Origin of the sequence: Priestia sp. FSL R5-0597, assembly GCF_038006305.1 — a bacterium.
GTDB classification, from domain to species: domain Bacteria; phylum Bacillota; class Bacilli; order Bacillales; family Bacillaceae_H; genus Priestia; species Priestia zanthoxyli.
This window is the reverse complement of the sequence record NZ_JBBOUZ010000001.1, coordinates 4,702,501-4,816,516: the sequence shown is the minus strand read 5'-3', so window position 1 is coordinate 4,816,516 and position 114,016 is coordinate 4,702,501. Positions and strand designations below refer to the sequence as shown.

127 protein-coding genes, 1 rRNA gene, 1 other RNA gene and 2 riboswitches (2 of these 131 running past the window's edge) are annotated in these 114,016 nt (G+C 38.6%); of the genes, 86 read left to right on the top strand and 43 right to left on the bottom strand.

Translation table 11 applies throughout. From position 1 onward, the window contains the following. The 3 genes from rnr to ssrA all read left to right on the top strand — a co-directional run. A protein-coding gene (gene rnr / locus MKX72_RS25470; protein ID WP_028412057.1) for a ribonuclease R crosses the window boundary here: on the top strand, positions 1-1,889 show its 3' portion. It extends 454 nt beyond the left edge of the window; 1,889 of the gene's 2,343 nt are visible here — the last part of the coding sequence; the start codon falls outside the window, past its left edge; it ends in the stop codon at positions 1,887-1,889. 145 nt (positions 1,890-2,034) lie between these two features. Beyond that, positions 2,035-2,502 (top strand): SsrA-binding protein SmpB, encoded by a 468-nt coding sequence (smpB, locus tag MKX72_RS25465; protein WP_013059694.1) that lies wholly within the window; start codon positions 2,035-2,037, stop codon positions 2,500-2,502. Between the two features lie 137 nt (positions 2,503-2,639). Next, positions 2,640-3,001: a transfer-messenger RNA gene (gene ssrA / locus MKX72_RS25460) on the top strand. Positions 3,002-3,155: 154 nt separating this feature from the next. Here the strand turns inward: ssrA and modB are convergent. From modB to fdhF, 4 genes are all read right to left on the bottom strand, one after another. Further along, positions 3,156-3,812 (bottom strand): molybdate ABC transporter permease subunit, encoded by a 657-nt coding sequence (gene modB / locus MKX72_RS25455; RefSeq protein ID WP_034264255.1) that lies wholly within the window; start codon positions 3,810-3,812, stop codon positions 3,156-3,158. A 7-nt stretch (positions 3,813-3,819) separates the two neighbouring features. Continuing rightward, positions 3,820-4,617 (bottom strand): molybdate ABC transporter substrate-binding protein, encoded by a 798-nt coding sequence (modA, locus tag MKX72_RS25450; RefSeq protein WP_033580425.1) that lies wholly within the window; start codon positions 4,615-4,617, stop codon positions 3,820-3,822. A gap of 124 nt (positions 4,618-4,741) precedes the next feature. Then, positions 4,742-5,221, bottom strand: coding sequence for a DUF1641 domain-containing protein (locus MKX72_RS25445; protein WP_033580426.1), 480 nt, complete (start codon positions 5,219-5,221; stop codon positions 4,742-4,744). 11 nt (positions 5,222-5,232) lie between these two features. Further along, positions 5,233-8,172, bottom strand: coding sequence for a formate dehydrogenase subunit alpha (gene fdhF / locus MKX72_RS25440; protein ID WP_028412061.1), 2,940 nt, complete (start codon positions 8,170-8,172; stop codon positions 5,233-5,235). A 366-nt stretch (positions 8,173-8,538) separates the two neighbouring features. On the opposite strand from fdhF, the gene MKX72_RS25435 reads away from it, so the two are divergent. Genes MKX72_RS25435 through moaA form a run of 3 tightly spaced genes read left to right on the top strand, consistent with a single transcriptional unit; the run spans position 8,539 to position 10,757 of the window. Then, positions 8,539-8,883, top strand: coding sequence for a DUF2294 domain-containing protein (locus tag MKX72_RS25435; RefSeq protein WP_013059689.1), 345 nt, complete (start codon positions 8,539-8,541; stop codon positions 8,881-8,883). Between the two features lie 15 nt (positions 8,884-8,898). Further along, on the top strand, positions 8,899-9,696 hold the full coding sequence (fdhD, locus tag MKX72_RS25430; protein ID WP_033580428.1) for a formate dehydrogenase accessory sulfurtransferase FdhD: 798 nt from the start codon (positions 8,899-8,901) through the stop codon (positions 9,694-9,696). A gap of 44 nt (positions 9,697-9,740) precedes the next feature. Beyond that, positions 9,741-10,757, top strand: a complete 1,017-nt coding sequence (gene moaA, locus MKX72_RS25425) for a GTP 3',8-cyclase MoaA (protein ID WP_028412063.1) — start codon at positions 9,741-9,743, stop codon at positions 10,755-10,757. Between the two features lie 13 nt (positions 10,758-10,770). Here the strand turns inward: moaA and mobA are convergent, their stop codons facing one another. Then, the gene (gene mobA / locus MKX72_RS25420) at positions 10,771-11,340 is read right to left on the bottom strand and encodes a molybdenum cofactor guanylyltransferase (RefSeq protein ID WP_098112231.1); all 570 of its coding nucleotides are present in this window, start codon (positions 11,338-11,340) and stop codon (positions 10,771-10,773) included. Between the two features lie 161 nt (positions 11,341-11,501). Between mobA and MKX72_RS25415 the strand changes: the two genes are divergently transcribed. The 5 genes from MKX72_RS25415 to moaD are packed head-to-tail and all read left to right on the top strand — an operon-like array spanning position 11,502 to position 15,012. Then, positions 11,502-12,518 carry a molybdopterin-synthase adenylyltransferase MoeB gene (locus tag MKX72_RS25415; RefSeq protein ID WP_028412065.1) on the top strand — a complete coding sequence of 339 codons (1,017 nt, stop codon included), beginning with the start codon at positions 11,502-11,504 and terminating at the stop codon, positions 12,516-12,518. A gap of 16 nt (positions 12,519-12,534) precedes the next feature. Then, positions 12,535-13,800, top strand: a complete 1,266-nt coding sequence (locus MKX72_RS25410; protein WP_034264240.1) for a molybdopterin molybdotransferase MoeA — start codon at positions 12,535-12,537, stop codon at positions 13,798-13,800. Then, positions 13,788-14,315 carry a molybdopterin-guanine dinucleotide biosynthesis protein B gene (gene mobB / locus MKX72_RS25405; protein WP_033580429.1) on the top strand — a complete coding sequence of 176 codons (528 nt, stop codon included), beginning with the start codon at positions 13,788-13,790 and terminating at the stop codon, positions 14,313-14,315. The genes MKX72_RS25410 and mobB overlap by 13 nt, the downstream gene beginning before the upstream one ends. Then, a complete protein-coding gene (locus MKX72_RS25400; RefSeq protein ID WP_025752620.1) occupies positions 14,312-14,776 on the top strand; it encodes a molybdenum cofactor biosynthesis protein MoaE in 465 nt (154 codons plus the stop codon). The genes mobB and MKX72_RS25400 overlap by 4 nt, the downstream gene beginning before the upstream one ends. A gap of 2 nt (positions 14,777-14,778) precedes the next feature. Continuing rightward, positions 14,779-15,012, top strand: a complete 234-nt coding sequence (gene moaD / locus MKX72_RS25395) for a molybdopterin converting factor subunit 1 (protein ID WP_028412068.1) — start codon at positions 14,779-14,781, stop codon at positions 15,010-15,012. Between the two features lie 32 nt (positions 15,013-15,044). Here the strand turns inward: moaD and MKX72_RS25390 are convergent, their stop codons facing one another. From MKX72_RS25390 to MKX72_RS25380, 3 genes are all read right to left on the bottom strand, one after another. Further along, positions 15,045-15,686, bottom strand: coding sequence for a nitroreductase family protein (locus tag MKX72_RS25390; protein ID WP_013059680.1), 642 nt, complete (start codon positions 15,684-15,686; stop codon positions 15,045-15,047). Between the two features lie 27 nt (positions 15,687-15,713). Beyond that, positions 15,714-16,151, bottom strand: a complete 438-nt coding sequence (locus tag MKX72_RS25385) for a MarR family winged helix-turn-helix transcriptional regulator (RefSeq protein WP_013085370.1) — start codon at positions 16,149-16,151, stop codon at positions 15,714-15,716. 391 nt (positions 16,152-16,542) lie between these two features. After that, a complete protein-coding gene (locus MKX72_RS25380) occupies positions 16,543-17,169 on the bottom strand; it encodes an undecaprenyl-diphosphatase (RefSeq protein ID WP_028412069.1) in 627 nt (208 codons plus the stop codon). 162 nt (positions 17,170-17,331) lie between these two features. Here MKX72_RS25380 and MKX72_RS25375 point away from each other — a divergent pair, with 162 nt between their 5' ends. The 3 genes from MKX72_RS25375 to MKX72_RS25365 all read left to right on the top strand — a co-directional run bounded on the left by MKX72_RS25375 (position 17,332) and on the right by MKX72_RS25365 (position 20,676). Further along, positions 17,332-18,459, top strand: coding sequence for an MGDG synthase family glycosyltransferase (locus MKX72_RS25375; RefSeq protein ID WP_033580430.1), 1,128 nt, complete (start codon positions 17,332-17,334; stop codon positions 18,457-18,459). A gap of 158 nt (positions 18,460-18,617) precedes the next feature. Beyond that, complete coding sequence (locus MKX72_RS25370; protein ID WP_155008482.1) at positions 18,618-19,343, top strand: response regulator transcription factor; 726 nt, start codon at positions 18,618-18,620, stop codon at positions 19,341-19,343. Continuing rightward, positions 19,321-20,676, top strand: coding sequence for a sensor histidine kinase (locus tag MKX72_RS25365; protein WP_033580431.1), 1,356 nt, complete (start codon positions 19,321-19,323; stop codon positions 20,674-20,676). The genes MKX72_RS25370 and MKX72_RS25365 overlap by 23 nt, the downstream gene beginning before the upstream one ends. A 30-nt stretch (positions 20,677-20,706) precedes the next feature. Here the strand turns inward: MKX72_RS25365 and MKX72_RS25360 are convergent, their stop codons facing one another. Continuing rightward, entirely contained in the window at positions 20,707-21,420 is a 714-nt protein-coding gene (locus MKX72_RS25360; RefSeq protein WP_028412072.1) for an FTR1 family protein, read from the bottom strand. Positions 21,421-21,636: 216 nt separating this feature from the next. Here MKX72_RS25360 and MKX72_RS25355 point away from each other — a divergent pair, with 216 nt between their 5' ends. The 3 genes from MKX72_RS25355 to MKX72_RS25345 all read left to right on the top strand — a co-directional run bounded on the left by MKX72_RS25355 (position 21,637) and on the right by MKX72_RS25345 (position 23,882). After that, entirely contained in the window at positions 21,637-22,263 is a 627-nt protein-coding gene (locus tag MKX72_RS25355; protein ID WP_048021813.1) for an FMN-dependent NADH-azoreductase, read from the top strand. A gap of 157 nt (positions 22,264-22,420) precedes the next feature. Further along, entirely contained in the window at positions 22,421-23,314 is an 894-nt protein-coding gene (locus MKX72_RS25350) for a LysR family transcriptional regulator (RefSeq protein WP_014457861.1), read from the top strand. 136 nt (positions 23,315-23,450) lie between these two features. Next, positions 23,451-23,882 (top strand): carboxymuconolactone decarboxylase family protein, encoded by a 432-nt coding sequence (locus tag MKX72_RS25345; protein ID WP_098627032.1) that lies wholly within the window; start codon positions 23,451-23,453, stop codon positions 23,880-23,882. A gap of 38 nt (positions 23,883-23,920) precedes the next feature. Here the strand turns inward: MKX72_RS25345 and MKX72_RS25340 are convergent, their stop codons facing one another. Both MKX72_RS25340 and MKX72_RS25335 read right to left on the bottom strand, forming a co-directional pair. Then, positions 23,921-25,123 (bottom strand): MFS transporter, encoded by a 1,203-nt coding sequence (locus MKX72_RS25340; protein WP_028412074.1) that lies wholly within the window; start codon positions 25,121-25,123, stop codon positions 23,921-23,923. A gap of 129 nt (positions 25,124-25,252) precedes the next feature. Continuing rightward, positions 25,253-26,047: an SDR family oxidoreductase gene (locus tag MKX72_RS25335; RefSeq protein WP_028412075.1), complete on the bottom strand. Its 795-nt coding sequence runs from the start codon at positions 26,045-26,047 to the stop codon at positions 25,253-25,255. A 170-nt stretch (positions 26,048-26,217) separates the two neighbouring features. Here MKX72_RS25335 and MKX72_RS25330 point away from each other — a divergent pair, with 170 nt between their 5' ends. Beyond that, positions 26,218-26,802: a DUF502 domain-containing protein gene (locus MKX72_RS25330; protein ID WP_028412076.1), complete on the top strand. Its 585-nt coding sequence runs from the start codon at positions 26,218-26,220 to the stop codon at positions 26,800-26,802. 21 nt (positions 26,803-26,823) lie between these two features. Here the strand turns inward: MKX72_RS25330 and MKX72_RS25325 are convergent, their stop codons facing one another. After that, positions 26,824-27,696 (bottom strand): TetR/AcrR family transcriptional regulator, encoded by an 873-nt coding sequence (locus MKX72_RS25325; protein ID WP_033580436.1) that lies wholly within the window; start codon positions 27,694-27,696, stop codon positions 26,824-26,826. 268 nt (positions 27,697-27,964) lie between these two features. Between MKX72_RS25325 and MKX72_RS25320 the strand changes: the two genes are divergently transcribed. Both MKX72_RS25320 and MKX72_RS25315 read left to right on the top strand, forming a co-directional pair. Continuing rightward, positions 27,965-31,075, top strand: a complete 3,111-nt coding sequence (locus MKX72_RS25320) for an efflux RND transporter permease subunit (protein ID WP_028412078.1) — start codon at positions 27,965-27,967, stop codon at positions 31,073-31,075. Positions 31,076-31,111: 36 nt separating this feature from the next. Continuing rightward, on the top strand, positions 31,112-31,249 hold the full coding sequence (locus tag MKX72_RS25315; protein WP_014457868.1) for a hypothetical protein: 138 nt from the start codon (positions 31,112-31,114) through the stop codon (positions 31,247-31,249). A 33-nt stretch (positions 31,250-31,282) separates the two neighbouring features. Here the strand turns inward: MKX72_RS25315 and MKX72_RS25310 are convergent, their stop codons facing one another. Next, positions 31,283-31,456, bottom strand: coding sequence for a YozQ family protein (locus MKX72_RS25310; RefSeq protein ID WP_080754494.1), 174 nt, complete (start codon positions 31,454-31,456; stop codon positions 31,283-31,285). A 112-nt stretch (positions 31,457-31,568) separates the two neighbouring features. Further along, positions 31,569-32,555: an ABC transporter substrate-binding protein gene (locus MKX72_RS25305; RefSeq protein WP_028412079.1), complete on the bottom strand. Its 987-nt coding sequence runs from the start codon at positions 32,553-32,555 to the stop codon at positions 31,569-31,571. 179 nt (positions 32,556-32,734) lie between these two features. On the opposite strand from MKX72_RS25305, the gene MKX72_RS25300 reads away from it, so the two are divergent. The 6 genes from MKX72_RS25300 (at position 32,735) to MKX72_RS25275 (ending at position 37,745) form a co-directional block, all read left to right on the top strand. Continuing rightward, the gene (locus MKX72_RS25300; protein ID WP_028412080.1) at positions 32,735-33,739 is read left to right on the top strand and encodes a FecCD family ABC transporter permease; all 1,005 of its coding nucleotides are present in this window, start codon (positions 32,735-32,737) and stop codon (positions 33,737-33,739) included. Next, entirely contained in the window at positions 33,736-34,785 is a 1,050-nt protein-coding gene (locus MKX72_RS25295; protein WP_028412081.1) for a FecCD family ABC transporter permease, read from the top strand. The genes MKX72_RS25300 and MKX72_RS25295 overlap by 4 nt, the downstream gene beginning before the upstream one ends. 26 nt (positions 34,786-34,811) lie before the next feature. Then, a complete protein-coding gene (locus MKX72_RS25290; RefSeq protein ID WP_013059664.1) occupies positions 34,812-35,639 on the top strand; it encodes an ABC transporter ATP-binding protein in 828 nt (275 codons plus the stop codon). Continuing rightward, complete coding sequence (locus MKX72_RS25285; protein ID WP_034264219.1) at positions 35,629-36,399, top strand: IucA/IucC family C-terminal-domain containing protein; 771 nt, start codon at positions 35,629-35,631, stop codon at positions 36,397-36,399. Before MKX72_RS25290 ends, MKX72_RS25285 begins: the two co-directional genes overlap by 11 nt. After that, on the top strand, positions 36,392-36,649 hold the full coding sequence (locus MKX72_RS25280) for a YusU family protein (protein WP_028412083.1): 258 nt from the start codon (positions 36,392-36,394) through the stop codon (positions 36,647-36,649). Before MKX72_RS25285 ends, MKX72_RS25280 begins: the two co-directional genes overlap by 8 nt. Before the next feature lie 178 nt (positions 36,650-36,827). Next, entirely contained in the window at positions 36,828-37,745 is a 918-nt protein-coding gene (locus tag MKX72_RS25275; protein WP_340760970.1) for a proline dehydrogenase, read from the top strand. Between the two features lie 79 nt (positions 37,746-37,824). Here the strand turns inward: MKX72_RS25275 and MKX72_RS25270 are convergent, their stop codons facing one another. After that, on the bottom strand, positions 37,825-37,974 hold the full coding sequence (locus tag MKX72_RS25270; RefSeq protein WP_013059660.1) for a YuzL family protein: 150 nt from the start codon (positions 37,972-37,974) through the stop codon (positions 37,825-37,827). A gap of 184 nt (positions 37,975-38,158) precedes the next feature. Between MKX72_RS25270 and MKX72_RS25265 the strand changes: the two genes are divergently transcribed. From MKX72_RS25265 to MKX72_RS25160, 22 genes are all read left to right on the top strand, one after another. After that, entirely contained in the window at positions 38,159-40,540 is a 2,382-nt protein-coding gene (locus tag MKX72_RS25265) for a 3-hydroxyacyl-CoA dehydrogenase/enoyl-CoA hydratase family protein (protein ID WP_186808539.1), read from the top strand. 12 nt (positions 40,541-40,552) lie between these two features. Then, on the top strand, positions 40,553-41,731 hold the full coding sequence (locus MKX72_RS25260) for an acetyl-CoA C-acetyltransferase (protein WP_014457877.1): 1,179 nt from the start codon (positions 40,553-40,555) through the stop codon (positions 41,729-41,731). A gap of 23 nt (positions 41,732-41,754) precedes the next feature. Next, the gene (locus MKX72_RS25255) at positions 41,755-43,539 is read left to right on the top strand and encodes an acyl-CoA dehydrogenase family protein (RefSeq protein WP_033580444.1); all 1,785 of its coding nucleotides are present in this window, start codon (positions 41,755-41,757) and stop codon (positions 43,537-43,539) included. Between the two features lie 115 nt (positions 43,540-43,654). Next, on the top strand, positions 43,655-44,011 hold the full coding sequence (locus tag MKX72_RS25250; RefSeq protein WP_028412087.1) for an arsenate reductase family protein: 357 nt from the start codon (positions 43,655-43,657) through the stop codon (positions 44,009-44,011). A gap of 135 nt (positions 44,012-44,146) precedes the next feature. Next, positions 44,147-44,530, top strand: coding sequence for a glycine cleavage system protein GcvH (gene gcvH, locus MKX72_RS25245; protein ID WP_014457880.1), 384 nt, complete (start codon positions 44,147-44,149; stop codon positions 44,528-44,530). A gap of 79 nt (positions 44,531-44,609) precedes the next feature. Next, positions 44,610-44,855, top strand: a complete 246-nt coding sequence (locus MKX72_RS25240) for a YusG family protein (protein ID WP_014457881.1) — start codon at positions 44,610-44,612, stop codon at positions 44,853-44,855. Positions 44,856-45,036: 181 nt separating this feature from the next. Beyond that, complete coding sequence (locus MKX72_RS25235; protein WP_025752660.1) at positions 45,037-45,387, top strand: toprim domain-containing protein; 351 nt, start codon at positions 45,037-45,039, stop codon at positions 45,385-45,387. Between the two features lie 14 nt (positions 45,388-45,401). Further along, the gene (locus MKX72_RS25230; RefSeq protein ID WP_033580445.1) at positions 45,402-45,701 is read left to right on the top strand and encodes a thioredoxin family protein; all 300 of its coding nucleotides are present in this window, start codon (positions 45,402-45,404) and stop codon (positions 45,699-45,701) included. A 180-nt stretch (positions 45,702-45,881) separates the two neighbouring features. Next, a riboswitch (SAM riboswitch) is annotated at positions 45,882-45,989 on the top strand. 131 nt (positions 45,990-46,120) lie between these two features. Then, positions 46,121-47,146: a methionine ABC transporter ATP-binding protein gene (locus MKX72_RS25225; RefSeq protein ID WP_034264210.1), complete on the top strand. Its 1,026-nt coding sequence runs from the start codon at positions 46,121-46,123 to the stop codon at positions 47,144-47,146. Beyond that, a complete protein-coding gene (locus MKX72_RS25220; RefSeq protein ID WP_016765829.1) occupies positions 47,139-47,807 on the top strand; it encodes a methionine ABC transporter permease in 669 nt (222 codons plus the stop codon). Before MKX72_RS25225 ends, MKX72_RS25220 begins: the two co-directional genes overlap by 8 nt. A gap of 17 nt (positions 47,808-47,824) precedes the next feature. Further along, positions 47,825-48,661, top strand: a complete 837-nt coding sequence (locus MKX72_RS25215; protein ID WP_014457885.1) for a MetQ/NlpA family ABC transporter substrate-binding protein — start codon at positions 47,825-47,827, stop codon at positions 48,659-48,661. Between the two features lie 121 nt (positions 48,662-48,782). After that, positions 48,783-49,148 carry a carboxymuconolactone decarboxylase family protein gene (locus MKX72_RS25210; RefSeq protein ID WP_016765828.1) on the top strand — a complete coding sequence of 122 codons (366 nt, stop codon included), beginning with the start codon at positions 48,783-48,785 and terminating at the stop codon, positions 49,146-49,148. Positions 49,149-49,386: 238 nt separating this feature from the next. Next, positions 49,387-50,172 (top strand): Fe-S cluster assembly ATPase SufC, encoded by a 786-nt coding sequence (gene sufC / locus MKX72_RS25205; protein WP_013059647.1) that lies wholly within the window; start codon positions 49,387-49,389, stop codon positions 50,170-50,172. Between the two features lie 17 nt (positions 50,173-50,189). After that, positions 50,190-51,497, top strand: a complete 1,308-nt coding sequence (gene sufD, locus MKX72_RS25200; RefSeq protein ID WP_028412089.1) for a Fe-S cluster assembly protein SufD — start codon at positions 50,190-50,192, stop codon at positions 51,495-51,497. Next, on the top strand, positions 51,497-52,717 hold the full coding sequence (locus MKX72_RS25195) for a cysteine desulfurase (RefSeq protein WP_013059645.1): 1,221 nt from the start codon (positions 51,497-51,499) through the stop codon (positions 52,715-52,717). The genes sufD and MKX72_RS25195 overlap by 1 nt, the downstream gene beginning before the upstream one ends. Continuing rightward, positions 52,707-53,141: a Fe-S cluster assembly sulfur transfer protein SufU gene (gene sufU / locus MKX72_RS25190; protein WP_013085338.1), complete on the top strand. Its 435-nt coding sequence runs from the start codon at positions 52,707-52,709 to the stop codon at positions 53,139-53,141. The genes MKX72_RS25195 and sufU overlap by 11 nt, the downstream gene beginning before the upstream one ends. A 45-nt stretch (positions 53,142-53,186) precedes the next feature. After that, positions 53,187-54,584: a Fe-S cluster assembly protein SufB gene (gene sufB / locus MKX72_RS25185; protein ID WP_013059643.1), complete on the top strand. Its 1,398-nt coding sequence runs from the start codon at positions 53,187-53,189 to the stop codon at positions 54,582-54,584. A gap of 101 nt (positions 54,585-54,685) precedes the next feature. Beyond that, positions 54,686-55,540, top strand: coding sequence for a DUF72 domain-containing protein (locus MKX72_RS25180; protein WP_048021828.1), 855 nt, complete (start codon positions 54,686-54,688; stop codon positions 55,538-55,540). Positions 55,541-55,660: 120 nt separating this feature from the next. Beyond that, positions 55,661-55,963 carry a YunC family protein gene (locus tag MKX72_RS25175; RefSeq protein WP_013059641.1) on the top strand — a complete coding sequence of 101 codons (303 nt, stop codon included), beginning with the start codon at positions 55,661-55,663 and terminating at the stop codon, positions 55,961-55,963. A gap of 89 nt (positions 55,964-56,052) precedes the next feature. After that, a complete protein-coding gene (yunB, locus tag MKX72_RS25170; protein ID WP_034264201.1) occupies positions 56,053-56,805 on the top strand; it encodes a sporulation protein YunB in 753 nt (250 codons plus the stop codon). Between the two features lie 248 nt (positions 56,806-57,053). Further along, positions 57,054-58,568, top strand: a complete 1,515-nt coding sequence (locus MKX72_RS25165) for a sodium-dependent transporter (RefSeq protein ID WP_028412627.1) — start codon at positions 57,054-57,056, stop codon at positions 58,566-58,568. Next, the gene (locus tag MKX72_RS25160) at positions 58,568-58,684 is read left to right on the top strand and encodes a methionine/alanine import family NSS transporter small subunit (RefSeq protein WP_141483520.1); all 117 of its coding nucleotides are present in this window, start codon (positions 58,568-58,570) and stop codon (positions 58,682-58,684) included. The genes MKX72_RS25165 and MKX72_RS25160 overlap by 1 nt, the downstream gene beginning before the upstream one ends. A 30-nt stretch (positions 58,685-58,714) precedes the next feature. On the opposite strand, the gene MKX72_RS25155 is transcribed toward MKX72_RS25160, so the two are convergent. After that, positions 58,715-59,716 (bottom strand): M23 family metallopeptidase, encoded by a 1,002-nt coding sequence (locus tag MKX72_RS25155; RefSeq protein WP_028412626.1) that lies wholly within the window; start codon positions 59,714-59,716, stop codon positions 58,715-58,717. A 316-nt stretch (positions 59,717-60,032) separates the two neighbouring features. Here MKX72_RS25155 and lipA point away from each other — a divergent pair, with 316 nt between their 5' ends. Continuing rightward, the gene (gene lipA, locus MKX72_RS25150; RefSeq protein WP_013059637.1) at positions 60,033-60,932 is read left to right on the top strand and encodes a lipoyl synthase; all 900 of its coding nucleotides are present in this window, start codon (positions 60,033-60,035) and stop codon (positions 60,930-60,932) included. Positions 60,933-61,052: 120 nt separating this feature from the next. Here lipA and MKX72_RS25145 read toward each other — a convergent pair whose 3' ends face one another. Then, positions 61,053-61,694, bottom strand: a complete 642-nt coding sequence (locus MKX72_RS25145; RefSeq protein ID WP_033580449.1) for a YhcN/YlaJ family sporulation lipoprotein — start codon at positions 61,692-61,694, stop codon at positions 61,053-61,055. Between the two features lie 196 nt (positions 61,695-61,890). Between MKX72_RS25145 and MKX72_RS25140 the strand changes: the two genes are divergently transcribed. After that, a complete protein-coding gene (locus tag MKX72_RS25140; RefSeq protein ID WP_013059635.1) occupies positions 61,891-62,166 on the top strand; it encodes a YutD family protein in 276 nt (91 codons plus the stop codon). Between the two features lie 48 nt (positions 62,167-62,214). Here the strand turns inward: MKX72_RS25140 and MKX72_RS25135 are convergent, their stop codons facing one another. Continuing rightward, positions 62,215-62,481, bottom strand: coding sequence for a DUF3055 domain-containing protein (locus MKX72_RS25135; protein WP_033580450.1), 267 nt, complete (start codon positions 62,479-62,481; stop codon positions 62,215-62,217). 162 nt (positions 62,482-62,643) lie between these two features. Between MKX72_RS25135 and MKX72_RS25130 the strand changes: the two genes are divergently transcribed. Both MKX72_RS25130 and MKX72_RS25125 read left to right on the top strand, forming a co-directional pair. Next, positions 62,644-63,081 carry a DUF86 domain-containing protein gene (locus tag MKX72_RS25130; protein WP_013085332.1) on the top strand — a complete coding sequence of 146 codons (438 nt, stop codon included), beginning with the start codon at positions 62,644-62,646 and terminating at the stop codon, positions 63,079-63,081. 74 nt (positions 63,082-63,155) lie between these two features. Then, positions 63,156-63,926 (top strand): TIGR01457 family HAD-type hydrolase, encoded by a 771-nt coding sequence (locus tag MKX72_RS25125; RefSeq protein WP_013059632.1) that lies wholly within the window; start codon positions 63,156-63,158, stop codon positions 63,924-63,926. A 37-nt stretch (positions 63,927-63,963) separates the two neighbouring features. Here MKX72_RS25125 and MKX72_RS25120 read toward each other — a convergent pair whose 3' ends face one another. Then, positions 63,964-64,464, bottom strand: coding sequence for a phosphatidylglycerophosphatase A family protein (locus MKX72_RS25120; RefSeq protein ID WP_013059631.1), 501 nt, complete (start codon positions 64,462-64,464; stop codon positions 63,964-63,966). Between the two features lie 176 nt (positions 64,465-64,640). Between MKX72_RS25120 and yutH the strand changes: the two genes are divergently transcribed. The 5 genes from yutH (at position 64,641) to thrB (ending at position 70,261) form a co-directional block, all read left to right on the top strand. Further along, complete coding sequence (gene yutH / locus MKX72_RS25115) at positions 64,641-65,642, top strand: spore coat putative kinase YutH (protein WP_028412623.1); 1,002 nt, start codon at positions 64,641-64,643, stop codon at positions 65,640-65,642. Between the two features lie 117 nt (positions 65,643-65,759). Further along, positions 65,760-66,749, top strand: coding sequence for a 2-hydroxyacid dehydrogenase (locus MKX72_RS25110; RefSeq protein WP_033580451.1), 990 nt, complete (start codon positions 65,760-65,762; stop codon positions 66,747-66,749). A gap of 241 nt (positions 66,750-66,990) precedes the next feature. Further along, a complete protein-coding gene (locus MKX72_RS25105; protein WP_013059628.1) occupies positions 66,991-68,292 on the top strand; it encodes a homoserine dehydrogenase in 1,302 nt (433 codons plus the stop codon). Continuing rightward, positions 68,292-69,353, top strand: a complete 1,062-nt coding sequence (gene thrC / locus MKX72_RS25100; protein WP_154992185.1) for a threonine synthase — start codon at positions 68,292-68,294, stop codon at positions 69,351-69,353. The genes MKX72_RS25105 and thrC overlap by 1 nt, the downstream gene beginning before the upstream one ends. Then, positions 69,347-70,261, top strand: coding sequence for a homoserine kinase (thrB, locus tag MKX72_RS25095; protein WP_033580452.1), 915 nt, complete (start codon positions 69,347-69,349; stop codon positions 70,259-70,261). The genes thrC and thrB overlap by 7 nt, the downstream gene beginning before the upstream one ends. Before the next feature lie 89 nt (positions 70,262-70,350). Here the strand turns inward: thrB and MKX72_RS25090 are convergent, their stop codons facing one another. Next, complete coding sequence (locus MKX72_RS25090) at positions 70,351-70,581, bottom strand: NifU family protein (protein WP_013059625.1); 231 nt, start codon at positions 70,579-70,581, stop codon at positions 70,351-70,353. 193 nt (positions 70,582-70,774) lie between these two features. Here MKX72_RS25090 and MKX72_RS25085 point away from each other — a divergent pair, with 193 nt between their 5' ends. Continuing rightward, positions 70,775-71,101 carry a YuzD family protein gene (locus MKX72_RS25085; protein WP_033580453.1) on the top strand — a complete coding sequence of 109 codons (327 nt, stop codon included), beginning with the start codon at positions 70,775-70,777 and terminating at the stop codon, positions 71,099-71,101. Between the two features lie 43 nt (positions 71,102-71,144). On the opposite strand, the gene MKX72_RS25080 is transcribed toward MKX72_RS25085, so the two are convergent. Then, on the bottom strand, positions 71,145-72,209 hold the full coding sequence (locus MKX72_RS25080) for an NAD(P)/FAD-dependent oxidoreductase (protein ID WP_028412619.1): 1,065 nt from the start codon (positions 72,207-72,209) through the stop codon (positions 71,145-71,147). A 381-nt stretch (positions 72,210-72,590) separates the two neighbouring features. On the opposite strand from MKX72_RS25080, the gene MKX72_RS25075 reads away from it, so the two are divergent. The 4 genes from MKX72_RS25075 to MKX72_RS25060 all read left to right on the top strand — a co-directional run bounded on the left by MKX72_RS25075 (position 72,591) and on the right by MKX72_RS25060 (position 75,095). After that, complete coding sequence (locus tag MKX72_RS25075; RefSeq protein ID WP_033580454.1) at positions 72,591-72,830, top strand: YuzB family protein; 240 nt, start codon at positions 72,591-72,593, stop codon at positions 72,828-72,830. Between the two features lie 302 nt (positions 72,831-73,132). Further along, complete coding sequence (gene dapF, locus MKX72_RS25070; RefSeq protein ID WP_098627080.1) at positions 73,133-73,987, top strand: diaminopimelate epimerase; 855 nt, start codon at positions 73,133-73,135, stop codon at positions 73,985-73,987. A gap of 74 nt (positions 73,988-74,061) precedes the next feature. Next, a complete protein-coding gene (locus MKX72_RS25065; RefSeq protein WP_025752687.1) occupies positions 74,062-74,427 on the top strand; it encodes a HesB/IscA family protein in 366 nt (121 codons plus the stop codon). A gap of 149 nt (positions 74,428-74,576) precedes the next feature. After that, positions 74,577-75,095, top strand: a complete 519-nt coding sequence (locus MKX72_RS25060) for a hypothetical protein (RefSeq protein WP_033580455.1) — start codon at positions 74,577-74,579, stop codon at positions 75,093-75,095. A gap of 27 nt (positions 75,096-75,122) precedes the next feature. Here MKX72_RS25060 and MKX72_RS25055 read toward each other — a convergent pair whose 3' ends face one another. Continuing rightward, positions 75,123-76,115, bottom strand: coding sequence for an NAD(P)/FAD-dependent oxidoreductase (locus tag MKX72_RS25055; protein ID WP_013059618.1), 993 nt, complete (start codon positions 76,113-76,115; stop codon positions 75,123-75,125). 493 nt (positions 76,116-76,608) lie between these two features. Here MKX72_RS25055 and MKX72_RS25050 point away from each other — a divergent pair, with 493 nt between their 5' ends. From MKX72_RS25050 to MKX72_RS25040, 3 genes are all read left to right on the top strand, one after another. Continuing rightward, positions 76,609-77,823, top strand: a complete 1,215-nt coding sequence (locus MKX72_RS25050; RefSeq protein ID WP_033580456.1) for an NAD(P)/FAD-dependent oxidoreductase — start codon at positions 76,609-76,611, stop codon at positions 77,821-77,823. Positions 77,824-77,946: 123 nt separating this feature from the next. Next, positions 77,947-78,270 carry a YuiB family protein gene (locus MKX72_RS25045; RefSeq protein ID WP_033580457.1) on the top strand — a complete coding sequence of 108 codons (324 nt, stop codon included), beginning with the start codon at positions 77,947-77,949 and terminating at the stop codon, positions 78,268-78,270. An 81-nt stretch (positions 78,271-78,351) separates the two neighbouring features. Beyond that, the gene (locus tag MKX72_RS25040) at positions 78,352-78,999 is read left to right on the top strand and encodes a 3D domain-containing protein (protein ID WP_034264182.1); all 648 of its coding nucleotides are present in this window, start codon (positions 78,352-78,354) and stop codon (positions 78,997-78,999) included. A 42-nt stretch (positions 79,000-79,041) separates the two neighbouring features. Here MKX72_RS25040 and MKX72_RS25035 read toward each other — a convergent pair whose 3' ends face one another. Then, a complete protein-coding gene (locus MKX72_RS25035; protein ID WP_013085319.1) occupies positions 79,042-79,518 on the bottom strand; it encodes a divergent PAP2 family protein in 477 nt (158 codons plus the stop codon). 245 nt (positions 79,519-79,763) lie between these two features. On the opposite strand from MKX72_RS25035, the gene MKX72_RS25030 reads away from it, so the two are divergent. Beyond that, entirely contained in the window at positions 79,764-81,257 is a 1,494-nt protein-coding gene (locus MKX72_RS25030; RefSeq protein ID WP_155008484.1) for a leucyl aminopeptidase, read from the top strand. 268 nt (positions 81,258-81,525) lie between these two features. After that, positions 81,526-82,845, top strand: coding sequence for a Na+/H+ antiporter family protein (locus MKX72_RS25025; RefSeq protein ID WP_033580460.1), 1,320 nt, complete (start codon positions 81,526-81,528; stop codon positions 82,843-82,845). 54 nt (positions 82,846-82,899) lie between these two features. Here the strand turns inward: MKX72_RS25025 and MKX72_RS25020 are convergent, their stop codons facing one another. From MKX72_RS25020 to MKX72_RS25010, 3 genes are all read right to left on the bottom strand, one after another. Next, the gene (locus tag MKX72_RS25020; protein ID WP_033580461.1) at positions 82,900-83,091 is read right to left on the bottom strand and encodes a hypothetical protein; all 192 of its coding nucleotides are present in this window, start codon (positions 83,089-83,091) and stop codon (positions 82,900-82,902) included. 116 nt (positions 83,092-83,207) lie between these two features. After that, a complete protein-coding gene (locus MKX72_RS25015) occupies positions 83,208-83,744 on the bottom strand; it encodes an HD domain-containing protein (protein WP_013059610.1) in 537 nt (178 codons plus the stop codon). 176 nt (positions 83,745-83,920) lie between these two features. Beyond that, positions 83,921-84,289: a hypothetical protein gene (locus tag MKX72_RS25010; RefSeq protein WP_098627019.1), complete on the bottom strand. Its 369-nt coding sequence runs from the start codon at positions 84,287-84,289 to the stop codon at positions 83,921-83,923. A gap of 106 nt (positions 84,290-84,395) precedes the next feature. On the opposite strand from MKX72_RS25010, the gene MKX72_RS25005 reads away from it, so the two are divergent. Both MKX72_RS25005 and kapD read left to right on the top strand, forming a co-directional pair. Beyond that, positions 84,396-84,779 carry a hotdog fold thioesterase gene (locus tag MKX72_RS25005; RefSeq protein WP_047749614.1) on the top strand — a complete coding sequence of 128 codons (384 nt, stop codon included), beginning with the start codon at positions 84,396-84,398 and terminating at the stop codon, positions 84,777-84,779. Positions 84,780-85,124: 345 nt separating this feature from the next. Next, entirely contained in the window at positions 85,125-85,739 is a 615-nt protein-coding gene (gene kapD, locus MKX72_RS25000; RefSeq protein ID WP_013085312.1) for a 3'-5' exonuclease KapD, read from the top strand. Positions 85,740-85,775: 36 nt separating this feature from the next. On the opposite strand, the gene MKX72_RS24995 is transcribed toward kapD, so the two are convergent. Next, a complete protein-coding gene (locus MKX72_RS24995) occupies positions 85,776-86,156 on the bottom strand; it encodes a kinase-associated lipoprotein B (RefSeq protein WP_033580464.1) in 381 nt (126 codons plus the stop codon). Between the two features lie 85 nt (positions 86,157-86,241). Between MKX72_RS24995 and MKX72_RS24990 the strand changes: the two genes are divergently transcribed. Together MKX72_RS24990 and MKX72_RS24985 are read left to right on the top strand one after the other, a co-directional pair. Further along, positions 86,242-86,439: a hypothetical protein gene (locus MKX72_RS24990; protein WP_033580465.1), complete on the top strand. Its 198-nt coding sequence runs from the start codon at positions 86,242-86,244 to the stop codon at positions 86,437-86,439. Positions 86,440-86,542: 103 nt separating this feature from the next. Then, positions 86,543-87,067 carry a superoxide dismutase family protein gene (locus tag MKX72_RS24985; protein ID WP_033580466.1) on the top strand — a complete coding sequence of 175 codons (525 nt, stop codon included), beginning with the start codon at positions 86,543-86,545 and terminating at the stop codon, positions 87,065-87,067. A gap of 35 nt (positions 87,068-87,102) precedes the next feature. On the opposite strand, the gene MKX72_RS24980 is transcribed toward MKX72_RS24985, so the two are convergent. Continuing rightward, positions 87,103-88,275 carry a MalY/PatB family protein gene (locus MKX72_RS24980; RefSeq protein WP_033580467.1) on the bottom strand — a complete coding sequence of 391 codons (1,173 nt, stop codon included), beginning with the start codon at positions 88,273-88,275 and terminating at the stop codon, positions 87,103-87,105. Between the two features lie 169 nt (positions 88,276-88,444). Further along, complete coding sequence (locus tag MKX72_RS24975) at positions 88,445-89,293, bottom strand: alpha/beta fold hydrolase (protein WP_033580468.1); 849 nt, start codon at positions 89,291-89,293, stop codon at positions 88,445-88,447. A 158-nt stretch (positions 89,294-89,451) separates the two neighbouring features. Here MKX72_RS24975 and MKX72_RS24970 point away from each other — a divergent pair, with 158 nt between their 5' ends. The 3 genes from MKX72_RS24970 to yugI all read left to right on the top strand — a co-directional run bounded on the left by MKX72_RS24970 (position 89,452) and on the right by yugI (position 91,721). Beyond that, the gene (locus MKX72_RS24970; RefSeq protein ID WP_013059601.1) at positions 89,452-89,952 is read left to right on the top strand and encodes an Lrp/AsnC family transcriptional regulator; all 501 of its coding nucleotides are present in this window, start codon (positions 89,452-89,454) and stop codon (positions 89,950-89,952) included. Then, the gene (locus MKX72_RS24965; protein ID WP_013059600.1) at positions 89,952-91,112 is read left to right on the top strand and encodes an aminotransferase; all 1,161 of its coding nucleotides are present in this window, start codon (positions 89,952-89,954) and stop codon (positions 91,110-91,112) included. Before MKX72_RS24970 ends, MKX72_RS24965 begins: the two co-directional genes overlap by 1 nt. A gap of 207 nt (positions 91,113-91,319) precedes the next feature. Further along, positions 91,320-91,721 (top strand): S1 domain-containing post-transcriptional regulator GSP13, encoded by a 402-nt coding sequence (yugI, locus tag MKX72_RS24960; protein ID WP_013059599.1) that lies wholly within the window; start codon positions 91,320-91,322, stop codon positions 91,719-91,721. A gap of 43 nt (positions 91,722-91,764) precedes the next feature. On the opposite strand, the gene MKX72_RS24955 is transcribed toward yugI, so the two are convergent. Then, entirely contained in the window at positions 91,765-91,995 is a 231-nt protein-coding gene (locus MKX72_RS24955) for a DUF378 domain-containing protein (protein ID WP_013059598.1), read from the bottom strand. Positions 91,996-92,215: 220 nt separating this feature from the next. Here MKX72_RS24955 and MKX72_RS24950 point away from each other — a divergent pair, with 220 nt between their 5' ends. Further along, positions 92,216-93,379 (top strand): iron-containing alcohol dehydrogenase, encoded by a 1,164-nt coding sequence (locus MKX72_RS24950; RefSeq protein ID WP_013085305.1) that lies wholly within the window; start codon positions 92,216-92,218, stop codon positions 93,377-93,379. A 44-nt stretch (positions 93,380-93,423) separates the two neighbouring features. Here MKX72_RS24950 and mnhG read toward each other — a convergent pair whose 3' ends face one another. From mnhG to MKX72_RS24915, 7 genes are read right to left on the bottom strand one after another with little or no spacing between them, the layout of a single operon-like run. Then, positions 93,424-93,786, bottom strand: coding sequence for a monovalent cation/H(+) antiporter subunit G (gene mnhG / locus MKX72_RS24945; protein WP_013085304.1), 363 nt, complete (start codon positions 93,784-93,786; stop codon positions 93,424-93,426). Beyond that, the gene (locus MKX72_RS24940) at positions 93,770-94,054 is read right to left on the bottom strand and encodes a Na(+)/H(+) antiporter subunit F1 (RefSeq protein ID WP_013059595.1); all 285 of its coding nucleotides are present in this window, start codon (positions 94,052-94,054) and stop codon (positions 93,770-93,772) included. The genes mnhG and MKX72_RS24940 overlap by 17 nt, the downstream gene beginning before the upstream one ends. Next, a complete protein-coding gene (locus MKX72_RS24935) occupies positions 94,055-94,531 on the bottom strand; it encodes a Na+/H+ antiporter subunit E (RefSeq protein ID WP_013059594.1) in 477 nt (158 codons plus the stop codon). It lies immediately after the preceding gene. A gap of 6 nt (positions 94,532-94,537) precedes the next feature. Then, positions 94,538-96,022 carry a Na+/H+ antiporter subunit D gene (locus MKX72_RS24930; RefSeq protein WP_033580469.1) on the bottom strand — a complete coding sequence of 495 codons (1,485 nt, stop codon included), beginning with the start codon at positions 96,020-96,022 and terminating at the stop codon, positions 94,538-94,540. Further along, positions 96,012-96,353, bottom strand: coding sequence for a Na(+)/H(+) antiporter subunit C (locus MKX72_RS24925; RefSeq protein ID WP_033580470.1), 342 nt, complete (start codon positions 96,351-96,353; stop codon positions 96,012-96,014). The genes MKX72_RS24930 and MKX72_RS24925 overlap by 11 nt, the downstream gene beginning before the upstream one ends. Further along, positions 96,353-96,775 carry a Na(+)/H(+) antiporter subunit B gene (locus MKX72_RS24920; protein WP_013085301.1) on the bottom strand — a complete coding sequence of 141 codons (423 nt, stop codon included), beginning with the start codon at positions 96,773-96,775 and terminating at the stop codon, positions 96,353-96,355. The genes MKX72_RS24925 and MKX72_RS24920 overlap by 1 nt, the downstream gene beginning before the upstream one ends. Beyond that, the gene (locus MKX72_RS24915) at positions 96,772-99,177 is read right to left on the bottom strand and encodes a Na+/H+ antiporter subunit A (protein WP_098112215.1); all 2,406 of its coding nucleotides are present in this window, start codon (positions 99,175-99,177) and stop codon (positions 96,772-96,774) included. The genes MKX72_RS24920 and MKX72_RS24915 overlap by 4 nt, the downstream gene beginning before the upstream one ends. A 214-nt stretch (positions 99,178-99,391) precedes the next feature. On the opposite strand from MKX72_RS24915, the gene MKX72_RS24910 reads away from it, so the two are divergent. The 3 genes from MKX72_RS24910 (at position 99,392) to MKX72_RS24900 (ending at position 101,740) form a co-directional block, all read left to right on the top strand. Further along, entirely contained in the window at positions 99,392-99,640 is a 249-nt protein-coding gene (locus MKX72_RS24910) for a hypothetical protein (RefSeq protein WP_014457923.1), read from the top strand. Positions 99,641-99,885: 245 nt separating this feature from the next. Beyond that, positions 99,886-101,235: a glucose-6-phosphate isomerase gene (locus MKX72_RS24905; RefSeq protein ID WP_028412606.1), complete on the top strand. Its 1,350-nt coding sequence runs from the start codon at positions 99,886-99,888 to the stop codon at positions 101,233-101,235. Positions 101,236-101,335: 100 nt separating this feature from the next. Continuing rightward, positions 101,336-101,740 (top strand): YugN-like family protein, encoded by a 405-nt coding sequence (locus MKX72_RS24900; RefSeq protein ID WP_014457925.1) that lies wholly within the window; start codon positions 101,336-101,338, stop codon positions 101,738-101,740. A gap of 9 nt (positions 101,741-101,749) precedes the next feature. Here the strand turns inward: MKX72_RS24900 and MKX72_RS24895 are convergent, their stop codons facing one another. The 3 genes from MKX72_RS24895 to cdaS all read right to left on the bottom strand — a co-directional run bounded on the left by MKX72_RS24895 (position 101,750) and on the right by cdaS (position 103,713). Next, on the bottom strand, positions 101,750-102,538 hold the full coding sequence (locus tag MKX72_RS24895; RefSeq protein ID WP_014457926.1) for a potassium channel family protein: 789 nt from the start codon (positions 102,536-102,538) through the stop codon (positions 101,750-101,752). A 67-nt stretch (positions 102,539-102,605) separates the two neighbouring features. After that, positions 102,606-102,989 (bottom strand): VOC family protein, encoded by a 384-nt coding sequence (locus MKX72_RS24890; protein ID WP_014457927.1) that lies wholly within the window; start codon positions 102,987-102,989, stop codon positions 102,606-102,608. Between the two features lie 97 nt (positions 102,990-103,086). Continuing rightward, positions 103,087-103,713, bottom strand: a complete 627-nt coding sequence (gene cdaS, locus MKX72_RS24885; RefSeq protein ID WP_028412605.1) for a sporulation-specific diadenylate cyclase CdaS — start codon at positions 103,711-103,713, stop codon at positions 103,087-103,089. 313 nt (positions 103,714-104,026) lie between these two features. Beyond that, positions 104,027-104,129: riboswitch (SAM riboswitch) on the top strand. A 254-nt stretch (positions 104,130-104,383) separates the two neighbouring features. Between cdaS and MKX72_RS24880 the strand changes: the two genes are divergently transcribed. From MKX72_RS24880 to MKX72_RS24850, 7 genes are all read left to right on the top strand, one after another. Next, a complete protein-coding gene (locus tag MKX72_RS24880) occupies positions 104,384-105,097 on the top strand; it encodes a phosphoadenylyl-sulfate reductase (RefSeq protein WP_028412604.1) in 714 nt (237 codons plus the stop codon). 19 nt (positions 105,098-105,116) lie between these two features. Further along, the gene (locus MKX72_RS24875; RefSeq protein ID WP_028412603.1) at positions 105,117-106,196 is read left to right on the top strand and encodes an inorganic phosphate transporter; all 1,080 of its coding nucleotides are present in this window, start codon (positions 105,117-105,119) and stop codon (positions 106,194-106,196) included. Between the two features lie 52 nt (positions 106,197-106,248). Further along, a complete protein-coding gene (gene sat, locus MKX72_RS24870) occupies positions 106,249-107,400 on the top strand; it encodes a sulfate adenylyltransferase (protein WP_014457931.1) in 1,152 nt (383 codons plus the stop codon). Between the two features lie 12 nt (positions 107,401-107,412). Beyond that, positions 107,413-108,012, top strand: coding sequence for an adenylyl-sulfate kinase (gene cysC / locus MKX72_RS24865; RefSeq protein WP_028412601.1), 600 nt, complete (start codon positions 107,413-107,415; stop codon positions 108,010-108,012). Between the two features lie 91 nt (positions 108,013-108,103). Further along, positions 108,104-108,883, top strand: a complete 780-nt coding sequence (gene cobA, locus MKX72_RS24860; RefSeq protein ID WP_028412600.1) for a uroporphyrinogen-III C-methyltransferase — start codon at positions 108,104-108,106, stop codon at positions 108,881-108,883. Positions 108,884-108,896: 13 nt separating this feature from the next. Continuing rightward, positions 108,897-109,664, top strand: coding sequence for a sirohydrochlorin chelatase (locus tag MKX72_RS24855; RefSeq protein ID WP_033580478.1), 768 nt, complete (start codon positions 108,897-108,899; stop codon positions 109,662-109,664). Continuing rightward, positions 109,645-110,253, top strand: coding sequence for an NAD(P)-binding protein (locus MKX72_RS24850; protein ID WP_155008485.1), 609 nt, complete (start codon positions 109,645-109,647; stop codon positions 110,251-110,253). The genes MKX72_RS24855 and MKX72_RS24850 overlap by 20 nt, the downstream gene beginning before the upstream one ends. Positions 110,254-110,280: 27 nt before the next feature. Here the strand turns inward: MKX72_RS24850 and MKX72_RS24845 are convergent, their stop codons facing one another. The 3 genes from MKX72_RS24845 to MKX72_RS24835 form a co-directional block, all read right to left on the bottom strand. After that, positions 110,281-110,958: an MgtC/SapB family protein gene (locus MKX72_RS24845; RefSeq protein WP_013059577.1), complete on the bottom strand. Its 678-nt coding sequence runs from the start codon at positions 110,956-110,958 to the stop codon at positions 110,281-110,283. A 119-nt stretch (positions 110,959-111,077) separates the two neighbouring features. Continuing rightward, entirely contained in the window at positions 111,078-112,664 is a 1,587-nt protein-coding gene (locus MKX72_RS24840) for an AMP-binding protein (RefSeq protein ID WP_033580479.1), read from the bottom strand. A 243-nt stretch (positions 112,665-112,907) separates the two neighbouring features. Beyond that, complete coding sequence (locus MKX72_RS24835; RefSeq protein ID WP_033580480.1) at positions 112,908-113,102, bottom strand: hypothetical protein; 195 nt, start codon at positions 113,100-113,102, stop codon at positions 112,908-112,910. A gap of 353 nt (positions 113,103-113,455) precedes the next feature. Between MKX72_RS24835 and MKX72_RS24830 the strand changes: the two genes are divergently transcribed. Next, positions 113,456-114,016: ribosomal RNA gene (locus tag MKX72_RS24830) — 16S ribosomal RNA — on the top strand (it continues 991 nt past the right edge of the window).

The window sequence follows — 114,016 nt, the reverse complement described above, 5'->3', positions numbered from 1 at the left end:
TCGGCTTTGTGATTGCGGATGACAAAAAAATTGCAGGTGATATCTTTATTCCCAAAGCAGCAAGAAACGGTGCAGTTGAAGGCCATAAAGTAGTAGTAGAGCTCACAACCTATCCGGAAGGCCGCATGAATGCAGAAGGAAAAGTTGTTCAAATTCTTGGACATAAAAACGATCCGGGGATCGATATCATTTCTGTTATCCATAAGCACGGTCTTCCTCAAGAATTTCCTGCTGACGCTTTAACGCAAGCAATTGATACACCTGAGACGATTGATGAAAAAGATATCGGTAACCGTCGCGATCTTCGGGATCAAGTTATTGTAACCATTGACGGAGCAGATGCAAAAGATTTGGATGACGCTGTAACGGTTACAGAGCTTGAAAACGGAAACTACAAATTAGGTGTTCATATTGCAGATGTAAGTCACTACGTTAAAGAAGGTTCTCCGATTGATGTAGAAGCAGCAGAGCGCGGAACAAGCGTCTATTTAGTAGACCGAGTTATTCCGATGATTCCTCACCGTTTATCTAACGGAATCTGCTCATTAAATCCAAAAGTTAACCGTTTTACACTTTCTTGTGAGATGGAAATTAATCCACAAGGTGAAGTAGTAAAACATGAGATTTTTGAAAGTGTCATCAAAACGACAGAACGAATGACGTATTCAGATGTGAACAAAATCTTAGTGGATAAAGATGAAGAAGTGTTAGAACGCTACGAGCCAATCGTTCCGATGTTTGAGCGTATGGAAAAGCTGGCAGCTATTCTTCGTAAAAAGAGAATGGATCGCGGTGCCATTGATTTTGATTTCAAAGAAGCAAAAGTATTGGTAGATGATGATGGACATCCTCACGATGTTATTTTGCGTGAACGTTCAGTTGCTGAAAAGCTAATCGAAGAATTTATGCTGGCGGCGAATGAAACAGTAGCAGAACATTTTCACTGGATGAACGTACCGTTTATTTATCGTATTCATGAAGATCCAGATGCAGAGAAGCTTACTCGTTTCTTAGAGTTTATTACAAACTTTGGTTATACAGTGAAAGGGACAGGCAACGATATTCATCCGCGTGCGCTGCAAGATATTTTAGAAGAAGTAAAGGGTACGCCTGAAGAGATGGTTATTTCAACTGTTATGCTTCGTTCGATGAAACAAGCGAAATATGAAGCAGAAAGTTTAGGCCACTTTGGTTTATCAGCTGAATTCTATACGCATTTTACGTCTCCAATCCGTCGTTATCCGGATTTAATCGTTCATCGTCTCATTCGTACGTATTTAATTGAAGGAAAAACAGATCAGCAAACGCAAGAAAAATGGCGCGAGCTTCTGCCTGATGTTGCTGAGCATTCTTCTAATATGGAACGTCGTTCAGTTGACGCTGAGCGAGAAACGGACGATATGAAAAAAGCTGAGTTTATGGCTGATAAAGTTGGGGAAGTATTCAATGGTATTATTAGCTCTGTTACAAACTTTGGGATGTTCGTGGAGCTGGAAAATACGATTGAAGGGTTAGTTCATGTTAGTGACTTAACGGATGACTATTATCGTTACGACGAACGTCATTATGCGATGATTGGAGAAAGAACGGGCAACGTCTTCCGAATTGGAGACGAAATTGAAGTGAAAGTTGCCGATGTGAATAAAGACGAGCGTTCAGTGGACTTTGTTATTGTGGGAATGAAAGAAGGCCGCAAACGCTTATCTAAAGATCGTCCTAAAGTGATTAAGGCAAAACAAAAGTCACGCAAAGACGATAAAGGAAAAGGTCGAGAGGGCAGCCGAAGCAAAAATGAAGAGTGGTCTACTCAAAAACCAAAGAAGAAAAAGAAAAAAAGATTCTTCGAAGGCGCTCCAAACGTTAAGCGTAAAAAGAAAAAGCGCAAATAATCGACAGCAGTGAAGCAGAAGGATAGACCTTCTGCTTCAAAACAGCTCTATTAAACGTTTTAGTTGTTGTTTAGATTTCCATACAGTAAAATGATACATAATATCATACATATACGTAAGTACGGCTGAAGGGAAGGAACGTTTTATGCCAAAAGGTGAAGGGAAATTAATTGCACAAAACAAAAAAGCCCGCCACGACTTTTTTATTGAAGAAACATATGAGACGGGTATTGTTCTACAAGGAACGGAAATTAAATCAATTCGTAATGGTCGTGTGAATTTAAAGGACTCTTTTGCTCGTGTGCAAAACGGAGAAGTATTTTTACACAATATGCACGTTAGTCCTTACGAACAAGGAAATCGATACAATCATGAGCCACTTCGTACACGAAAGCTATTGCTGCATAAACGCGAAATCAGCAAGCTAATTGGCTATTCAAAAGAAACAGGTTATTCACTAGTTCCGTTAAAAGTGTATTTGAAAAATGGATACGCAAAGGTTTTACTAGGGCTTGGTAAGGGTAAAAAGAAATATGATAAGCGTGAAGACTTAAAGCGTAAAGAAGCCAAGCGTGATATCGAACGAGCATTTCGTGATCGTCAAAAGATGTAAAATTACAAAATCTTACAATTGCAAAATGCTCATTTTGTGATATAATAAATATTGTTATCAGTTAGATTTCATTTTGCACACTGAAGTCGCTATCTGATGTAAGAATTTTTCTTACACATTCCGACTCCCTTTTATATGGGGACGTTACGGATTCGACAGGGATAGTTCGAGCTTAGGTTGCGAGTCGAGGAGATGGCCTCGTTAAAACATCAACGCCAATAATAACTGGCAAATCTAACAATAACTTCGCTTTAGCTGCATAATAGTAGCTTAGCGGTTCCTCCCTCCATCGCCCATGTGGTAGGGTAAGGGACTCACTTTAAGTGGGCTACGCCGGAGTTCGCCGTCTGAGGACGAAGGAAGAGAATAATCAGACTAGCGACTGGGACGCCTGTTGGTAGGCAGAACAGCTCGCGAATGATCAATATGCCAACTACACTCGTAGACGCTTAAGTGGCGATATTTCTGGACGTGGGTTCGACTCCCACCGTCTCCACCAAATACATATTTTTGGTGGCTTACCTTACTTATAACAGGAGCTAATCAAATGTATGATCTACATTTGATTAGCTCCTTTTTAATTTATGATGTATGTAAAATTGAAAAAGCGGTACAAAAGTAAAAGGATGCCTCTTTGTGTAAGAGGCATCCTTTTACTTTTGTTTAAGCTGAACAAAAAGCAGCATAAGAAAGGAAAGAAAGACGATCGAGATAACCCATAGCCAAGCGAGATTCATGTTTCCAGAGTCAATCGCGACGTAGATAGCGGTAGGAACAGTTTGAGTTTCACCTGGAATATTGCCAGCAAACATCAAAGTGGCTCCAAATTCTCCGAGTGCTCTTGCCAGACTTAACACACCTCCTGTTACGATAGCTTTAGAAGCTAAAGGAATGGAAATAAAGAAAAAGACTTTCCATTCGCTTGCACCATCTACTCGAGCTGCGTCTTCAATTTCATGATCAACGCCTTGGAAGCCCGTTTTGGCAGATTGATACATAAGGGGAAACGCAACGACAACGGATGCAATAACAGCTGCCCACCACGTAAAAATAACGGGTTGTTGAAAGACCCATTCAATTGCTCGGCCGAGTAGGCTGTGTTTTCCGAATATGACAATCAATAAAAATCCAACAACGGACGGAGGCAGGACCAATGGTAGCATCAACACCGTTTCAACCATCACTTTTCCCTTAAAGTGTTTCCTTGATAACAGTTTTCCTATAACAGTGCCTAGAATAATCACGACAAATCCCGCTACTAATGCAATTTTAAGCGATAGCTGAAGAGGAGATAAAAACTCTTGAATCATAGCAATCTCAATTCGCAGTGAAACCGTATTTTTTAAACGTGTTAAGAGCCGTCTTACTTTGTAAAAATTGATAAAAATCCTTTGCTTCTTGTGGATGTTTCGAATCCTTAATAACGCCTACAGGATATACAATTGGTTTGTGAGTGCTATGATCTGCAGTGGCGACAATCTTCACTTTTTTTGAAATCAACGCATCGGTTTTATAAACAACTCCAGCTTCAACGTTTCCTGTCTCCACATAGGAAAGCACCTGGCGTACGTCTTTTGCATAGACGGTTTTAGGCTCAATGTTTGTCCACAGATTCATGTGTTCAAAAGTCTCTTTTGCATACTGTCCGGCAGGAACGGATTCCGGTATGCCAAGTGAAATTTTTTGAACAGCAGGCTTTGATAGATCTTCAAAATTTTTGATGGCAGCCGAATTATTCTTTGGGACGATAAGCACAAGATCGTTGCCAACCAAGTCAGTTCCATTTTCTTTAGAAATAACTCCTGACTTTACCAGTGCATCAAACTTATCTTCCGCTGCTGAAAAAAACAAATCAGCCGGTGCGCCGTTTTCGATTTGCTGTTGCAGCGAGCCTGAAGCCCCAAAATTAAATTTTAAGTCGACATTCGGATGCTTTGTTTCATATTGCTTTTGAATATCGGTAAGCGCATCTTTTAAGCTGGCTGCAGCGGATATCGTTAAGCTGACGTTTTGGTGCTGAGCCGCTGATTGACTCGTATTTGTTCCGTTCGAACAAGCAGCAGTAAACATAATTAAAAATAATAGTGCGAATAAGGGTTTAAAGTATTGTTGCATCGTGTCACCTCAATTAGTTTTAGTAGAGCAATTTAGTATAACTATATCACGTTCACTTAGAAAAGGACTTCCTAAAAAGAAAACAGCGACTTGAAAGGGAAAAACTTTCAAGTCGCTGCCTTATTTACTCTTCCAACGCTTTGCCCATTCCTTTTAAAAAGTGAAGTCCAAATCCAATTGCACGATTAACATCTGGATCATTTAGCGCTTTTATAAGAGCTAACGCACTTACTTTTTTTCCTGTTTTTACATATTCATTTGCTTCGTTCATACCAGCTGTTGCACTGTTAACAAGTTTAGCAGTTACCTCTGGGTCTGCCTTCATCAAACCGCTGCTTGCACCCATAAGGGTATTAATTAAATTGGTTACGGGTTCTCTAGAAATTTGATGAAGCGCAATTTTTGAGATTTTTTCTTTTGCTTGAATCATTGAATCAGCAGCTTCAAGAACACCCATGTCGTTAAGTTCTCCGACAATACCGAGAATACGATTCAGCGCTTCTTCATTATCTGCCAGCAGAGAAGTCAAGTCTTCTAATTTTTGCTGTTTTTTTTCTTCCTCGCTTAGAAGAGGCTTTTTAATTTCTGTAATAGGTTGTGCCATCTTTTCTCCTCCTATTTACTTGTTAAATGGACGTAGCCAGGACGATTCCATTTACGCTGAACCTCGACCCCATTTTGAGGATGACGTTTTTTGTTACGCGGATTTGTAGACGGTAAAGGCGTTTTTCCACCTTTGCTTAATACTTCCATCCGTACTTTTGTTTGTTTGTAAGCCGGCGTATTTGTTCGTTGGTCGACTGCAGGTCCCGTCAAGAAGTTAATAGCCGAATCTTTATGAACGGAGTGCATCGGAAGATACAGCTCATTTGCTTTTACTCGCTCTGTAATTAATGCCTGTACTTTTACTGCTCCAAACGGTGAGATTAATCTGACAAGCGAACCGTCTTCAATTTCACGCTCCTTGGCAAGCTGAGGTGAAATTTCTACAAATACTTCCGGTACCTTTGATTGAATACCGCTCGATTTATTGGTCATATTCCCTTCATGAAAATGTTCTAACATTCGTCCGTTATTAATGTGCAAATCATATTCCTCTGGAAATTCAGCAGGAAGAACCCAATCTGATAAAGCAAAGCGCGCTTTTTTATCTGGGAAATTAAACCCATCGACGTAAAGTAAAGGCGTGCTTTTCCCCTCTAAGCTCCCCCATAAGAAGCTATCCCAGCCTTCAAGGTTTTCGTAGCTGGCTTGGCTGAACAGAGGTGATAGACTAGCCATTTCTGAAAAGATGTCACCAGGGTGTGTATACGTCCAATTTGCACCTAAGCGGTTTGCAATCTCTTGAACAATCCACCAATCCGGCTTCGAATCACCAAGCGTTGGCAATGCTTGATACAATCTTTGTACGCGTCGCTCCGTATTGGTAAACGTTCCGTCTTTTTCAAGAGAAGGAACAGCAGGGAGTACAACATCAGCATATTGAGCCGTTCTTGAAAGGAAAATGTCTTGGACAACAAAAAAATCTAGATTTGATAATATTTCGTGTACGTGATTAGCGTTCGAATCGACAAGAGCCATATCTTCTCCTACAAGGTACATAGCTTTCATTTTTCCTTCATCAATTGAATGAAGCATTTGGATATTATCAAGACCCGGCTTGTCTTTAATTTTCACGCCGTATGCTTTTTCAAATTTTTCTCGAGCGACTGAGTCCGTGACGTGCTGATAACCTGGAAGCCAAGCGGGAAGAGTTCCCATATCGCATGCGCCTTGCACGTTATTGTGGCCTCGGAGTGGATAAGCGCCTGCACCAGGGCGTCGATAGTTTCCAGTAGCAAGCAACAGGTTTGAGATAGCCGCTGATGTATCAGAGCCTCCTGTATTTTGCGTCACGCCCATACCCCACAGCACACAGGTTCCATCGGCGTCTCGAATCATTTCAGCTATTTGAATGAGTGTTGCTGCTGAAATACCCGTAATTTGTTCAGCATATTCAAGCGTGTACTTTTCAAGCAAAGAGTTAAAGTCTTCAAAATAGTTGACGTTTTCTTGGATAAATTTTTCGTTGTGCCATCCTTGATCAATCATGTATTTTGTTACAGCCATTAGCCATACTTGGTCCGTACCTTGTTTTGGACTGATAAAAATGTCAGAGCGTTCAGCCATTTCGTTTTTGCGCAAATCTGCGACGATTAGTTTTTGGTCATGAAGCTTATGCGCGCGTTTGATACGAGTTGCTAATACAGGGTGACCTTCGGCAGGGTTAGCTCCAACGATGATAACCAGTCCAGCTTTTGCGATGTCTTTTATCGTGCCGGCATCGCCTCCCATTCCGACTGTTCGAAATAATCCATCGGTTGCAGGAGACTGACAGTAGCGAGAACAGTTGTCTACGTCATTTGTTTCAAACATTTGGCGAGCCAGCTTTTGAATAACATAGTTTTCTTCGTTTGTAATCTTAGAAGAAGAGATAAAACCAACGGATCCATGTCCGTACTGCTGATTGATGGAGTTTAACCTGCTTGCTACTAAATCGAGCGCTTCTTCCCATGACGACTCTACAAATGCGCCATTTTTTCGGATTAAAGGCTTAGTAATACGTTTTTCAGAGTTTACAAAATCCCAGCCGAATTTTCCTTTCACACAGGTTGAAATAGCGTTTGCGGGAGCATCTGAGCTAGGTTGAACTTTAAGGATTTCGCGGCCTTTTGTCCACACTTCAAATGAACATCCAACTCCGCAAAATGTACAGACGGTTTTTGTTTTTTTCGTCCGAGTTTCACGCATAGCTGCTTCCACCTCTGAAACAGCAAAAATTCCGCTGTACCCTGGTTCCACTTCTTTAACTAAATCAATCATTGGATTCAAAACGCTTTTTGGAAGTCCGGTCATGAATCCAGCTTCTCCGAGCATAGATTTTTCCATTAAGGCATTACAAGGGCATACTGTTACACATTGACCGCAGCTCACACAAGAAGATTCATTGATTGCTACACCATCATCCCAGAGAACGCGGGGACGTTTCGCTTCCCAGTCGATAGAGAGCGTTTCATTAACTTGAAGATTTTGACAAACCTCTACACATTGTCCACAAGCAATGCATTGATTAGGGTCATAACGGTAAAACGGATGAGACATATCGACTTCATCCTCTGAGGCCTTTGGCGTATAGGGGTATTTTTGATGTTCAATCTCCATCATTTCGGCTGTATTATGTAATTTACAGTTTCCGTTGTTATTATCGCAAACGGTGCAGTATAGCAAATGATTTTCTAATAAGCGATCCATTGCTTCCGTCTGTGCCGCTTTTGCGGGTGCTGATTGTAATTCAATCTTCATGCCGTTTTCAGCTTTTGTAGAACAAGAACGAACTAACTCGCCATTCATTTCAACAATACATGTGTCACAAGTTTGAATAGGGTCTACTTCAGGCACATAACAAATCTGAGGATGCTCGATGTTTTGCTGGTTAATAATTTCGAGTATGGTAGAACCTGAAGCTGCCTTGTATTCGTTGCCATTTATATGAACAGTGATGATTTCACGACTCATTTGTTTTCCTCCTTTATATAAAACAAAAAACCACCATGAATACACATGCCTAATTAAATAAGGGAAGTGCAATCATGGTGGAATAGTTTACTAGCAGGTCTTACTAATATGCCAATCCGGCCCATTTATATCGTTAAGAAAAAGTGATAGAGTAATAACAATTCATTATTATTATTATTCCATCTCGGTTATTTATAATTATATCGCTACGTTTTTAAATGCACAACTTTTTTAAATACCCAACTCTCTTCAAAAGTTTTGCTGCAAAGATTTTAGGCTTTTATTTTTTGAAGTGTTGATTTATGATAAAAAAACTGTAGGAATAAAATGCACAATTTAATTTTAATCGGTGGGAGAGCGTTGATTATGTCAAAAACAATTCATGAATTTAATGATATTATTCGGAAGCTTCGAAAAGATTTATTTGGAAAAGGACCGGAAAGAATACATACGGTTTTTGTTGAAAATATGGCTGTCTCAACACTGTATGGAAATTTAACTCCGACAGAAACATTTATTGCAAGCACTTCTGAAGGGTGTGACATGGTTCATTTAGCTCGAACAAAAATGATTCAAGATGTATATGCATCGAATCCGCCGGAAGGGCTAGAAGAATTGGTAGGAGCAAAGCTGGTTAATTTATTTTCAGATATGAAAATAAAAGAAAATATAGCGGTTTCCGTATTTGTTTTTGATAAAAACATTATTTGAAAAAGGAGACATCACATGAATTCGACCGTTAAGAAGCGTACAGTTCTTAGATTTAAAAATGGTGAAATGGAAAGCGTGGAAGATAAAATTGTAACGGAGTTTCCTGTGACTGTGAAAATTAATGAAGAAGAGTTTGTCACGATGGTATGTAGCCCTCAATACATTGAAGATATGGTAATTGGCTATTTAGCATCTGAAGGGGTTATTCGAGAATACAAAGACATTAAAAACATATGGGTTCAAGAAAAAGAAGGGTATGTTCATGTTACAATAGATAAATTAAACCCGTATTTTCAAAACCTTCAAAATAAACGATATATCACGTCTTGCTGCGGGGCGAGCAGACAAGGGTTTGTCTTTATAAATGATGCGCTGACTGCTAAAAAAATGAATGATATATCGGTAGAACTTTCAATTAAGGATTGTTTTCAACTCATGAATAAGCTGCAGCAATCTGCTGCTACGTTTCAAGAAACGGGTGGCGTTCATAACGCTGCCATTTGTGATAAAAATGGTTTCATGCTTAGCAGAATGGACATTGGCAGGCATAATGCTCTAGATAAACTATATGGGTATTGCTTAAAACACCATATTTCAATTAGGGATAAAGTAGTCGTTTTCAGCGGCCGTATTTCTTCAGAAATTTTGTTGAAAGTAGCGAAGATCGGGTGTGAAGTGGTTCTTTCAAAATCCGCTCCGACTGAACTTGCTTTAAATCTAGCAGAAGAATTGAGAATTACAACGGTAGGGTTTATCCGAAGTGATTCGTTGAATATTTATACATGCCCGGAAAGAATTTTAAGAGAAAGTTAATCTGCTGTGGAGAAGCTGACAGCTAGAGAGGAGAGATGAGGCAGATGTCATACACTATAGTTGATACGTTAAAGCGCCCTTTACGAGACTTGCGTTTGTCCGTAACAGATCGCTGTAACTTTCGCTGTCGATATTGTATGCCTGAAGAAATTTTTGGGGCAGACTATCCATTTTTACCTGCCGAAAATATTCTTTCGTTTGATGAATTAGAGAGACTCACGAGATTATTCGCATCGCTAGGAGTAAAAAAAGTGCGTATAACGGGAGGAGAGCCACTGCTAAGAAAAGGCTTGCCAGATCTAATCAATCGTCTGAAGCAAATTGAGGGTATAGATGATATTGCCATAACAACAAACGGCTCACTGTTAAAGAAGCATGCAGAAGCCTTATCAAAAGCGGGATTATCAAGAGTAACCGTCAGCTTAGACTCGCTTGATGAAGTGAGATTTCAAGAGCTGAACGGAAATCGAGGAAGCGTCAAACGAGTGTTAGAAGGAATAGAGGCAGCAGCTCTTGCGGGGATTTCAGTCAAAATAAACATGGTTGTCCAAAAAGGCAAGAACGAGCAGGATATCCTTCCGATGGCCCAATATTTTAAAGGCAAAAAACATACGCTGCGCTTTATTGAATACATGGATGTTGGAAATTCAAACGGATGGAAAATGGATGAGGTTATAACAAAGAAACAAATTCTTGATATAGTTGGACAAGAAATGCCTCTTGAAGAAATTCCGCCTCATTACACGGGAGAAGTAGCTACCAGGTATCGGTATGTTGGGACAGAAGAGGAAATTGGTATCATTTCATCCGTGACAGATTCATTCTGTTCGACTTGTTCACGCGCAAGAGTATCGGCTGAAGGAAAGCTCTATACCTGCTTGTTTGCGTCAAAAGGGTACGACCTCCGGAAACTGATACGATCACAAGCATCTGATCATACTGTTTGTGACACCATTTCTGATATCTGGAATCATCGGAAAGATCGTTACTCAGATGAGCGGGCTAACGGAAGACAGGTCCAAGGCGCTGAGAAAGTGGAAATGTCTCATATTGGTGGATAATTCAAAAAAAGCCTTATAAATGCCAATCACTGCGATGATTCACATTTATAAAAGTAGGATCTTCTGCTGAAAAAGGCACGCGAAGGACGTTTGCCTGATTCAACAATCCTGTAAGCCTTCTTTCACCTTGTGTAACGAGTTGGTCAATAAGAGGAAGCATTCTACGGTGATAGAGGGCTAGAAGCGGGTGCATGTGATTTGGCTGAACAGGAAGAACAATATCAGCTGAGTTCGCCTGAGTTAGGGTAATCATATTATGAACAAACTCAGCATTAACAAAAGGAATGTCACACGAAAGAATAAAGAACCATTCAGCACGGCAATCAATTGCAGTTAAAGCATGATGAATTGCATACAAAGGTCCTTGATACGGGCATTTTTCAACTGCAAATGAAACATCTTTTCTTTGAAAATAAGGAAGTAAATCTTGGTTGGTAGACACAAGTATAGGTGTGACGTGATTTTCTTTTAATGCATCTATACTATATTCGTAAAATGATTTCTTGTTATAGGTTTCAAACATTTTTGGTTGACCGTAGCGAGAAGATTTTCCTCCTGCTAATACAATGCCGGCAATGGACATTTATTAAATACCTCCATCAAAATATATTTGTATATTTATGCACATAAGCGTCCGTAAAGCAGCTTAGCTTTATGTGTATAATAGCATGTTTTTAAAGAAATATCTTTGACGAAGGAATAGATAGTGAAGTCATAGATTGAACGAGAAAGGGAGAGAAAAGAGTGACAGAACGTTATTCACGTCAGCAGCTTTTCCAGCCCATTGGAAACAAAGGGCAGCAGCAAATTAGAAGTAAGCATGTTTTAGTTGTAGGCGCAGGGGCTCTAGGCAGCGCTAGTGCAGAAGCTCTCGTGCGTGCTGGAATTGGAAAATTGACTCTTGTAGATCGTGATTATGTAGAATGGAGTAATCTGCAACGTCAGCAGCTTTATACAGAACAAGATGCGCAAAACAAACTGCCTAAAGCTGTAGCAGCCAAAAATCGTTTGCGTCAAATAAACACAGAAGTGAAAATCGAAGCGCTGGTGATGGATGCTCAGCCTGCTAATTTAGAAAGTATCGTCCAAACAGCTGATTTGATTATCGATGCGACAGACAATTTCGACATTCGCTTTATTTTAAATGATTTGTCACATAAGTATGAAGTTCCTTGGATCTACGGCTCATGTGTAGGGAGTTATGGCACCACTTATACCGTTATCCCAAACGTAACCCCTTGTCTGCACTGCATATTGAAAAAAGTGCCTGTGGGAGGAGCGACGTGTGAGACAGCAGGAATTATCAGTCCAGCCGTTCAAATTGTGGCAGCCTATCAAATAACCGAAGCATTAAAAATTTTAGTGGGAGACGTTGAAGCTTTGCGACACACATTTCTAACTTTTGACGTCTGGAATAATCAGCACGCTGAATTTAAGACGGGTAAAATGAAAAGTTATGAATGTTCTTCTTGCGGATCGGCACGCACATATCCGTACTTAGCGTATGAAAATCAGCTTAAAACAGAAGTTCTTTGCGGCAGAGAGACGGTTCAGATCAGACCCTCGCAGCAGCATTTACACAACTTTGATGAATTGGAAAAGCGTTTAAAAAACCAAGGGAAAGTAGACCGCAACCCATATCTTCTGTCATGTCAGCTTCCAGAGCAGCGCTTTGTTATTTTTCAAGATGGCCGTGTATTTATTCATGGAACGAATGATATTCAATTTGCGAGAAGTTTATATTATCGTTTATTAGGATGAGTAAAGGAGTGAAAAAATGAGAGAAAAGCGAACTCCTATCCCTGTCGGAGAATGCGTTGGGCGAGTGATGCAGTATGTCAAAAGCGGAAAGCAAGAAATCATTGCGCTTGAAGAAGCTCACGGCAGATTTTTAGCAGAAGATTTAATGGCAGATCATGATGTTCCTGCTTTTAATCGTTCTCCATATGATGGTTTTGCTATTCGGTCACAAGATACGAAAAAAGCATCATCACTTCATCCAGTAGAACTGGATGTTCGAGGAGAGATAGGAGCGGGTTCTGTTTTTGAACATACAGTCAACGCGATGCAGGCTGTGCGTATTATGACAGGAGCTCCTATTCCAAAAGGCTGCGATGCGGTGGCAATGCTTGAAGTAACAAAAGAATATACAAAAGACAACCAGCCCGTCGTTCAAATCAAGCGGTCGTTTAACAGCGGAGATAACATTTCGTTTCAAGGAGAAGAAACAAAAAAAGGCACTATGTTAGTTTCAAAAGGAACGTATATCACTCCGGGAGTAGCTGCTCTTCTAGCCACATTTGGTTATAGTAACGTAGCTGTCTTCAAAAAGCCTGTAGTTGGATTACTTGCAACGGGAAGTGAACTAGTGGAAGTACGTGATCCTGTTCAGCGAGGGAAAATTCGTAATAGCAATGCTCATATGCTTCGTGCCCAAATTGAAAAAGCTGGAGGAGAAGTAAACTATTTTGGTATTATGCCCGATGATTTAAGTCAGTGCTACAGCGCGGTAAAATCTGCGCTATCAGAAGTGGACATGCTGATTACAACGGGGGGCGTTTCAGTAGGAGATTATGATTATCTACCAGAGGTGTATAAGCAATTACAGGCCGAAGTTCTTTTTAATAAAATAGCGATGAGACCAGGCAGTGTCACAACAGTTGCACGTATGGAAGACAAGCTTTTATTTGGTCTATCGGGAAACCCTACGGCCTGCTACGTTGGTTTTGAACTGCTAGCTCGTCCGGTCATCAGTACATATGCGGGGAAAAGAACCCCTCACCTCCGGAAAGAAAAAGCTTTGTTAGGAAAAGACTTCTTAAAGCCAAATCCTTTTATGCGATTTGTATCTGGCAGGCTTTCATACAGGGGAGGACAGCTGATTGCTTCTCCATTAAGCTTTACAAAATCTAGTGCTGTTTCTTCTTTAGCTCATGCGGATACGTTAATTATATTTCCCGGAGGGACGAGAGGGTACAAAGAAGGAATGCTGGTTGACGTCTTATTGCTAGATGACGTGCAGGGAAGTGAATGGCCTTGGTAGCAAGTTGCACCGTTTTACAAGTAGTTGGATTTCAAAACAGCGGAAAAACGACTTTAGTGGAAAAGCTAATTAAAAAAGCGAAACAATTCGATCTACGTGTAGGTTCTATTAAGCACCATGGACACGGCGGACCTCCAGATAGCAGCAGTGAGCTAAAAGACAGTCATCGCCACCAGCAAGCAGGTGCCGATGTGGCAGGTGTAGAAGGAGGTGGGATCCTTCAGCTTACGGCAAACAGTAAAGACTGGAGCCTAAAAAAGCTGATTGATTTTTATCAATTTTTCTCGCCAGATGTCATTTTTGTTGAAGGATATAAAAAAGAATCCTATCCAAAAGCAGTCTTGATTCGAAGTGAAGAAGATCTTGTTCTGCTTTCCTCTCTAACCAATATCATATGCGTGATTAGTCACATTCCGCTTAAAAACGAAGTGCAGCGAGCATATCCAATGTTTCACTTACAAGAAGACGAGCTTTATCTTAATTTTTTATTGAAAGAAGTGGGGGAAAGAAGATGAACCAGCACTTATTTGAAGTAGTAAATCAGCCAATTGCGGTAGATGAAATAATTAAAAAAGTTTCTAGAAGAGACGCGGGAGCTATTACGACATTTATTGGAACGGTAAGAGAATTTACAAAAGGCAAAAAGACGCTCTCTCTTGAATATCAAGCCTATGTGCCAATGGCAGTGAAAATGCTCAGCCAAATTGGTGACGAAATTCAGGAAAAGTGGCCGGATGCTTTGACAGCTATTACTCATCGAATCGGAAAGCTTGATATAACAGAAGTCGCAGTAGTTATTGCGGTTTCTTCTCCGCATCGCAAAACAGCTTATGAAGCAAATGAGTATGCTATTGAACGTATTAAGCAAATTGTGCCAATTTGGAAAAAGGAATTTTGGGAAGATGGAACAAAATGGATTGGCGATCAGTTAGAAACAAAAGAATATCCTGAAGGAAAGCCATTGAAGGAGATGTAAAAATGATTAACGTCTTATTTTTCGCTGCTATACGTGAAGAGGCTGGAGTGGAACAAGTAACAGTTGATAAGCAAGATATAACAGTGAAGGAATTAAAGGAATATGTACAAAAAACATATAAGCTGTCCTCTCTGAATCAAACGATGACGGCAGTCAACGAAGAGTTTGTAACAGATGAAGAAATCATTGGAACGGGAGATACCGTTGCATTTATTCCACCCGTTAGTGGAGGATAAAAAAAGGTGCTGAATACACAGCACCTTTTTTATTATCTAAATTGAGCTACTTTTTCAATTGGTAAACGTACAGAAGGGTAACCGCTATTTGCTGCTTTGCCGATTGAAAGTAACATAACCGGTGCATAGCGTTCTTTGTCTAAACCGAATGCTTCGGCAATTTGATCTTTTTCATAACCGCCAATAGCATTCGTATCATAACCGTGAGCACGTGCAGCAAGCATTAACTGCATAGATACTAAACCGCCGTCAATTAATACCGTTTCTTTATTTAATTCTTCAGAAGCAGCTGCGTAGTGCGCTTTGATTTTTGGAATTTGCATATCTCTAATTTCTTGTGGCATATAGCCTAGTTCAACAGCTTTATCGTAAATTTCATCTAAATTTTCTTCGCTTTTTAAATCGCCGAATATCGCAATAACAGCTGCCGATGTTTCTACTTGTGATTGATTAAATTTAGCAAGCGGAGCTAGTGTTGCTTTTCCTTCAGGGCTATCAATTACTAGAAAGCGCCAAGGCTGTGCATTAACAGAAGATGGAGCTAGCGTCGCTTCTGTTAAAATTTCTTTCATTTCTTCACGGCTGATTTTGACAGATGGATCGTAATAACGAATAGATCTGCGCCCTGTAATAATATCTTGGAAATCATTGTTTAGTGTTTTTGTTTGTGTCATGATGAACTCTCCTTTATGTTAAAAATGTTATGACCGTTCAATGGCCGAAATGTTTACTTTTAAACGCTCAAGCATCTTGGAAAGCAGCAGCTGTTCTTCTTCGCTGAAATCTTTAAATGCTTCATCAATAAAGCGAGCTTTTTCGTTTCGAAATGCACCGATTTTTTCATGTCCGCTTTTCGTAAGCTTTACAAATGTTACGCGGTTGTCATCAGGATTTTTACGGCGTGATACAACATCTCTTTCTTCTAGCTGCTTTAAATGCCTTGTAATTGCAGCATTATCAATGTTTACTTGCTGTTGAAGCGCCTTTTGACTCATTTCACCTGTTTCATAAAGCTGATGTAAAATATCAAGACGTGATTGGCTAACACCGGTACAATGCTCAAACTTTTGATTAATTTGTTTATTAACTTCTTGCAGAGCATACAGAACATTTGCTTTTTCAGAACATGAATGTGACAAGAAAGTCGCTCCCTTTTTTCTATGATATTTATTGATGGATTAATATTTGATACATCAATGTTTGATACATCAACTAATATAAAATAAATAAAAGTGAAAGTCAAGAAAGTGAACAATCTTTTTTTTATAAATAATAAAAAGAGATTGAGATATAACGAAATCAATGCAATCTAAAGACGAACAAATCGGATAAATGAGCTCGTATGGACCGCTTGTGACACGGTAGTTGATTTTCGTGCAAGACTTCGCTTTGTCCTCCAATCAACTGCCAGAAGGAACGAAACAGATAAAATCTACGTTCATTGTAACCAAAAAAAACGAACCACTGATCAAACGGTTTGATTAGTGGTTCGTTTTTCACTTCAACTATACTATTTTTGTCTCAGCGTCTTTAAGCTGAATGATTTTTTTTACTAATTTGTTCATGCGTGTAAGGAGACAGAAACGGAATACGCTTGATAATCACATCGTGAATCCAGAATAATCGCTGGATAAGAGGAGCTGTTTTATCTGAAAGATAGATAACAAAGCAGCTGATAGCTCCCGCAATTACCATGCCTCCAAGTACATCTGCTGGATAGTGGACACCTACGTAAATGCGTGAAAGGCCCGAGATGGCAGCCCATATAAAAATGACGCTTCTCCATTTGTTTTTTCGTAACCACATGATCCAAGCAGCAGAAAAGACTAAAATCGAATGATCACTGACAAAAGATGAATTAGCCGGGTGCGGAATCAGCTTATGAACATGATGAGTCACAAACGGACGCGGGTGGTAATACACCAGGTGAATGACTTCATTGATACAAAGAGAAAGGACAATTGTAAACAACATGTATAAAGCCGTATAACGGTGATAAATTGTTCTTTCTGTTTTTCCGCTAAACCAAAGCAAAAGCAAACAAGCCATTATAAAATAAGGAACGCTATTCGTAATGATAACCATGACAGAATCCATTGCGCTGGATTTACCAGCAAACGAGTTAATCCATTGAAATACTTCGTAATTGAGGTTCATTTGTTTTCTCCTTATGCAGTACTTTTCACTCTTAGTTTAGATTGACACTCTAAAAAAACGATGAATTTCACATTAAAAATCAATTAAAATCCGAAATTCAAGGGCATTTAATGATATAAAAAGGAGAGGAAGAAACTGCTTTTAGAATAGGAGATGAAACAGTTGAAAAAGGTTTTATTTTTACCTCTTCTAAAAATGCCTTCTGGCCATCATCAAGTGGCAGAGGCGTTAATGGATATATTGGAAAGAAGAACAACAAATATTTGTTATAAAAAAATAGATTTATTAAGTTATACAAACGAACTATTAGAAAAAGTGGTTACAGGCACATATTTGAAATGGATTCGTTATGCTCCAGAAACATACAATATGGCATACAAACATCTCTTTTATGAACCGCCTGTTCATTCATTTAAATGGTATCATCACGTATTTGCAAAAAAAATGGAGCACTTAGTTAAAGAAGAAAATCCGGATTTAATTATATGCACACATGGATTTCCTTCTTATTTGCTCAGCCAATTAAAAGCAAAAGGCAAGTGCAATGTTCCTATTATAAATGTCTACACGGATTTCTTTATTAATAATTTATGGGGAAAAGAAGAGATTGACTTTCACTTTCTTCCTAGTGAAGAAGTAAAAAGAGGGCTTCGTGCTCAAAGTGAAATTCCACTTCAAAATATGATGGTCACAGGGATACCGGTACATGAAGAAATAACAAAAACAAGAACTGTTAAGCATCATGGTAACCGAAATATTTTAATTGCCGGAGGCAGCAGCGGTCTAGGCAATATTATGGATTTTTACAATGATTTAAAAGACGCGCGCCATTTTCATTACTTTGTCTTATGCGGCAAAAATCAAAAGTTATATGAAGAAATCAAAGGGTGGGAACTACAACACGTTACACCAATTCCGTACATTTCATCACGCACAGAAATGAATGAACTGTATGAGCGAGTGGATGCTATTGTAACAAAACCAGGTGGTATCACGGTCAGTGAAGCTCTTCGCAAAAATTTACCGATTTTTGTTCATTCTGCTTTACCGGGTCAAGAAGAGGTGAATTTACGCTATTTAACAGAGCGAAACTTAGTTCAAGAACTAAAGGCGGATCAATCGTTAGAAAGTCAGCTGCAGACAGTGCTGCAGGATGCTGATAAAATGAGCACATTGTATAACGCGATTGCTGCTTACCATAAAGAAATCGAAGCACAAACGCCTGAAGAACTTTTAGCAGTAGTCAATTGGATTCTAGGTGAAAAGCAAACGATTGGTCTTCATGCGTAAAACATTCATGTTTACAAACAATAAGGATAAGCTAAAGAACAAGTATGTTGAAAAAGTAGGGTTTAGATAAAAAAACAAACATCTTTTGAAAAAGGTGTTGTTTTTTTATCTAAAGAAGCTATTCTTTCACTTAAGACATGTGGTGAGAGGTGCATAATATGAAAGAGAAAATTTTAATTGTGGAAGATGAAGCGCAAATTGCGAAAGTGCTAAAGATTGAATTGGAATTTGAAGATTATGAAGTAGATGTTGAGTACGACGGGAAAGCGGGTTTAGAGACGGCAATATCCGCTCAATATGACCTCATTTTGCTCGACGTGATGCTTCCAAGTCTGAGCGGTATTGAGGTGTTAAGAAGACTTCGGAAAGCGGAAGTGTTTACGCCAGTTATTTTATTAACTGCCCGAAATACGACGTTAGATAAGGTAATGGGGTTAGACCAAGGGGCTAATGATTATGTTACAAAACCGTTTGAAATTGAAGAGCTGTTAGCACGAGTTCGCTCTTGTATTCGCTATCGTTCGCTCGTAGAAGCATCAGGAACGAAAGAAGCTGAAGCAGAGCTCTTAACGATCAATGATTTGACCATTAATCTTGAAACAAGGGAAGTCCTAAGAAACAATGAATCCATTACGTTGACACCGAAAGAGTATGATTTAGTCGTGTATTTGCTTACGAATAAAAATAAAATTGTCACGAGAGAAGGGATTCTCACAAACGTTTGGGGCTATGAATATGAAGGAGAAACAAACGTAATTGATGTGTATATTCGTCACTTAAGAAAAAAAGTAGATGAAGGTTTTTCTACTTCTCTCATTCATACGGTGCGGGGCGTAGGATATATGATGAAAGAGGAGAAACATGAAGATCACGACGAAGATTAATTTGCTGACAACAGCATGGCTAGTGGTTATTTTATTAATCATGAACATCGTTGTTTTTTTCTCCTTCACTAAATCTACGGTGAATATGGAACAGGACATTTTATTCGAAAAAGCACGCGAGATTATTCAAAAAGGTCAGCAAGATCATTCCGTGGAGCTTTCGCCAGAGTTACTAAAATTTTATTTGACCAACCATTCATTTATCCGAACAGTCTCAGAAAATTCTACGGTCATTAATCAAGTATCAAATGATCCTCATCTGGTGAAAATTAAGCCCGAATTTTCAAAGAAAAAAAAGGTGAAGCTTCGCAAAATTAGAGAAAAACAAGTATTGGTTATTCGCATGCCTGTCAAAGTCAATAATCAAGTCGTTGAAACGCTTGAGATTGGTGAGCTCCTGACTGGTTTTGAAACCCGCAAAGATATTTTGCTATCAATTTTGATTTTTTGTTCGCTTGTGTCCATTTTACTGTCGCTTTTAGGAGGAAGATGGTTATCACGCGTCATTATGCATCCTATTAAAAATATGGTCACAACGATGAAAGAGATTGAAGAGAGCGGTGTTCCTAAAAAAGTTCTCATTCAAACGGAGACGAGAGATGAACTGCAGGGTATGACCGTTACGTTTAATCATATGATTGACCGCTTGCGAGAAAATATTGAAAAGCAAAATCAGTTTGTTTCTGATGCTTCTCACGAATTAAAAACCCCTCTAACCGTTATTCGCAGTTATTCTAATTTATTAAGAAGAAGAGGGATTAAAAATGAAGAAATTACGCTGGATGCGATCGACACCATCTATGCGGAAGCAACCAAAATGCAAAAAATGATTGAAACGCTGCTTGATCTGGCAAGTGTGGAAAAAGAACAAACGCTTGATATGAAGCAAACAGATCTTGTTCTTATTTTTGAACAAATCGTTAAGCAGCTGCAACAGGTATACAAAAGAGAATTAGTTCTTCATTATGATCAAACGCCCATTATGATTCAAGTGGATGAACTGAAAATGAAGCAAGTGCTGATTATTTTGCTTGATAATGCAATTAAATACAGTACGAATAAAATTGAAGTGACCGTGGAAAAAAAGCAGGAAGATGTCATTATCAAAGTGAAAGACTATGGAATTGGTATTCCAAAAGAAGATCTTGCACATATTTTTGAACGTTTCTACCGAGTGGATAAAGCTAGAAGCAGAGCTACGGGAGGAACGGGGCTTGGACTATCGATTGCACAAACTATTGTCCGTCAGCATAAAGGCGAGATTTTTATTAAAAGTGAAGAAGAACAAGGGACGGAAGTTGTGATTCATCTTCCCGTTTCATCTATAAACTAAAAAAGCCGCCATTAGGGGGCTTTTTTATGATTATGATGCTGATTTTTGTTTTCTTACTCTTAATTTTTTTAACTCCGTTTGGAAGAATAGATACAGTGATGCAACTGTAAATACACTAAATCCAATTATCTCAAGGGGTTCTCCACCAGCTTCAAATAGCTTAACCAAACCTTCACCGCATAACTCTCCCCCAATAAAAATAAGGAAAATACCAAGCGCTTTAAAAATAATCCAAAGGTTCAGCTTAATAGCTGTTTTGAACAAAATGTATGTAATAACGACGGCCAGCAAAATGCCACTTATACTGCCGAATACAATAGAAGAGGCGTGTTGATTCACTTGTGTCAGATTAAAAATGATTAGTTCTGTTCCTTCACGAAAGACAGATAAAAAGGCTAAAACGATTAATCCCCACTTGGAAGAGCTTTTGGAAATTTTTGATGTAACTGAAGATGTCACTTCTTTGCTTCGGTGCAACCACAGAATAAAATAAGCAATAAGGCCAGCAGCTAAAAGCATCATGACTCCTTCAAAAATTTCTTCTGACTCTTCTTCTAACTCTTTCGCCTCATTAAAACCAATAAAGCCAAATACTAAGCTGAAAATAAGGCCAGCAGCAGCGCCAATAAAGACGGAATATTTTAAGTCTTTTCGGCCGATTTTTGTAACATGAGCTAAAATAATTCCAATGATAAGCGATGCTTCTAAACCTTCACGAAGCGACAAAGCCAAACTTGACCACATAAAAAGCTCCCCTTACTTTAAATGATAAATAATAATTTCTCTCTAATTTTAATGATAATGATTATCGTTGTCAATGTGATTTTTGGCTCTTTAAAAATTCTTACTTATATAAGATTTCTCCGACTAAAGTATGAAAGTATTTCATTATAAAGTCGTGCGAAACGCAAGGACAAAGCGAATAAAATAAGAGTATCAACAATCAGTGGAGGTTTTAGTATGAGTTATACTCTTTTTATAAAAGCAAATGACAGATCGGCAAGTGAAGCGGTCAGCGTAAAATTATATGATGCGTTTTTAGAAAGCTATCAACAATCGCACCAAGGTGAAGAAATAATGGAGCTAAATTTGTTCAAAGAAGAACTTCCTTATTTAGGTGCTGACATGATAAACGGTCAGTTTAAATTAGCAAGAGGGCTAGAAGTGACGGCAGCAGAAAACAAAGCAGCAGAAATTGCTAATCGTTACCTAGAACAATTTGTGAAAGCTGATAAAATTGTCATTGCCTTTCCTCTTTGGAATTTTACTGTGCCGGCCGTGCTTCATACGTACTTTGATTATTTAAATCAAGCAGGCAAAACGTTTAAGTATACGCCAGAAGGTCCTGTGGGATTACTGGGCGATAAAAAGGTGATGTTATTAAACGCGCGTGGCGGAGTATATTCAGAAGGTCCAGCAGCTGAGGTCGAAATGGCCGTTAAATATGTTAGCAGCGTACTTCAATTCTTTGGAATCACGGACGTGAACTCCGTTATTATTGAAGGACATAATCAGTTTCCGGATCGTGCTCAAGAAATTATTGAAAGTGGCTTAGAACAAGCAGCACAAGCAGCCAAAATATTTTAAATAACCGTAGTAAAAAAGGACAGGACAAAAGTATTTTAGGTGAAGGTATATCCGAACGATAAATCGTTCGGATTTTTTGCTGTATATCTTAAAAGTTAATAGGTAAAATGAATAAATAAGATAAAAGATATTCGCTTTATCTATAGGAGGAGCAGAGATGGATATTCGTCAGCTTAATTATTTTTTAGAAGTCGCTAAATTAAGGAGCTTTACTAAAGCATCTCAAAGTCTTCATATTTCACAGCCGACCTTGAGCAAAATGGTGAAAAACTTAGAAGAAGAATTGGAAGTAGAATTAATTGATCGTTCCGCAAGACAGATTGATTTAACGGATGCCGGGGAAGTTGTGTATGCGCAAGGACAAAAAGTTATGGCATCCATTGATGAGCTATCGACTTATTTATATGATGTGATGAATCTGAAAAAAGGAATGATTAAAATTGGAATTCCTCCATTGATTGGAGTGCTGTTCTTTCCAAAGATTATTAAAGGGTTTCAGCAGCTCTATCCAGATATCACAATTAAACTTATTGAATACGGAGCCAATCGTGTTCAAAAAGCAGTAGAAAAAGGAGAGTTAGACCTAGGTGTAGCGGTGCTTCCAGTAAATGAACATCTTTTTGACATTAATCCTTTTATCTCAGAAAAAATGCTTTTATATGTTCACCACTCTCACCCTTTAGCCTCTAAAACTCATGTGGAAATTAATGAACTAGCCCAAGAGAAATTTATTTTGTTTAATGAAGATTTTACGCTTCACGACCGGCTTATTCAGGCGTGTCAACAAGCAGGATTTGAACCTAATGTAGCTTACGAGAGCTCTCAATGGGATTTTATCGGTGAAATGATCGCGGAAAACTTAGGTGTATCTATCTTTCCACAATCCATTGCAGCAAAAGTGGATTCTGCTATCGTAAAAGCAGTTCCTATTACTAATCCTTCAATTTCATGGGATTTAGGATTGATTTTAAAAAAAGATAAATATATTTCATATGCCTCTAAACAATTCCTCCACTATATGAATGAACAGCATTCTGTTTTATATAGATAAAATGCATATGTTGTATTGAATATATGTATTTTACGAAAGAAAGAATGTGCGCTAAAGTAGATAGTGTAGAAAACATACACGAAAACAAACATTGATTCCGCGCGGTGTCAGTAAAAAATACGGAGGCTGATTTTACATGGCACAAAATAGTTATCAAAAAGGTTTAGATAAATTAATGGAATATACGTTAACGAGTAACGATGATATTTCGACTCATTTAAAAATTACGGAAGACTTAAACGACCTAGCTCCTGACGTTGGGAAATATATTATTGAATTTGCCTATGGAGACATTTATTCACGACCAGGTTTAACGAATAAGCAGCGAGCATTAGTAACCATTTCATCACTGGTTACTCAGGGTACAGAGCCTCAGCTTGAGCTGCATTTAAACACAGGTTTAACAGCTGGACTAGAGCCGAATGAAATTGTGGAAAGCATCATTCAATTAATTCCATACACAGGTTTCCCTCGCGTGTTAAATGCTTTAAGCGTAGCTAAGAAAGTATTCGCTCAGCGTGACGTGGAAGTAGAGACAGGCGAAAAAGAGCTAGTAGAAAATAAATAATAAGCACAAAAAAGACGCTCTAAAAGAGCGTCTTTTTTTTATGCGAGCTGCTTTTGTTTGGTTTCTTTTCCTAGAAAAACAACCGAACCAACACCGATTAAAATAGCTGCACAGAAGATTGAGAACGTAACGGTTAAAGAAACACCTTGAGTTGACATATACCCAACTAACAGCGGTCCTAGAATTCCTCCAATTCGTCCAAAAGAAGCGGCCATTCCAGCTCCTGTGCCTCGAATAGATGTCGGATATTGCTCAGGTGTATACGCGTACAAAGCTCCCCAAGCGCCTAAGTTGAAGAAAGACAACAACATTCCTGCTGTTAGCAGCAGCCAAAGTGACTCCGCATTTCCGAAGATATATGCGCTGGCAGCCGTACCTAACAGATATGTGACCAATACGAATTTTCGGCCCATGCGTTCAATAAACCAAGCAGCCGTATAATAGCCAGGCAGCTGAGCTAATGTCATAATCAATACGTATTCAAAGCTTTTGATTAAGCTAAATCCTTTAATGACCATGACGCTAGGTAGCCATAAAAACATGCCGTAATATGAAAATACAACGCAAAACCACAGAACCCACAGCATAACGGTAGATTGACGATAAGGCTTAGACCACACGCTTCTTACATTGTCCGCAATAGACGGTTTCTTTTCCTTTGTCGCCTCTAAAAATTGAGGAGAATCTGGCAGTTTGATGCGCAAATAAATGGCATAAAATGCTGGTATAGCCGTTAGGATAAGAGCTAGTTGCCACCCGTAAGCTGGAATTACAAAGTAAGAAATAAGCGCTGCCAGTAGCCAGCCGAACGCCCAAAAACTTTCTAACAAGACGACCACTTTACCGCGTTTTTCCGGCGCCACGGTCTCAGACACAAGGGTAGAAGCAACAGGCAGCTCTCCTCCTAAACCCATTCCAATTAAAAATCGAAATACTAAAAAAGCAGCAAGGGTAGTAGTAAGAGCCGAAAGTCCGCTTGCCACTGAAAAAAGAACAAGAGTCACAATAAAAACGGTTTTTCGCCCAATTCGATCAGCCAGCAGCCCGAACACGAGAGCTCCAACGGCCATCCCGATCGAGTTAACGCTGCCTATCCAACTCATTTCAGTAGGGGAAAGTCCCCATTCAGCGTGAAGAGCTGCAATGATAAAAGACAAAATGCCAACATCCATTGCATCGAAGAGCCATCCTAGCCCTGCGATGCCAAGAAGCTGACGTTCTGATAATTGTTTTGTTTTCATGTCTTCCTCCTAGAAGCAAAGAATTTTGCTTTAAGTTTACACCTGTCTTGACATAATGTCACGTCTATTTTAAAGAAAAAATGCAAACGGAAAAGCTCTATACCTTAAGGTATAGAGCTAATTGTATTCTCACATTTTATCGTAAAGCATTTTTCCAGGCCATGTATACGCCATATGACCGCCATCTACCGTAATGCAGTCACCCGTTACATATGAGCTGTCATCGGATGCTAAAAATAATACGGCACCGGCTACTTCTTCTGGTTTGCCTAAACGGCCCATGGGATCGACCCATTCATATGCTTTTCTGAATTTTTTTCCTTCTTCAGCGCCTGATAAATCATCAAGAAGAGGCGTTTCAATTGTTCCAGGAGCAATTGAGTTAACGCGAATACCTTCACGAGCGTAGTCAATTGCCATGGTTCTTGTTAAGTTGGTAATAGCACCTTTCGCCGCGTTATAGCCAGAACGGTCTAAGTCTGCTGCCAGTCCGGATACGGATGAATTATTAATAATCGACCCGCCATTTTCTAACATCAGCGGAATAACGTATTTGCTTACAAGAAATGTTCCACGTAAATCTACCGACATTAAGCGATCCCAAAGTTCTACAGGGTATTCGTGAAGCTTGCCGCCTTCTGTGTCTGTCCCCGCATTATTAAAAAGAATATCCACTTTTCCAAATTTCTTTTCAATTTCCGCTGTGAACTCTTTTACTTTTTCTTCTTCAGCTACATCGATATAGTAGGCGTATGCTTCACCGCCAGCGTCTTTAATTTCTTTTGCTACTTTTTTTACCCCGTCCAAATTAATATCGGCACAAATAACAACCGCTCCTTCTTTCGCAAAGCGCTCAGCAGTTGCTTTTCCTATACCAGAGCTTGACCCTGTAATAACAGCAATTTTTGATTCTAAACGTCCCAATTGTATCCCTCCGAAAAAATAAATATATAAGTATGTATGTTCATGTACCCATCTATTATTTTGATAAAACGTCGCTAGTTTATACGTATGTGAATAGAAATAAAAAGATGCAGCAAAACAAATCCATTGTATAATGAACAGCAGTATGTCAGGAAAAATGAGGTGTTTGCATGAAAGCAATCATAAAAAGTTTTATCAATGGACTCTTAACGATTGTCCCTATTATCCTTGTTATTTATATTTTGGTAAGAGTATTTAATTTTTTAGACAGCATTTTAGGGAACGTATTGAAGCCCTATATGAAGCAGGATTATATACCTGGTATTGGAATCTTAGCAACGCTTGTCTTAATTACGTTCTTAGGGTGGTTATCTACCCGTTTTTTCGCTGGGAAAATTATTAACTTAATTGATCGATTGTTAGAAAAAATACCGCTTGTTAAAACGCTATATAGTGTCATTAAAGATACATTTCAATCTTTTCTTGGAGAGAAAAAGTCTTTTTCAAAAGTAGCTTTAGTGCCAATGCCCGGCACGTCAATGAAAGTCATAGGGTTTGTGACCTCTGAAGAAGTAGAAGAGGTTATTCACTCGTTAAAAGACCATGTCGCTGTCTATGTTCCACAAACTTTTCAAGTAGCCGGTTTTACTTTTTTGATTCCAAAAGAAGAAATTGAATGGTTAGATATTAAGCCGGAAGAAGCAATGAAGTTCGTGTTATCTGGGGGAGTATCTAGTTCAAAAGCAGAAAAATAACAGAAGGCTTGAAGCCTTCTGTTATTTTTGTTGGAGTAAAGCTGTTAAAAGATTAAGCGGTTCTTCCAACGGTTTAAGTTCCGTTAAATTTCCAACCATGCCTTTTACAATAGCAGCGGTAGGCTTATCTTTTTTTAGCTCCGTTTGTAAAATGTGAAAGCTGTCTGCGTGTTCATCAGAAATATGATCGCTGGTGTCTAGCAGATGTTTAATTGCCTCAAGAGTTTGTTTTACCTGCTCATTTTTACTTAGAAAAGTCGTTCGTTCCTTTCCGTATATATCTTCACCAAAAGAAGCGGGAATAAGGGGACGAGGTTTTCTAGCTAATAAATCTTCTACTAATACATCAACTCGTTCCATTATGTACTGCGCGACTTCTTTAAAGGTAAGCTCGTATTGATTGAAGATAATAATTTCTAAAAAGGAATGATGAATACCTTCAATCATTTTCGTTAAATCGGAGATATAAGGAGTTACGTCTTCTCCGTATACGCTAACGAGGCTTTTGCGATGAAAGTAAAACGTTTCTCGCTGCATTTTATGAACAAAGGTCTCCACTTCTTTGTTAAATGGAATCGATTTTTCACGGATTTGCATGATAATAAAATCTCTGTGCTCTGTAATAAATTCATAGAAATAGATGAGCTGATTCATATAGCGGCTGCGGGCATCGTTTACTTCCTCGTCGAGAGCATAAACAGAGCTAAAGAGCTTTTCATAGTAAAAGTTTAGAATTGATAATAAAAGTGCATCCTTAGATTTGAAGTGCAGGTAAAATGCACCTTTTGAAATGTTGCATTCATCTACAATTTCTTGCACAGAGGTAGCATTAAATCCTTTTTTTGCAAAAAGCTTAATCGAAGCTTCAATTATTCTTTTTTCTTTTTCTTTCAAGTATTCTACCTCCTTTATTAAACAATTTGACCATTCATTTCGTTAGATAATAGTATCATACACTAAAAAAGATAAAGGTATATATCAAAGTTAAGAACGGGAGTCAGTTCCTCTAAAAAAGATTTATCGTAAATATGTCTTTATTATGAACATATTAGGAGAGAGACTGCTTAGGGTTGACACTGACCGGTTAGTCATTTATATTTTAAGTTGTTGTGACCAATCAGTCAATTTTATTAGTATACATATATTTGAAGGAGGATATGCATTGGGGAAGTTTATTAAATTTTCATTGAAAAATAAATTTGCAGTATGGCTGTTAACACTCTTTGTCATTATTGCAGGGCTGTATTCAGGATTTAATATGAAGCTAGAGACTATTCCTGATATATCAACGCCTGTTGTAACAGTCAGTGCAACTTATCCGGGCGCCACTCCGGAACAAGTGGCAGACAAGGTGAGTAAGCCAATTGAACAAAAGCTTCAGGGACTGAGCGGCGTTGACACAGTTAGCTCGTCTTCTTATGAAAATATGGCTACCATTCAAGTTGAATATGGCTTTAGTAAAAATATGGAGAAGGCAGAAGACGAAGTCAGACGAGCTCTTTCAAACGTGGATCTGCCAGATGATGTAGAGGAACCAAATGTTTCAAGACAAAGCATCAGTGATTTTCCGATTATTTCATTAAGTGTTTCAGATGATAAAAAATCATTAGAAGACTTAACGAAGTATGTAAAAAATACCGTTGTTCCACAAGTTGAAAAAGTGCAAGGCATTTCTTCGGTCAGCGTTTCAGGAGAACAAGTTGAAGAAGCAGAACTTGTATTCAAACAAGACAAGCTCAAGCAGCTGGGACTCGATGAAGATACGGTGAAAAAGCTGATCCAAGCATCCGATGCAAAAGTGCCGGCTGGTACGTATACGATGGATGGATCTCAAAAATCTGTTGTGGTAGACGGAAAGATGACAACAGAAAAAGATTTGGAAAACTTAGAGATTCCAGCTGTGCCTAGTCAAGGAGCTGCTCAAGGTCAGCAACAAGGAATGAGCCAGCAGCAAACACAAGGAGCCGTGCAGCAGGCGCCGTCCGCAGCTTCGATTCCAACTGTGAAATTAAAAGAAATTGCGGATGTTAAAGTGACGGGGAAAGCAGAATCCATTTCTCGCACGAACGGAAAACCTTCAATTGCTGTACAAGTTGTCAAAGCGAAGGATGCGAACACAGTAAATGTTGTAAATGATATTAAAGAAAAAATGAATAGCCTAGAAAAGAAAAATAAAGACCTTCACGTTGACAATATTTTTGATCAAGGTAAACCGATTGAAGATTCTGTTCATACGATGCTAAATAAAGCTATTATCGGTGCGGTCTTTGCGGTTATTATTATTCTTTTATTTTTACGTGATATTCGTTCAACGATTATTGCCGTTATTTCAATTCCGCTTTCGCTATTAATCGCCATTTTGGCGCTCAAATCAATGGATATCTCTTTAAATATTATGACGCTTGGAGCGATGACTGTAGCCATCGGAAGGGTTGTAGATGATTCCATTGTCGTTATTGAAAATATTTACCGCCGCATGGCTTATCAGGAAGAAAAGCTTACAGGAAAAGATTTAATTGTCGCGGCGACGAAAGAAATGTTTGTTCCAATTTTTTCTTCTACAGTCGTAACCGTGGCCGTATTCTTACCGTTAGGTCTCGTAGAAGGACCGGTAGGAGAGCTATTCTTACCGTTTGCGTTAACGGTTGTTTTTGCACTGTTAGCATCACTGCTAGTAGCGGTAACACTCGTGCCAATGCTTGCTCATTCGTTATTTAAAACAAATGTAAAAGTCAAAGAAGAAAAGCCAAGCAAACTAGCGCACGGATATAAGCGAATTTTGAACTGGACGCTAAACCATAAGCTTATTTCCTTTGGGTTAGCCGTACTACTGTTAGTAGGAAGTTTATTTTTAGTTCCTTCTATTGGGGTTAGCTTTTTATCATCCGATCAAGAAAAAACGCTGACGCTTACGTATACACCGAAAGCCGGACAGTCTCAAAGCGACGTGGAAAAAGCAGCGAATCGCGCAGAAGCGTACTTGATGAAGCGAGATGGTGTCAAAACGGTTCAGTATTCGTTCGGTGAAGGTAACTCTTTTAATCCGGGAAGCAAAAATAACGTTTTAACATTTGTGCAATATGACGAGGATACACAAAACTTTGATAAAGAGCAGGATAAAGTATTAAAAGCTCTTAATAAACAAGCGAATCAAGGTGAATGGGGCTCCATGAATACGGCGTCTAGCGGCAGCAATAATTCATTAAACGTCCTTATTTACGGAGATAGCTTAGACGAAATCAAACCTTATGCTGACAAAGTTCAGCGCGTTTTAGAAAAGCATAAAGAACTGAAAAATGTCGATTCTACGCTTTCAGATACGTTTGATGAATATACGCTAGTACCGAACCAAAAGAAAGCCGCTGAACTCGGCTTGTCTGCTAGTCAAATCGGAATGCAAATTTCCAACCTTGGACAGCGTGAAGTATTAACAACTATCCAAAAAGACGGAAACGAAATTAACGTATACCTTCCAAAAGAAAAAGAGGATTTCTCTACTTTTGCCGAACTTTCAAGCACAAAAGTGACCTCTCAAACTGGACAGGAAGTTACATTAAATGAAGTTGTCGATATTAAAAAAGGTAAAACGTCGAATACGGTAACGCGCCGTGATAATAAAATTTATGCAGAGGTAAGTGCCGATATTAAGAGTGACGATGTAGGCGGCGTTTCTTCTAACGTTCAAAAAGAAGTGAAGAAAATTGATTTGCCAAGTGATATGGACATTAACTTTGGCGGAGCATCAGAGCAAATTAATGACTCATTTAGTCAATTAGGAATTGCCATGCTCGCAGCCATTGGTATCGTGTACTTCGTACTTGTACTGACATTTGGTGGAGGTTTAGCGCCATTTGCTATCTTATTCTCACTTCCATTTACACTCATTGGTGCGCTAGTGGCACTTTTAATCTCTGGGGAAACGATTAGTATTTCTTCGATGATTGGAGCTCTTATGTTGATTGGAATTGTGGTAACCAATGCGATTGTTCTGATTGACCGCGTGATTCATAAAGAGCAAGAGGGTCTTTCAACGCGTGAAGCTTTACTAGAAGCTGGAATGACACGTCTTCGCCCGATCTTAATGACAGCTATTGCAACGATTGGTGCACTGCTTCCATTAGCTTTTGGATTTGAAGGTGGAGGCCTTATCTCAAAAGGGCTAGGGGTTACCGTGATTGGAGGACTAACAAGTTCTACGCTGCTTACGCTCATTATCGTTCCAATTGTCTATGAGTTTTTTATGAAGTTTAAGCGCAAAAAAGTAAAAGAGTAGAAGCAAGACAAATTTCCGCTTTTGAGGTGAATAGCGATGAAGTCAATTGATAAACTAATGAAACAGCTGATTCAACAAGGAATTAAAGCAAAGAAAGTGACGATTGATAAATCAAAGCGCCAGCAGTGGATGTCCATGTCATTGCCTAAAACGGCATGGCAGCATTCAAAATAAAAAAGAGCTGACTTAGAGTCAGCTCTTTTTTTATTAACGATCTGTATCTTCAAATGATCCTTCTTGATAGGCGTCGCTTATTTGCTCATGTGTTTCTGCTAGACCTTGTGAGAGTGCATCTTGTCGGTTATAATCTTCTGTTTCGAACTGACGGTCAGCCATTTCATTTGTATCTGGCTGCTTTTTAGGCTGTTTTTTTGAATTCATTTTCACCACTCCTATTTAATAAAGTGAGACCACGGTTAGTGTGCGATGAAAGGAAATACATTATACATGAAAGAAAGAGCTTCGATTCGTCGAAGCTCTTTCTTTCATATTATTATTGTTTTTTATCTAAGAAGATTTTTTCAATATCATCAAGTACGATATTAGCTGCTAACACACCGCCTGCTGTATTCCAAGTAGCATCATCTACTTTATGAACATGATTTTCTTGAGCCACTTTTAGCTTTTTAAAGAGAGGATCGTTTATCCATTCTTTTTCAAGCTTTGTTGCTTCACCGTCTCCCGTTTCATAAGAGAAGTAAAATAGCTGATCGCCGTCCATTGCCGGAATGCGTTCTTTTGTTGCATTCATTTCAGCAAAATCATCCTTGTCTTGAGACTCAGGGCGAGCAAATCCAAGCTGATCTAAAATAACACCTGAGAATGAATCTTTATGATAGATACGAACGTCTCCAGCTGTAAAGCGTACAACTGAGATTTTTTGTTTTAACTGATCTCCAAGGCGTTTCTTTAAATCTGCTACGCGATTGTCATAGTCAGCTAATACTTCTTTACCTTTTTCTTCTTTGTTTACAGCTTTTGCATATAGCTTAAAGTTTGATTTCCAATCTCCGCGCAGCTCCTCAGAGAATACAGTCGGAGCAATTTGACTAAGCTGATCGTATACTTTTTCTTGTCGCATTTTATTTCCGATAATCAAGTCAGGCTTTAAAGCAGCGATTGCTTCTAAGCTTGGCTCGCTTTCTGTACCCACACTTTTAACGCCTTTCATCTGACCTTTAATATGGTCATACCACGGATTTCCTAACCATGATTGAACAGCGCCCACAGGCTTTACACCCATTGCAAGAAGAGCTTCAGTACCTTCGTTTGTTAAAACAACCACTCGTTTAGGCGTTCCTTTAATATCGGTTTTATCCATTGCGTGTTTTACTGTGTAAGTTTCGCCAGAACCCTCAGTTTTTTCTTTTTTATCGCTGTCAGCGCCGTTTGAATTACCGCAGGCTGCCAGCACAAGCAGTGTCATAATGGTAAGAATGGACAACAAATATGACAACTTGCCTTTAGAATATGTATTCACATCTTTTCCCCCTCGTAAGTGATAATGATTTTCATTAACAATTAAGATAATATTCTAACTTTTAAGCGGTGTCAATTAAAAATTGAAAATGATTCTCAAAATCATTGACACTTTTTTCAATGTTTCCTAAACTAAAGGTTAGATATATATAGGAATCATCTTAGAGGAGAGCAATGAAAATGATGCTACGCAGTGTTCAAATGAAAGTAATGGGGCTCATCATTGGAATCATGCTGCTTTTAATCTGTATTGGATTAAGTATCGTACTCGGATACACAGATACAAGTATCAAAACAGCATTTGAAGCTTTTCAAGCGTTTAACGGTTCGAATGAGCACATAGTTATTCAAAATATTCGATTGCCGCGCGCTATAATCGGTGCTGTGGTAGGTATTTGTTTAGGAATTGCAGGAGCAATGATGCAGGCGTTAACGAAAAACCCACTTGCTTCACCGGATATTATCGGTGTGAACGCTGGGGCCAGCTTTTTTATTGTTGTTGCAGTGATGATTTTTTCGGTCAATTCACTTCAAGCTTTTACATGGATTGCATTTGTAGGAGCGGCACTAACCGTAGTGGTTGTCTATTTTCTTGGGTCCATTGGAAAAGAAGGGCTAACGCCTATCAAACTGACGCTCGCAGGAGCGGCTATTGCAGCCTTTTTCTCTTCTTTAACACAAGGACTGCTAGCTGTGGATGAATCTTCGCTTGATCAAGTCCTCTTTTGGCTGGCAGGGTCTGTGCAAGGACGCAAGGTTGAAATGTTGTATGGCATACTGCCTTATGTAGTGCCAGCAATTATTGTTACTTTTTTTATCGCTTCAAAAATTAATATTTTAACGATTGGTGAAGACGTAGCCAAAGGATTAGGTCAAAGAACAGCTCTTGTCAAAATTATAAGCGGCATCATTATTGCGATTTTAGCGGGGGGAGCCGTTGCAGTAGCCGGTCCCATTAGCTTTGTAGGAATCATTGTTCCTCACGTTGTAAGAGCAATCGTAGGACAAGATTATCGCTGGGTATTTCCTTATAGTGCGGTTGTCGGCGGGATTTTAATTTTATTAGCTGATGTTGGCGCAAGGTACGTCATTATGCCTCAAGAAATCCCTGTTGGAGTCATGACTGCTGTTATTGGTACACCTTTCTTTATCTATATGGCAAGGAAAGGGGCGAAGACGTCATGAAAACATACTTATCTCTTCGCTTAAAGAGAATTTCATTTTTAGTTAATATAAAAGCTGCTCTAATCATTACCGGATTTTCAGCTGTCCTTGTTGCACTCTTTTTGTTAAGTGCAGGTACGGGTGACTTATTTATTAATCCATTTCGTGTAATTAAAATTTTAGCGGGTCATGGGTTGGAGTTTGAACGATTAGTTGTTACATCTTTTAGACTGCCGCGTATTATTGTTGCCATTTGTGCTGGTATTTGTCTAGCTATTGCGGGCGCTATCTTGCAGGGGCTTGTGAGAAATCCGCTTGCTTCACCAGACTTAATTGGATTAACAGGAGGAGCGTCAGTTGGTGTAGTGTTATTTTTGACACTATTTAGTGATAAAAGCAACTCGTTAACCGTAAGTATTAATTGGATGCCTGTTAGCGCATTTTTAGGTGCCGTGGCAGTGGCGCTTTTACTTTATGTGTTTGCCTGGAAAAATGGTGTCTCTCCTATTACACTAGTATTAATAGGAATTGGATTAACAGCGTTAACGAAAGCTATGACCACGCTGTTTATGATTATGGGTCCTATCTACCGCGCTAGCCAGGCAAATATTTGGATTACCGGAACGGTGTATGGTTCAAATTGGGCCAGTGTTTCCGTACTAGTTCCAGTTACTGCAGGGCTGGTTATAATTACGATTTTAATGATTCGAAATTTAAATGTTCAAGAATTAGGTGAAGAAATTGCGACTAACGTTGGAAGTCGCGTTCAAAAAAATCGATTGGCACTATTGCTGATGAGCACAGCTTTAACCGGGAGCGCCGTTGCATTTGCCGGTGGAATTAGCTTTGTAGGGTTACTTGCTCCACATATTGCCCGAAAGCTTGTAGGTTCGTCATTCGGCGCTTTAATACCGCTATCGGCACTAATCGGAGCGATTTTAATCACAGCAGCAGATTTAATTGGCCGAACATTCTTCTTGCCAATCGAAGTGCCAGCAGGTGTATTTACAGCTGCAATTGGCGCACCATACTTCATTTATTTACTATACAAACAAAGAAACGTATAGCATTCTTTGTAGAAGGAGCGATTCGCATGCATTCGTTAGAAACAAAGTCGCTAACATTATCATATGGAGAAGCGATGATTATAGATGAGCTTGACGTTACCATCCCAAAGGGTGAGATTACGGTTTTTATCGGCAGTAATGGATGCGGAAAATCTACGCTGCTGCGTTCACTGGCAAGGTTATTGAAGCCACATGCAGGCTCTATTTTACTAGAAGGTTCTAAAATTTCTTCTCTTCCTACCAAGGAAATTGCAAAGCAGCTAGCAATCCTTCCTCAAGGTCCTGTTGCACCTGAAGGTCTGACTGTGCTGCAGCTTGTTAAACAAGGGCGCTATCCGTATCAAAATTGGTTCCGCCAGTGGTCTCAAGAGGATGAAGAAAAAGTGCAAAATGCACTGGAAGCAACAGGCTTAGCAGACTTGGCAGATCGTCAAGTTGATTCGCTTTCTGGGGGACAGCGTCAGCGCGCATGGATTGCCATGACACTAGCGCAAGATACAGATATTATTTTACTTGATGAACCGACAACATATTTAGATATGACGCATCAAATTGAGATCTTGGACTTGTTGTTTGAACTGAATGAAAAAGAAAATCGTACCATCGTAATGGTGCTGCATGATTTAAACTTAGCTTGCCGCTATGCTCATCATATTGTGGCGCTTCAAGATAAAAAAATCTATGCACAGGGAAGACCAGAAGAAGTCATTAACTGCGATTTAGTACAGCGAGTCTTTAATATGAACTGTGAAGTGACGGTTGATCCGTTATTTGGAACGCCTCTTTGTATTCCTCATGGGCGCGGACGATGTATTGTGAATAAGCTGCGAGTTGAAACGCAGCATGCTCAGTAGGAATGAGCAAAGCGAGTTAGCAGAAAAATTCCGCTGTACGTTTAAAGATAACTCGCTGTACAGGTTTTCTCCTGCCAGCTGCATGGATGAAAGTAAGGTAAAGGTGCAGCTATTATGGATTCAAGAGACGATGGAGGCCGCTAGTTTGAGAGCAGCTGCTTCAATGTTAGCAAAGCGGTATAGTTTTGTTGTGGTTGCGGCTTTGTATTCATTTATTGTGTTTCAAAAAAAGATAAATGCATCGACTAAAAATGTATCTTTGCATACCGAACAAGTTGAAACGATGTGGCTTCCAAAAGTGTTTATCTCAGAAATTGAGACGACAGAAGTAACAGAGGATAATCGCGAAATTCTTCTTGATGAACTTCTTGATGAATTGTTTGCTCATCAAATTGAGCCGATGTGGTCAGTACTGCGTAAAGTGACAAAAATCTCAAAGCTGACGCTGTGGGAAAACGTAGCTGTTTATATTCACTGGCTTTATGATTTGCTTTTAGCAAACGAAGAAATAGACAATGTGAAAGTGCAAAAGAATTTACGATACGTGTTAGAAGAAGCTGAGGGACGTCACTTTGGTTCATATCATAACAATCCGCTTGCTCGGTACAGTTCACCTCCTCAATATATAGAGAAACAAAAGCAGGAGATAAGAGTACGAAAAACGTGCTGTTTGTCCTACCAAACAGGAGCCAAAGAGACTTATTGTCGAACGTGTCCGGTTATTTGTAAACCAAAGAAAGGAGTGACTGCGCATGAGTAAAACCTTTCAAGAGCAATTCGACGGTTTGATTGAAAAGTATACGGAACTAATGGTTGGAGAAAGTGATGAACAGCTGCAGGAAAAAGTGAAAATGTGGGCACTTTACAACCATATCTCAAAATCTATGCCGCCTTTAACAAAGCATTGGAATCAATTATATCCAGACGCAAAAGCGGAAATGATTGAAATTGTGAAGGAAATAAAAGAGCTGAATGAAGCGCATCGAGCGTCACAGCGAAAACCAGAATAAAAACATTCATCACGAAGCTGATGAATGTTTTTTTATCAAAAAAGCTCCAGGTAGCTTTTTGATCTAGTGTGCATATGTTAATGAAGGGTGCCTATCTATCTGGTTGAAAAAATGGTAAAATTAATGATAATTAGATAAAATTTGTTAGGTGTATGACAAGTGAAGGCGGGGGGTTGCTTTGGAACAAACGATAAGAAACTTTTTTTTATTGTTATCAAAAAGCAAAAAGTTAACAAAGCTGGCTAAGCGCTATGGTTTACGTTTTGGGGCAGCAAGGTTTGTTGCAGGGGAAACCATCGATGAAGCTGTTAGTGTGATAAAAAAGCTAAATGAACAGGGATTAAAAGTAACGATTGATTATCTCGGAGAGTTTGTGGAAAGTGAAGCTGAAGTCAATAATGCTGTGGCTCAATGCATAAAGGCCATCCATCTTATACACAAAGAAAGGTTAGATTCAGAAATTTCTTTGAAATTAACGTCTATGGGACTTGATATTTCTGAAGATCTGGCGCTTCAGCATATGCGTCATATTCTAAATGAAGCGGAAAAATATAGCGTGTTCGTGACGATTGATATGGAAGATTATAAGCGATGCAGCAAGACGATTAAGCTGTTTAAACAATTAAAAAGTGAGTATGACCACGTAGGGACGGTACTTCAGGCATACTTATATCGAACAGAAAGTGACATTCGCGAATTAGATGCTTATGCTCCTAAATTAAGGTTAGTAAAAGGAGCGTACAAAGAAGCGGCAGACGTGGCTTTTCCTGATAAAGAAGACGTAGACGAAAACTTCAAAAACATAATTGGACTTCATTTATTAAACGGTCACTACACAGCAGTTGCTACTCATGATGAACGAATCATTCAGTATACAAAAGAGTTTGTTAAAAAGCATGGAATTTCAATGAATCAGTTTGAATTCCAGATGCTATACGGTATTCGACCAGAAAGGCAGGTTCAGCTCGTAGCAGAACAATATCAAATGAGAGTGTACGTTCCTTATGGAACGGACTGGTATGGGTACTTTATGAGGCGCCTTGCAGAAAGACCTGCAAATGTCGCATTTGTCTTAAAAGGAATCGTAAAAAAATAACCATGAAATGGTCGTGATGACAGAATAAGAAATAGTCAAAAATCGAACATGATTCGATTACTCATGTTCGATTTTGAGGTTAATGTCCTTGTGTATTATGCTTTGTGTACTGCTGGTTTTGAGATGTCTTTTTGCCGCGTCCGTGCGGTTCATTAACCGGTCCAGCATTTCCTTTAACGCTTGCTGCGCTTACGCCTGCTGAAGATGGATCTTTCTTTAATTTACTCACAAAATCACCTCCTGTGTATTAAGATAACCAAACACATTAAAAATAGTTAGAGATAATATTGTGAATATATTGCGAAAATTTAAAAAATGCTTTATAGTAAAAACAGAGATTAACAGTGACTCTCTTTTTTTACACATAAAATGAATGACCGTTCATTCAATATATCAAAGGGGATGTGGGGATAATTATGAACATAAAAAAAGCCGCCGTTTTAGGTTCAGGAGTTATGGGCTCTGGAATTGCAGCTCATTTAGCGAATGTAGGAATTCCAACGCTTTTGCTAGATGTGGTTCCAGCTTCATTAACACCAGACGAGGAAAAAAAACAGCTAACGCTTGAAGATAGGCAAGTCAGAAATCGGTTGAGCACAACTGCTTTAGCTAAATTAACGAAGCAAAAACCGGCACCTTTAACGTCGAAGTCGTCACTATCGTTAATTACGCCGGGAAACCTTGAAGATCATTTACAGCAGTTAAGCGACTGCGATTGGATCATTGAAGTAGTAGTGGAACGCCTTGATATTAAACAGCAGTTGTTTGAAAAAATTGACGGCGTACGAAAAAAAGGAAGTATTGTAAGTTCAAATACTTCGGGGATATCCATTCACGAAATGGCCAAAGGACGCTCAGAAGATTTTAAAGCGCATTTCTTAGGAACGCACTTTTTTAATCCACCTCGTTATTTAAAGTTATTAGAAATTATTCCAACTCATGACACAAAATCAGAAATTGTTGAATATATGAAAACGTTTGGTGAAGATGTATTGGGTAAAGGAGTAGTTATTGCAAAAGATACGCCTAACTTTATCGCCAACCGTATCGGTACGTACGGTTTACTTGTGACCGTTCAAGAAATGTTAAAAGGTAATTACAGCGTGGGAGAAGTTGACTCTGTGACGGGTCCCTTAATTGGAAGGCCAAAAAGCGCAACGTTTCGAACGTTAGACGTAGTGGGACTAGACACATTTATTCATGTGGCCAACAATGTGTTTGACAAAGTGGAAGGCAAAGAAAAAGAGGTATTCGACGTGCCTTTATTTATGAAACAAATGCAGGAAAATGGCTGGCTGGGAAGCAAGTCGGGGCAAGGCTTCTTTTTAAAGAAAGGCAAGGAAATTTTAGAACTTGATCCTAATACACTTCAATACGTCGAAAGAAAGAAGTTAAAAACAGCTTCTACCGAATTAAGTAAGCAGGCAAAAGGGCTGCAAAACAAAATGAAAGCGCTTATATATTCTGGTGATCGTGCTGGACAGCTTCTTTGGAACATTATCAGCCCCGTTCTTGTGTATGCAGCACAGTTGAAAAATGAAATCGCCGACGATATCGTCGCCATTGATCAAGCTATGAAGTGGGGATTTGGCTGGAAAATGGGTCCTTTTGAGACGTGGGATGCAATTGGTTTAGAAAAATCAATTGAGAAGATGGAGCAGTCTGGCTTAGCCATCCCGCAGTGGGTAAAACAAATGCAGGAAAATGGATTTACAAGCTTTTATAAAGAAATGGAAGGTCAAACGCTTTACTACGAAGAGGATGAGTATAAAGCAGTAAAAGAAAATAAAAAGGTGATCCACCTGTCATCTTTACGCTCTCAAAATAATGTCATTTTAGAAAACAGCGGAGCGAGCTTAATTGATTTAGGAGATGATGTGGCATGCCTGCAGTTTACTTCTCCTAACAATGCGATTGGACTAGATATTATCAGCTTATTGAATCAGTCTCTTGAAGAAGTGAACAAGAATTATAAGGGGCTGGTCATAGGAAACCAAGGAAAAAATTTCTGCGTTGGCGCTAACTTAGCTATGATTTTGATGGAAGCACAAGATGACAATTATTTTGAAGTTGAGCTTGTCATTAAACAATTTCAACAGGCAATGATGAAGGTGAAATATAACGAAAAGCCGGTTGTTGCAGCTCCATTTGCGATGACTCTTGGAGGCGGAGCAGAAATTTGCTTACCGTCAGCTAAAATCCAAGCTTCTGCTGAAACTTACATGGGCCTTGTAGAAGTAGGAGTCGGGTTAATTCCTGGCGGAGGAGGTAACAAGGAGCTTTATATCAAACAGCTAAATGGTTTACCGAACGGTGTAACGCTCGATCTTCAGCAAATTGCCAATAAAACATTTGAAACAATTGCTACTGCAAAAGTATCTACTTCTGCTGCAGAAGCTAGGCAGCTAAACTTTTTAAACCGCCATGATACTATCAGTGTAAACGGAGATCACTTGCTGAATGATGCAAAGAACTCAGTCCTTGCTTTACACGACACGGGCTATAAACCGCCTGTAAAAACTAAAGTTCCTGTCGTTGGAGAAACAGGATATGCAACGTTGCTGCTAGGAGCTCAATCCATGAAATATTCAGGATATATATCAGAACATGATTACAAAATTGCTAGTAAGTTAGCATTTGTATTAGCTGGAGGACGCGTAGCGTTTGGTTCCGAAGTGGATGAAGAGTATTTGCTTGATTTAGAGAGAGAAGCATTTTTAAGCCTTGTTGGAGAAGCGAAGTCTCAAGAACGTATGCAGCACATGTTAGTTAAAGGAAAGCCACTGCGCAATTAAGGGGGAGAAAAAATGAGAGAAGCAGTTATTGTAGCAGGTGCTAGGACACCGGTCGGAAAAGCAAAAAAAGGTTCATTGGCAAGTGTTAGACCTGATGATTTGGGAGCTATTGCGGTTAAAGAAACTCTTCGCCGAGCAGGCGGATACGAAGGACCGATTGATGATTTAATTATTGGTTGTGCGATGCCTGAGGCAGAACAAGGTTTGAATATGGCTCGAAATATTGGCGCTCTTGCAGGTTTGCCTTATACGGTGCCAGCAATAACGATTAATCGTTATTGTTCATCAGGTTTGCAAAGTATTGCCTACGGTGCAGAACGAATTATGCTAGGGCAAGCCAAAGCAGTGTTAGCTGGAGGAGCAGAATCAATGAGTTTTGTTCCGATGTTTGGAAACGTAGCGCGTCCGAATGTTCAGCTGGTTGAAAATGCGCCGGAGTATTATATGGGCATGGGACATACAGCAGAACAAGTGGCGATGAAATACGGCATTTCACGTGAAGACCAGGATGCATTTGCCGTACGCAGCCATCAAAAAGCAGCAAAAGCACTTCAAGAAGGGAAGTTTAACGACGAAATTGTTCCCGTGGAAGTGACGCTTCGGAAAATCGATGAAAACAATAAGCTACGTGAACAAAAGCTGATGTTCTCTCAAGATGAAGGAGTTCGTCCTGGCACAACTGCGGACGTATTAGGGAAACTTCGTCCAGCCTTTTCGATTAAAGGATCCGTCACAGCTGGAAACTCTTCGCAGACAAGTGACGGAGCTGCATCCGTTTTTCTAATGGATAAAGAACAAGCTGAAGCAGAAGGCTTAAAGCCTTTGCTTAAGTTTCGCTCATTTGCAGTTGGAGGAGTTCCGCCTGAAGTAATGGGGATTGGCCCGGTAGCTGCCATCCCTAAAGCTCTTAAACTAGCAGGGCTGGAGCTTTCTGATATCGGATTGTTTGAATTAAATGAAGCATTTGCTTCTCAAGCACTTGGCGTTATTCGTGAATTAAATATTAATGAAGATAAAGTAAATGTAAACGGAGGCGCTATTGCCTTAGGTCATCCATTAGGCTGTACTGGAGCTAAGCTGACTCTTAGCTTAATGCACGAAATGCAGCGTCGAAATGAGCAGTTTGGAATTGTCACCATGTGTATTGGTGGAGGAATGGGAGCTGCTGGTGTATTTGAATTGTTAGCATAATCATTTCAAAGGGGGATATGAACATGTCAAATAAAACAAAACAAATGATTAAAGGTGGAAGTTTTTTAATTGAAGAAGGCGATGCAAGCCGCGTCTACACGCCGGAGGATTATACATCTGAACAAAAGATGATTGCCAAGACGACAGATGAATTTGTAGAAAATGAAGTCCTTCCGCAAGTGGAATATTTAGAAAAGCATGAATTTGACCGTTCTGTAAAGCTATTAAAACAAGCTGGTGAATTAGGCTTGCTTGGTGCAGATGTACCGGAAGAATACGGTGGGCTTGGTTTAGATAAGATTACCTCGGCTTTAATTGCTGAAAAAATGTCTCGAGCAGGCGGATTTTCCATCACTCATGGTGCTCATGTAGGAATTGGGTCATTGCCAATCGTCTTATTTGGAACAGAAGAGCAAAAACAAGCATATTTACCTGCTTTAGCGGTAGGGGAAAAAATAGCGGCTTATGCGCTGACTGAACCGGGTTCTGGTTCGGATGCTCTCGGTGCTCGAACAACAGCTCGCCTTAACGCAGAAGGTACACACTATGTGTTAAATGGAGAAAAGCAGTGGATTACGAATGCTGGGTTTGCTGATGTATTCGTGGTGTATGCAAAAATTGACGGCGATAAATTTTCTGCTTTTATCGTTGAGCGCGAATTTCCAGGCGTTTCGGTTGGCCCGGAAGAGAAGAAAATGGGAATCAAAAGCTCATCAACCAGAACGTTGATTCTTGAAGATGCGCTTGTTCCAAAAGAAAACGTGCTAGGTGAAATTGGAAAAGGCCATGTGATTGCCTTTAACATTTTAAATATTGGGCGCTATAAGCTTGGAGTTGGAGCAGTTGGAGCAGGGAAACGTGCGTTAGAAATTACGTCTCAATACGTTAACCAGCGTCAGCAGTTTAAAACGCCAATTGCTAAATTCTCATTAACACAAGAAAAGTTAGCCACAATGGCTTCTAAATTGTATGCAACTGAAAGCTCCGTATATCGTACGGTAGGACTTTTTGAAGACCATATGGGCCAGCTTTCAGAAGAACAGCAAAAAGACGGAAAACAAATTGCTGCTTCCATTGCTGAATATGCTATCGAATGTTCATTAAATAAAGTGTTTGCCACGGAAGCTCTTGACTACATTGTAGATGAAGGCGTGCAGCTTCATGGAGGCTACGGTTTTATGAGCGAGTATGAAATTGAGCGTCTGTATCGCGATTCTCGCATTAATCGTATTTTTGAGGGAACAAATGAGATTAACCGTCTTTTAGTACCAGGCACATATTTACGCAAAGCGTTAAAAGGAGAGCTTCCACTGCTTCAAAAAGCACAAACGCTTCAAGAAGAATTGATGATGCTTATGCCGCAGGAAGTAGGAAATGAGCCGTTAGATCAAGAAAAAATGCTTGTGCAAAACGGGAAGAAAATTGCGCTCTTGCTTTTGGGATTAGCTGCACAAAAGTATGGCAAAGAATTAGAAAAAGAACAAGAAATTCTCGTTAATATTTCCGATATGATTAGTAACGTATATGCAATGGAATCTACTGTTTTACGTACTGAAAAAGCCATTTCCAAAACAGGAGTAGATCAAAACAGCTTAAAATTAAAATACACGCAAGTATTCTGCCAAGAAGCATTTAATCGAATCGAAGCAGATGCAAAAGAAACGTTAATTGGCGTTGAACAAGGTGATACGCTTAGAGTCATGCTTTCGTCTCTTCGCAAATTAACTCGCTATACACCAATCAATGTAATTAGCGTAAAGCGCGAGGTTGCAAAAACGCTTCTAGAAGTAGAGAAGTTCACAGTTTAAGGAAAAAGGAGCTCGTTTTGCGAGCTCCTTTTTGTTTAAGAAGCCTCTATCTAGGTAAATGATAAAGGATGTGTTAAAATACGAAAAAAGCTTAAAATAAAGGGTGGTTGACGAAATGTCATTATTTTTTTATTCATATCCAAAGTGCGGTACGTGCCGAAAAGCAAAGAAGTGGCTCGATGATAACGGAGTAGCATATGAAGAAATTCATATTGTAGAAAATCCGCCAACAAAAGAGCAGCTGCAAGCTTACTATCAGAACAGCGGCCTAGAATTAAAAAAATTCTTTAATACAAGCGGTAAAAAATATCGCGAGTTAGGTCTTAAAGATAAAGTAAGCAGTGCGAGTGAAGACGAACTTCTGTCTATTCTTGCGTCAGATGGCATGTTAATTAAGCGTCCGCTGCTAACAGATGGACAAAAAGTAACGCTTGGTTTCAAAGAAGAGCAGTTTGAGGACGTGTGGAAGTAAGTTTTCAAATAGAAAATTTTTACCTTTTACGTTACACTGTTAATAGGAAGTTATTTTAGGTTGTAGAAAGTGTTCTCCACGTTGAAGGCGCTTTTTATATAAACAAATTACGATACATATTTTGGAGGGATTAAGATGAGTACACCAAAAGATTTGCGTTATTCTGAAGAGCATGAATGGGTAAAAACAGAAGGAGACGTTGTCCGCGTAGGCATTACACATTTCGCTCAAGCTGAGCTTGGAGACATCGTATTCGTTGAACTGCCAGAAGTAGGAGCAACAGTAGAAGCTGACGAGCCGTTTGGTAGCGTTGAATCAGTAAAAACAGTTTCTGAGCTTTACGCACCAATTAGCGGTGAAGTTGTAGCAGTAAACGACAACTTAGGCGATAGTCCTGAACTTGTTAATGAATCTCCATACGAAGAAGCATGGATGATTACAATCAAACCATCTGATGCTTCTCAAGTAGACAAGCTGATGACAGCAGAGCAATACGAAGAAATGACAAACGAAGGATAATATTCCTCCATAAATTGTCTTTATGAAAAGTTTTTGACTGGACACTCTATTAGTAAACAAGCTAAAGGAGTGTCTTTTTATGTTTGAAAAACAAAAAATGGACGTTACAGATCGCGTTACAGCTAAATTTCATGACGGCGGTATGAAATTATACGTTGATAAGCAGCCAATTGGTGAAGTTAGCTACGGAACAAGCGGCAATGAATACCGCTTTGAAGAAGGATATTCGCAAGAAAATAATAAGTTCTATCAATACGCGGACGTACAAAAACAAGGTGAAACGCAAAAATATACAGACTGCGATGAAGAAGCAGGATGGTGCTAAACAGTGGCAACTGCCGCTGTTTTTCTTGTTTTATAGAGATAATATGGCCTAAACTGCCTTTTAAAAGAGTTCTTTCTTGCAAATTTCTTTTAAAAAACAGGTGAACTGTGATACATTAACGAATATTGTATAGCATAAAGAAATGATGTTACTATACAACTGACGATTATGGGTGATGAAAATGGGGCTAATTGAAATTGAAAAAGTAATTATTGTCGAAGGAAAGTCAGATAAAAAGCGTATTCAAGATATCATTCGAGAACCAATTGAAATTATTTGTACAAACGGTACGATTAGTTTATCAAAGCTGGATGAAATTATTGACTGTACGTTTAACAAAGAGGTATACATACTCGTTGACTCTGATGATTCAGGGAATAAGCTGAGAAAACAATTTAAACGAGAGCTTCCGGAAGCAGAGCATCTATATATTGATAAAATGTACCGAGAAGTTGCTGCCGCCCCTAGACATCACATAGCAACAGTATTGCTGAGTGCCAATATCGATGTTAATGCAGAATTTTTAACATAAAAGGAATGAGCAACATGCAAGAATGGAGCGAAAAACAGCTGGATGATCAGTTAAAAGAAGGAGAAAGAGCCTTTATCTTTTTCCATACGCCTTTTTGCGGGACATGTCAGCTGGCAAAAAAAATGTTAACCGTGGCAGAAGCGATGCTGCCGGATGTAACCATCGGAATGAGCAATTTAAATTATATGCCTTCAAAAGCAGAATTATTTTCTATTGAAAGCGTACCTTGTTTGATTGAAGTGGAAAATGGTGAAATGGTAAAAAAACTCTACGCGTTTCATTCCATCGAGCACGTACTCGAGGAGCTTCGATAATCAAACGTTTGTTTAAAATGAAGAAGTTGAAAGAGAGCGAACCGTTGGGGCTGTTGAAATCTTGGGATATTATCCCAAGAACAAAATCTGTTGACAGCCTATCTGACACATGCTAAAATCACACTCATGAATGTTCATAAATGAATGAATATTTCCCAAAAACAAAATAATTGTTGCGAACTCTTATCAAGAGAGGTGGAGGGACTGAGCCCTGTGAAACCCGGCAACCGTCAGACTAACTGAAATGGTGCCAATTCCTGCAAAGCTATGCGCTTTGAAAGATGAGAGAAAGGATTAAATATCGAGCCTTTCTGTCATGCGCAGAGAGGCTTTTTTAATGGGGAAAATTGTTTTACGGCTTTTTCATCCTATAGGGCAACCTAACATAATTAAGTTTTTATTAAAGAAGGTGAAGAAATATGATTACATTAACAGACGTTACAAAAATTTATCAGGCCAAAAGCGGTCAAGTAACAGCTGTTGATAATGTGAATCTAACCGTTAACCAAGGTGAAATTTACGGAATTATTGGTTATAGCGGAGCGGGGAAAAGTTCTTTGATTCGCTTGCTAAACGGATTAGAAACACCAACGACAGGAACGGTCGAAGTAGCAGGTAATGATATTGGAAAAATTAAAGGCGGAAAACTCAGAAAAGCTAGACAAGAAATTAGTATGGTATTTCAGCACTTTAATATCTTGTGGTCGCGTACGGTACGAGAAAATATTGCCTTTCCGTTAGAAATAGCAGGGATTTCAAAAGAAAAAAGAATGAAACGAGTAGACGAACTTATTAAGCTAGTCGGGCTTGAAGGGCGTGAAGATGCTTATCCATCACAGCTTAGCGGGGGACAAAAGCAGCGTGTTGGGATTGCTCGAGCGCTAGCGAACAATCCAAAAGTATTGCTTTGTGATGAAGCAACATCAGCGCTTGATCCTCAAACGACAGATTCTATTTTAGATCTGTTAGTAGATATTAATGAGAAGCTAGGGTTAACCATTGTATTGATTACTCATGAAATGCACGTCATTCGTAAAATTTGTCATCGAGTAGCCGTTATGGAAAATGGGGCAGTAGTAGAAGAAGGACAAGTGCTAGAAGTATTCAGAAAACCTAAGCAGCCGATTACAAAACGATTCGTTCAACAGATTTCTGAACCAGAGGAAACGTTTGAAACGATTGAACAAGTAAAAGAGCTGTATCCAAGCGGGCAAATTATTCAGCTGACGTTTGTTGGCGGAAAAGCAGAGCAACCGCTCATTACAACGATTTTAAAACAGTTTGATGTAACGATTAATATTTTGCAAGGAAAGATTTCTCATACACAAACAGGTTCATACGGGACGTTGTTCGTTCATTTAGACGGAGAATTAACAGAAGTTGAAAAAGTCATTGCATACATTCATGAGCAGCAGGTAGAAGTGGAGGTAATGACAAATGCTTGAGAAACTATTTCCAAACGTTATTTTAGATGATTTTATTCAAGCGACAAATGAAACACTATATATGACGGCTATTTCAGTTGTAGCCACATTTGTTCTAGGTATTTTATTGGGCTTGCTTTTATTTTTAACGTCCAAAGGACAGCTTTGGCAAAACAAACCTTTATATGCCATTGTGTCGGCGGTTGTAAATATCTTTCGTTCCATTCCATTCATTATTTTAATTGTTTTACTGATTCCATTTACCAAAGCATTGGTAGGAAGTATTTTAGGCGCTAATGCAGCGTTACCGGCTTTAATTGTTGGAGCAGCACCATTTTATGCGCGTCTTGTAGAAATTGGTCTGCGTGAAATTGATAAAGGTGTTATTGAAGCTGCTAAATCAATGGGAGCCACAACAAGCACTATTATCTTTAAAGTGCTGTTACCTGAATCGCTGCCAGCTTTGATTTCCGGTTTGACAGTAACAACCATTGCGTTAGTCGGCTATACGGCAATGGCGGGTGTGATTGGAGCTGGAGGTCTTGGAAACCTTGCATATTTAGAAGGATTCCAGCGCAGTCATAATGACGTAACGCTAGCCGCTACGATCTTAATTTTGATTATTGTATTTATTATCCAACTTATTGGAGATGCGATTACTGCAAAAATTGATAAAAGATAAAGGGAGGATTATTTATTATGAAAAAATGGCTTTCAGCTTTAGCATTAACATCTGCGCTAGTAGTAGGATTAGCGGCGTGTGGATCTAACAATGGATCAAAAGATGAAAAGAAAATTGTCGTGGGTGCATCTAATACGCCTCATGCTGAAATTTTAGAACAAGCAAAACCTATTTTGGAAAAACAAGGAATTGATTTAGAGATTAAAAAATTCCAAGATTACATCTTACCGAACACAGCTCTTGCAAACAATGAAATTGATGCAAACTACTTCCAGCACGTTCCTTATATGAATTCAGTGCTAAAAGATCATAAAGGTGAAAAAGGGTATGATTTCGTAAGTGCCGGTGCCATTCACATTGAACCAATTGGTATCTACTCTAAAAAATACAAAAGCTTAAAAGATCTTCCGAAAAACGGCACAGTTATTATGCGTGATGCAGTAGCAGAGCAAGGACGTATTTTATCGATTTTTGAAAAAGCTGGCGTGATCAAATTAAAACCAGGCGTAAAGAAAACAGACGCACAAATTAAAGATATTGTAGAAAACCCTAAGAATTTAAAATTTAAAGCCGATGTTGAAGGCGGATTGTTACCTCAAATGTACAAAAACAATGAAGGTGACGCTGTTGTTATCAATGCTAACTATGCTATCGATGCTGGTTTAGATCCAGTAAAAGATCCAATCGCAGTGGAAAGCAAAGAAAACAACCCATATGCAAACATCATTACGGTTCACAAAGGTGACGAAAATAAAGATACAGTGAAAGCTTTAGTAAAAGTTCTTCACTCTAAAGAAATTCAAGACTACATTAAAGAAAAATACAAAGGCGGGGTATTGCCGGTAAATAAATAATAGAAGAAAAGCGCTTGCCCACTCTGGGCAAGTGCTTTTTTGTATGCATCAAAACGAATAACTCTTATTTTTCTCACGCATACTAACCGTGAAAACTTTACTGATGATGGGAGCTGACGTTATGCAGCAAGAAGCACGTCATTCAACTGAGCAAGCACTTCATGATTATAAAATGGGTGTTGGGAAATTTAGCGAAAAATTGCCGGAAGTAACAAAAACGTTTAATGCGTTTACTGAAGCATGTTTTGGAGAAGGTTCTCTTTCTAAAAAAGAAAAGCAGTTAATCGCGCTAGGAATCAGCGTAGTAGCTCAAGACGAGTACTGTATGATTTATCATACAAAAGGCTGCATTGATCAAGGTGCAACTGAGCAAGAAATTTTAGAAGCATGCGGAGTATCAGCGGCATTTGGCGGAGGCGCAGCGATGAGTCAGTCCGTTACGCTTGTCCAAGAGTGTGTTTCAGAACTGACTAGCCACACGCACTAAGTAAATAAAGTGGATAAAAAGCTTGTCTTAGAAGGCTCTATCGAGTCTTTTAAGGCAACTTTTTTATGAGTGGATTTAGTCTTAAAAAACGTACATAATGGTTTAAAACCTTTTGGGTCAAAAGGTTGCTATAAGTTTTCATTTGTTATAAGATTGTAATGAGAATAAAATGAGAATAATTAAAAAGATATAGGTATATCGTTTTTTACTATATACGTCTATAACTGGAGGTTTTAATATGGCAGGGTCAACTTTAACAATTAAAGATCTTCATGTTGCAATTGAAGGTAAAGAAATTTTAAAAGGTGTTAATTTAGAAGTTAAGGGCGGCGAAATCCATGCAATCATGGGACCAAACGGTACTGGTAAATCAACATTATCTTCAGCAATCATGGGACATCCTAAATACGAGGTTACACAAGGAAGCATCACGCTAGACGGCGAAGATGTACTTGAGATGGAAGTAGATGAGCGCGCTCGTGCAGGTCTATTCCTAGCGATGCAATATCCAAGTGAAATCAGCGGGGTAACAAACGCAGACTTCCTACGTTCAGCAATTAATGCTCGTCGTGAAGAAGGCGAAGAAATTTCACTAATGAAATTCATCCGTCAATTAGACAAAAACATGGATTTCTTAGAAATGGATCAAGACATGGCTCAGCGTTACCTAAACGAAGGTTTCTCTGGCGGTGAGAAGAAGCGTAACGAAATTCTTCAATTAATGATGCTTCAACCAGGAATTGCAATTTTAGATGAAATCGACTCTGGTTTAGATATCGATGCGTTAAAAGTTGTATCAAAAGGTATTAATGAACTGCGCGGCAGCGAGTTTGGTTGCTTAATGATCACTCACTACCAACGTTTATTAAACTACATTACACCAGATAAAGTTCACGTTATGATGCAAGGTCGTGTTGTAAAATCAGGCGGACCAGAATTAGCGCAGCGTCTAGAAGCAGAAGGTTATGACTGGATCAAACAAGAATTAGGTATTGAAGACGAAACTGTAGAGCAAGAAGCTTAAGAGTTAGGAGGATCTCTATGACTATTGATACGAAATTACCATTTGATCAAGAGTACATCAGCAGCTTTTCAAAAGAAGCTAATGAACCAAGTTGGCTGCTAGATCTTCGCTTACAAGCTCTTGCGAAAGCAGAAGATCTTGCACTTCCAAAGCCAGATAAAACAAACATTTCGAAATGGAACTTTACTGCTTTTGACAAGCACACTTCACAGGCAAGCACAATCTCATCTGTAGACGAGCTTCCAGAAGTGGTTAAAGCACTGATTGATACAGAAGCGGTTAAGAATCTATATGTTCAGCGTGACCAAACAGCTGCATACTCAACGTTAACAGAAGAGCTAAAATCTCAAGGCGTTATCTTCACAGATATTCAAACAGCTGCTAAAGAGCATAGCGACCTTGTTGAGAAGTACTTCATGAAAGACGGAGTTAAAGTAGATGAGCACCGTTTAACTGCATTAAACGCAGCGTTATTAAACGGGGGGGTATTTGTATACGTTCCTAAAAATGTAGAAGTACAAGAGCCTCTTCAAGCTGTATTTGTCCGTGAAGATGAAGAAGCAGCTTTATTCAACCATGTTATTGTTGTAGCTGAAGACAACAGCTCAGTAACATATGTAGAAAACTACATTGCTACTGCTGAAGAGTCACACGGTGTTGTCAATATCGTGACGGAAGTATTCGCTAACAGCAATGCAAAAGTAACGTTTGGAGCTGTTGACTACTTAGCTAAAGGTACAACTACTTATGTGAACCGCCGCGGCGTAGCGGGCAAAGATGGTCGCATTGAGTGGGCTTTAGGCTTAATGAGTGAAGGAAATACAGTTTCAGAAAATACAACGTATCTAATGGGCGACGGTTCATATGGAGATACAAAAACGGTAACAGTTGGACGTGGAGAGCAGTCTCAAAACTTAACAACAAGTATCGTACACTTCGGAAAACATTCTGAAGGCTACATTTTAAAACACGGCGTTATGAAAGAAAGCGCGTCTTCAATCTTTAACGGTATCGGTAAAATTGAACACGGTGCATCTAAATCAAACGCTGAGCAAGAATCCCGTGTGTTAATGTTAAGTGAAAAAGCACGTGGAGACGCAAACCCAATTCTTCTAATTGATGAAGATGATGTAACAGCAGGACACGCTGCATCTGTTGGACGCGTAGATCCAATTCAGCTTTACTACTTAATGAGCCGCGGTATTCCGCAAACAGAAGCAGAACGTCTAGTTATTCACGGGTTCTTAGCACCAGTGGTAAACGAGTTGCCAATCGAAACGGTTAAAAAACAATTAACGGATTTAATTGAAAGGAAAGTTCGATAATGAATATCTCTGATATTCGTAAACAATTTCCTATTTTAGACCAAGAGGTAAATGGCAGCCCACTCGTTTATTTAGACAGTGCAGCAACTTCACAAAAGCCGCTTGCTGTAATTGAAGCAATTGAGAAGTATTACAAAGAATATAACTCAAACGTACACCGAGGTGTTCACACGCTTGGTACAAGAGCAACAGACGGATACGAAGGCGCTCGTGAAAAGGTTCGTAAGTTTATTAATGCAAAATCAACGGAAGAGATTATCTTTACGCGCGGTACAACGACAGCTCTTAATACAGTAGCTGCAAGCTATGGCCGTGCGAATCTTAAACCTGGTGATGAAATTGTGATTACTTATATGGAACATCACAGTAACATCATTCCTTGGCAGCAAGTTGCCAAGGAAACAGGTGCAACGTTAAAATATATTTCATTAACAGAAGATCATGCACTTTCACTAGAAGAGGTGAAAAGCACGATTACATCTAACACAAAAATTGTATCGATTATGCAAGTATCTAACGTATTGGGTACAATTAACCCAGTAAAAGAAATTGCAGAAATTGCACACGCTAACGGTGCAGTAATGGTTGTGGATGGTGCGCAAAGTACGCCTCACATGAAGGTGGATGTACAAGATTTAGACTGTGATTTCTTTGCTTTCTCTGGACATAAAATGGGCGGACCGACTGGAATCGGCGCTCTTTATGGAAAGAAAGAGCTTCTTGAAAAAATGGAACCAATCGAGTTTGGCGGCGAAATGATTGACTTCGTAAACTTATACGAATCAACGTGGAAAGAGCTTCCTTGGAAATTTGAAGGAGGTACGCCAATCATTGCAGGTGCAATTGGTTTAGGTGCAGCGATTGATTTCTTAGAAGAAGTTGGTTTAGATAACATTCAAGCACATGAGCACAAGCTAGCGCAATATGCACTGGATCGCTTATCGCAAGTAGATGGAATTACGATTTACGGACCGAAAGAGCGAGCGGGTGTTGTGACGTTTAATATTGAAGATGTGCATCCGCACGACGTTGCAACAGTAGTAGACGCTGATGGAATTGCGATTCGTGCAGGTCATCACTGTGCGCAGCCGCTGATGAAATATTTAAACGTATCGTCTACTGCACGTGCAAGCTTCTATCTGTATAACACGGAAGAAGAAGTAGATAAATTGGTGTCATCATTAATAAAAACGAAGGAGTATTTTACAAATGGCTTTTAATAATTTAGATACTCTCTATCGTCAAGTAATTATGGACCATTATAAAAACCCGCGTAATCGTGGAACATTGAATGAAGATACTGTGAACATTCATATGAATAACCCGACGTGCGGAGACCGCATTGAACTTTCTTTAAAAGTAGAGGACGGCAAAGTGGTGGATGCAAAGTTCGAAGGTGAAGGGTGTTCAATTTCAATGTCATCAGCTTCAATGATGACACAAGCAATTAAAGGTCAAGAAGTAGACAAAGCGTTTAAAATGGCCCATATCTTCTCTGACATGATGCAAGGTAAAGAGTATGATGATAGTATAGATTTAGGAGATATTGAAGCACTTCAAGGTGTAGCAAAATTTCCTGCGCGTATTAAATGTGCAACACTAGCGTGGAAAGCGATGGAAAAAGGTCTTAACGAACAAAAATAAGACCTTCATTCATTCCCAATCCTATCAAGTAGGGGGTAATAAAAGATGGCTAAAAAAATGCCAGAAATCGGCGATTATAAATATGGATTTTCCGATAAAGACGTATCAATTTTCCGCTCTAAACGCGGTTTAACAAAAGAAATCGTAGAAGAAATTTCTCGTATGAAAGAGGAACCACAATGGATGCTTGACTTCCGTTTGAAATCTCTAGAGCACTTCTACAACATGCCAATGCCACAGTGGGGCGGAGACATGGCAAGCTTAGACTTTGATGAAATTACGTACTACGTAAAACCATCTGAGAAGTCTGAACGCTCTTGGGATGAAGTTCCTGAAGAAATTAAACAAACGTTTGATAAACTTGGTATTCCTGAAGCAGAGCAAAAATATCTTGCGGGTGTATCAGCTCAGTACGAATCTGAAGTTGTTTATCACAATATGAAAGAAGATCTTGAAGCGCAAGGTATCGTATTTAAAGATACAGATACGGCGCTAAAAGAAAACGAAGATATTTTCCGCGAGCATTTTGGAAAAGTTATCCCGCCAACGGATAACAAATTCTCTGCTCTTAACTCAGCGGTTTGGTCTGGTGGATCATTCATTTACGTACCAAAAGGCGTAAAAGTAGATACACCATTACAAGCTTATTTCCGTATTAACTCTGAAAATATGGGACAGTTTGAGCGTACGTTAATTATTGCTGATGAAGGCTCACACGTCCACTATGTAGAGGGCTGTACAGCACCTGTTTATACAACAAACTCTCTTCACAGTGCCGTTGTAGAAATCATCATCAAAAAAGACGCGTATTGCCGCTATACAACAATTCAAAACTGGGCGAACAACGTATACAACCTTGTAACAAAACGTGCAGTTTGTGAAGCAAACGCAACAATGGAATGGATTGATGGAAACATCGGTTCTAAGTTAACAATGAAATATCCAGCGGTTATCTTAAAAGGCGAAGGCGCACGCGGTATGACATTATCTATTGCCCTTGCTGGTAAAGGACAGCACCAAGATGCTGGTGCAAAAATGATTCACTTAGCACCAAACACATCTTCAACGATCGTATCAAAATCAATTTCAAAACAAGGCGGTAAAGTAACATACCGCGGTATCGTACACTTTGGCCGTAAAGCAGAAGGTGCACGTGCGAACATTGAGTGTGATACGCTAATTATGGATAACCAATCAACTTCTGATACAATTCCGTACAATGAGATTTTAAATGACAACATCTCACTTGAACACGAAGCGAAAGTATCAAAAGTATCTGAAGAACAATTATTCTATCTAATGAGCCGCGGTATTTCTGAAGAAGAAGCGACAGAAATGATTGTAATGGGCTTTATTGAACCATTTACAAAAGAGCTTCCAATGGAATATGCAGTAGAGATGAACCGTCTAATCAAATTTGAAATGGAAGGTTCAATCGGTTAATAATAGATAAAAACTCGTTTGCTGTTTAAGCAAACGAGTTTTTTTGTATCGTTTGTATTAAAATAAAGAAAAGCAATCTAAGAAAATAGAGGAGGAATGGCATGATTTATATTGGAGTTACAGGCTGGGGAGATCATGATTCATTATATGAAGCGGGTGTTTCATCAAGAGACAAGCTTGCCGTATACGCAGGCCATTTTCCAATTGTTGAAGTCGATTCATCTTTTTACGCCATTCAACCTAAGTCAAATGTAGAAAAGTGGGTGAATGATACGCCGGAATCTTTTCGTTTTGTGGTAAAAGCCTATCAAGGCATGACGGGGCATATGAGAGAAGGAAATCCGTTTGATAGCAAAGAAGAAATGTTTCATGCATTTTTAGAATCAGTGAAGCCGTACGTAAGTTCAAATAAGCTTGGTATGATTTTATTTCAAATGCCGCCTTGGTTTGACTGTACAAAAGAAAACGTAGCCTATTTGAGGTATAGCCGTGAGAAGTTTGGAGATTTGCCAGTAGCGCTGGAGTTTCGAAATCAATCTTGGTTTAAACCGTTTTTCTATGATAAAACGTTAACGTTTATGGAACAAGAGAAGTGGATTCATGGTATTTGTGATGAACCGCAGGCAGGAGAAGGATCTATTCCCACTGTGATTCATGCTACAGATAAACAGAAAACACTTATACGTTTTCATGGACGAAACGTACACGGTTGGAATAAGCCCGCAGAAGGCAATTGGCGAGCGGTAAGGTTTTTGTATCGCTACAATGAAAAAGAGCTCCTAGAGTGGAAAGAACGTCTTGAAAAGCTGCAAAAACAAACGAAGGACATCTACTTATTATTTAATAATAACTCCGGCGGAGATGCTGTACATAATGCCAAACAGCTCATGAGCTTATTAAATATTGAATATGAGAATTTAGCTCCTAAGCAACTAGATTTTTTTAACGAATTTTAGCACCGAGGTCTATAAAATGTATAAGGATTACTCTAAACGTTAAATAGGTAGAAAAGTATATGTAAAACCTCACTTTTTTCTTTCAAAATCATAAATTGATTAAGAAAGGAGTGAGCTACTATGATTACCTTAGCGCCTATCGTAATTGAAGGTCATACTTTTAATGCAGTTACCGTATTGCTGCCAAAAACAACTTTGTTAACCATTTCATCAGATAAAGGCTACATTATGTGCGGAGCACTAGATGTAGGTCTATTAAATGATAAATTAGCTGATCGTCAAATAATAGCTGGAAGAGCTGTAGGTGTACGTACAATTGAGCAGCTTCTTGAAGCGCCGCTTGAATCTGTAACGCTTGAAGCTGAAAAAAGAGGGATTTTTAAAGGCACAATTGGCAAAGATGCTTTATTGAAAATGCTTTAATATAGTCGAGAATTTAAGATAAAACTTTTTAAAAGAAGCGTGAACCTCCTTATACATGCATACATATAGCTTGTAAGGGGGGATTTTTTTTGGTTAAACTTCGTCGGAAATTAACAAGAAAAGGCCCGCTTCCTTTTCGTTACGTTCTGTTGCTCACCTTTCTTTTTTTTATGCTTTCCACAGGGGTAGGATTATGGCTAATTAATAGAGGGATTGAACCAACGTTGATGAAATATGCTGAAGCACAAACAAAAGAGATTGCAACTTTAGTTATTAATAAAGCGGTGAATAAACAGGTACTCGATCAGCTCGACGTAGATGTCATTAAAGTGGAATCTACACCTAACGGTCAAGTAGCCAAAATTGACACAGCGCTTGTGAACCGAGTTAGAGCTCAAACTACGTCATTTGTCCAGGCTAACTTAAAAGAAGCAGAGAAAGGGAATTTAGATGCACTTGAACTTCCAACAGATATTCGTATTGAAAAAAATGAAAAGTTGCGGAATCAAGGAATTGTCTACCAAGTTCCGCTTGGGCAAGCGACTAATAATGCGCTGCTTGGAAATCTGGGTCCGCTAATTCCGGTTAAATTTCATGCTATTGGTGACGTTCAAACAGACGTAGTGCGAAAAATCGAGGAGTATGGAATAAATAATGCGTTTCTTGAAGTATCTATCAAAGTGAAAGTAAACATGCAAATCATTATCCCATTTGCAACTAAAAAAACAACCGTTACGGCTACAATCCCAGTCGGAGGCACCGTTATTCCTGGAAATGTTCCTGACTATTTTAACGGTGGAAACTCGTCTTCTCCGGCGATTGAACTTCCGAAGAAAAATTAACAATATTATATTAACGTGATAAAGTATTATTGAAAAAGCAGGTACGGAAGTTCAAAAAGACTTTCATACCTGCTTTTATTCATTGGTTAATTTGTCTGAATTTTCTATAAAAAATATTTTGACATACTATCTTCTCCCTTCTATAATTTGAGATAGGAAGTTATAGAAAGAATAATCTAAAAATTATAAAAATTCTCGTTGATCTGCGATAAAAAGAGAGTAGGGAGAGAACAAGAGGGGGAATTACGGTGGAAAATAGGCCGCAGTGGGGATCAAGAGCAGGGTTTATTTTAGCAGCAGCAGGTTCAGCAATTGGACTAGGGAATATATGGAGGTTTCCAGCTACTGCATATGAAAACGGAGGAGGAGCATTTTTTCTTCCCTATTTATTTGCTTTGTTGACGGCAGGGATTCCTATTTTAATCATGGAGTTTGCTATAGGTCATAAATATAAAGGTTCTTCTCCTTTATCATTAGCGAGACTAAGTCCAAAGGCTGAGTGGCTAGGCTGGTGGCAAGTAGCTATTTCCTTTTTTATTTCAGTTTACTATTCCGTTATTATCGCATGGGCGATGTCGTATTTTATCTTTTCATTTAAGTTAAGCTGGGGAAAGGATACGGAAGCGTTTTTATATGGAGATTACTTAAAGTTAGCTGAAGCACCAGGACAAACAGGAAGCATCGTATTACATGTTTTAATTCCGCTTGTACTTGTATGGATTGTGACGTTAGGTGTGTTATTAAAAGGAATCAAAAAAGGAATTGAAGCGGCAAATAAAATCTTTTTACCAACACTAATTGTTCTATTTTTAATCATTGTCATTCGAGCAGTAACATTGGACGGAGCAATGGAAGGTCTGCACGCTTTTTTTAAACCAAACTGGAGCGCAATTGGAGATGGAAAGGTTTGGATTGCAGCATATGGTCAAATTTTCTTTAGTTTATCTGTTGGTTTTGCTATTATGATCACTTATTCCAGTTACCTTCCAAAAAAATCTGATTTAACTAATAATGCGTTTATTACTGGATTCGGTAATTCCGCTTTTGAATTACTAGCAGGAATCGGTGTGTTTAGCGCACTTGGTTTTATGGCTACTCAGCAAGGTATCCCAATCGATAAGGTGGTTCAGGGAGGCGTAGGACTAGCCTTTGTTGTTTTCCCGCAAATTATTAATGAATTTCCAGCCTTTAAACAGCTGTTTGGCATGTTATTCTTTGCTTCCTTAACATTAGCAGGGTTAACGTCGCTTATTTCAATTATTGAAACATTTGTAGCAGGCATTCAAGATAAATTTACTATCTCACGTACAAAATCCGTATTAATAGGCGGAGGAATCGCTTCAATTTGCTCCCTATTATTTGCAACACAGGGCGGACTTTATTTCTTAGATGTGGTCGATTATTTCATTAATAACTTCGGAGTTGCTTTAGCAGGCTTAGTAGAAGTTGTATTAGTTGCTTGGGTATTTAAAAAGCTGAGCAGCCTTCAGCAGCATGCAAACGAAGTTTCTGATATTCGAATCGGATCATGGTGGAAGATATGTTTAGGAGTAGTTACACCGCTTGTACTTGGGTATATGATGTTTGATAACTTCCGAAAAAATATTTCGGAAAATTACGAGCAGTATGCAACGACTTTTGTAGGTCCTTTTGGTTGGGGCGTGGCAGCTCTGGCTGTTATTTTAGGAATTGCTTTTTCTTTTGCACGATGGAAAGATGGGGCGACTCGTTTGTCAGTTAAAGAGAAGGGGGTTTCTAAATAATGGATGGAAGTTCAATTACAATGATGGTTGTAGGGATGGTCATCATATGGGGCGGCTTGGCCGCGAGTATTGCTCATGCTGTGAAAAAAGCAAAAGAAAGTAAACCATCAGGGTAAAAAAACAGGAAGCATTAGCTTCCTGTTTTTTTATTTTTTCTTTAGTTCTAAACGATCATTTCTTTCCCACGTTCTTAACTGAGGATATGGGTCAAACGACCACTCATTTTTGCCGTTATCTTTATACATTCCGTAATGCAAGTGAGGAGGGAATTTCCCAGAAGTTCCAGGAGGTCCATAACCTGAACTTCCTACTCCGCCAATAAGTGTTCCTGGTTCTACAATTTGTCCTACTTTTAAATTTTTTGCAAATCCGCTTAAATGAGCTAAATAGTGATAGTTATTATGAAGGTCACGAATACCGATTCGCCAGCCTCCATATTTATTCCATCCTTTAAGCTCAATAATGCCATAGCAAGGGGATTTTACTGGAACTCCATAATCTGCAAAAATGTCTGTTCCTTCATGGATTCGTTTTCCACCCCAGCCGCGCGCATCTCCCCATGTACTGCGATAACTGTAGTTCGCACGGAGAGGGACAGGAAATGAAGAACCTTTTAAATCAATGCGACCGTAATGGCGAAAAATTTTAGCATTCCCTAAAATAATATCAACCGCTTTAGCCCGGTGATAATAGTTCCAAAGCGCAATTTTAATATAGTCTTCGGACACCCCGAACGTCCGAATATAATCTGCCATGGTAAAAAGCATATCTTCATCATTAAATTGGTCTGCTTTTTTGTCTCCGTTCCCATCTTTACCCATTCCCCCGAGAAGAGAAATAGTAAGTGGGTTTGTATCTTCCAAATTTGGATTTAAAGAACCTGACCATTTTTCTGGAGGATAATAAATGGCGATCGCACCTTTTTCTCTTGGAATATCTTTATGAGAGCGTCGAATATTTCGTTCATACTGGTCAATCCCAGCAAAGTAATACCAAGGAATTGTAGTAGCGGCTTCCATTTGGTTATACAGCTCTAATCTCTTTTGAATAAGCATTTTTTCTTGATCTGCTGAAGATTCAGCTGTTACGTGGTGCCATCCTGTGAATATAGACATGAACATAAAAAGTAAGATAATCGTTTTGCGCATCGTGTTTCCCCCTTTCTAAAAATAGTGTGTAACACTAGTTTGCAGCGAGAAAAAAGATTTCATAAATATTAATTAATGGAAATCGCTTCAAAACTTTTTAAAAGAATTTTATTCAGAAGATAAATGGAAATTATACGGACGATGAAAACGCACACATTTGGATGGAAAATAGAAGAAAACTGAGGAAAATAAAGAGCAGACAACTTGTCGAATCTCACTTTTTTATGATAAAGTGACATATAGTTATGTTTTTAATATGTAGTTAAAATTAAGCATATAGGTTATAGACATTTTCTAGATTGGTGGAGTTGATAATATGGCAACAAAAGAAGAGCATGTCCGCAAACCCGAGTGGCTGAAGATTAAGCTAAACACAAACGAAAATTACACAGGCTTAAAGAAAATGATGCGTGAAAAAAACCTTCATACAGTTTGTGAAGAAGCAAGATGTCCGAATATTCATGAGTGTTGGGCTGTTCGTCGTACGGCAACTTTTATGATTTTAGGAGAAGTATGTACACGTGCCTGTCGTTTTTGCGCGGTTAAGACAGGTTTACCAACAGAATTAGATTTAGAAGAGCCAGAACGCGTAGCAGATTCTGTTCAGCTAATGAACTTAAAACATGCGGTTATCACAGTAGTAGCTCGCGATGATTTAAAAGACGGAGGAGCAAGCGTATTAGCTGAAACAATTCGTGCGATTCGTCGTAAAAATCCATTCACAACAATTGAAGTATTGCCTTCTGATATGGGCGGTGTGGAAGAGAACTTACGTATTGTAATGGACGCACGTCCTGATATTTTAAACCATAATATTGAAACAGTACGCAGCCTTACGCCTCGTGTTCGTGCTCGTGCTAAATATGAGCGTTCTCTTGAGTTCCTTCGCCGTGCAAAAGAAATGCAGCCGGATATCCCTACAAAATCAAGTATCATGCTTGGTCTAGGAGAAACAAAAGAAGAAATTATTGAAACGATGGATGATTTGCGTGCGAACAATGTAGATATTATGACGCTAGGCCAATATCTACAGCCAACTAAAAAGCACATAAAAGTTCAGAAATATTACCATCCAAATGAGTTTGAAGAGCTAAAAGAAATTGCATTATCAAAAGGATTCAGCCATGTCGAAGCAGGTCCTCTTGTACGTTCTTCTTACCATGCAGATGAGCAAGTTAACGCTGCTGCCAAAAACAAAGCACAAGAAAGCAAATAAGGTAAAAAGAGGCTGGGACGAAAGTAGTTTAGCCGAAGTGAAAAACGAACCATTAATCAAATTGTTTGATTAGTGGTTCGTTTTTTTTGTTACGGTTAACGTAAAATTTATCTGTGTTGTTTATTCCACCATATCTTTGTCAGTCATCGGTTCATTCAATTCGTTTTTCTCTCTTCCATTTGCATCTTCTCCGCCGTTCATTTTACGCCCTTGGGGAGATTTTAGCATTTGTTGAATAACAGCATCGATTCGTTTTCTAGCATCATTTGTTTGTGTATTCATTTCACTGATATTTTCGATTTGGTCCATCTGTTTCGGATTATCTGAGACGTATACATGATAATAACGAGGGACTACAGACATAGCTGTACGTTTTACCTGATCGGCTGCGTTATTCCTGTTTTTAGCATCTGTTTTATAAGCAACAAGCACATCTTTATCCGTTACTAGCGTAGCGGCTTGTTTAATATTTGGGATAGCGGTGCTCAGTTTACTAATATTGTCAGCTGCTTCCTCTCGGTTAAATGTTCCTACTTGGTTCATATTGGAACTTTGTTCATTTGTGTTTTTAGTGTATCGGACATATCCATAATTTGTGCCGCTATTATTATTTGGATTATAATAATGATTAGGCTCGTTTACATTAATGGCATCTGGGTTGTTTGGTGATAAATTTTCATTTTCAGCTGTGTTTTTATTTTGACAGCCAATGGTTAAAATACTTGTTATTAAAGCGATTCCAAGAATAGATTTCTTCACCATTTCCACCTCCTGTAGTTAAATATCGTACGCCAGGTAAACCGGCGAACCTTCATGTGGAGCATAAAAGATCAGTAGGTATACCGATAAAACTCCTACAGGATTAGAGTGCTGCTTATACGTGAAAAATTTCATGTTAATTGATGGTTTCATCATCATAATTATGGTATGGTAAATTTTAAGAGAAGAGGTGTGAGCAATGGTCTGTATCAATAATATTTGTTATGAAGTATTAAAAGATGAGCGGGAGGCATTTAATGAAGAGGCGTTTAGAGGTCGCTTTATCGACGTGCTGAGCCGCTATGACTATATTGTGGGAGATTGGGGATACAATCAGCTTCGACTGCGAGGCTTTTTTGATGATCGTAACCAGAAGGCAACGTATGATACGAAGATTAGTACGCTTCAAGATTATTTACATGAATATTGTAATTTTGGCTGTGCGTATTTTGTCTTAAAAAAAGTCCATAAGTAAAAAAAGGCAAGCCGAAGACACTAATTGTCCTTCACGCTGCCTTTTTTTTTAGATGATTTCATATAAAAATTCGCGAAGTTCCTGACCATCTTCGCTGTTTAGTTTAAATACTTCTTCAAGATAGTGGGGTTCTTCAAGGTCATCTTGTCCAATAATGGCAAAGCGTCCTCCTTGAATATCAAGAACAACTTGTTTGCCATAATAACGGTCGGTTTGGATAATAGCTAAATCAAATCGTTGATTTTCGCCCATAAAGCTGACAAACCGGGTCTTTGTAGAGACGACATCGTCATATAGATAAAAGCGTTCGCTCATAGGTATACTCCTTTCATAGGTTGTATTTGTATCATATCAAATAAGGTCAAAAACAAAAATGAATTTATCAAATGGATAATGGGTCATGATAAAATAGAACAGGAACCCCGTTTGTTTATGAAAGAAGATTTATACAGAGCTGACAACTAGGGAGGAAATAATATGTACTTTGTAGATCGTGAAAAAATAGAAGCCACGCTTGTTTTTTTTGATGAACACGTTCGTTTGTTTGCTGAGCATTCGAGCTGGAACACAGAAATAGAGAAAAAGGCATTAGAGAGAATTGTACATCTTTTAATTGAAAACGTTTTAGATGTAGGAAATGCAATGATTGATGGTTTTATTATGAGAGACCCAGGCAGTTACGATGATATCATTGACATTTTAGTTGATGAGAAAGTGGTTAAAAAAGAGGAAGAAACACCATTAAAAGAGATTGTTCAATTGCGTAAAAGCCTTGTTCAAGAATATGTGGATGTTAATCATCAGGATATTTATCAAAAAGTGATGCAGCATAAAGACGTACTGGCAGCATTTTCAGAGCGCGTAAGGACATATCTAGAGACAGAGTTAGGACCTGTGTCTGCTTTTCGTAACTAAAGGCAAGCAATTTGTAGTTGTATAAAAAATAAGCTATGATTTCAAGTATGAGACTTGAAAGGAGATCACACAACATGAAGGAATATAAAGGATATTTGATTGATTTAGATGGAACCATGTACAAAGGAACAGAGTTAATTGCCGAGGCGCGTGATTTTGTTATTAAATTAAAGGAAAAAGGAATTCCTTATTTATTTGTAACAAACAACTCAACAAAAACGCCCGATAAAGTAGCTGAAAAGCTAGAGGCATTTGGCATTCCTGCAACAGAAGAGCAAGTTTTTACAACGAGCCAGGCAACAGCTAATTATTTGCATGAACGCAAAGCAAACGCTTCAGCTTATGTAATTGGTGGAGAAGGAATCCGACATGCGTTGCTTGAAAAAGGATTTACCATTGAAGAGGAAGATACGGATTTCGTAGTTGTTGGTTTAGATCAGGAAATTACATATGAAAAATTAGCAAAAGCATGTTTAAACGTTCGAAACGGCGCCTTTTTTGTTTCGACGAACGGAGATATTGCGATTCCTACTGAAAGAGGCTTACTGCCTGGTAATGGATCTATCACGTCCGTTATTACGGTTTCTACTCAAACAAATCCAGTATTTATTGGTAAACCAGAAAGTATTATTATGGAGCAAGCCCTTGAAGTCATCGGTACGCCAAAAGAAGAAACAATCATGATTGGTGATTACTATGATACAGATATTTTAGCAGGGATGAATGCAGGCTTAGATACATTATTAGTCCATACAGGGGTAACAACAAGAGAGTTACTAGAAGGATATGAGAAAAAGCCAACTTATACGGTAGATTCACTAAAAGAGTGGATGGAGCGAATTTAAAAAGCTGTCAATTGACAGCTTTTTTTGTTTTTAAAACCTATTCTTGACTGGCAGCCCGATGCGCTAACCGGCTAGAAGCAGCGGCAGCAATTGCGCCTACTAAATCATCTAAGAAAGTGTGGCACTCTCCAGTAGATTTATCGTTTAATCTTTCTAAAATACCCGGCTTTTGTTTATCAATATACCCGTAATTGGTAAAGCCGATTGATCCGTACACATTTACAATCGATAATGCTAAAATTTCGTCGATACCGTATAAACCTTCATCTTTCTCAAGAATATCCAACAGAGGCGGCTCAATCACTTTTTTTTCCGTGAGGACATCTAGTTGAATACCCGTTAAAATAGCATTTTGAACTTCTCGTTTAGAAATGACGCGCTCAACGTTATATAAACAGTCTTCGATTGTTAAGTTTGGGTGATACTTTTTTTGCAAGTAATAGACCAGTTCAGCAATGTCTGTAAGAGCCACGCCGCGTTCTATTAACCATTCTCTTGCTTTTTTTTCTAATTCACTTTGTGTATGTTTTTTCTCCAAGTATCATCACCTGTTTTCTATATATTTTTAAGTCTAAAGTTGTTTCATACTACTAACCCGGAGTAAATAACTATAAATGGTGTATTTCTAATCTATTCATTCCTCCGTAAATATTATGACAAGTAATGTTGTTTTCCATCATATAATTTCTTGAATGAATGAAGAGAGGGATTAAAATGATACAAACCATTTATGAGCATTACGGATTACGTCCAAATGAATTTATGCCCGTTGGTAAATTTGAAGGTTTTCAGTATCGAGATATTTTATATACAATCATTAATGTAAAGCAAATGGAACAAGACGAGTTAAATGAACTATATCAAATGAGTCAATTTCTGATGGGCCAAGGTGATCGCCATGTGGCAACATTTATGCCTAATTTAAATGGAGAAATGATTACAGAAACTGAAACTGAAAAATTTATCATTTGCCGATGTCTTGCGGAAGAGAAAAACCCCAATTTTTCACCTGGGCACGAGCTAGCTGTTTTTCATCAAAAAGGGAGGCTGTTTCCTTATGAAGTGGAAAAAGCAAACCGGCTAGGGCAATGGAAGTCCATGTGGGAGAAGCGTCTCGACCAGATGGAGCAATTTTGGTATGGAAGATTACGTGCTTTACCTAATCAAGAGATGGAAAAACGTTTTTTAGAAACTTTTCCTTATTACCTAGGATTAACGGAAAATGCTATTCAATACCTAGTAGACACGGAAATTGACGATTTGCCCCGGTCAGTTGACGCTGCGACGATTTGTCATCATCGGTTCGGCCAAAAAACATGGGGGGAAGACCACGTTTACAAGCTCCCGGCAGACTGGGTTTTCGATCACCCTAGCAGAGATATAGCTGAATATATAAGGGAACAATATTTATTAACATACGCTGTCGATGAAAGGCACATGCATCAGTTTTTAAGTGAATACGAAAAGGTAAATCCACTTTCTTCTTTTTCATGGAGACTGTTATATGCTAGACTTCTTTTTCCCGTTCATTATTTTGAGGTCATTGAAGGATACTACAGTGTACAAGATGAGCGGGAAAAACAAAAGTATTATGAGAAGCTTGAAGGAGTATTAGCTCATTCTTCTCACTACGAAGCTTTTCTGAAGCGCTTTTACCAGTCGGTAGGCATTTCAACGTCTCGTTATCACATTCCTGAATTAACATGGATTCATTAAAAAGCGATTACTATAGAATATGATAAAATAGAAAAATAGGTGTTGGATAATCCAAACCCGTTTTTCTATTTTGTTTTTGTGCATGCAGTTTAAAAAGGATAAAGAGGTGGCGTACATATGGACAAGCCGTTTGTATTTATTACGAGAAAAATACCGAATGAATTAATTGAACCTTTAAAGGCAGTAGCGAATGTGGAAATGTGGGATAAAGAAGATGAGGCAGTCCCTCATGAGCTGCTTTGTGAAAAAGCTAAGCACGCACATGCTCTATTAACAATGCTTTCAGACCGTATTGACAGTGAATTGCTTACGCAAGCTCCTCATTTAAAGCTTGTAGCTAACTTAGCGGTCGGATTCGATAATATTGACATAGAAGCGGCAACTGAACGCGGAGTTATCGTTTCTAATACACCCGATGTTTTATCTGATACAACAGCGGATTTAACGTTTGGTTTGTTAATGAGTGTAGCTAGACGTTTAGTAGAAGCTGCTGAATACGTGAAAGAAAATCAGTGGAAAAGCTGGAGCCCATTTTTGTTAGCGGGTAGAGATGTTCATCATAAAACATTAGGTATTGTTGGAATGGGGAAAATTGGAGAGACGCTTGCGAAACGTGCTACAGGTTTTGATATGGAAATCTTGTATCACAATCGGAGCCGCAACCTCCAAGCAGAACAAAAGCTCGATGCAGTTTACTGTGAGTTAAATGAGCTGCTTGAGCGATCTGATTTTATTGTTTGTTTGACACCGTTAACGGACGAAACCAAACATTTATTTAATGCTGAAGCATTTAAACAGATGAAAACAACAGCGATTTTTATTAATGCTTCAAGAGGAGCAGTGGTTGATGAGCAAGCACTGTTACATGCAATTCAATCAGGTGAAATTGCCGGAGCTGGCTTGGATGTATTCGATCAAGAGCCTATTTCTGCTTCTCACCCTCTTCTTCAATTGCCTAATGTTGTAGCGCTTCCTCACATCGGCAGTGCGAGTATCGAAACGCGCACGGAAATGATTTCTTTATGCGTAAAAAACATTAAAGCAGTGCTCACAAACGAGTCTCCTATTACAATTGTAAATAAAGAAGCGTTTGCGAAAAAATCATAATGGAAAAAGGCAATTTCATTTCAGTGAAATTGTCTTTTTTTTATTAAAAAACAGTGGTAGCCATGTTATGATAATAAAATGAAATATTTTAAAAATTTACATTTATCTTTATATACCAATTTTTTTAACAAGTTTACGAGAAAAGATGGCCAGTAAACCTTGTAAAAAAGAAAAATAAGGTCTATAATGTCCTCTATAAGAGAACAAATGTATACGTAGAAAGAACATAGAGGTGAGGAATATGACAAAAAGTATTTCAGTAGGATTATTAGGGTTAGGAACGGTAGGAAGCGGAGTAGTCAAAATTATTGAAAATCATCAGGATAAATTAAGTCATCAAGTCGGATGTCCTGTAGAAGTTAAAAAAGTAGTAGTTAAAGATATTGATAAGAAACGTGACGTGGAGATCAGTGAAGATAAATTAACAACGAATGTTGAAGACGTTTTACATAACGCGGAGATTGACGTTGTCATTGAAGTAATGGGTGGCGTTGAAGAAACAAGAGACTATATCTTAACAGCCCTTCGTAATAAAAAGCATGTGGTAACGGCAAACAAAGATTTAATGGCGGTTTACGGCTCAGAATTGTTAACAGTAGCTTCTGAAAATAATTGTGATTTATTTTATGAAGCAAGTGTAGCTGGCGGTATTCCAATCCTTCGCGGATTAGCAGATGGGTTAGCATCTGATCGTATTACGAAGATGATGGGAATTGTCAATGGAACAACAAACTTCATTTTAACGAAAATGACAAAAGAAGGAAGCGCCTATGATGAAGTGTTAAAAGAAGCGCAGGATTTAGGATATGCTGAAGCGGATCCAACTTCTGACGTAGGTGGTTTAGATGCTGCTCGTAAAATGGCAATCTTGGCTACACTAGGGTTTTCAATGAAAATTGATTTGGATGATGTTCGTGTTCAAGGTATTACAGAAGTAACGGAAGAAGACTTGCAATATAGTAAACAACTAGGTTATACGATGAAACTGATTGGATATGCACATCGTGACGGTGACAATGTAGAAGTGAGTGTTCAGCCAACTCTTTTAGCAGATACACATCCCCTTGCTTCAGTAAGCGATGAGTACAATGCTGTGTATGTATACGGAGAAGCTGTCGGAGAGACGATGTTTTATGGACCGGGGGCAGGAAGCCTGCCAACTGCCACTGCTGTCGTATCCGATTTAGTAGGCGTTATGAAAAACATGCGTTTAGGTGTAAATGGTAAAAGTGCGGTAACACCTCAGTATCCAAAACAGTTAAAAGCAGAAGATGAAATGTTTTCAAAACATTTCTTACGTATTCACGTTAAAGATCAAGTTGGCGCATTTGCAAAATTAACAACACTGTTTTCAGAGCGTGGCGTGAGCTTCGAAAAAATTATCCAACTTCCTGTGAAAGGAAGCGAATTAGCTGAGATTGTTGTTGTTACACACAAAACGTCTCAAAAAGATTATGAGGAAATCCTTCAGCAGCTTCGGGATTTACCAATTGTAGAAAATGTAAAAAGCAGTTACCGCGTAGAGGGAGTTGGCACAGTATGATGTGGAAAGGTCTATTAGCTGAATATAAAGAATTTTTACCTGTAACAGAGAAAACACCTATGCTTACGCTACATGAAGGAAATACGCCTTTAATTCATCTTGCTCATTTATCAAAAGAGCTAGGCATTGATTTACATGTGAAAGTAGAAGGGTTAAATCCAACGGGGTCATTTAAAGACCGCGGAATGGTAATGGCTGTAGCAAAAGCAAAAGAAGAAGGAAGCAATACGGTTATTTGTGCATCTACAGGTAACACATCCGCAGCTGCCGCAGCTTATGCATCACGCGCTGGCATGCGCTGTATCGTTGTTATTCCAAATGGGAAAATTGCGATGGGGAAATTAGCTCAAGCTGTTATGTATGGTGCAGAAATTGTAGCAATTGAAGGAAACTTTGACCAAGCGCTTTCTATGGTTCGTAAGCTAAGTGAAACATCACCGGTTGCACTTGTAAACTCTGTGAACCCATACCGTATTGAAGGGCAAAAAACAGCTTCTTTCGAGATTTGTGAACAGCTTGGAAAAGCGCCGGACGTTTTAGCTATCCCAGTGGGGAATGCAGGGAATATTACAGCTTACTGGAAAGGATTCAAAGAATACAGTGAGCGTCACCAAACGTCTCTTCCTCACATGCATGGTTTTGAAGCAGAGGGTGCAGCGGCGATCGTGCGTAATCAAATTATCGAAAATCCAGAAACAATTGCAACGGCTATTCGAATCGGAAATCCAGCAAGCTGGGATTATGCTGTAAACGCAGCAAAAGAATCAAACGGAAAAATTGATGAAGTGACAGATGAACAAATCTTAGAAGCATATCGTACAATTGCACGCAAAGAAGGCGTATTTGCAGAGCCAGGTTCTTGCGCTTCAATTGCTGGTGTGTTTAAAGATGTAGCTTCTGGTAAAATTGCAAAAGGTTCAACGGTTGTAGCTGTACTAACAGGTAATGGATTAAAAGATCCAAATGTAGCAATCGATGCTCATAACGTAAAGCCAGTGGTTTTACCAAATGATGAAGAAAAGGTATTTGAGTATATCCAAGGTGTCGTTGCTTCATGCTAGAAAATGAGCGTTTTGTCATTACGGTCCCAGCTAGCTCTGCTAATTTAGGGCCAGGATTTGATTCCATTGGAGTGGCTTTATCCCGCTACTTAAGATTAACAGTAGAGCGTCATGACGAATGGGTTTTTATCCCTGAAACGAAAGAAGTGCAAAGTATTCCTACAGGTACAGATAACTTAATGTATGAAGTGGCACAAGACGTGGCTCGTCAATTTAACATTGATCTTCCAAGTGCGAAGGTCAATGTTTGGAGCAACATTCCATTAGCAAGGGGACTTGGAAGCAGTGCATCGGCTATCGTAGCTGGAATCGAGCTGGCCAATGTACTATGTGACTTGCGTTTATCAAAAAGAGAAAAGCTTCGCATCAGCAGCTTAATGGAAGGACATCCCGATAACGTCAGCCCGTCTATTTACGGCGGCATCGTTGTTGGTTACCATCATGAAAAGGAAACATATATTGCTCAAATACCTGAATTTGATGTCGATATTGTGATGGCTATTCCAGAATATGAATTAAAAACAACGGATGCCCGTGATGTGCTGCCTTCCGATATTAATTATCGCCATGCAGTAGAAGCTGGAGCAATAGGCAACATGCTAGTAGCAGCCTTGTTAAATAAAGATTTGCCTCTGGTAGGCGAATTTATGGAGAAAGATTTATATCACGAACCATATCGCATGAGACTCGTGCCAGAACTTTCTCTTGTGCGAAAAGAAGCAAAAGCTCTCGGCGCATACGGTGTGTCACTAAGCGGAGCCGGTCCGAGTGTATTATGTTTAGCACCAAAAGGAAAAGGAAAAGCGATTGCTGAACATATGTATGCTTTACTGCCGAACTGTGAAATAGATGTTTTACAAATTGACCGCAAAGGTGTATTTGTAGAAGCTGAAGTCACAACGAGCTAATAAAAAAATCCTCATTCATTTGAATGAGGATTTTTCATTTGCAAGCCCCAATAAAATGGGAGGTTGCTTTTATAATAAAATCAAAGAGATTAGAATACTTGTTCTACTTCAACTACACCAGGTACTTCTTCTAAAAGGGCACGTTCGATACCAGCTTTTAGCGTAATTGTTGAACTTGGGCAGCTTCCGCAAGCGCCTAAAAGACGTAATTTTACAATACCATCCTCTACGTCTACTAGCTCACAGTCTCCACCGTCGCGAAGTAAAAACGGACGAAGTTTTTCTAATACTTCTTGAACTTGCTCGTGCATTTCTGACATAACTATCGACTCCTTTCTTCTACTCTTATTATAAACGGTCTTTCATGAAAAATCTATTGGAGTATACATCGTAATGTTACCTTAAAAGAAAAAGATGTGCAATGAATCAGTTTTGTGTAAAATAGTATTCATAATGAAGTAAAAGTGTGAATAATCGTACAGTTTATATGTAAAGATTCAAGGGGGATGTGCTATGCAGTCAACTGAGGTAGAAGTGTGTATTTATGGAGCTGAAATTGTTTGTGCAAGCTGTGTTAACCTGCCGTCTTCAAAAGACACCTATGATTGGCTAGAGGCAGCTATTTCTCGTAAATATCCGAACCAACCGTTTGCTATCACGTATGTAGATATAAACGAGCCGCATACGGATCCGGAAAAAGCAGCTTTTGCCAAGCGTGTAATTGAAGAAGATTTATTCTATCCTGTAGTGGTCATTAATGGAGAGGTTGTTGGGGAAGGCAATCCGAAATTAAAGCGCGTATTTGAGGAAATGGAGAAGTATGGTTTCCGCGCATCATAACGAAAAAAGCCGTTAGATTGTCAGTCATCTAACGGCTTTTGTTTTATCCACTGTGGTGTTTATACATCCAAAGAATACCTGATTTCAATAATCGAGCTACGCGTCCTGTAATCGGACGTTCGGCAACTAAGCCAAACCCATGCTTTTTGCCTAATGAACCAAGTATGCCTTTTAATTTAATAGTTGGCAATTCATCAGGAAGCGCTTCGCCTTTCCAGCGGTGAAGAAGCACTTGCACAATTTGTTCAGCCTGACCTTCTGCAAGCTGAGCACTTGGGGCGTGCGGTAGGCTTGCACAGTCACCCAAAATGTAGACATTTTCATCGTCAGGCAAGTTATGGTATTTTGTCAATACGACGCGTCCTTGAGGATCTTTTTCCACGTCTAAATCGCGTACCACTTTATTTGGCTGAATGCCTGCTGTCCACACGATTGCATCGCTTTGAACGGGCTCATCATGATTATAAAGAATGTTCGGTTCTACTTTTGTAATATTAGCACTATTTACAATTTCGACACCGTTTGAAGTAAACCAAGTTTGAACGTAATTGCTTAAACGTTCTGGGAAAGCAGATAAAATTAATTTACCGCGGTCAAATAAGATGATTTTTAAATCCGGGCGGCTTTCTCTTAGCTCACTTGCCAGTTCTACTCCGCTTAATCCAGCTCCGACAATTGAAACAGTAGCGTGGGCCGGTAAGTTGTTTAATGTCTGATAAGTTGCTCGTGAAGCATCAATGGATTGAATGCTGTATGTATGTTCAAGAGCTCCGGGAACTCCATGATATTTATCTTCGCATCCGAGTCCTACAATCAGGTCATCGTAAGCGATCATTTGATCATCCACATAGACGCATTTCTCTTTCAGGTCTATTCGTTTTACACAGCCGTAGCGGATTTTTAAGCGAGGGTGTTCAGGAAAAGCAACACGGACATGTTGATCAGAGATTGTTCCAGCTGCAAGTGCATAGAATTCAGTTTTTAGTGAGTGATAAGGTGCTTTGTCAATAAGCGTTACTTCTACATCGTTAGGCAATTGATTCGGAAAAAGGCGCTGCAAAATGCGCATACCACCGTATCCGCCGCCCAGTATGACAAGGTTCTTCATGTGAATTTCCCCTTTAGCTTCATGCATTTTTGTTTTCTCTCTATTATTCTTGCTTTTAAGAATAGGAGGGTACAAATTACCGTTAATAAGGATGGTTGCCAAAAAGATATGAAAGGCTATATAAGATAACATATTTTACTTAAATAATAATTTAATATAACCTCGTTTGGTTTTCTATACATAAAAGTATAACTAAATTAATAAAAAACCACAATATGTTTCAACATAATTTCAAGCTATCCACGTAATAAAGCTTATTTATGCGTTTTTGAAAAAAGTCTATAAATCTAAAAAGCGCGCGCGAAATGAACGTGAATTTCTAAAGTTGACGTTGAAAATGAAAGGAGATAGGATAAACTAATAGTAGAGAGGTGAAAAAACGTGATACAGCCAATTATTGAATTTTGCGTTAGCAATTTAGCCAGCGGTTCTCAAGCAGCTTTAGAAAAGCTTGAAAAAGATCCAAATCTAGATATTATTGAATACGGATGTTTAGGTTATTGCGGGAAATGTTCACAATCTTTATTTGCCTTGGTAAATGGAGAGATTGTTACGGCGGAAACACCTGAACAGTTAGTAGATAATATCTACATTCATTTAGAAGAAAACCCAATGTTTTAAACTATCCCCGCTGTCGTATCTCTTTTTAGCAGGAGAGGGACATGAGGCTAATAGAATAGATGATGTAAGCACGGCTAGTCTTGCCGTGCTTTTTTATGCGTTTTTGCGCAAATATATGCGCTTTAACCATCCTCTTTGTAATCATAAAGCTTCTTTTGATTTTTAATACTCTAAAGGAGGACAAAATAAAAAACTCCTTAATCTTTATGATTAAGGAGCTAAAAAAACGGGGGATGATATTATTGTGTACAAAAGAGAATCACTTTATACTAGAGCTACATAAAAAAATAATGGGTGATAATATGAAAAAATTTCAGTTTACAAAAATGCATGCACTTGGCAACAACTATATCTACGTGAATATGTTTGAAGAACATATAGAAGAGCAAGAGTTAGCACCGCTTGCTGTAAAAGTCTCAAATGTTTATACGGGAATCGGATCGGATGGAATGATTCTTATTTGTCCATCTGAACGCGCAGATGTGAAAATGCGCGTATTTAATAATGACGGCTCGGAAGCAAAAAACTGCGGAAACGGTTTAAGATGTGTAGCTAAATATGCATACGAACATAATTTAGTAACAAGCGAAAGGTTTTTTATCGAAACGCTTTCTGGAGTTGTAGAAGCAACGGTACATCCGCAGGGAAATGAAGTTCCAGAAGTAACAATCGATATGGGAGAGCCTATTTTAGCTAGAGAACAAATTCCAATGACGGGAGCAAGCCAATACCAAGTTGTTGATGAAGAGATGGAATTTGGAAAAGAACGGTTAAAAGGGACGGCTGTATCAATGGGAAATCCTCACGTCGTCTTTTATGTAAATGATATTGAACAAGCGCCTCTTACTACACTAGGTCCGGTAGTTGAAAAAGATGCGCGTTTTCCAGAAGGAGTGAACGTTGAATTTGTCGAGGTAGTGAACGAAAGAGAGCTGAACTTTCGCGTATGGGAAAGAGGTTCGGGTATCACTCAAGCATGCGGGACAGGAGCATGCGCTGCTGTTGTTTCTTCTGTGTTAAATGAGAAGACGAAAAAAGATGTGCCTACTGTTGTACACCTCGCTGGAGGAGATTTAACGATTGTTTGGCAAAATAAAGGCAATGTGTTAATGACAGGTCCAGCCAATGTGATTTGCGACGGCACGTATTATTATTAAAAATGAAGAAGCAGACGATTTGTCGTCACAGACATTTCGTCGTATACTAAACAAAAAAGGAGGTCTGTTTAAAAATGAGTCAAGATATCCTAACAATTACAGAAGCTGCAAGCTTTCAAATAAAAGATATGATGAAAGAACATGAAGAAGAAAATGCTTATTTACGTGTTACTGTAAACGGAGGAGGCTGCTCAGGTCTTTCTTACGGCATGGGTTTTGCACACGAAGTAAATGAAAACGATACGCTGTTTGAACAACATGGCATTAAGATTCTTGTAGATAGCGAAAGTGCTCCAATTTTAAAAGATGTAAAAATTGATTACAAGCAATCTATGCTAGGCGGAGGGTTTACAATTGATAACCCGAACGCCATTGCAGCATGCGGCTGCGGCTCTTCTTTCCGTACAGCAAGCAACGCAGGTGCTCCTGAAGAGTGCTAAGTATATTTTTATAAAAAAGCTTTCTTCACCTCATCTGGTGAAGAAAGCTTTTTTAGTGAGAAATTTTTGTATGTTACATCATCTACCAAACTTATTGACCGAATAATCAGTCTTTTTTATACTCAATAAAAAAGAGGAGATGAACGGATTTGATAGATGCGACTCGTTACGACGCAGAACAAGTAGGAGGTTATGGCAGTTTTCGTAAAAAAAATACCCTGCCTATTCTATGGAAGGGGTTTATAAACTGGTTAAAACTTGAAAATAGGAAAATGGAGTCTAAGGATGCAAAAAGTATTCACTTCAGTGAATCGCATTTATTTGTTCAACATTTGCCTTTTTCCTCAGGTGAAGTCTGTCATCAAAACTCGTCCTCTGCGCCTCTTAACCATTCTGAACCTTACATTCGCTATTATGAAAATGCTAATGCATCTCTGGCCGAAAGCTATGGAGCAGTGGAAGGAGAGCATATTCTGCTGATTGAACGTATTGTCGGTCAATCAGAGGTAGTAAAATATTTAAGCAAGCTCGAAGGGTTGAAGGCCTACAGAATGAGCGTAACTAGTCAAGAAGGAAACCATTCCTTTTATGAAATCTGTTTAATAAGCAGTGATGCAGAAATGATGAGTGAAATCATTCATCGAATGGTTACACCAATCCAGCAATGAAAAAAAGCAGGCGAGAGCCTGCTTTTTTTATGAGAACATTGACGTACTGTGCATAGGCTGTAAGCGAGCCTTTGGGTCAATGTATGCTTTAGCGTTATTAACGGCAGTCGGACCTTCGCCAAATCCTGCCACGATGAGTTTTACTTTTCCATCATATGTGCAGACATCACCTGCTGCATAGATGCCAGGAATATTTGTTTCTTGCTTTGAATTAACAACAATTGCATTTTTCTCTAAATCTAAGTCCCATTCTTTAATTGGACCTAGAGAAGAAACAAATCCAAAGTTTACAATAACATCATCTACGTCTACTACTGTCTTTTCTTCACCTTTTGTATTTTCTAACACAACTTGTGTAATACGGTCATCTCCAATAAATTCAACCGGTACATATGGTGTTTTAATATCAACTGATGAATTATGCAAGTTTTCTACGCTATGTTCATGAGCGCGGAACTTGTCTCGGCGATGCGTTAACGTTACTTTTTCTGCGATCGGCTCTAACATAAGAGACCAGTCTACAGCAGAATCCCCACCCCCGCATACTAATACTTTGCGGCCTTTGAATTTATTCATATCATCCACAAAATAGTGAAGGTTCGTTTGCTCGAACTGTTCTGCGTTTTCTAGCTCAATTTTACGGGGCTTAAATGCACCGTTTCCAGCCGTAATAATAATTGTTTTTGAATAGTGGACTTCAGAATTAGTAGTTAATCGGAATACACCGTCCGCTTGTTTTTCTACCTTTTCTACTGCTTGCTCTAGTGCAACTGCAGGTTTAAATTGATCCATTTGCTCTTTTAGGTTATTGACTAATTCTTGAGCACGTACTTTTGGAAACCCAGCTACGTCATAAATATATTTTTCAGGATATAAAGCAGAAAGCTGTCCACCGAGCTGTGGTAAGCTTTCAATAATTTTTACGCTCGCCTGACGCATACCGCCATAAAATGCTGTAAATAAGCCTGTAGGGCCGCCTCCGATGATGGTAATATCGTATACTTGTTTATCTTCTTTCATTTATAATCACCTCTAGATTGTTCTGTGCCAATGCATATTCTACTTTATGATAGCATAGTAAATTATAAAATATCATTAAAACACGCTGGAATGTTTGAGAAACTTTCTCAACTTAAAGATCAGTATTTGCAATCATTAACATAACCACACGTTTTGGTCAAATATAAAACTGGGTATACAGGAAAGTAATTGAAAATTTAAAAGCTTGTAAATACAAAGTGAAGGGTTGAAAAACCGATGAAAAAAGCATAAGATGTTGGTGTAAATCAAGCTAGGACTTATGCTTACATTTTTTTGAAAAAGAAAAAATGTATTTTTTTAAAAAAGAACGTGAAGTGATTCACATTATTTTTCGTATATGAATAATAAATGGATAGCGATGATCGTTCTTGCTCAAACTAACATAAAAAAGCAAACCAAATAAAATTGCTCTTATCATTATATTTGTAAGACATACTTGTGACTATAACTAAAAAAGGTGGATGACATTCCTATGAAAAAGCCTAAAATCGTCATTTTGGGTGCCGGGTATGGCGGCATTATGACAATTGTTAATTTACAAAAGAAACTGGGTGCTAGTGATGCGGAAATTGTTTTGGTAAATAAAAACGATTACCATTACGAAACGACATGGCTTCATGAAGTATCGGCAGGTACAATTCATCAAGATCGCTCTCGTGTTCCTGTTAAAAATTTAATTAACACGAATAAGGTTACATTTATTAAAGACACGGTCGTAGATATTAAGTTAGATGAAAAGCGTGTTCTTCTTGAAAACAGTGAGCTAACGTACGATTATTTAGTTGTTGCTTTAGGGTATGAAGCAGAAACTTTCGGAATTAAAGGTTTAAAAGAACATGCATTTACCATTACGAGCATTAATGCAGCACGTCAAATTCGTGAGCATATTGATTATGTGTTTGCGACGTACAACAATGAAGTGGAAAAAAGAGACGAACTTCTGACAATCATTGTTGGAGGTGCTGGCTTTACCGGCATTGAATTTGTGGGAGAATTAGCAAATCGAGTCCCTCAGCTTTGCAAAGAGTTTGATATCCCGCGTGAAAAAGTACGCGTTATTTGTGTAGAAGCAGCGCCTACGGCCTTGCCAGGTTTTGATCCGGAACTTGTAGAATATGCGGTAACACAGCTAGAACGAAAAGGAATCGAGTTCAAGATCGGAACAGCGATTAAAGAGTGTACAGAAGAAGGAATTATTGTATCAAAAGATGACCAAGTGGAAGAAATCAAATCAGCAACAGTTGTATGGGCTGCAGGTGTTCGAGGCAGTCATTTAATTGAAAAAGCTGGATTTGAGAACATGCGCGGACGTGTAAAAGTAAGCAATAGCTTGCTGGCACCAGGGCATGAAGATGTGTTTGTTATTGGAGATTGTTCACTAATGATTAACCCAGAAACAGAACGTCCTTATCCGCCAACAGCTCAAATTGCTATGCAACAAGGCGGTACCTGCGCTGAAAATATTAGCCGTTTGATGAAAGGGCAAAAAGAATTAAGCGAGTTCAAACCAGATATTAAAGGAACGGTATGTTCGTTAGGGCATGATGACGCAATTGGCGTTGTATACGGTCGAAAACTATTTGGTTCAAGCGCATCTTTTATGAAAAAAGTTGTTGATAATCGCTCGCTTTTCCTTCAAGGCGGAGCAGGTCTTGTATTGAAAAAGGGAAAATTTAATTTCTTTTAAAACAAAAAGCAAAAGGTCTTCAAACCTTTTGCTTTTTTTGGTATTAACTTACTTTTCTGTGATTGACGCCTTGATTACTCTTAAGTAAACTGAAAGTATAAAGAGTAACGGAGGCGAAAAGCAATGGAAATGAGTGTGCCTGTCCTAATTATCTCCATCTTGTTGTTTTTTGTGTTGTTTTTTGGAATCGGTTTCTTGTTGAATATGCTGCTTCGCATGTCTTGGATTATGGCCATTATTTATCCCGTAATTTTTATTCTTATTATTGATGATGTAAGAGCGGTTGATTACATTCAGCATCCCGCTCACTCCTTTCAGCAGCTAGGTACAAAAGTGCTATCTTTAGCCACAGCTGACATTGCGATTTTAATGGCTGGTTTTATAGGTGCACTAGCTTCAGGTATTACCATTAAATCTTTACGAACAAGAGGGTACCAAATGTTTTGAATGTAAATTCTTCTCGCGAACGAATAATTTGTTTTTATGTTGGAAACAAATAGATTCGTGAGAGGAGTTGTGGAAATCACAATGATTGGAAAAATAGCAAAGCGATTCATTATGTGCCTACTACTGGTCGGAGCGCTGTTTACAACATATGAAGCAATTACTGGCGTCCCAATAAACACGGTCATCAAATATATGCCTTTTATAAACAGTACAGGGCATCCTCTAATGAATGAAAGGCTCTTACCATCATTTCTAAAACCACTAAGAGCTGAAGCAGCTAGCAATGACAGAGAGCGTCTGACAATTGAAGAAGCATTTGATTGGTCGCGTTATCCAACTAAGAATGTATTGGCTACGGGTTACACAGCTGGTTACGAATCAACTGGGAAAAATCCCAATCATCCAGGGTATGGTATTACATATTCGGGCGTTAAAGTAAAACGTGACTTGTATTCAACCATCGCTGCTGATTTAACCATATTTCCAATCGGCACGATCTTGTTCATTCCGGGCTATGGGTACGGAGTGGTAGCAGATAAAGGTGGGGCTATTAAAGGCAATCATCTTGATTTATACTTTGAAACCGTTTCTGATGTGTATAACATATGGGGTAAGAAAGAATTAAACGTCTATGTAGTCAAATCAGGAGACGGCCGTTTAACTGAAGAAGAGTTAACAATGCTGAATGAAAAGAAATCGATGCAAGTTTTTCGTCAGCAGGTGAAATAAACGAGAAACACATGAAGCATTCTTCATGTGTTTTCTTATGTTTTATGGCCATACATAATACGTTACAAAAGCAACTGCTATTCCTGTTAAGGCTCCAAAGAAAACTTCAATAGGCTTATGCCCAAGCAGTTCTTTTAGCTTCACTTGTTTTTCGTCCTCTTCATTGGTCGTCCACAGCTTTGCCTCTTTTACTGCGCGCTGAAAGTCTTCAACCAAACGATTTAAAACTGTTGCTTGCTCTCCTGCGTGTCTTCTTACTCCTTTAGCATCAAACATGACAATGATGGCAAAAATAGCGGATAGAGCAAAAATAGGGGATTTAAGACCTTCTGCTAGCCCAATGGCAGTTGCTAAGGAAGTTACGGCTGCGGAGTGAGAGCTTGGCATGCCCCCCGTACTAAAAAATAAGCTGCCGTCTATTTTTTTAGTAGCTACAAAAGAAAGGGGAATCTTAATAAATTGAGCAAAGAAAATAGCGATTAATGAACTCCAAAGTGGGAAATTTGAGAATAACTCCATTGAGATGTCCTCCCTCAACTTAAAATGTCTAAAAAGATAAATTCGTATGATGAAAACAGTGGTAGATGAAAGTATATGTGTGAAACTAAGGTTTTTGAACTGTGATTAAAAATTGTATTTCTGCTATCATATGTATATAGATGAAAACAGTGGTGAATATGATATATATTCCACTTGCTGAATAGATTAAACAAAGCAGATGATAAATAAAAATAAAATATCTATACGTAAAAGGGAGGAATTTTATGTTTTCGCACGTAGAAACATATGGTGTTGATCATCAAACAGAAGCGCTCGTAATCGGGTTATTTAATCAAAACCAACAGTTTGAAGGCTTTCTAAAAGAAATTGATGATGCTTTAGGTGGACAGCTCATTCATTTGATTAAGGAAGGAGATATTCGCGTACAGGAAAAGCGTATATCAACGATTCATACACTAGGAAAATTAGGAGCAAAACGTCTTTATTTTGTAGGGCTCGGACGAAAGCAAGCGTTAACTAAAAATGGGCTCAAAGAAAGCTTTGGCCTTTTATTTAAAAAGTTAAAAGAAGCAAAAATTTCAAACGCATCGGTCGTCCTTCCTACATTTGATACAGGAGAGTGGTCAGAGCAAGAAACTGCAGCTTTACTAGGAGAAGCTCAACAGCTTGCTATGTATGAGTTTGAAAACTACAAAAAGAAATCAAATGAGCCTGACAAGCAGCTTGAGGAAATTGAACTGTTTTCTTGTTATAAAGACGTTTTACAATCTGCGTTGGTTGGATATACGTACGGGAAAGCAACAAACTCAGCCCGCACCCTCGTTAACTTACCAAGCAATATGCTAACGGCTACAGATTTAGCTAATTATGCAGTAGAAATGGCACATACATATGGTTTTGAATATGAAATTTTAGAAAAAGAAGAGATGGAAACGCTAGGAATGGGCGCGTTGCTCGCAGTCAATCAAGGTTCCGCAGAGCCTCCTAAAATGATTGTGCTGAAATATCAAGGTAAAGAAAAATGGGAAGACGTTATTGGGTTGGTAGGAAAAGGAATTACCTTTGACACAGGTGGTTACTCTATCAAATCTAAAGACGGGATTGTAGGCATGAAAACAGATATGGGTGGAGCTGCATCTGTTCTTGGTGCAATGGAAGCGATTGGAGAATTAAAACCTCATCAAAACGTAGTAGCGGTCATTCCATCAACTGACAACGTTATTAGCGCGCGTGCCTTTAAACCAGATGATGTTATTACAGCAATGAATGGAAAGACAATAGAAGTGCTGAACACAGATGCTGAAGGGCGTTTAGCACTAGCTGATGGTATTTCATATGCCAAGCATCATGGAGCAAATTATTTAGTAGACGTGGCGACATTAACGGGTGGTGTAATTGTAGCTCTTGGTACACACACAACTGGGGCAATGACGAATGATTCTGCTTTATTGCAGCAAATAGCGAAAGCGAGCATTGAGACAGGCGAACCGATTTGGGAGCTGCCTATTACAGAACGAGACAAAAAGCGTGTTCGGGGAAGTAAGGTAGCAGATTTAAATAACTCTCCTGGACGGGAGGGACACGCAATTATGGCAGGAACCTTTATTGGTGAGTTTGCAGAGCAAACACCATGGGTTCACTTGGATATTGCTGGAACTGCAACATCCGCTGCTTCTCATGAGTTAGGACCTTCAGGTGCAACAGGCGTGATGGTGCGAACACTAGCTGCGATGGTTTGTTCATTTGAAGCCAATTAATAAAAAGAACATAGCAGTGATAGAAAGAAACGTAAAAAGAAGCATCGAAGATGCTTCTTTTTTAATATGTTTACATAACATTTTTTTCTTTTTAGGAAGAAAAGATTGTTTAAAAAAATCCTTATATTGTTAAGGATGTAGAGAAGTTAAACAAACGTTTATTTAGTAAGATGATTGACTTTTTTTCTATACCTAATATAATGAACATGTTGTTTATCTCTCTAATGTTTTAATGAGATAAAGTAAAAAGAAAAATGGAGGTTTCAAAATGAATGCAGTATTAATAGCTGTGCTCGTGATGCTGATTTTGAGCTTATTGCGTATCAACGTTGTCTTTTCTTTAGCGGTCGGAGCGCTAATTGGAGGACTTGTTGGCGGTATCAGCCTCACAGATACAGTAAGTATATACACAGATGGTCTTGGAAACAGTGCTTCTGTTGCATTAAGCTATGCTTTGCTTGGAGGATTTGCAATGGCTGTTTCGCGGACAGGGCTGCCTGATGCCGTTGTTCAGCTAGCGTTGAAAATAGTAGGAAAAGAAGGAGAAACGAAAAAGAAGTCACTGTCAAAAGTACTAATTTTATTGATCATCCTTATTATTTCGTGTTTTTCTCAAAATGTTATTCCGGTTCACATTGCATTTATTCCGCTTTTAATTCCACCGCTATTAAAAGTATTTAATCAGTTGAAAATAGATCGCCGATTAGTCGCAACAGTTATTACATTTGGATTGGTTACACCTTATATGTATTTGCCGGCAGGATTCGGTAAGATTTATCACGACATTTTATTTACTAACATCAAAGAAAGTGGATTAACGATTGATAAAGGAGATATTACCACGGCGATGGCTCTTCCAGCTTTAGGAATGGTAGCGGGCTTATTGTTTGCTGTGTTTATTTCGTACCGTAAGCCGCGCAGTTATAAAGACATTGACATTGATCAAGGCGCAGAGGAGCGTACAGGTTACACAACAAGAGGGATTATAGTAGCGTTACTTGCGATTGTAGCGGCTTTAACTGTGCAGCTCTTAGTAGATTCTATGATTTTCGGAGCGCTTGCAGGAATTGTGGTCGTTTATTTCAGCGGGGCTTTGAAGTGGAATGAAGCAGATCCAGTATTAACGAACGGAATGAGAATGATGGCTTTCATCGGATTTGTTATGCTGTCAGCCTCTGGTTTTGCAAAAGTTCTTCAAGAAACTGGAGATGTAGAAGCACTTGTAAAAGGCTCTGTTGCTCTTATTGGCGGAAACCAAATGCTGGGTGCATTTCTTATGCTTGTCATCGGGCTTTTAGTCACAATGGGCATTGGTTCTTCTTTCTCTACCATTCCAATTATCGCGACGATTTTTGTTCCTCTTTGCTTAGAACTTGGTATGAGTCCAATGGCAACGATTTGTATTGTTGGTACAGCGGGAGCGCTTGGAGACGCTGGTTCACCAGCTTCAGACAGTACGCTTGGACCAACATCTGGACTAGCAGTCGATCGTCAACATGATCATATCTGGGATACGTGTGTACCAACTTTTCTTCACTATAACATTCCACTCATTATTTTTGGGTGGGTTGCCTCAGTTATCTTGTAAATAGAGGGTCTCTAATGAAAAAAAAGCAGCCAATCAAAACCGGCTGCTTTTTTTTCATGCTTGAGAAAGAGTAGAAGCAGTGCTGTCACAAGCTCCTAATGCTTGCTCTACAGCCTGAAGAGATTGTTCAATATGTTCGCGATTTGAATCTTTCTCTACTGTTTGAAGAGCTTGTTCAAGGCTTGCTTTTGCCTGATTTAATGACGTACAAGAATCCTGCACGTAACCTCTAGCGTTTTTAGACATTCTTCTTCCTCCTAACTAACCAAAAATGAGAATCAATAAGTAGTATGAGTAATTTGCAGGGAATTATGAGGAGAAATAATAAAAAGGATTAACTCTTATGAAAGGAGTTAATCCTGTCAGCCTAACTGTTTAAATTGGTTGGAATGTAGAAGTTCAAGCACTTTCTTATCAAGCTCCTTAATTTTCTTTACAGCCAAATTGTATTCCATTTCACGGTAATGATGTTTGCCGCCTGGCTCTTCATCAGCTTCATCAGCTAGTTTGACTACTTTTTGAAGAGGGCGTTGCTGAATGGTTCCTTCAGGCAAATAGGAGTCTGTGTGTAGTAAAATAGCTAAGGCAATTTCTTTTGCCGCCTGAGGTTCCTCGCCTAAACGAATGAGTAATTTATGTGCACGTTCAGCACCTTTAATAGCGTGAATATCATTTTGACGATACTTCTCATAATCCCACTGACCATTTGTGTACCATTCGTAGTGGCCAATATCATGAAGCAGCGCTGCTTTTGTAGCTAAATCAGGGTTTACATTATGCTGTACAGATAGACGAAACGCATGATAGGCGACCGATACAGCATGCGCAACGCCAGATCGTGTTAAATATTTTTGAGCGATAGGATGCGTGAAAATTTCTACTAGCGTAACATGTCTCATCATGTCATCCCTCCTAAAGAAAAAATATATTTCCAAATACAATATCATATTTATTTCCTAAATACAATTATCGTGTAATTTGTTTTTACATCCAAAAACGGCATATATTATAATATTCGAAACAAAACAACATGTACATCTTTTTCAAAAGAAAATAAGACTTTTTTCCTTGTGTTTTACCATTTAATATTTAACGAAACGTGACAGCAGTCAAATTGGTTATCGGGATGAATAAACGTAATTTTAATATAGTCTGGCGTATAAAAAACATCAATTTTGGCCTTAACGCCTGTTGAAAGAATGAGTCTTTTTACTTCACTCACTTTAGATTCTTGAGCAGCAGCTTTTATTTTTTTTATTAAAGCTGGCGAAGCGTTAGCTCTTTGAATAAATATGGTAGCGCTTTGCATGGTAGAGGGAATCACTTTAAGAGATTGCTGGAAAGTCGCTATGTCCGCCTCAGGTAAGCTAGGTACCCTGTATGTATAAGGGTGAGGCATGTAGTACGATGGCCAGTAGTAAGACAAGGGAGCAAATGGTTTCATATAAGAATCCTCCTAAAAAACGGATTTTTATTATGTATATGTAGAGGGTTCGTATATGTTGTAGCAAAACCGTTATTGTATACTAGATACAAAGGGAGGTATGTATATGAAAACAAAAGATACGCTGTTAGAAGCATTAGGAATTGAGATTATTAGCGCAAGTGAACAAAGAGTGGAAGCGACGATGCCTGTTGATGAGCGAACGCGTCAGCCATTCGGGCTTTTGCACGGAGGAGCATCGGTGGCGTTAGCCGAAACTGTGGCTAGTCTAGGTGCTATTAAAAGTGTAGATATTGAAAAAGAAATCTGTGTGGGTTTAGAGATTAATGCTAATCACATCAAAGGGAAAAAAGATGGAACAGTTACAGCTGTAGGCGTTCCTTTACATAAAGGAAAAAAAACAGCGGTTTGGGAAGTGAAAATTCAAGATGAAGAAGAGAATTTAATCTGTATATCCCGGTGCACGCTTGCTATTCTGCCTAAAGCTTAAATATAAGAAAGGCTTAGTCTAAAAGGTGTGAGGTATGCTTTTGAAGTCAGGAGGAGCACCTCACACACTGATATGAGAGCTTAAAGAGAATTTGGAAGAGCGGATACATAAAAAAGTGAAAAAATAGGTAAAAAAAAGAAGCGAAATTATGTCTATTCGTGACAGTTACCCTGCGCATAGAGACATGCTCTAGAATATAGTAGTAGTAAAGTATTCTTTTTATTCAGCAACTAGAATATTCATAATATTAAAAATAATAACAGAAAATAGACCTTCCGATTGTTCAATCGTGCTATAATAGCATTAATATAGTAGGGCGGTTTATTTTACAAAGGGGTGATAATATTGGATAAGAACTCTCAGTATTTATTCATTGATTTTGAATTTACAATGCCAGAGTATAAAGGTTTTCCAAAAGGCTTTTTTCCGGAAATCATTGAAGTTGGTTTGGTGTTTGTTAAAAATCAAGAAATCATTGATCGTTTCTCCTCTTACGTACAGCCTACACACTTTACAAAATTAACTGAGCGCTGTAAATCATTTCTCCATATCGAACAAAATCAAGTAAATGAAGGAATTACGCTAGAGCAGCTTGTACAGCGACTGGGCATGTATAAAAACAGCACGATTATTACATGGGGAAACATGGATATGAAAGTATTAAGGCAGTGCTGTCAAAAAAATAAGGTGCCGTTTCCTTTTACAGGTAAAGAAATTGATCTTTCGATGGAGTATAAGCGCTTTTTTGGAGATCAAAATCAAACCGGCCTTTGGAAAGCTGTGCAAGAGTATGGTAAAGAAGGAACTGGAAAGCACCACTGCGCGCTTGATGATGCGATGACGACACTCAACATCTTTAAGCTTGTAGAAAAAGATAAGCGGTACCTTCAAAAGCCGGAGCCGACGACCATAGGAGATCGAATCGATTTTTCAAAAGTATTAAATAAATTTGCATTATAAAAGCCAAATCACTTCTATGTGAATTTGGCTTTTTGCTTAATGAATACCGTACTCTTTTTTTAACTCTTCTAAACAGTCAATACTTGCTTGAGCAAAAGCGCTATCTTTGGCTTGTTGTTCAGCTATCTTTAATTCAAGGGCTTTTTTTAGTGAATGCTTATAATCAGGAACGCTGTCTTCATAGAGATGAACCATTTTTTGAGGAATGTTGGCCTGCTCTCGAAACGCAAGTGCTTTTCGCTCGTGAAAAAAAGGTACGTCCACTTGTCCAGGATTATGTAAGTCACCTTGTTCTGGATGCTTCAACACAGCTTGAATTCGTACAACATAATGCAGATCTCGAACTTGTGTAATTTCACCGATGTATTTCCCGGTTTTATAAAGTGCTGTAACGGTTTGACCAATTGTAAATGTCATATTGCCAGATCTCCTTTAAGTAAAGTGTTTGTTATAAACAGTATAAATCAAAACCTACTACCGTTTCTATGAAAGGATGTTGTACATGATGTATTTAATGTTTTTGCTTTATTTTCCGGAAGATAAAACAGAATATATTCCTGCTTTTGCTACAATGGCGATTTTTGTACTAGCAGCAGTTGCAGTCTGGCGGTTCATCATCAAGGTGTCTAAAAAAGAAGAAGAAAAAACGAAGGAATTAGAAGCAAAGCTGAAAGAACAAGAAAATAAGAAGTCACTCTAATGAAATGCAAATAAAATGTAAGCGTTTAAAATGATATGTTGCTGGACAATCTATGGAAAGACATCTAAAACTTTCGCTAGTGCGTATGCGATTGGAGGGCAACATGAAAAAACTACTACTCATTGGAACCGTGCCTTTTTTCTTGTTAACGGGGTGTATGGAAAAAGAAATATCCAATAAAGAAGTCAAAGTCTATAACGCAGATGGAGATAGCATCGGTACAGTCAAATTGAAAGAGCAGGCTGATGGAATTGAGTTTACGTACGATTTAAGCGGACTTCCACCTGGCGAACACGGCGTACATATTCATGAAATGGGGATTTGCAAAGCTCCTAACTTTAAAAGTGCAGGAAATCACCTTGATCCTGATAAAAAGAAACACGGACTGTTAAATCCAAAAGGACCACATTTAGGCGATATGAAAAATATTGTGGTAGAAGACGATCAGACGTATAAAGGAACGGATATGGTTCCTCAAGTCACGTTAAAAGAAGGAAAGACGTCTCTCGTTAAGCGTATGGATGGTTCCTCTCTTGTAATTACTGAACAAGGTGATGATGGAATGACAGAGCCATCAGGTAATTCTGGCAAGCGAATCGCGTGCGGAGTTATTTCAAAAAAACATTAAAAACAGCGTTCTTTCGTGAGAAAGAACGCTGTTTTTTACGTTAAAGCTATTTTTAAGCGATTTAATCCTTCTTGAAGTTGTTCATGTGAACAGCCAATGTTCAAGCGAATAAAACCTTTTCCATATGTGGAACTGTATTTTTCGCCTTTTTCTACGGCGATTTTGCCTTTTTCTAATAAACGTTCATGTAATTCTTCTTCTGATAAGTGCAGCTTGTTGCAGTCAATCCATAGTAGATAAGTTCCTTCCGGCTGAATGACTCGCAGTTCAGGTAAGTGTTCACTTATAAACCCTGTCACGAGATCTACATTTTTCTTCAGATACACAAGCAGTGCTTCTAGCCATTCGCCACCTTCGCTGTAAGCTGCTTCTAAACCAATGATTCCAAATGTATTTAAATTAGAGAAACCTTGTTTTTGCTGCTGCTGAACATACTGTGTGCGCAGCTTCTCATTTGGAATAATAATAGCTGAAGCTTGAAGTCCTGGTATATTGAATGTTTTGCTAGGGGCCATACACGTAATGGTTCGATTGGCTGCATCTTCACTCACCATGCTGATGGGAATGTGTTTATAAGGATGGTAAATTAGATCAGAATGAATTTCATCTGAAACAATTAATACATTGTATTTTTGACAAAGATCGGCAAGCTTCTTCAGTTCTTCTTTTGTCCACACGCGTCCTACTGGATTATGAGGACTGCAAAGAATCATTAATTTTACGCCTTCTGCAAATTTTTTCTCTAAATCTGCAAAATCAATTTCGTATTTATCGCCCGCAAGTTTTAACGGATTTTCAACAACTTCTCGATCATTTACCTCTATCATGTTGAAAAACGGAGTATAAACTGGCGGTTGAATTAAAATTGAATCTCCAGGTTCCGTAAATGCTTGAATAGCCATACTCAGGGCAAATACAACTCCTGGACTGTATGTAATCCATTCATGATCAATGGTCCACTGATGCTTGTTTTTTACCCAAGATGATAAAGCATTTGCCGTAGATTCAGTAGGGGAAGTGTAGCCGAAAATACCGTGTTTGACACGCTCATTAATGGTTTGAAGAACATTAGGCGGCGCTTGGAAATCCATATCAGCTACCCAAAAAGGCAGAACATCTTTTGCTCCAAAAACGAGATCCGTTTTGTCCCACTTTACGGACTGCGTACCTGTACGATTAATTAATTGATCAAAAGAAAAAGTAGACAATAAAAGTACCCCCTTTTTTAATATAATAGTTTGCTTATTTTTAATACGTTTGTCAACGAAGTTAACTTGTGAAGTCAATAAAGAAAGTGGGAAAATGGGCTGAAGCACCACTAATAAATTTTTTATTAAAGTTAGCGCCTCGTGTGAAATATATGAACTCGCTCCGTCATTATTGAGACAGGGCTTTTTCACTGTACAAGAAATCGACCATATGAGACTGCACAATGTCGGGACACTCTTCTGGTAAAAGATGTCCAATTTCCTTTAACGAGATAAAGGTAGAGTCTGTCAAATCATCTTTTAATTTACGTCCGAGATGTAAAGGGACAACTCGGTCTTCTTCTCCCCAAATGAGTAAACTTGGTTTTTTTATGTGCTGCAAATCCTTTGAGGAGAGGTCTCCTTCTCGATCACGAATCATTCTTGTTAAAGCCATAAACGTACGGTCATCCAAAAAGGGTTCAGTATAGCCATCAATCATTTCTTCGTCGATTAACTGATGATCAAATACGACATTTTGCAAGTTACCTAATACACCTTTGCGAGACAGCCACGTTTTTACCCACAGATAAAAGAAGGGAACATAAGAAGACATGACCAACCCATAATGTGAAGGGCCTAAATAAGCTGAGCTGCACAGAAGAACGAGTTTTGATACACAAGAAGGCTTTAATTTTGCTACGTTTAAACAAACCTGTCCTCCCATTGAGTGTCCCGATAGTACAACATCTTTCAATTTTAAGTATTCAATCAACTCGATGACAATTTTGGCTAAGTTTTTATACGAGTATTGAAAGGTTAACGATTTTTCACTTCGCCCAAATGGCGGAAGGTCCAGCGTAATGATAGAAAACGTATCTTCAAATAAAGGAATTAAACGCCGAAAGCTAAAACTGGATGATAAAAAGCCGTGAATAAATACAATAGCTGGTTTATCAGGGTGATAGTTATGGCATTCGTAGTAAACATTGACGCCATTAAAAGTACGCTGGTGGCAAGTAATTTTAGAATCAGTCAATTTGTTTCACTCCATCTTTTTCTTTCTAGTCTGTCCTAATTTCCAGCAATCTATAAAATGAAACTCAATTACCGGTATAGATTTCACATTAAAGATGTGTTTAAATTTGATATAATGGAAAAAGTGAAAAAATTTAATCGGTGTAGGAGGGGAACGCGGTGTTCTTAGAAGAAAAAGAGTTAGAAATTTTAGAAATTCTAGAAAAAAATAGCCGTATTTCAATAGATAGTATTTCAAAAATGGTGGATTTAACGTTTGAAGAAACCTCTAATATTGTTAAAAAGCTAGAGAGAGAAAAAGTAATTGTGCAATATTCAGCTGATATTAACTGGAGACGAGTAGATGGACATGAGGGCGTCACAGCTATGATAGATGTAAAAGTTGCACCAAAGCGAGGAGTAGGCTTTGACGAGATTGCGGAGCGCATCTATCGTTTTCAAGAAGTAAAATCCGTGTACCTAATGTCAGGAGCATATGATTTGTCTGTTATTATTGAAGAAAAATCAATGTCTGAAGTAGCATTTTTCGTTTCTGAAAAGCTTTCTACGCTAGACTCTGTTTTATCTACAACGACTCACTTTATTATGAAAAAATACAAGCACGATGGTACCATCTACGACCAAGGCGATGAAGATCGCAGAATCGTGGTGTCTCCGTAATGAAAGAGCGCTTGTCAACAACTGTACAACAGCTGAAACCTTCAGGTATTCGCCGCTTTTTTGATTTAGCAGCAAGTATGGATAACGTCATCTCTCTTGGAGTAGGTGAACCTGATTTTGTCACATCTTGGGCTGTTCGAGAAGCGAGTATTTTATCGTTGGAAAGAGGATATACCTCTTATACAGCAAATGCGGGGCTTTTAGAGCTCCGCTTTGAAATTATGAAGTATATGAAAAGAAATTTTAACGTCTCGTATGATTATAAAGATGATATTATTGTGACCGTTGGAGGAAGTCAGGCTTTAGACATTACAATGCGAGCTTTGATTAACCCTGAAGATGAGATTATTGTCGTGGAGCCAAACTTTGTGTCTTACAGCCCGTTAATTTCGCTAGCAGGAGGAGTTCCTGTGGCAATTGAAACAACGGCGGAAACAGAGTTTAAACTACAGCCTAGACAGATTGAAGAAGTCATTACAAGTAACACGAAAGCCCTTCTTTTATGTTCTCCTAATAATCCAACAGGAAGTTCGCTATCTAAAGAAGAGTTGCAGGCTATTGCGGATATTGTAATCAAGCATGACTTGCTTGTTATCACGGATGAAATATATGCAGAATTAACATATGATGAAGAATTTACATCTATTGCTTCTTTAGAAGGAATGAAAGAACGAACTATTATTATTTCAGGCTTTTCTAAAGGGTTTGCTATGACTGGATGGCGTCTTGGGTACATATGTGCACCAACTGAGATTGCTAAAGCAATGCTGAAAATTCATCAGTATACAATGATGTGCGCGCCTACCATGGCCCAGTATGGAGCAATTGAAGCACTACAAAACGGGCAGCATGACGTAGAAGAGATGAGAAAAAGCTATCGCAGAAGACGGAACTATATGGTGAAGTCATTAAATCAAATTGGTCTGGAATGCCATTCTCCCGGAGGAGCGTTTTATGTATTCCCGTCTATCAAGAAAACGGGATTGTCATCGGAAGAATTCGCTGAGCAGCTTTTGCTTGAAGAACGAGTAGCCGTCGTGCCAGGCAATGTATTTGGAAAAGGCGGAGAGGGACATATTCGCTGTTCATACGCCTCTTCAATGGAATCATTAGAAGAATCCATAAAACGGATTAGCCGTTTTGTTGAAAATAAGTTATAATAAAAATAAGATATTATGTCATATCGTATAGACGGTTTGATATAATATCTTTTTTGCTATGATGAAATGTAGTGTTAGTTTATATTTGTGACGAAATTGGTAAATAATAAATATAGTATAACTACTTTTTGATTCAATCTATGAACTGTGCTATAATTTTAAATTGGCTATAATGGTGAAAATAATAAGGTATCTAGGAGTGTTTATATGTCAAAATTTGAAATCGGTACTGTTACAAAAGGTAAAGTAACAGGAATTCAACCATACGGTGCATTCGTTGCATTAAATGAAGAAACTCAAGGATTAGTTCATATCTCAGAAGTAAAACATGGCTTCGTTAAAGATATTAACGAACATTTATCAGTAGGAGACGAAGTAAACGTTAAAGTTTTATCTGTTGATGAGTCAACTGGTAAAATTGGTTTATCTATTCGTGCAACTGAGCCAGCTCCAGAAAAAACTGAAGCTTCTGCACCTAAAAAACCTGCTAAAAAGCGTCAAGGTCAAGCAACAGTTCATACTGAATCTACTCAAGGATTCAACACATTAAAAGAAAAATTAGAAGAGTGGATTGAGCAATCAAACCGCGAAGATCTAATTAAGAAATAAGAAATAAGAAAAAAAGAAGGATAGCTTAGCTATCCTTCTTTTTTTAATGTTCCGTTCTAGGTTCTGTACGCTCTACTTCAGCAGAAGGTTTAAATAATAGACCTAGGTTAATCAGTCCTGCGATTCCAACCAATCCATAAATAATGCGGGAGAAAGCAGATGTTTGACCGCCGAAGATTGCTGCTACTAAATCAAATTGAAAAAAGCCAATAAGTCCCCAGTTAATTGCTCCAATAATCGTTAATACGAGCGCAATACGTTGAATACCACTCATGATGAACCCTCCTTGTTTTGTAGTTCACTTATTAGCCTGCTTTTTTTAGAGGGAAATATGCATATTTGCTTTTGGAAGATACAGACAAATAAACGTTCATTTGGATGGGGTGAGCATCTAGCCAACAGGGAATAATCTTTAGGAAGTCAATTTTCTTTACAATCAAAAAGTTGTTCTTCATAATGATGCATGTAATCAAGCTCGTAAGGAGGAGTTTATAGTGAACAATTTTACATTTTATAATCCTACAAAATTAATTTTTGGTAAAGGTCAATTAGAGCAATTAAAAACAGAAGCAAGTCGCTTTGGTAAAAAGATATTATTAGTATACGGCGGAGGAAGTGTAAAACGCAGCGGTTTATACGATCAAGTAATGGATGTACTGAATGACATGAATGCAGAAGTACATGAGTTAGCGGGAGTAGAACCGAATCCTCGTCTGACAACTGTTCGCAAAGGAATCGATATTTGTAAAGAAAACGGTATTGAATTTTTACTTGCAGTAGGTGGAGGAAGCGTAATCGATTGTACAAAAGCAATCGCAGCAGGCGCAAAATATGATGGCGACGTATGGGACATCATTAACCGCGACGTATTCGCAGCTGAAGCTCTTCCATTTGGAACAGTGCTAACATTAGCAGCAACAGGTTCAGAAATGAATGCTGGTTCTGTTATTACAAATTGGGAAACACAAGAAAAATACGGCTGGGGCAGTCCGGCAACATTCCCTCAATTCTCTATTTTAGATCCGGTTAATACATTTACTGTACCAAAAAATCAAACAGTTTATGGCATGGTTGACATGATGAGCCACGTATTTGAACAATATTTCCATGCTGCAACAAATACGCCGCTTCAAGATCGTATGTGTGAAGGTGTGCTACAAACGGTTATTGAAACGGGACCAAAATTATTAAACGACTTAGAAAACTACGAGTTACGTGAAACGATTTTATACAATGGTACCATCGCATTAAACGGTATGTTACAAATGGGACACCAAGGCGATTGGGCTACTCATAATATTGAGCATGCGGTATCAGCTGTATATGATATTCCACATGCGGGTGGACTCGCAATTTTATTCCCGAACTGGATGAAACACGTAATGGATGAGAACGTAGATCGCTTCAAGCAAGTAGCTGTACGCGTATTTAACGTAGATACGGAAGGTAAGACAGATAAAGAAGTAGCACTTGAAGGTGTGGATAAGCTTCGTGAATTCTGGTCAAGCCTAGGTGCACCAACTCGCTTAGCTGATTATGATATTGGCGAAGACAAATTAGATCTTATGGCTGATCGTGCGATGGCCAAAGGTGAATTTGGTAAATTTAAAAAATTAAACAAAGAAGATGTACTAGCAATCCTACGCGCTTCTTTATAAGATTCTCGATAAAAAACGCCGTGCAAACCGCACGGCGTTTTTTTTTATTCATGATGGGTAAGCTTTTTCTGCTGTTTGGTTTTCAAATCATCCCGAACGGTTTTATCAGAAAGAGGAACTCCGCTGTAATAAGCTGCTCTTCCTAGTAAATGCCCAGCAATAGGAGAGGTGATAAACACAAAGACAATCGCTAAAATTAACCGTGCACTAATATGGCCAGTGTCAATCCAAAAGTAGAGTAAGCAGCCCACTAATATAAACAGGACGCCTAAGGTAGCACTTTTGGAGGCAGCATGACTTCTTGTGTACGTATCAGGCAAACGAATAAGCCCAATCATGGTCACAACTGTCAGAAGAGACCCTATTAGTACCAAAGCTCCTACAATGATTTCACTGATCACGTTCATATTCAATCACTTCTCCTTTCTCTAAAAACTTAGAAAAAGCAACGGTACCTACAAAGGCTATGATGCCTAGCAGTAAAATGACTTCGAAAAAAGCCTGAGTTCGAAAAATAATCGAGATGATGGCCGTGATAGCAATGATGTTAATTCCAATAGCATCAAGGGCCATTGCTCGGTCAGCAGTTGACGGACCTTTTACCACTCGGTAAACAAACCCAATAGTTGAAGCAGAAATGAGAATGAGCGAAACGTTTAGAAAAATATCGAGCATTTAACGACTCACCTCCATAATAGCTTTTTCGAATGTTTGCTGAATATCTGTAATAATGTCATCAATATCGTCGGTATTGATTGCATGAATATAGATAGTAGAATTGTCATCTGACACATCCATTACCAGTGTGCCTGGCGTTAGCGTAATTAAAAGAGAAAGAATGGTAATTTCCCATTCACTCTCCAGACGGGTTGGCATTGCAAAGATGGCTGGCTGAATATTTAATTTAGGGCGCAATACGTCTTTCGTCACTGCAATATTGGCTTTGAATAATTCTCGTATGAAAATAAACAGCAGCTTAATGATCGCATATACTTTATGCAGGTAAAAACGTCTGTGAAAAAAACGGCGGAAAACAAACAGCAGTACCGCTCCCCAGAAAAATCCTATAATAAAGGAAGGTAGTGTCCAAATCCCTCTCAAAAACATCCATGTGAATGCAATGATTACGTTTAATAATAGTTGAAATGACATGCAGATCTACTCCTTTAACACCGATTGGATATAAATTGAAGGATCCATAAGCGTTTGAGCGGCTGTTGACACATAAGGAATAACAGCTTCTGCACCTAGTCCTAAAAAGACAGAAACAGCAAGTAAGATAGCGGATGGGTATAGAATACCTTTAAGGGATACTTTTTCATGCTCAGAAGAAAGCGTAGGTTCACCCCAGAAGCAGCTCATGAAAATCTTAATGGCAGAATATAAAACGAGCAGGCTTGAAACGAGTAAAACTCCTACAAACGTGTAGCTCTCTGATTCTAAACCGCCTTGAACTAAAAGGAATTTTCCAATAAAGCCGCTTAGGGGAGGAATTCCTGCCAACGAAATAGTAGCGATAAAAAACATCCAGCCAAGCAGCGGATAGTCTTTAATTAACCCACCCATTTTCTTTAATTTTGTTGTTCCAGTTATTCGAATGATGCTTCCAGCAAGAAGGAAGAGAGCTGCTTTAATAATCATGTCGTGAATTAAATAATAAATGGCTCCTTCAAAACCTGCTTTTGTTGTTAAAGTTACACCGTAGACAATGACTCCGACAGCAATAATAATATTATAAATTAAAATTTTATTCACATCCGAATAAGCAATGGCGCCTACTGCACCAACAACGATAGTCAAAAGCGCAACGTAGCCGATAATTTGATGAGTGAATTCAGGATGATGGTAAAACAGTAAAGTGAAAGTCCTGAAAATCGAATAAACGCCTACTTTTGTGAGCAACGCACCAAACAACCCGATGATAACGGGTGGAGGCGCACTGTACGAACCTGGAAGCCAAAAATACATTGGGAATAAAGCTGCTTTTAATGCAAATACAATAAATAAAAGCATGCCAATGGTTGTTAAAATTCCCGGCTGATTAGCCTCTGCAATTCGCTGCGAAAGGTCTGCCATGTTGAGAGTTCCTGTTACGGCGTACAAATAAGCAACAGCAATTACAAACAAAGCAGATGAAATGACATTGACTAAAATATACTTAAGAGACTCTCGAAGCTGTGCTTTTGTACCGCCAATTACAATAAGAGCGTACGAAGACATAAGCATGACTTCAAAAAAGACAAATAAGTTAAAGATATCACCTGTCAAGAAAGCGCCAAATACGCCTACTAATAAAAACTGTACAAACGAATAAAAGTAAAAGCGTTCACGTCTTTCGCCAATTGTATGAAAAGCAAAAAGAACGCAGCATAGTGTTACGATACTAGCAGTAAGCACGAGAAGGGAAGCGAACATGTCCGCTACTAGAATAATTCCAAAAGGAGGTTTCCAGTTCCCAAGCTCGTGAGTTAAAACACCTTTTGATTGAACCAACTGTACCAAATATGCAGCAAAAGCAGTGGTGGTGATTAATGATAAAACACTGATTATCCTTTGAAGTTTAATATTGTCTTTGAAAAAAATGAGCACAACACCTACAACAAACGGGATAAGCAGTGGGATGATTACAAAATTACTCGTCATGTTCATTTCCCCTTAACTTGTCCATATCGTCTGTTCCGAGTTCTTGATAAGCCCTGTAAGCTAGTACAAGGAAAAAAGAAGTGACGCCAAAGCTTATGACAATGGCAGTTAAAATGAGGGCTTGAGGTAAAGGATCTGTATAAGAAGAAGCCTTTTCTCCCAGAAGGGGAACACTCCCCCCTTTTAATCCGCCCATCGTTAAAATCAACAGGTGAACACCGTGGCTTAATAAGCCTGTTCCAATAATAATTCGCAGTAAACTGCGGGATAACATGAGATATACAGCGGCAGTGAATAGAATCCCTGCCACTACGGACATTAATATTTCCACTATTCACTCTCTCCAATCGTTTGAATAATGGTCATCGTAACACCAACAACTACTAGATATACGCCTAAATCAAACAGTACAACGGTAGCTAAAGATGTTTTCCCGAGAAGGGGAAGGTTAAAGTAGCTGTACGTGTGAGTGAGAAAGGGAACTTTGAAAATAAATGATCCCAGCCCGGTTAAAATAGCTAGCAGCAGACCGGAAGCCGCAACCTTCTTATAATCAAATGGGATGACTTTCGATACGGTTTTTATATCGAAAGCCAGCAGTAGTAATACAAGGGCAGCTGAGGTAGTAAGTCCCCCAACAAACCCTCCCCCGGGTGTATAATGACCTGCAAAGAAAAGATGAATGGCAAAAATGATAATAATGAACGTGACTACTTTCGTTGTGGTTTGTAGTATCAAATCATTTTTTTTCATTCTTCTTCCTCCTTTGTTAACCGAAGACGAATCATGCCATAGATAGCAAGAGCTGCTATACAAAGTACGGTAATTTCAAATAATGTATCAAATCCGCGGAAGTCCACAAGGATTACGTTCACCATGTTTTCGCCGCCTGCTTTTTCATAGCTGTTTTCAATAAAGTAATGTGAAATCGATTCAAATAGTTTTGTACTGTTTGCTGATATGCCAAGCAATGTAACGGTCGTTCCTACAAGAAGGGCAACCAGTAAATTTGGCAGTTGAAACTTCACCCTTACTTTTCGCTTCCGAAACTCCGGCAAGTAGTAGAAACATAGTAAAAACAGTGATACGGATACAGTCTCAATAACTAATTGAGTCAAAGCTAAGTCAGGAGCGCGGAATAATACGAAAAATAAAGAAAGCGTATACCCGACAACTCCCAGCGAAATAATGGCTGTGAGGCGTGATTTTGCCAATAAAGTTGTAATAGTAGCCGCAACCATTACAACTGCTAGTATGGCTTCATAAACGCCGATAGAAGCAGTATCTTTTAGATCAATCGCAAAGGCATTCTGAGAAAAGAGCGTTACGAGAAGTAAAATGCCTATGAAAGTAAAAATGATTAAAAGATAGTCTCTAATAAATCCTGTCATTAATGTTTTCATGATGCGCGTTGAGCCTTTTTCCATCCCTTTAATGCCATAATTATATCCGTTATTAAGCGTTAAAGAAGAAGGGAATCGTGTATAAATTTTTGACCACTTTTGAAGCGTCATAAACAACAAAATACCAAATGTGATGACCCCTAGCGTCATAAATAATTCTGGCGTAAAGCCGTGCCAAAATTTAATATGCACTTGATATTCTTTACCTTCAGCTAGCAGGCTAGGTGCGATAGAGGCCATTGTTGGCTCAATAAGGGTTGATTCTAATAAATTAGGAGCAAAGCCAAAAATAACAACCAATGATGCTAAAATAACCGGTGAAATCAGCATGCCTACTGGTGCTTCATGCGGCTTCTTCTCCAACTTTTCGGGCTGGTATTTGCCTGTAAAGGTTTTAAAGACAAGAATCATACTATAGACGAACGTAAAAATACTTCCCACCCAAGCGATGATAGGCAGCAAAATTCCCCACGTCTGCATGCTATACATATCCATTTTTGTCACGTTTACCATGCCTGTAAAAAACATCTCTTTACTTAAAAATCCGTTAAAGGGAGGGAGACCTGCCATTGAAAATCCCCCAATGATAGCAATGGTAAATGTGACAGGCATGAAGCTCATTAACCCGCCTAACTTTCTAATGTCACGCGTGCCTGTTTCATGATCGACAATGCCTACTACCATAAATAAGCTGCCTTTGAAGGTAGCGTGGTTAATCAAATGGAAAACTGCTGCAGTAAGAGCCACTAAGTAGATATTATCGTCTAAAAAATCATAGTGAATAGCTGCGCTACCTACTCCTATAAGTGACATAATCATCCCAAGCTGACTAATTGTTGAAAAAGCTAAAATCCCTTTCAAGTCTTGTTGCTTTACTGCTGAAAACGAGCCCCAAAACAGTGTAATTAGTCCTATGATTGAAATAACAAAAAACCAAGTGGCGCTTATAGCAAAAACAGGGCTGAGTCTTGCTAAAAGATAAATTCCCGCTTTTACCATTGTAGCTGAATGAAGGTATGCACTCACTGGGGTTGGAGCTTCCATTGCATCTGGCAGCCAAATATGAAAAGGAAACTGAGCAGATTTTGTAAAGGCCCCTAATAAAATGAGGACTAGAGCTGGAATAAATAGATGACTTGATGTAACCACATCTACGTTTGAGATAATTTCGCGTATGCTGAAAGTACCTGTCATGACGTATAAAAGTACAATTCCTGCTAATAGGGAAAGTCCTCCGAATACGGTAATGAGCATAGATTTTAAGGCTCCGTATTGAGATTTCTCTCGTTTGTACCAATAACCAATCAATAAAAAAGATGAAAGGCTTGTTAATTCCCAAAAGCTGTAAAGACTCATTAAGTTGTCTGATAATACAACTCCTAGCATAGATCCCATAAAAAGAAGCAAATAGACATAAAACGAATGCAGCGCTTCTTTTGTCTTAGAAAGATAATAAATGGAGTAAAGAATAACAAGTGTCCCAATTCCGGTGATTAACAGAGAAAATAGAAGACCGAGTCCATCCACATAAGCATCAAAGTTAATGCCCAGACTAGGTATCCATTTCATTGAATGTAGATATGTTTCCCCCTTAGAAACACCACTGATATATTGTGTGAAATAAATGAACAACACAAGTGGAAGAGGTAAAACGAACCACCCTGTATGAATACGCTGGAATTTCCTATACAGAAGCGGGACAAAAAAGGCTAATAAAAAAGGCGATAAAATCACCAAGTGCAACCACGACAAAAGACAAACCTCCTTGTGATATTCAATTCTGTAACCGATTATATAATAATTTAATTATGCATGCATCCATGCTAATTCTTAGTATCAGCAGAATTTTCAAGGCTTATTAAATAAATAGAAACTCGTCACAAAATCCATAAAAAAAACATAAAAAAATTTTTTTCGACGTATAAAAATCATGCGAAATTGTCACTCTAAGAGTGAGGTGATGGAAATGTATAGGAAACAAATAGCCATCAGTTTTCTCATTTTTACCGCACTATGTATGAGTGGATTTGTGCTAAATAATCACTTGGAAATGAAAGAAGAAAACAGGATGCTAATCACTTCTAAAAGTGAAGCTGAAAATTCCATATCAATAGACTCTTCCCTGTTAAAAGCCTCTTATAAACCGAGACAATATGTAAAGATAGGTGAAATGAACTATATTGCACCATCCGGTAAGCAAATAAAAAACGATTGAAGACCACTCTTTAGTCGTTTTTTATTTGCTTATTATTTGCGTCATCGTGCATGAATTCCGTTCTGTAATCAAAGAACATTAGTTGACTTCATAACGGAATTTATCGTTAAATAAAAGGGTACATACAATGATTGCAGTTTCAACAAACTATAATGATTGTGTCAAATTGTAAGTGGATTCACTTGAATTCAGCTAACAGTTTCGATAAAGTGGAAAATAAAGATATTTTAATGGAGGAACAGACTATGACACATGTTCGTTTTGATTATTCAAACGCGTTATCATTTTTTGGTGAACATGAACTTACATACTTACGTGATGCCGTGAAAGTAGCTCACCATTCAATTCATGAAAAAACAGGTGCTGGGAACGACTTTTTAGGATGGGTAGACCTTCCTACGGAGTATGACAAAGAAGAATTTGCACGCATTCAAAAAAGTGCAGAAAAAATTAAATCTGATTCAGATGTATTAATTGTTATTGGTATTGGAGGATCTTACTTAGGTGCTCGTGCTGCTATTGAAATGCTTCAGCATTCATTCTATAACACATTATCAAAAGAACAGCGTAAAACTCCGCAAGTTATTTTTGCTGGTAACAACATCAGCTCAACATACATGAAAGACTTAATGGATGTTTTACAAGATAAAGATTTCTCTATTAATGTTATTTCAAAATCTGGTACAACAACAGAACCGGCGATTGCTTTCCGTATCTTCCGTAAATTATTAGAAGAGAAATACGGCAAAGAAGAAGCACGCAAGCGTATTTATGCAACAACAGATAAAGCGCGCGGCGCATTAAAAACATTAGCGGACGAAGAAGGCTATGAAACATTTGTTATTCCAGATGATGTAGGCGGCCGTTATTCAGTATTAACAGCAGTTGGCTTATTGCCAATTGCCGCTGCAGGTCTTGATATCGAACAAATGATGAAAGGGGCAGCTGATGCTCAAGAAGCATTTTCATCATCAGAGCTAGAAGAAAACGCAGCTTATCAATATGCTGTAGCTCGTAATGTTCTTTATAATAAAGGAAAAACAATTGAAATGCTGATTAACTATGAGCCAGCTCTTCAATACTTTGCTGAGTGGTGGAAACAGTTATTTGGTGAAAGTGAAGGAAAAGACCAAAAAGGTATTTACCCTTCATCTGCTAACTTCTCAACGGATCTTCATTCTTTAGGTCAATATGTACAAGAAGGTCGTCGTGATATTTTTGAAACAATTGTACAAGTTCAAGATTCTCGTCATGAGCTAACAATTGAAGAAGATGCAGCGGACTTAGATGGACTAAATTACTTAGCTGGGGAAACAGTTGACTTTGTAAATAAAAAAGCGTTCCAAGGTACAATGCTTGCTCACACAGACGGAGGCGTTCCAAACTTAGTTGTAAACATTCCGGCGCTAGATGAGTATACGTTTGGATATGTTGTATACTTCTTCGAAAAAGCATGCGCAATCAGCGGCTATTTACTAGGAGTAAATCCGTTCGATCAGCCTGGAGTAGAAGCATATAAAGTAAATATGTTTGCTCTTCTTGGAAAACCTGGTTTTGAAGAGAAAAAAGCAGAATTAGAAAAGCGTTTGAAATAAATAAAAAGTTCACCTTCTTGTTAGAAGGTGAACTTTTTTGCTTTTGAGATAAAGGATAAAAAGCTGGAAAAAGGACATGTTAAAACAGAGGAGGGATAAGATGATTGAATTATCTTCAAGATTAGACGGCACATTATTCAAGCTTTATGAATTAGAAAAAACGCTTAAGCCGCTTGGGTATAACATTGGAGGAAATTGGGATTATGATCATGGTTCATTCGACTATAAGATGAACGATGAAGTCGGCTATCAGTTTTTACGTATCCCGTTTACAGCTACGAATGGAGAACTGGATTCTAAAGGAACAACCGTACAGATTGGTACGCCATTTTTACTTTCACATAAGTATCAAATTGGCCTAGATGACAATGTTCACAATGGAAACGTGGGTGCTTCATTTAATCAGTTTGCAGAACCCCAAGACGCAGACGCTTCATTTCCAGAAAAGTATATCAGCTTAGGAGAAGAGCTAATTAGAGAGGCAGAAGAGGCGCTGCTTCGGTAATTGAAGGGACTATTCTTTTCTTAAACTCTCTAATTTTTTTACAAAAATATGTTCGTACATGACCTGACTAATCAACTCGTTTGTTTTAATCATTTCATTTACCCCCAAATTTTGCGCATTTTGAATATGCTTTTTTGTTAACAGTTCAACGATGCTGTAAATAGAAGGGTTCAGTCCTTGCAGAGCGACTAGCGTAACAATAGTATTCATGTCTGCATATTCTTCTGTCTTATGCTGATCCGCAGTAATCAGCACTTTTTTTGCGTACCGAGCATTAGCAAGTTCTAATACCTCATAGTGAGAGGGACTTCCTTTAATAAAATGAACGCGATCACAGATCATGGGGTTTTTAGTCAAAGAGTCGTCGATAAGAACAATGTCTTCTTTATGAAATGCGTCGCGATAAGACTCTAACACGAGTTTGGCGCGCTCATTCCACCCCACAACGATGAAGTGATCTTTTCCATAAAACTTTAAATTTCCTTCCAGATAAGCGCTCTCAGCGGAAACAGCAATTTTAGAAAGCGTGACAAAATAAGTAGTAATAAATCCCGTTCCAATGAGGACTAAAATAATTGCAGCTAACCTTCCAATCGTAGTGGTGGGAGCAAAATCACCGTACCCTATAGTAGAGATTGTAATAATAACCCACCAAATTCCTTCAAACACATTCCCAAACGTTTGCGGCTCTAGGAAATGTATAAGCATGCCGAAAAGTAAAACAAGGCAGCCGATAATAAAAAGAAGCCGCACTAAAATAGAACGACGAAAAAGTCGAAATAATAGCCATTCCATCATAAAAATACCTCCAGTGATTAGTCATAGCCACAGTATGACCATTTTTCACTGAAGGTATAAGATATCTTTATCTTTTTACTTCGTAATATTCAATCCATTCTTTGTCTGGACCATAGAAAAATAAGTATCTTGCTCCATTTGGCAAAGTTACAATGTTTTCTTCCACAAATGAAACGCCTGCTGATTTTAAACGCTCAAACTCCTCTTCAATTCCATCTACTGCCAGCGCAAAATGATGAACTTTACCTTCATTAGGTAAGCTTGAGTTATACCCTTGAATTAACTCTACGATTACATTGCCTTCTAAACCTAGAAAAGCTAGCTTCAAAGACGGATCGGTATGTGGTAGTGTTTCGATGAGCTCTAATCCCACCTTTTGTGTATAGAACTCAATAGATTTTTCTATATCCTTTACTTGAACGCCTACATGTTCAAATTTTAAAATTGCCATATGCATCACCCGTATCTATAGTATGTAAAAACTATGAAATATATTAAAGAGAAAGGATATAGAAGTCAAGATAGGGCTGCTTATTAGGAAAGGGCTCTTAAATCATATTTTTGCTGGAGTGAATAGGGTAGAGGCTTCCATCAAGCGCAAACGAAATTTTGCCTGTTTCTTCAGATACAACTAAAATTAATGCATCCGATTTTTCTGACATTCCAATGGCTGCACGGTGACGTGTTCCCAATTTTTTGTTCGTTGAAATAATAGACGAGAGAGGTAAAACATTAGCAGCCGAAATAAGCTGATTATTTCTAATTAGGACAGCTCCGTCATGTAAGGGTGTCCCTGGATAGAACAGTGTCTCAACTAGCGTAGCGCTGACAGGAGCTTGAATAGGCATTCCTTTTTGAATAAGAGGATCAACATTTTGTTCCCGTTCAATGACAATTAAAGCGCCGTGACGTTTCTCAGAGAGGTTATGAATAGCTAGGGACAGAGCAGCGTATTCAAATGTATAAGGCGATAAGTAATGACGCAAGTAATAAGAGGCGGCCGTAGCTTGAACATCTTGAAATAACCTTCTCATCTCCTCAAAATCACATAGGATACAATGATCACTCGTGTCTAAATGTTTAATTAAATTAGAGGCTTCAGTTGAAATCTGCTGTAAATATGTTCGTACATTATTTTTAATTGTATCGTCTAATTGAAAGGGTTGTCTCTCCATCTTATATAGCTCCTATCTGTCAGTCAGTGTTATCTGTAATGTGTGCTAATGTGGGTGAATTATCCGTAAAGCTTATAAATCCGCTATTAATTTTATAGAGAGATTTTGCGTTTTATTTAGCAAGAGAACATCAAAAGTTGGAGAAAAAAGAAAGCGTTTTATAAACTGATATGTTCACATTTGGGTTAAATTTACATATGTTGTTTTAAATAAAAGTATAGATATTTCTGTGAATTTAAAGTATAGTTTTCTTATCGGATATATGATTTTTAATGTTGACAAATATTCTAAATATGCTAAAATTTTTAAAAAATGCTTATCAAGAGTGGTGGAGGGATCTGGCCCGCTGAACCCCGGCAACCTGCTTAGCAAGGTGCTAATTCCAGCAAAGTGTGTATCATTTTGAAAGATAAGGTGAAAATTTATTGCCTACCCAGTCTTTCAATACGGAAGACTTTTTATTTTGATATAGCGCAAGCGATAATTTGAGAAGGGAAACCAATGACTGTAAACCCCGACTTAAAACAAATTTTTGAACACGCCGAAGTAAAGTAAGAATTAAATAGTTTCGCTGACTAGACACACTAGAGGCGGTTTTATCCAATTCTAGTGGGTAAAACCGTCTTTTTTTATTGGATAACGCGGATAACTAAGAATTGGAGTGGAGAAAATGGCAGACTTATATACGTACGAAAACTGGAGCGATACATTTCCAGAGTTCGACAGTAAAGATGAAACAAAAGGAGCCCTTTCAGCATTGCAGTGGGCGTATGATACCTACGGAGATTCAATTATTTATGCGTCAAGCTTTGGGATCGAAGGAATCGTGTTAATTGATTTAATTTCAAAAGTGAAAAAAGACGCTGAAATTGTCTTTTTAGATACAGGCGTTCATTTTAAAGAAACATATGAAGTGATTGATGCAATTAAAGAACGCTTCCCTGATTTACGTATTCATATGAAAAAGCCGGATTTAACTCTTGCAGAACAAGCTGAAAAACATGGAGATGAGCTTTGGAAGAGTCAGCCTAACTTATGCTGTCAAATTCGAAAAATCATTCCGCTAAGAGAATCCCTTGCTCCTTATGATGCGTGGATTTCTGGTTTGAGACGCGAGCAGTCTGAGTCTCGTGCCAACACGAATTATTTTAATAAAGATGAGAAATTCAAGAAGGTGAAAGTTTGTCCGTTAATTCATTGGTCATGGAAAGAAATTTGGCGCTATGTGTATAAGCATGATTTGCCGTACAACAAACTTCATGATCAAGGCTACCCAAGTATCGGCTGTGAGCCCTGTACCGCACCTGCCTATAATGTAGACGATTTACGTTCAGGAAGATGGGCAGGTACACAAAAAGTTGAGTGCGGATTACACGAATCTTAAATACGAAAGAGCTGAATAAATGATGCTTTTATATGTTGCCTTTATCATTGCGCTTTTTTTTGCAATGAATATTGGGGCAAGCGGTGCAGCAGCTGCTATGGGCGTTTCATACGGCTCCGGTGCAATTAAAAAGCGAAGAGTGGCCCTGTTCATCTGTGCTGTAGGAATTGTGCTCGGAGCTGTTACCGGAGGCGGTGAGGTGGTAAAAACCATCAGTTCAGGTATCATACCTGAAAAACTGCTGTCAGTAGAATTAGTTATTATCATTCTGGCTGCTGCAACGCTGTCACTCTTTTTCGCGAATTTGATTGGTATCCCTCTATCAACAAGTGAAGTAACAGTTGGCTCAGTTGTTGGAGTAGGAGTAGCTTATCAATCTCTGTATGTAGAAAAACTTTTAATTGTCATGTCTTTTTGGATTATTGTTCCGCTAGTTTCATTTGTCATTGCTTTTTTGATTGGGAAAGTGATAAAACGCAGAGCGCATAAAAAAGAAGCAGAGGGAAAGTGGAAAAGAGTTTTAACGATTTTAGTTATAGCGACGGGATTCTTTGAAGCCTTCTCAGCTGGAATGAATAATGTGGCAAATGCTGTCGGTCCTCTAGTAGGAGCTGGGTTAATGGATGCTACAACGGGTGTCATAGCAGGAGGATTGGCGGTGGCACTCGGAGCTCTTTTACTAGGAGGCCGAGTTATTGAAACAAACGGAAAAAAAATTACTCGCTATTCTGTAGGGGAAGGCTGCATTATTTCAGGTACTGGTGCTTCTCTTGTTACAGCAGCTTCACTGTTTGGTTTGCCAGTACCGCTTACACAGGTCACTACGTCTTCTATTATTGGGATAGGCGCAGCGAAAACGGGATTTACGAAAGAACAGCGCGAAGTGGTCATTCAAATGTTAAAGGTTTGGGTGGTATCCCCTGTATTTTCACTCGTAATCTCATATGTTCTTGTGAAATTAGTACTTGAAAGCGACTTATATTCATTTGTGGTGCTAGCTAGTGGCTGCATTGCCACAGCAGGTGTTCTAAGCTTAGCTAGAACGACTAGAAGAAAAAGAGCAAGCTTGCAGTCGGAAAAAGAAAAAATGACTGCGTGATTCAATTGCTTTTTATTATATTGTGTTAATTACTTAAGGAGGATTTTACAAAATGACAACAATTCAAGCACACGGTGGAGAATTAATTAATTTATATCAACCAACATATGACTACACTTCACTAACAAAAGAAATTGAAGTAGACAACATGGCTCTAAGTGATTTAGAACTAATTGGGATTGGTGCTTACAGCCCAATTACGGGGTTTTTAGGAGAAAAAGATTATCAATCAGTTGTTGAAAATATGCGTCTAGCAGATGGAACTGTATGGAGTATTCCTATTACTCTTCCCGTAACAGAAGAGCAGGCTAAAGAATTAAACATTGGCGACAAAGTAAAACTAGTTCAAAGCGGTGTGACATATGGTGTTTTAGAAGTTTCTGAAGTATATACGCCAAATAAAGAAAAAGAAGCGGAAAATGTGTACCGCACAGCAGAACTTGCCCACCCTGGTGTGAAGAAAATGATGGAACGCCCAAATGTATATGTAGCAGGTCCAATCGTACTTGTAGAACGTACACCTAAAACGCGTTTTGAAAAGTATTACCTAGATCCAACTGAAACAAGAGCAGCATTTGAAGAGCGCGGTTGGAAAACGGTTGTTGGATTCCAAACTCGTAACCCTGTTCACCGTGCGCATGAGTATATTCAAAAAACAGCATTAGAAATTGTAGACGGCCTGTTTTTAAATCCACTTGTAGGAGAAACAAAGTCAGATGATATCCCAGCAGATATCCGTATGGAAAGTTATGAAGTACTTTTAGAGAACTATTATCCTAGCGATCGTGTAGCTTTGGCAGTTTTCCCTGCTGCAATGCGCTATGCTGGACCTAGAGAAGCTATTTTCCATGCAATGGTTCGAAAAAACTTTGGATGCACGCATTTCATTGTAGGCCGTGACCACGCTGGTGTTGGTGACTACTACGGAACATATGATGCACAAAAAATCTTCAGTAACTTTACGGCAGATGAATTAGGAATTACACCTTTATTTTTTGAACACAGCTTCTACTGCAAGAAGTGTGAAGCGATGGCATCAACGAAAACATGCCCTCACAGCAAGGAAGATCATATGATTCTATCTGGTACCAAGGTACGTGAAATGCTTCGTAACGGAGAAGTGCCACCAAGCACATTCAGCCGTAAAGAAGTAATTGAAGTGTTAATTAAGGGATTAGCAAAACAAAAAGTATCTTCAAAATAAGGAGCGGTTGAAGTGAGTAAATCAACAAACATTACGTGGCATGATGCTGGAATTACAAAACAGGAAAGACGCGAGCAAAATAATCATCACAGTTTTGTATTATGGTTTACGGGCCTTTCGGGTTCAGGTAAATCTACCGTAGCAAACGCAGTGGCAAAAGCGCTTTTTGATAAAAATATTCGCAATTATGTATTAGATGGTGACAATGTTCGTTTTGGCTTAAACAAGAATTTAGGGTTTTCTGCTGAAGATCGTACAGAAAATATTCGCCGTATCGGTGAGGTTTCTAAGCTGTTCGTAGACAGCGGTCAAGTGGTACTAACAGCATTTATCTCTCCATTCCAAGAAGATCGCGCTCAAGTGCGTGAGATCTTAGAGGGGAATGAATTTTTGGAAGTATACGTAGAGTGTCCGTTAGAAGAATGTGAAAAAAGAGATCCAAAAGGCCTTTACAAAAAAGCAAGAAGCGGAGAAATCCGTGATTTTACAGGAATTGATTCTCCCTATGAGTCACCTGCTAATCCTGAAGTAACAATTAATACAAGCACACAGTCTGTAGAAGAATGTGTACAAACTGTTATTGAATATTTATCTAACCGAAAATTCATCTAAATGACAGCGGACTTTGTCCGCTGTTCTAATTCAAATTAAAATTTGGGAGCGCTGCGGAGACGTGGAAATGATGGAAGGGTGAAAGGCATTCATGGGGAAAGTATATCTAGTCGGTGCAGGACCAGGAGATCCAGATTTAATTACATTAAAAGGGTTGAAAGCAATTCAGCAAGCAGATGTTATCTTATATGATCGTTTAGTGAATAAGGATCTGCTGGAGTATGCTAAAAGTAATGCTGATATTATTTACTGCGGAAAGCTTCCAAACTACCATACCCTCAAGCAAGAAACAATCAATAACTTTTTAGTGAAATTCGCTAAAAAGGGGAAAATTGTAACGCGCTTAAAAGGCGGAGATCCATTTGTTTTCGGACGCGGAGGGGAAGAAGCAGAAGCTCTCGTGCAACAGGGCATTTCATTTGAAATTGTTCCAGGAATTACATCAGGTATCGCAGCTGCTGCTTATGCAGGAATCCCTGTCACTCACCGGGAATACAGCGCAAGCTTTGCTTTTGTAGCAGGACACCGTAAAGACAGCGAGCATGATGCAATCAAATGGGATAGCCTAGCCAAAGGTGTAGATACTCTTGCCATTTATATGGGAGTGAGGAACTTACCGTACATTTGCCAACAGTTAATGGAACATGGAAAAACCTCAGCTACGCCAATTGCATTGATTCACTGGGGCACATGTGCGGACCAGCGCACTGTAACTGGAACTCTTGGTACAATTGTTGATATTGTTAAAGAAGAACAAATTGAAAATCCCAGTATGATTATCGTTGGTGAAGTTGTAAATTTTCATGACCGATTGAATTGGTTTGAGAAGACTGGACAGCATTACTATTCGTATGCACAAGAAGCTTACTAAAGAGGTTGATTATATGGATGCAGTTTTATATGTTTGCCATGGCAGCCGCGTAAAAGAAGGCGCTGATCAGGCAGTTGCTTTTATTGAAAGATGTAAAAAAAATCTAGATGTACCGATTCAAGAAGTTTGTTTCCTAGAGCTAGCTTACCCTACTATTGAACAAGGATTTGAAGCGTGTATTGAACAAGGTGCTACTCGTATTGCCATTGTGCCGCTGCTGTTATTAACAGCTGCCCATGCAAAACATGATATACCTGAAGAAATACACAAAGTATATGAACGCTATCCACAAGTAGAAGTACTGTACGGAGAACCGTTCGGCGTAGACGAACGAATTGTTGATATCTTAGTAGAGAGAATCAATGAAACCAATGTGGATAAGCATGAAGATTCGATGGTATTGCTGGTCGGCAGAGGAAGCAGTGATCCTGCTGTAAAAAAAGATTTTAACGAAATAGCTCAACTGCTAAAAGGTAAAGGAGCTTTTAAAGAAGTGAGCACATGCTATTTAGCTGCCGCTGCCCCTAATTTAAAAGAAGGCCTGCACCTTGCTAAACAAACTTCGTATAAGCAAGTATTCGTTCTCCCGTACCTTTTGTTTACCGGTATTTTAATGAACGAAATTAAGGAAGAGTTGGAGCAGTTATCAACAGATGACCAGCAGTTTATCTTAGCAAACTACCTAGGTTATCATGATGGACTTGCACACATTTTAAGTCATCAAGTAAAAACGTTATTATCGAGTAGAGGAAATCAATACGATGTATACCGTTATGCTTGATTTAAAGGATCGTTCGGTCTTAGTAGTTGGAGGCGGAACAATCGCAACTCGTAGAATTAAAGGTTTTTTACAAGAAGGAGCAGCCCTTACAGTGGTTGCTCCAACTGTTTCAGCTGAAATAAATGAGTGGGAAGCTAAGAATCAGCTGTGTGTAAAAAGAAAAAAAGTAGGAGAAGAAGACTTACTTAATGTTTTTTTTATTGTTGTAGCTACAAATGATAAAGCTGTGAATAAGTTCGTTAAGCAGCATATTAAAAATGATCAGTTGGTTAATATGGCCAGCAGTTTTTCCGATGGAAATATTCAAATTCCTGCACAGTTTTCTAGAGGGAGATTATCGCTAGCAATATCCACAGATGGCGCTAGTCCTTTGTTGACAAAACGAATAAAAGAAGAATTATCTTCGAATTATGATGAGAGTTACACACAGTATACACAGTTTTTGTACGAATGCAGAGTTCTTATCCACAGATTGAATGTGTCAAAGAGCCGTAAACATGAGTTGTTAACAGAAATTATCGATGATCAATACCGGCTGTCTCTAGTAAAACAGAGGGAATTTTTACAACAGATTGAAAAATATAAATAAAAAAACGGCCAATTGGCCGTTTTTCATTTATACATTTTCAACTTCAATGCTACGAATACCGCTGATTTTTTGAATCTCGTAATACACTTCTGTAGTAGGACGCTGATTATTAACTGACACTTTCATACGTATATATAATTCATTGGTGTCTAAATCTTTGATTCGAATATTTTTTATTGTAATATTCTTTTCTCTAATGCTGTTAGTTGTATCAAAAATATTGTGCTTATCAGCCAGCTTAAGTTGAAGAATAAGCTCTTTCTCGCGCAGTTGCCTAGGCCCTAGAATAGTAATAAGGAAAGGGAGAAGTTCAACGCTGATGATGAGCAGTACAACTCCGGTAATAGCTTCGGGATAAAACCCTGCACCTACAGCAATACCTATACCTGCTGCCCCCCAGATAATAGCGGCTGTTGTAAGCCCAGAGATGCTGTCATTTTCTTTTCGTAAAATAACACCCGCTCCTAAAAAACCAATTCCAGAAACAATTTGAGCAGCCAGACGAAGCGGGTCCATTGTGATATGATCACCTTTATTAAAAATTTGAGAAGACTCAATCGAAACAATCGTGAGTAAACAGCTAATAATGGAAATTACGAGAGATGTTTTTAAACCAACAGGCTTTCGTTTTAGTTCCCTTTCAATTCCAATAATAAGACCAAGTACAGCAGAAATACCTAATTTGAGCAACATTTCATTTTCCATTATTTTCACCTATTTCAATAGACATTGTTGTTTATATCTGTATGAAAGAAGAAAAACAGATATGTATCAGTATAGTAAACTTTTCTTCATAATGACAGGTGAAATTCGAAAAAATCTGATTATTTATAAAGCGCTACGATCGTTTCTTTTAATTTATATTTTTGAATCTTGCCGGATGCCGTCATGGGAAAGTCGTCTATAAAATAAATATGTTCGGGAATTTTGAAATGAGCAAGCTTACCTTTGCAAAAGTCTTTGATTTCTTGAGCGGTAAGAAAAGAATCTTGCTTGAGTTTAATGCATGCAGCAACTCGTTCTCCATACTTTGGATCAGGAATACCGACAATTTGCACATCTTCTACCTCGGGTAATCTATATAAAAACTCTTCAATTTCTCTTGGGTAAATGTTTTCTCCACCTCTAATAATCATATCTTTTAGACGTCCTGTAATTTTTACATAGCCATCTTTATCGATGGTAGCTAAATCTCCTGTATGTAGCCAGCCCTCTACAATTGTTTTTTCTGTTTCTTCCGGCATTTTGTAATATCCTTTCATTGTTAAATATCCTTTTGCACAAAGTTCTCCTTGTTCTCCAAAAGAAGCTTGTTTACCTGTAATTGGATTAATAATTTGAATCTGTACATGATCATGTACTTTGCCAACCGTTTGTACTCGCCGCTCGATAGAATCAGTTGGGGTTGTTTGGGTGATTACAGGAGATGTTTCGGTTTGACCATAGGCGATGGTAATTTCGCTGATACCCATGTCATTTATGACTCGTTTCATTACTTCTGCTGGACAATTAGAACCAGCCATGATTCCTGTGCGAAGAGTAGATAAGTCATATTGATTAAACTCAAGTGCATTTAATTCCGCAATAAACATAGTTGGTACACCGTGAAGCGCTGTACATTTTTCTTTCTCTACGGTGCGTAAAACAGAGGAAGGCTGAAATTCAATAATCGGTAGCATAGTAGCACCTACGGATACGCATGCTAGAACGCCCAGTACACATCCAAAACAATGAAAGAAAGGAACTGGGATGCATAAGCGGTCTTCGTTAGTCAGTTTCATAGACTGAGCAACTAAAAAGCCGTTATTTACTATATTATGGTGACTTAGCATAACTCCTTTTGGAAAACCCGTTGTTCCGGAAGTATATTGCATATTGATAACTTCATGGATATGTAGGGATTGCTCATACTTATCGAGCACCTCATCCGATACCATTGAGCTACTCATTAAGAACTCGTTCCAAGAAGTATGTTCGCTTGATTCACTTAAGTTTATAAGATGTTTTAGATTGGGAAGATTATGTTCAATACCGGTGATAATAGACGTATAAGAAGTGCTTTTAAATTCATCAATGAAAAATAGCGCTGCTGTATCAGAATGCCTCAATACATACTCTAATTCAGAGGATTGGTAGCTTGTATTAAGGGTAACCAAAACAGCGCCTATTCTAGCTGCTGCGAATTGCAGAAGTAACCATTCCGGCACATTTGTAGCCCAGATAGCGATATGATCGCCTTTTTTGAGACCGGTGGCTAGAAGTGCCTTTGCAACTCGAGAGGTTTCTTGATAAAACTCTGCGTACGTATAGCGAATATTTTGTTCAGAGTAGATAACCGCTTCTTGATGCCCAAACTTTTTTGTACTTTCTTTTAAAAGTTCTCCAACCGTTACTTCAAGCAATGGTTTCATTTGGTTTCCTCCTTGAATAATGTTAAAGTATATATGAAAGCGTTTTCTAAAAGTAGTTTATCAAATTTAAAGAAAGTGTTCCAAAAAATCATTCGACAAATTCCTTCACTGTCCATCGCACGTATGAAGAAGGGGGGAGCTGAGTTTATCGTATTGATTTCAATAAGTAAGTATACCGAATGCGAATATTGTAATAAAATAAAGAAATGTCTCCTTATTATAAGAAGACAACGTAACATCATGTTAATAAAGAATGGTATAAAAATATGAAGTAAACAAACAAAAAATTATGCTGAATGTTGAAAGTGAAATAAATGAAAGGCCGTTGACTTTGCCTTCTTTATTAGACATTTGAATTGATTCCCAATAAGCAAGTGAAATTAAGAGAATAGACATACAAAAGGACAAATAGAGTGCAGCTGCAATTAAGGTATCCAAGTGAACGCCTCCTTGGCGGATAATGATTTAATAGACATTATGCTAGCTTAGGTCTAGATATGCTAGTATCTATTAATTGGCTAACGTTTCGTGTACAAGAAAATAGTTTTTAAAAATATATCGAAAAACTATTGCACAATAAAAGAAGGCATGGTATATTATTAAATGTCGCTAAGATGAACTGCTAAAGCAAACATCGAAGTGATAAACAAATAAAAAACTTGTTGACAACTAGATTGCAACTTGTTATGATGGTAAAGTCGCTTAAGAGCGGCGGTTGAACTTTGAAAACTGAACAAAGCGACAAACGTCAACGTTAATTTTTATTTTTTAAAATGAGCAAGTCAAACATTTCTTCGGAGAGTTTGATCCTGGCTCAGGATGAACGCTGGCGGCGTGCCTAATACATGCAAGTCGAGCGAACTGATTAGAAGCTTGCTTCTATGACGTTAGCGGCGGACGGGTGAGTAACACGTGGGCAACCTGCCTGTAAGACTGGGATAACTTCGGGAAACCGAAGCTAATACCGGATAGGATCTTCTCCTTCATGGGAGATGATTGAAAGATGGTTTCGGCTATCACTTACAGATGGGCCCGCGGTGCATTAGCTAGTTGGTGAGGTAACGGCTCACCAAGGCAACGATGCATAGCCGACCTGAGAGGGTGATCGGCCACACTGGGACTGAGACACGGCCCAGACTCCTACGGGAGGCAGCAGTAGGGAATCTTCCGCAATGGACGAAAGTCTGACGGAGCAACGCCGCGTGAGTGATGAAGGCTTTCGGGTCGTAAAACTCTGTTGTTAGGGAAGAACAAGTACAAGAGTAACTGCTTGTACCTTGACGGTACCTAACCAGAAAGCCACGGCTAACTACGTGCCAGCAGCCGCGGTAATACGTAGGTGGCAAGCGTTA

Bases quoted from the DNA above. Each gene is read 5' to 3' on its own strand.
- thrC (WP_154992185.1), top strand. From the start codon at position 68,292: ATGTGGAAAGGTCTATTAGCTGAATATAAAGAATTTTTACCTGTAACA.
- MKX72_RS25045 (WP_033580457.1), top strand. From the start codon at position 77,947: ATGGAAATGAGTGTGCCTGTCCTAATTATCTCCATCTTGTTGTTTTTT.
- MKX72_RS25390 (WP_013059680.1), bottom strand. From the start codon at position 15,686: ATGACACAAACAAAAACACTAAACAATGATTTCCAAGATATTATTACA.
- mnhG (WP_013085304.1), bottom strand. From the start codon at position 93,786: ATGAACGTGATCAGTGAAATCATTGTAGGAGCTTTGGTACTAATAGGG.
- sufB (WP_013059643.1), top strand. From the start codon at position 53,187: ATGGCTAAAAAAATGCCAGAAATCGGCGATTATAAATATGGATTTTCC.
- MKX72_RS25085 (WP_033580453.1), top strand. From the start codon at position 70,775: ATGCAGTCAACTGAGGTAGAAGTGTGTATTTATGGAGCTGAAATTGTT.
- MKX72_RS25020 (WP_033580461.1), bottom strand. From the start codon at position 83,091: ATGTCTAAAAACGCTAGAGGTTACGTGCAGGATTCTTGTACGTCATTA.
- MKX72_RS25010 (WP_098627019.1), bottom strand. From the start codon at position 84,289: ATGAAACCATTTGCTCCCTTGTCTTACTACTGGCCATCGTACTACATG.
- MKX72_RS25130 (WP_013085332.1), top strand. From the start codon at position 62,644: ATGTACTTTGTAGATCGTGAAAAAATAGAAGCCACGCTTGTTTTTTTT.
- MKX72_RS25195 (WP_013059645.1), top strand. From the start codon at position 51,497: ATGAATATCTCTGATATTCGTAAACAATTTCCTATTTTAGACCAAGAG.
- MKX72_RS25355 (WP_048021813.1), top strand. From the start codon at position 21,637: ATGAGTTATACTCTTTTTATAAAAGCAAATGACAGATCGGCAAGTGAA.
- yutH (WP_028412623.1), top strand. From the start codon at position 64,641: ATGATACAAACCATTTATGAGCATTACGGATTACGTCCAAATGAATTT.
- MKX72_RS24965 (WP_013059600.1), top strand. From the start codon at position 89,952: ATGAAAGAGCGCTTGTCAACAACTGTACAACAGCTGAAACCTTCAGGT.
- MKX72_RS24845 (WP_013059577.1), bottom strand. From the start codon at position 110,958: ATGGAAAATGAAATGTTGCTCAAATTAGGTATTTCTGCTGTACTTGGT.
- MKX72_RS24905 (WP_028412606.1), top strand. From the start codon at position 99,886: ATGACACATGTTCGTTTTGATTATTCAAACGCGTTATCATTTTTTGGT.
- MKX72_RS25315 (WP_014457868.1), top strand. From the start codon at position 31,112: ATGAAGTCAATTGATAAACTAATGAAACAGCTGATTCAACAAGGAATT.
- MKX72_RS25140 (WP_013059635.1), top strand. From the start codon at position 61,891: ATGGTCTGTATCAATAATATTTGTTATGAAGTATTAAAAGATGAGCGG.
- MKX72_RS24840 (WP_033580479.1), bottom strand. From the start codon at position 112,664: ATGAAACCATTGCTTGAAGTAACGGTTGGAGAACTTTTAAAAGAAAGT.
- MKX72_RS25040 (WP_034264182.1), top strand. From the start codon at position 78,352: ATGATTGGAAAAATAGCAAAGCGATTCATTATGTGCCTACTACTGGTC.
- sat (WP_014457931.1), top strand. From the start codon at position 106,249: ATGACAACAATTCAAGCACACGGTGGAGAATTAATTAATTTATATCAA.
- MKX72_RS25175 (WP_013059641.1), top strand. From the start codon at position 55,661: ATGATTACCTTAGCGCCTATCGTAATTGAAGGTCATACTTTTAATGCA.
- MKX72_RS25090 (WP_013059625.1), bottom strand. From the start codon at position 70,581: ATGTCAGAAATGCACGAGCAAGTTCAAGAAGTATTAGAAAAACTTCGT.
- modB (WP_034264255.1), bottom strand. From the start codon at position 3,812: ATGATTCAAGAGTTTTTATCTCCTCTTCAGCTATCGCTTAAAATTGCA.
- MKX72_RS25410 (WP_034264240.1), top strand. From the start codon at position 12,535: ATGAGAGAAAAGCGAACTCCTATCCCTGTCGGAGAATGCGTTGGGCGA.
- gcvH (WP_014457880.1), top strand. From the start codon at position 44,147: ATGAGTACACCAAAAGATTTGCGTTATTCTGAAGAGCATGAATGGGTA.
- MKX72_RS25155 (WP_028412626.1), bottom strand. From the start codon at position 59,716: ATGCGCAAAACGATTATCTTACTTTTTATGTTCATGTCTATATTCACA.
- mobB (WP_033580429.1), top strand. From the start codon at position 13,788: ATGGCCTTGGTAGCAAGTTGCACCGTTTTACAAGTAGTTGGATTTCAA.
- dapF (WP_098627080.1), top strand. From the start codon at position 73,133: ATGAAAAAATTTCAGTTTACAAAAATGCATGCACTTGGCAACAACTAT.
- MKX72_RS25340 (WP_028412074.1), bottom strand. From the start codon at position 25,123: ATGAAAACAAAACAATTATCAGAACGTCAGCTTCTTGGCATCGCAGGG.
- MKX72_RS25180 (WP_048021828.1), top strand. From the start codon at position 54,686: ATGATTTATATTGGAGTTACAGGCTGGGGAGATCATGATTCATTATAT.
- MKX72_RS25235 (WP_025752660.1), top strand. From the start codon at position 45,037: ATGGGGCTAATTGAAATTGAAAAAGTAATTATTGTCGAAGGAAAGTCA.
- cobA (WP_028412600.1), top strand. From the start codon at position 108,104: ATGGGGAAAGTATATCTAGTCGGTGCAGGACCAGGAGATCCAGATTTA.
- lipA (WP_013059637.1), top strand. From the start codon at position 60,033: ATGGCAACAAAAGAAGAGCATGTCCGCAAACCCGAGTGGCTGAAGATT.
- MKX72_RS25400 (WP_025752620.1), top strand. From the start codon at position 14,312: ATGAACCAGCACTTATTTGAAGTAGTAAATCAGCCAATTGCGGTAGAT.
- MKX72_RS25445 (WP_033580426.1), bottom strand. From the start codon at position 5,221: ATGGCACAACCTATTACAGAAATTAAAAAGCCTCTTCTAAGCGAGGAA.
- sufD (WP_028412089.1), top strand. From the start codon at position 50,190: ATGACTATTGATACGAAATTACCATTTGATCAAGAGTACATCAGCAGC.
- MKX72_RS24910 (WP_014457923.1), top strand. From the start codon at position 99,392: ATGTATAGGAAACAAATAGCCATCAGTTTTCTCATTTTTACCGCACTA.
- MKX72_RS24850 (WP_155008485.1), top strand. From the start codon at position 109,645: ATGTATACCGTTATGCTTGATTTAAAGGATCGTTCGGTCTTAGTAGTT.
- MKX72_RS25055 (WP_013059618.1), bottom strand. From the start codon at position 76,115: ATGAAAGAAGATAAACAAGTATACGATATTACCATCATCGGAGGCGGC.
- MKX72_RS25105 (WP_013059628.1), top strand. From the start codon at position 66,991: ATGACAAAAAGTATTTCAGTAGGATTATTAGGGTTAGGAACGGTAGGA.
- yugI (WP_013059599.1), top strand. From the start codon at position 91,320: ATGTCAAAATTTGAAATCGGTACTGTTACAAAAGGTAAAGTAACAGGA.
- MKX72_RS25160 (WP_141483520.1), top strand. From the start codon at position 58,568: ATGGATGGAAGTTCAATTACAATGATGGTTGTAGGGATGGTCATCATA.
- MKX72_RS25280 (WP_028412083.1), top strand. From the start codon at position 36,392: ATGAGTAAAACCTTTCAAGAGCAATTCGACGGTTTGATTGAAAAGTAT.
- fdhD (WP_033580428.1), top strand. From the start codon at position 8,899: ATGAATTCGACCGTTAAGAAGCGTACAGTTCTTAGATTTAAAAATGGT.
- MKX72_RS24900 (WP_014457925.1), top strand. From the start codon at position 101,336: ATGATTGAATTATCTTCAAGATTAGACGGCACATTATTCAAGCTTTAT.
- MKX72_RS25350 (WP_014457861.1), top strand. From the start codon at position 22,421: ATGGATATTCGTCAGCTTAATTATTTTTTAGAAGTCGCTAAATTAAGG.
- MKX72_RS25015 (WP_013059610.1), bottom strand. From the start codon at position 83,744: ATGAGACATGTTACGCTAGTAGAAATTTTCACGCATCCTATCGCTCAA.
- MKX72_RS24985 (WP_033580466.1), top strand. From the start codon at position 86,543: ATGAAAAAACTACTACTCATTGGAACCGTGCCTTTTTTCTTGTTAACG.
- MKX72_RS25370 (WP_155008482.1), top strand. From the start codon at position 18,618: ATGAAAGAGAAAATTTTAATTGTGGAAGATGAAGCGCAAATTGCGAAA.
- thrB (WP_033580452.1), top strand. From the start codon at position 69,347: ATGCTAGAAAATGAGCGTTTTGTCATTACGGTCCCAGCTAGCTCTGCT.
- MKX72_RS25250 (WP_028412087.1), top strand. From the start codon at position 43,655: ATGTCATTATTTTTTTATTCATATCCAAAGTGCGGTACGTGCCGAAAA.
- MKX72_RS25380 (WP_028412069.1), bottom strand. From the start codon at position 17,169: ATGAACCTCAATTACGAAGTATTTCAATGGATTAACTCGTTTGCTGGT.
- MKX72_RS25330 (WP_028412076.1), top strand. From the start codon at position 26,218: ATGAAAGCAATCATAAAAAGTTTTATCAATGGACTCTTAACGATTGTC.
- MKX72_RS25050 (WP_033580456.1), top strand. From the start codon at position 76,609: ATGAAAAAGCCTAAAATCGTCATTTTGGGTGCCGGGTATGGCGGCATT.
- MKX72_RS24990 (WP_033580465.1), top strand. From the start codon at position 86,242: ATGATGTATTTAATGTTTTTGCTTTATTTTCCGGAAGATAAAACAGAA.
- MKX72_RS24940 (WP_013059595.1), bottom strand. From the start codon at position 94,054: ATGCTCGATATTTTTCTAAACGTTTCGCTCATTCTCATTTCTGCTTCA.
- MKX72_RS25135 (WP_033580450.1), bottom strand. From the start codon at position 62,481: ATGAGCGAACGCTTTTATCTATATGACGATGTCGTCTCTACAAAGACC.
- MKX72_RS25145 (WP_033580449.1), bottom strand. From the start codon at position 61,694: ATGGTGAAGAAATCTATTCTTGGAATCGCTTTAATAACAAGTATTTTA.
- MKX72_RS25300 (WP_028412080.1), top strand. From the start codon at position 32,735: ATGATGCTACGCAGTGTTCAAATGAAAGTAATGGGGCTCATCATTGGA.
- MKX72_RS25230 (WP_033580445.1), top strand. From the start codon at position 45,402: ATGCAAGAATGGAGCGAAAAACAGCTGGATGATCAGTTAAAAGAAGGA.
- MKX72_RS24890 (WP_014457927.1), bottom strand. From the start codon at position 102,989: ATGGCAATTTTAAAATTTGAACATGTAGGCGTTCAAGTAAAGGATATA.
- MKX72_RS25215 (WP_014457885.1), top strand. From the start codon at position 47,825: ATGAAAAAATGGCTTTCAGCTTTAGCATTAACATCTGCGCTAGTAGTA.
- smpB (WP_013059694.1), top strand. From the start codon at position 2,035: ATGCCAAAAGGTGAAGGGAAATTAATTGCACAAAACAAAAAAGCCCGC.
- MKX72_RS24995 (WP_033580464.1), bottom strand. From the start codon at position 86,156: ATGACATTTACAATTGGTCAAACCGTTACAGCACTTTATAAAACCGGG.
- cdaS (WP_028412605.1), bottom strand. From the start codon at position 103,713: ATGGAGAGACAACCCTTTCAATTAGACGATACAATTAAAAATAATGTA.
- moaD (WP_028412068.1), top strand. From the start codon at position 14,779: ATGATTAACGTCTTATTTTTCGCTGCTATACGTGAAGAGGCTGGAGTG.
- MKX72_RS24895 (WP_014457926.1), bottom strand. From the start codon at position 102,538: ATGATGGAATGGCTATTATTTCGACTTTTTCGTCGTTCTATTTTAGTG.
- modA (WP_033580425.1), bottom strand. From the start codon at position 4,617: ATGCAACAATACTTTAAACCCTTATTCGCACTATTATTTTTAATTATG.
- mobA (WP_098112231.1), bottom strand. From the start codon at position 11,340: ATGTCCATTGCCGGCATTGTATTAGCAGGAGGAAAATCTTCTCGCTAC.
- sufC (WP_013059647.1), top strand. From the start codon at position 49,387: ATGGCAGGGTCAACTTTAACAATTAAAGATCTTCATGTTGCAATTGAA.
- moaA (WP_028412063.1), top strand. From the start codon at position 9,741: ATGTCATACACTATAGTTGATACGTTAAAGCGCCCTTTACGAGACTTG.
- MKX72_RS25360 (WP_028412072.1), bottom strand. From the start codon at position 21,420: ATGTGGTCAAGTTTGGCTTTGTCGCTTCGTGAAGGTTTAGAAGCATCG.
- MKX72_RS25210 (WP_016765828.1), top strand. From the start codon at position 48,783: ATGCAGCAAGAAGCACGTCATTCAACTGAGCAAGCACTTCATGATTAT.
- MKX72_RS25260 (WP_014457877.1), top strand. From the start codon at position 40,553: ATGAGAGAAGCAGTTATTGTAGCAGGTGCTAGGACACCGGTCGGAAAA.
- MKX72_RS24875 (WP_028412603.1), top strand. From the start codon at position 105,117: ATGATGCTTTTATATGTTGCCTTTATCATTGCGCTTTTTTTTGCAATG.
- MKX72_RS25290 (WP_013059664.1), top strand. From the start codon at position 34,812: ATGCATTCGTTAGAAACAAAGTCGCTAACATTATCATATGGAGAAGCG.
- MKX72_RS25005 (WP_047749614.1), top strand. From the start codon at position 84,396: ATGAAAACAAAAGATACGCTGTTAGAAGCATTAGGAATTGAGATTATT.
- MKX72_RS25110 (WP_033580451.1), top strand. From the start codon at position 65,760: ATGGACAAGCCGTTTGTATTTATTACGAGAAAAATACCGAATGAATTA.
- MKX72_RS25365 (WP_033580431.1), top strand. From the start codon at position 19,321: ATGAAGATCACGACGAAGATTAATTTGCTGACAACAGCATGGCTAGTG.
- MKX72_RS24880 (WP_028412604.1), top strand. From the start codon at position 104,384: ATGGCAGACTTATATACGTACGAAAACTGGAGCGATACATTTCCAGAG.
- MKX72_RS24935 (WP_013059594.1), bottom strand. From the start codon at position 94,531: ATGTCATTTCAACTATTATTAAACGTAATCATTGCATTCACATGGATG.
- MKX72_RS25035 (WP_013085319.1), bottom strand. From the start codon at position 79,518: ATGGAGTTATTCTCAAATTTCCCACTTTGGAGTTCATTAATCGCTATT.
- MKX72_RS25025 (WP_033580460.1), top strand. From the start codon at position 81,526: ATGAATGCAGTATTAATAGCTGTGCTCGTGATGCTGATTTTGAGCTTA.
- MKX72_RS25225 (WP_034264210.1), top strand. From the start codon at position 46,121: ATGATTACATTAACAGACGTTACAAAAATTTATCAGGCCAAAAGCGGT.
- MKX72_RS25030 (WP_155008484.1), top strand. From the start codon at position 79,764: ATGTTTTCGCACGTAGAAACATATGGTGTTGATCATCAAACAGAAGCG.
- MKX72_RS25255 (WP_033580444.1), top strand. From the start codon at position 41,755: ATGTCAAATAAAACAAAACAAATGATTAAAGGTGGAAGTTTTTTAATT.
- sufU (WP_013085338.1), top strand. From the start codon at position 52,707: ATGGCTTTTAATAATTTAGATACTCTCTATCGTCAAGTAATTATGGAC.
- MKX72_RS24920 (WP_013085301.1), bottom strand. From the start codon at position 96,775: ATGAAAAAAAATGATTTGATACTACAAACCACAACGAAAGTAGTCACG.
- MKX72_RS25065 (WP_025752687.1), top strand. From the start codon at position 74,062: ATGAGTCAAGATATCCTAACAATTACAGAAGCTGCAAGCTTTCAAATA.
- MKX72_RS25080 (WP_028412619.1), bottom strand. From the start codon at position 72,209: ATGAAGAACCTTGTCATACTGGGCGGCGGATACGGTGGTATGCGCATT.
- MKX72_RS25125 (WP_013059632.1), top strand. From the start codon at position 63,156: ATGAAGGAATATAAAGGATATTTGATTGATTTAGATGGAACCATGTAC.
- MKX72_RS24930 (WP_033580469.1), bottom strand. From the start codon at position 96,022: ATGACGAGTAATTTTGTAATCATCCCACTGCTTATCCCGTTTGTTGTA.
- MKX72_RS25220 (WP_016765829.1), top strand. From the start codon at position 47,139: ATGCTTGAGAAACTATTTCCAAACGTTATTTTAGATGATTTTATTCAA.
- MKX72_RS25285 (WP_034264219.1), top strand. From the start codon at position 35,629: ATGCTCAGTAGGAATGAGCAAAGCGAGTTAGCAGAAAAATTCCGCTGT.
- MKX72_RS25295 (WP_028412081.1), top strand. From the start codon at position 33,736: ATGAAAACATACTTATCTCTTCGCTTAAAGAGAATTTCATTTTTAGTT.
- MKX72_RS25240 (WP_014457881.1), top strand. From the start codon at position 44,610: ATGTTTGAAAAACAAAAAATGGACGTTACAGATCGCGTTACAGCTAAA.
- MKX72_RS24855 (WP_033580478.1), top strand. From the start codon at position 108,897: ATGGATGCAGTTTTATATGTTTGCCATGGCAGCCGCGTAAAAGAAGGC.
- fdhF (WP_028412061.1), bottom strand. From the start codon at position 8,172: ATGAGTCGTGAAATCATCACTGTTCATATAAATGGCAACGAATACAAG.
- MKX72_RS25435 (WP_013059689.1), top strand. From the start codon at position 8,539: ATGTCAAAAACAATTCATGAATTTAATGATATTATTCGGAAGCTTCGA.
- MKX72_RS25310 (WP_080754494.1), bottom strand. From the start codon at position 31,456: ATGAATTCAAAAAAACAGCCTAAAAAGCAGCCAGATACAAATGAAATG.
- MKX72_RS24955 (WP_013059598.1), bottom strand. From the start codon at position 91,995: ATGAGTGGTATTCAACGTATTGCGCTCGTATTAACGATTATTGGAGCA.
- MKX72_RS25345 (WP_098627032.1), top strand. From the start codon at position 23,451: ATGGCACAAAATAGTTATCAAAAAGGTTTAGATAAATTAATGGAATAT.